The 115,343-nt window shown below is 49.0% G+C and carries 94 protein-coding genes, 1 pseudogene and 1 riboswitch (2 of these 96 only partly in view); of the genes and pseudogenes, 23 read left to right on the top strand and 72 right to left on the bottom strand.

Going from position 1 to position 115,343, the window contains the following annotated elements; translation table 11 throughout:
* The 26 genes from PPA03S_RS08355 to PPA03S_RS08230 form a co-directional block, all read right to left on the bottom strand.
* Window positions 1-335, bottom strand: the 5' portion of a protein-coding gene (locus PPA03S_RS08355) for a F0F1 ATP synthase subunit epsilon (RefSeq protein ID WP_062321712.1). The gene continues 70 nt to the left of window position 1, outside the view; only the first 335 of its 405 coding nucleotides appear in the window; its start codon is at window positions 333-335; its stop codon lies off the left edge, out of view.
* A 59-nt stretch (window positions 336-394) separates the two neighbouring features.
* Window positions 395-1,798: a F0F1 ATP synthase subunit beta gene (gene atpD, locus PPA03S_RS08350; RefSeq protein WP_062321710.1), complete on the bottom strand. Its 1,404-nt coding sequence runs from the start codon at window positions 1,796-1,798 to the stop codon at window positions 395-397.
* A gap of 96 nt (window positions 1,799-1,894) precedes the next feature.
* Window positions 1,895-2,767 (bottom strand): ATP synthase F1 subunit gamma, encoded by an 873-nt coding sequence (gene atpG, locus PPA03S_RS08345; protein ID WP_062321708.1) that lies wholly within the window; start codon window positions 2,765-2,767, stop codon window positions 1,895-1,897.
* 250 nt (window positions 2,768-3,017) lie between these two features.
* A complete protein-coding gene (atpA, locus tag PPA03S_RS08340; RefSeq protein WP_062321706.1) occupies window positions 3,018-4,532 on the bottom strand; it encodes a F0F1 ATP synthase subunit alpha in 1,515 nt (504 codons plus the stop codon).
* 16 nt (window positions 4,533-4,548) lie between these two features.
* A complete protein-coding gene (locus PPA03S_RS08335; protein WP_062321703.1) occupies window positions 4,549-5,097 on the bottom strand; it encodes a F0F1 ATP synthase subunit delta in 549 nt (182 codons plus the stop codon).
* On the bottom strand, window positions 5,094-5,582 hold the full coding sequence (gene atpF / locus PPA03S_RS08330; protein WP_062321701.1) for a F0F1 ATP synthase subunit B: 489 nt from the start codon (window positions 5,580-5,582) through the stop codon (window positions 5,094-5,096). The genes PPA03S_RS08335 and atpF overlap by 4 nt, the downstream gene beginning before the upstream one ends.
* Window positions 5,583-5,697: 115 nt before the next feature.
* On the bottom strand, window positions 5,698-5,922 hold the full coding sequence (gene atpE / locus PPA03S_RS08325) for a F0F1 ATP synthase subunit C (protein ID WP_062321699.1): 225 nt from the start codon (window positions 5,920-5,922) through the stop codon (window positions 5,698-5,700).
* 76 nt (window positions 5,923-5,998) lie between these two features.
* Entirely contained in the window at window positions 5,999-6,817 is an 819-nt protein-coding gene (atpB, locus tag PPA03S_RS08320; RefSeq protein ID WP_062321697.1) for a F0F1 ATP synthase subunit A, read from the bottom strand.
* 41 nt (window positions 6,818-6,858) lie between these two features.
* Window positions 6,859-7,239, bottom strand: coding sequence for an ATP synthase subunit I (locus PPA03S_RS08315; RefSeq protein WP_062321695.1), 381 nt, complete (start codon window positions 7,237-7,239; stop codon window positions 6,859-6,861).
* Window positions 7,232-7,486: an AtpZ/AtpI family protein gene (locus PPA03S_RS08310; protein ID WP_062321694.1), complete on the bottom strand. Its 255-nt coding sequence runs from the start codon at window positions 7,484-7,486 to the stop codon at window positions 7,232-7,234. Before PPA03S_RS08310 ends, PPA03S_RS08315 begins: the two co-directional genes overlap by 8 nt.
* 186 nt (window positions 7,487-7,672) lie before the next feature.
* Window positions 7,673-8,830 carry a non-hydrolyzing UDP-N-acetylglucosamine 2-epimerase gene (gene wecB, locus PPA03S_RS08305; RefSeq protein ID WP_062321692.1) on the bottom strand — a complete coding sequence of 386 codons (1,158 nt, stop codon included), beginning with the start codon at window positions 8,828-8,830 and terminating at the stop codon, window positions 7,673-7,675.
* A gap of 38 nt (window positions 8,831-8,868) precedes the next feature.
* Window positions 8,869-9,498 (bottom strand): uracil phosphoribosyltransferase, encoded by a 630-nt coding sequence (upp, locus tag PPA03S_RS08300; protein WP_062321690.1) that lies wholly within the window; start codon window positions 9,496-9,498, stop codon window positions 8,869-8,871.
* A 462-nt stretch (window positions 9,499-9,960) separates the two neighbouring features.
* On the bottom strand, window positions 9,961-11,208 hold the full coding sequence (gene glyA, locus PPA03S_RS08295) for a serine hydroxymethyltransferase (RefSeq protein ID WP_167666000.1): 1,248 nt from the start codon (window positions 11,206-11,208) through the stop codon (window positions 9,961-9,963).
* A 217-nt stretch (window positions 11,209-11,425) separates the two neighbouring features.
* Window positions 11,426-12,019, bottom strand: a complete 594-nt coding sequence (locus PPA03S_RS08290; protein ID WP_062321686.1) for a TIGR01440 family protein — start codon at window positions 12,017-12,019, stop codon at window positions 11,426-11,428.
* Window positions 12,020-12,158: 139 nt separating this feature from the next.
* Window positions 12,159-12,240, bottom strand: a riboswitch (ZMP/ZTP riboswitch).
* A gap of 95 nt (window positions 12,241-12,335) precedes the next feature.
* Window positions 12,336-12,908, bottom strand: a complete 573-nt coding sequence (locus PPA03S_RS08285) for a low molecular weight protein arginine phosphatase (RefSeq protein WP_062321684.1) — start codon at window positions 12,906-12,908, stop codon at window positions 12,336-12,338.
* A 123-nt stretch (window positions 12,909-13,031) separates the two neighbouring features.
* Entirely contained in the window at window positions 13,032-13,592 is a 561-nt protein-coding gene (locus tag PPA03S_RS08280) for a manganese efflux pump MntP (RefSeq protein WP_062321682.1), read from the bottom strand.
* A 170-nt stretch (window positions 13,593-13,762) separates the two neighbouring features.
* Window positions 13,763-14,956 carry an L-threonylcarbamoyladenylate synthase gene (locus tag PPA03S_RS08275; RefSeq protein WP_062321680.1) on the bottom strand — a complete coding sequence of 398 codons (1,194 nt, stop codon included), beginning with the start codon at window positions 14,954-14,956 and terminating at the stop codon, window positions 13,763-13,765.
* Window positions 14,957-15,203: 247 nt separating this feature from the next.
* Window positions 15,204-15,869 (bottom strand): stage II sporulation protein R, encoded by a 666-nt coding sequence (gene spoIIR, locus PPA03S_RS08270; protein WP_062321678.1) that lies wholly within the window; start codon window positions 15,867-15,869, stop codon window positions 15,204-15,206.
* A gap of 295 nt (window positions 15,870-16,164) precedes the next feature.
* Window positions 16,165-17,724 carry a glycosyl hydrolase family 18 protein gene (locus PPA03S_RS32035; RefSeq protein ID WP_068964014.1) on the bottom strand — a complete coding sequence of 520 codons (1,560 nt, stop codon included), beginning with the start codon at window positions 17,722-17,724 and terminating at the stop codon, window positions 16,165-16,167.
* Window positions 17,725-18,502: 778 nt separating this feature from the next.
* On the bottom strand, window positions 18,503-19,723 hold the full coding sequence (locus PPA03S_RS08260; protein WP_062321676.1) for an FtsW/RodA/SpoVE family cell cycle protein: 1,221 nt from the start codon (window positions 19,721-19,723) through the stop codon (window positions 18,503-18,505).
* A gap of 263 nt (window positions 19,724-19,986) precedes the next feature.
* Entirely contained in the window at window positions 19,987-21,207 is a 1,221-nt protein-coding gene (locus PPA03S_RS08255; RefSeq protein ID WP_062321674.1) for an FtsW/RodA/SpoVE family cell cycle protein, read from the bottom strand.
* An 85-nt stretch (window positions 21,208-21,292) separates the two neighbouring features.
* The gene (gene prmC, locus PPA03S_RS08250; RefSeq protein WP_082704055.1) at window positions 21,293-22,177 is read right to left on the bottom strand and encodes a peptide chain release factor N(5)-glutamine methyltransferase; all 885 of its coding nucleotides are present in this window, start codon (window positions 22,175-22,177) and stop codon (window positions 21,293-21,295) included.
* 25 nt (window positions 22,178-22,202) lie between these two features.
* The gene (gene prfA, locus PPA03S_RS08245; protein ID WP_062321670.1) at window positions 22,203-23,270 is read right to left on the bottom strand and encodes a peptide chain release factor 1; all 1,068 of its coding nucleotides are present in this window, start codon (window positions 23,268-23,270) and stop codon (window positions 22,203-22,205) included.
* Window positions 23,271-23,660: 390 nt separating this feature from the next.
* Window positions 23,661-23,867, bottom strand: a complete 207-nt coding sequence (locus tag PPA03S_RS08240; protein ID WP_157284018.1) for a hypothetical protein — start codon at window positions 23,865-23,867, stop codon at window positions 23,661-23,663.
* 170 nt (window positions 23,868-24,037) lie between these two features.
* Complete coding sequence (gene ychF, locus PPA03S_RS08235) at window positions 24,038-25,138, bottom strand: redox-regulated ATPase YchF (RefSeq protein ID WP_062321666.1); 1,101 nt, start codon at window positions 25,136-25,138, stop codon at window positions 24,038-24,040.
* A gap of 192 nt (window positions 25,139-25,330) precedes the next feature.
* A complete protein-coding gene (locus PPA03S_RS08230; RefSeq protein ID WP_062321664.1) occupies window positions 25,331-25,801 on the bottom strand; it encodes a GNAT family N-acetyltransferase in 471 nt (156 codons plus the stop codon).
* A 252-nt stretch (window positions 25,802-26,053) separates the two neighbouring features.
* Here PPA03S_RS08230 and PPA03S_RS08225 point away from each other — a divergent pair, with 252 nt between their 5' ends.
* Entirely contained in the window at window positions 26,054-26,488 is a 435-nt protein-coding gene (locus PPA03S_RS08225; RefSeq protein ID WP_062321661.1) for a hypothetical protein, read from the top strand.
* An 81-nt stretch (window positions 26,489-26,569) separates the two neighbouring features.
* Here PPA03S_RS08225 and PPA03S_RS32220 read toward each other — a convergent pair whose 3' ends face one another.
* From PPA03S_RS32220 to PPA03S_RS08210, 4 genes are all read right to left on the bottom strand, one after another.
* The gene (locus PPA03S_RS32220; RefSeq protein WP_157284015.1) at window positions 26,570-26,740 is read right to left on the bottom strand and encodes an aspartyl-phosphate phosphatase Spo0E family protein; all 171 of its coding nucleotides are present in this window, start codon (window positions 26,738-26,740) and stop codon (window positions 26,570-26,572) included.
* 156 nt (window positions 26,741-26,896) lie between these two features.
* The gene (locus tag PPA03S_RS32780; protein ID WP_157284012.1) at window positions 26,897-27,034 is read right to left on the bottom strand and encodes a hypothetical protein; all 138 of its coding nucleotides are present in this window, start codon (window positions 27,032-27,034) and stop codon (window positions 26,897-26,899) included.
* A gap of 6 nt (window positions 27,035-27,040) precedes the next feature.
* Window positions 27,041-28,384: a transcriptional regulator gene (locus PPA03S_RS08215; RefSeq protein ID WP_157284009.1), complete on the bottom strand. Its 1,344-nt coding sequence runs from the start codon at window positions 28,382-28,384 to the stop codon at window positions 27,041-27,043.
* A 274-nt stretch (window positions 28,385-28,658) separates the two neighbouring features.
* A complete protein-coding gene (locus PPA03S_RS08210) occupies window positions 28,659-29,285 on the bottom strand; it encodes a spore coat protein (RefSeq protein WP_062321657.1) in 627 nt (208 codons plus the stop codon).
* A gap of 265 nt (window positions 29,286-29,550) precedes the next feature.
* On the opposite strand from PPA03S_RS08210, the gene PPA03S_RS08205 reads away from it, so the two are divergent.
* Entirely contained in the window at window positions 29,551-29,997 is a 447-nt protein-coding gene (locus PPA03S_RS08205) for a spore coat protein (RefSeq protein WP_062321655.1), read from the top strand.
* 159 nt (window positions 29,998-30,156) lie between these two features.
* On the opposite strand, the gene fni is transcribed toward PPA03S_RS08205, so the two are convergent.
* The 3 genes from fni to PPA03S_RS08190 form a co-directional block, all read right to left on the bottom strand.
* Window positions 30,157-31,224, bottom strand: coding sequence for a type 2 isopentenyl-diphosphate Delta-isomerase (gene fni / locus PPA03S_RS08200; RefSeq protein ID WP_062321653.1), 1,068 nt, complete (start codon window positions 31,222-31,224; stop codon window positions 30,157-30,159).
* 493 nt (window positions 31,225-31,717) lie between these two features.
* Window positions 31,718-32,272 carry an NAD(P)-binding protein gene (locus tag PPA03S_RS33850; RefSeq protein ID WP_062321650.1) on the bottom strand — a complete coding sequence of 185 codons (555 nt, stop codon included), beginning with the start codon at window positions 32,270-32,272 and terminating at the stop codon, window positions 31,718-31,720.
* A 276-nt stretch (window positions 32,273-32,548) separates the two neighbouring features.
* A complete protein-coding gene (locus tag PPA03S_RS08190; protein WP_062321648.1) occupies window positions 32,549-33,484 on the bottom strand; it encodes a MerR family transcriptional regulator in 936 nt (311 codons plus the stop codon).
* Between the two features lie 230 nt (window positions 33,485-33,714).
* Here PPA03S_RS08190 and PPA03S_RS08185 point away from each other — a divergent pair, with 230 nt between their 5' ends.
* The 8 genes from PPA03S_RS08185 to PPA03S_RS08155 all read left to right on the top strand — a co-directional run bounded on the left by PPA03S_RS08185 (window position 33,715) and on the right by PPA03S_RS08155 (window position 43,328).
* The gene (locus tag PPA03S_RS08185; RefSeq protein ID WP_411835346.1) at window positions 33,715-35,190 is read left to right on the top strand and encodes a phospholipase D family protein; all 1,476 of its coding nucleotides are present in this window, start codon (window positions 33,715-33,717) and stop codon (window positions 35,188-35,190) included.
* Between the two features lie 126 nt (window positions 35,191-35,316).
* Window positions 35,317-35,940 carry a TetR/AcrR family transcriptional regulator gene (locus tag PPA03S_RS08180; RefSeq protein WP_062321646.1) on the top strand — a complete coding sequence of 208 codons (624 nt, stop codon included), beginning with the start codon at window positions 35,317-35,319 and terminating at the stop codon, window positions 35,938-35,940.
* Window positions 35,937-36,278 carry a DMT family transporter gene (locus PPA03S_RS08175; RefSeq protein WP_062321644.1) on the top strand — a complete coding sequence of 114 codons (342 nt, stop codon included), beginning with the start codon at window positions 35,937-35,939 and terminating at the stop codon, window positions 36,276-36,278. Before PPA03S_RS08180 ends, PPA03S_RS08175 begins: the two co-directional genes overlap by 4 nt.
* The gene (locus tag PPA03S_RS08170) at window positions 36,278-36,592 is read left to right on the top strand and encodes a DMT family transporter (protein ID WP_062321642.1); all 315 of its coding nucleotides are present in this window, start codon (window positions 36,278-36,280) and stop codon (window positions 36,590-36,592) included. Before PPA03S_RS08175 ends, PPA03S_RS08170 begins: the two co-directional genes overlap by 1 nt.
* 111 nt (window positions 36,593-36,703) lie before the next feature.
* A complete protein-coding gene (locus tag PPA03S_RS34210; protein WP_269084568.1) occupies window positions 36,704-36,838 on the top strand; it encodes a hypothetical protein in 135 nt (44 codons plus the stop codon).
* 224 nt (window positions 36,839-37,062) lie between these two features.
* Window positions 37,063-38,010, top strand: a complete 948-nt coding sequence (locus PPA03S_RS08165) for a TetR/AcrR family transcriptional regulator (RefSeq protein WP_062321640.1) — start codon at window positions 37,063-37,065, stop codon at window positions 38,008-38,010.
* A 40-nt stretch (window positions 38,011-38,050) separates the two neighbouring features.
* Window positions 38,051-41,302 carry an efflux RND transporter permease subunit gene (locus PPA03S_RS08160; RefSeq protein ID WP_062321639.1) on the top strand — a complete coding sequence of 1,084 codons (3,252 nt, stop codon included), beginning with the start codon at window positions 38,051-38,053 and terminating at the stop codon, window positions 41,300-41,302.
* A 337-nt stretch (window positions 41,303-41,639) separates the two neighbouring features.
* Window positions 41,640-43,328 carry a PucR family transcriptional regulator gene (locus tag PPA03S_RS08155; protein WP_062321637.1) on the top strand — a complete coding sequence of 563 codons (1,689 nt, stop codon included), beginning with the start codon at window positions 41,640-41,642 and terminating at the stop codon, window positions 43,326-43,328.
* Window positions 43,329-43,332: 4 nt separating this feature from the next.
* Here PPA03S_RS08155 and PPA03S_RS08150 read toward each other — a convergent pair whose 3' ends face one another.
* The 11 genes and pseudogenes from PPA03S_RS08150 to PPA03S_RS08100 all read right to left on the bottom strand — a co-directional run bounded on the left by PPA03S_RS08150 (window position 43,333) and on the right by PPA03S_RS08100 (window position 55,472).
* On the bottom strand, window positions 43,333-43,560 hold the full coding sequence (locus PPA03S_RS08150; protein ID WP_062321635.1) for a hypothetical protein: 228 nt from the start codon (window positions 43,558-43,560) through the stop codon (window positions 43,333-43,335).
* Window positions 43,561-43,565: 5 nt separating this feature from the next.
* Window positions 43,566-45,005: pseudogene (hydA, locus tag PPA03S_RS08145) on the bottom strand (dihydropyrimidinase).
* Complete coding sequence (gene preA / locus PPA03S_RS08140) at window positions 45,002-46,297, bottom strand: NAD-dependent dihydropyrimidine dehydrogenase subunit PreA (protein WP_062321633.1); 1,296 nt, start codon at window positions 46,295-46,297, stop codon at window positions 45,002-45,004. The pseudogene hydA and the gene preA overlap by 4 nt, the downstream one beginning before the upstream one ends.
* 138 nt (window positions 46,298-46,435) lie before the next feature.
* A complete protein-coding gene (locus tag PPA03S_RS08135) occupies window positions 46,436-47,803 on the bottom strand; it encodes an NAD(P)-dependent oxidoreductase (protein ID WP_062321630.1) in 1,368 nt (455 codons plus the stop codon).
* 154 nt (window positions 47,804-47,957) lie between these two features.
* Window positions 47,958-48,839 (bottom strand): nitrilase-related carbon-nitrogen hydrolase, encoded by an 882-nt coding sequence (locus PPA03S_RS08130; RefSeq protein WP_062321627.1) that lies wholly within the window; start codon window positions 48,837-48,839, stop codon window positions 47,958-47,960.
* A 45-nt stretch (window positions 48,840-48,884) separates the two neighbouring features.
* Window positions 48,885-50,165 carry a M20 family metallo-hydrolase gene (locus tag PPA03S_RS08125; protein WP_082704048.1) on the bottom strand — a complete coding sequence of 427 codons (1,281 nt, stop codon included), beginning with the start codon at window positions 50,163-50,165 and terminating at the stop codon, window positions 48,885-48,887.
* Between the two features lie 105 nt (window positions 50,166-50,270).
* A complete protein-coding gene (locus tag PPA03S_RS08120) occupies window positions 50,271-51,644 on the bottom strand; it encodes an aspartate aminotransferase family protein (RefSeq protein WP_062321625.1) in 1,374 nt (457 codons plus the stop codon).
* A gap of 85 nt (window positions 51,645-51,729) precedes the next feature.
* Window positions 51,730-52,806 (bottom strand): ABC transporter substrate-binding protein, encoded by a 1,077-nt coding sequence (locus PPA03S_RS08115; RefSeq protein ID WP_062321623.1) that lies wholly within the window; start codon window positions 52,804-52,806, stop codon window positions 51,730-51,732.
* A gap of 110 nt (window positions 52,807-52,916) precedes the next feature.
* Window positions 52,917-53,867 (bottom strand): ABC transporter permease, encoded by a 951-nt coding sequence (locus PPA03S_RS08110; RefSeq protein ID WP_245683547.1) that lies wholly within the window; start codon window positions 53,865-53,867, stop codon window positions 52,917-52,919.
* A complete protein-coding gene (locus PPA03S_RS08105) occupies window positions 53,864-54,697 on the bottom strand; it encodes an ABC transporter permease (RefSeq protein WP_082704047.1) in 834 nt (277 codons plus the stop codon). Before PPA03S_RS08105 ends, PPA03S_RS08110 begins: the two co-directional genes overlap by 4 nt.
* Complete coding sequence (locus tag PPA03S_RS08100; RefSeq protein WP_082704046.1) at window positions 54,657-55,472, bottom strand: ABC transporter ATP-binding protein; 816 nt, start codon at window positions 55,470-55,472, stop codon at window positions 54,657-54,659. The genes PPA03S_RS08105 and PPA03S_RS08100 overlap by 41 nt, the downstream gene beginning before the upstream one ends.
* Before the next feature lie 543 nt (window positions 55,473-56,015).
* On the opposite strand from PPA03S_RS08100, the gene PPA03S_RS08095 reads away from it, so the two are divergent.
* From PPA03S_RS08095 to PPA03S_RS34205, 3 genes are all read left to right on the top strand, one after another.
* Window positions 56,016-58,238 (top strand): methyl-accepting chemotaxis protein, encoded by a 2,223-nt coding sequence (locus PPA03S_RS08095; RefSeq protein WP_062321618.1) that lies wholly within the window; start codon window positions 56,016-56,018, stop codon window positions 58,236-58,238.
* Between the two features lie 118 nt (window positions 58,239-58,356).
* Entirely contained in the window at window positions 58,357-59,358 is a 1,002-nt protein-coding gene (gene moaA, locus PPA03S_RS08090; protein WP_062321616.1) for a GTP 3',8-cyclase MoaA, read from the top strand.
* Window positions 59,359-59,836: 478 nt separating this feature from the next.
* A complete protein-coding gene (locus PPA03S_RS34205; RefSeq protein WP_062321614.1) occupies window positions 59,837-60,673 on the top strand; it encodes a methyl-accepting chemotaxis protein in 837 nt (278 codons plus the stop codon).
* Between the two features lie 120 nt (window positions 60,674-60,793).
* Here the strand turns inward: PPA03S_RS34205 and PPA03S_RS08080 are convergent, their stop codons facing one another.
* Window positions 60,794-61,399: a LysE/ArgO family amino acid transporter gene (locus PPA03S_RS08080; RefSeq protein WP_062321612.1), complete on the bottom strand. Its 606-nt coding sequence runs from the start codon at window positions 61,397-61,399 to the stop codon at window positions 60,794-60,796.
* 157 nt (window positions 61,400-61,556) lie between these two features.
* Between PPA03S_RS08080 and PPA03S_RS08075 the strand changes: the two genes are divergently transcribed.
* The 3 genes from PPA03S_RS08075 (at window position 61,557) to PPA03S_RS08065 (ending at window position 64,184) form a co-directional block, all read left to right on the top strand.
* Window positions 61,557-63,044 carry an aminotransferase-like domain-containing protein gene (locus PPA03S_RS08075; RefSeq protein WP_062321610.1) on the top strand — a complete coding sequence of 496 codons (1,488 nt, stop codon included), beginning with the start codon at window positions 61,557-61,559 and terminating at the stop codon, window positions 63,042-63,044.
* 63 nt (window positions 63,045-63,107) lie between these two features.
* A complete protein-coding gene (locus PPA03S_RS08070; RefSeq protein ID WP_062321608.1) occupies window positions 63,108-63,665 on the top strand; it encodes a hypothetical protein in 558 nt (185 codons plus the stop codon).
* Window positions 63,666-63,734: 69 nt separating this feature from the next.
* Window positions 63,735-64,184, top strand: coding sequence for a hypothetical protein (locus tag PPA03S_RS08065; protein ID WP_062321606.1), 450 nt, complete (start codon window positions 63,735-63,737; stop codon window positions 64,182-64,184).
* A 772-nt stretch (window positions 64,185-64,956) separates the two neighbouring features.
* Here PPA03S_RS08065 and PPA03S_RS08060 read toward each other — a convergent pair.
* From PPA03S_RS08060 to PPA03S_RS08035, 6 genes are all read right to left on the bottom strand, one after another.
* Window positions 64,957-65,784 (bottom strand): carbohydrate ABC transporter permease, encoded by an 828-nt coding sequence (locus tag PPA03S_RS08060; protein ID WP_062321605.1) that lies wholly within the window; start codon window positions 65,782-65,784, stop codon window positions 64,957-64,959.
* Complete coding sequence (locus PPA03S_RS08055; protein ID WP_062321603.1) at window positions 65,781-66,665, bottom strand: carbohydrate ABC transporter permease; 885 nt, start codon at window positions 66,663-66,665, stop codon at window positions 65,781-65,783. The genes PPA03S_RS08060 and PPA03S_RS08055 overlap by 4 nt, the downstream gene beginning before the upstream one ends.
* A 77-nt stretch (window positions 66,666-66,742) precedes the next feature.
* A complete protein-coding gene (locus PPA03S_RS08050) occupies window positions 66,743-68,023 on the bottom strand; it encodes an ABC transporter substrate-binding protein (protein WP_062321601.1) in 1,281 nt (426 codons plus the stop codon).
* Between the two features lie 144 nt (window positions 68,024-68,167).
* Window positions 68,168-69,268, bottom strand: a complete 1,101-nt coding sequence (locus PPA03S_RS08045) for a response regulator transcription factor (RefSeq protein ID WP_062321600.1) — start codon at window positions 69,266-69,268, stop codon at window positions 68,168-68,170.
* A complete protein-coding gene (locus PPA03S_RS08040) occupies window positions 69,265-71,055 on the bottom strand; it encodes a sensor histidine kinase (RefSeq protein WP_062321598.1) in 1,791 nt (596 codons plus the stop codon). Before PPA03S_RS08040 ends, PPA03S_RS08045 begins: the two co-directional genes overlap by 4 nt.
* A gap of 132 nt (window positions 71,056-71,187) precedes the next feature.
* Entirely contained in the window at window positions 71,188-73,191 is a 2,004-nt protein-coding gene (locus tag PPA03S_RS08035; protein WP_062321596.1) for a beta-galactosidase, read from the bottom strand.
* Between the two features lie 248 nt (window positions 73,192-73,439).
* Between PPA03S_RS08035 and PPA03S_RS08030 the strand changes: the two genes are divergently transcribed.
* Complete coding sequence (locus PPA03S_RS08030) at window positions 73,440-74,363, top strand: helix-turn-helix domain-containing protein (protein ID WP_068964012.1); 924 nt, start codon at window positions 73,440-73,442, stop codon at window positions 74,361-74,363.
* On the opposite strand, the gene mobA is transcribed toward PPA03S_RS08030, so the two are convergent.
* Entirely contained in the window at window positions 74,360-74,983 is a 624-nt protein-coding gene (gene mobA / locus PPA03S_RS08025) for a molybdenum cofactor guanylyltransferase (protein WP_062321595.1), read from the bottom strand. The two genes, PPA03S_RS08030 and mobA, sit on opposite strands and share 4 nt — an antisense overlap.
* A gap of 133 nt (window positions 74,984-75,116) precedes the next feature.
* Between mobA and PPA03S_RS08020 the strand changes: the two genes are divergently transcribed.
* On the top strand, window positions 75,117-76,298 hold the full coding sequence (locus tag PPA03S_RS08020) for an MFS transporter (protein ID WP_062321593.1): 1,182 nt from the start codon (window positions 75,117-75,119) through the stop codon (window positions 76,296-76,298).
* Window positions 76,299-76,676: 378 nt separating this feature from the next.
* On the opposite strand, the gene PPA03S_RS08015 is transcribed toward PPA03S_RS08020, so the two are convergent.
* Window positions 76,677-78,410, bottom strand: a complete 1,734-nt coding sequence (locus PPA03S_RS08015) for a glutamine--tRNA ligase/YqeY domain fusion protein (protein ID WP_167666001.1) — start codon at window positions 78,408-78,410, stop codon at window positions 76,677-76,679.
* Window positions 78,411-78,598: 188 nt separating this feature from the next.
* Between PPA03S_RS08015 and PPA03S_RS08010 the strand changes: the two genes are divergently transcribed.
* A complete protein-coding gene (locus tag PPA03S_RS08010) occupies window positions 78,599-78,856 on the top strand; it encodes a DUF2164 domain-containing protein (protein WP_062321591.1) in 258 nt (85 codons plus the stop codon).
* Window positions 78,857-78,887: 31 nt separating this feature from the next.
* A complete protein-coding gene (locus PPA03S_RS08005) occupies window positions 78,888-79,436 on the top strand; it encodes a GNAT family N-acetyltransferase (protein WP_062321589.1) in 549 nt (182 codons plus the stop codon).
* Between the two features lie 235 nt (window positions 79,437-79,671).
* On the opposite strand, the gene PPA03S_RS08000 is transcribed toward PPA03S_RS08005, so the two are convergent.
* Together PPA03S_RS08000 and PPA03S_RS07995 are read right to left on the bottom strand one after the other, a co-directional pair.
* Window positions 79,672-80,460 carry an SDR family oxidoreductase gene (locus tag PPA03S_RS08000; RefSeq protein WP_062321587.1) on the bottom strand — a complete coding sequence of 263 codons (789 nt, stop codon included), beginning with the start codon at window positions 80,458-80,460 and terminating at the stop codon, window positions 79,672-79,674.
* A gap of 26 nt (window positions 80,461-80,486) precedes the next feature.
* The gene (locus PPA03S_RS07995) at window positions 80,487-80,990 is read right to left on the bottom strand and encodes a GNAT family N-acetyltransferase (RefSeq protein ID WP_062321585.1); all 504 of its coding nucleotides are present in this window, start codon (window positions 80,988-80,990) and stop codon (window positions 80,487-80,489) included.
* A 242-nt stretch (window positions 80,991-81,232) separates the two neighbouring features.
* Between PPA03S_RS07995 and PPA03S_RS07990 the strand changes: the two genes are divergently transcribed.
* Complete coding sequence (locus PPA03S_RS07990) at window positions 81,233-82,504, top strand: methyltransferase domain-containing protein (protein ID WP_062321583.1); 1,272 nt, start codon at window positions 81,233-81,235, stop codon at window positions 82,502-82,504.
* Window positions 82,505-82,635: 131 nt separating this feature from the next.
* Here the strand turns inward: PPA03S_RS07990 and PPA03S_RS07985 are convergent, their stop codons facing one another.
* Both PPA03S_RS07985 and PPA03S_RS07980 read right to left on the bottom strand, forming a co-directional pair.
* On the bottom strand, window positions 82,636-86,037 hold the full coding sequence (locus tag PPA03S_RS07985) for a GH36-type glycosyl hydrolase domain-containing protein (protein ID WP_062321581.1): 3,402 nt from the start codon (window positions 86,035-86,037) through the stop codon (window positions 82,636-82,638).
* Window positions 86,038-86,294: 257 nt separating this feature from the next.
* On the bottom strand, window positions 86,295-87,311 hold the full coding sequence (locus PPA03S_RS07980; RefSeq protein ID WP_062321579.1) for a LacI family DNA-binding transcriptional regulator: 1,017 nt from the start codon (window positions 87,309-87,311) through the stop codon (window positions 86,295-86,297).
* A gap of 456 nt (window positions 87,312-87,767) precedes the next feature.
* Between PPA03S_RS07980 and PPA03S_RS07975 the strand changes: the two genes are divergently transcribed.
* Together PPA03S_RS07975 and PPA03S_RS07970 are read left to right on the top strand one after the other, a co-directional pair.
* On the top strand, window positions 87,768-89,420 hold the full coding sequence (locus tag PPA03S_RS07975; protein WP_062321578.1) for an ABC transporter substrate-binding protein: 1,653 nt from the start codon (window positions 87,768-87,770) through the stop codon (window positions 89,418-89,420).
* Window positions 89,421-89,517: 97 nt separating this feature from the next.
* On the top strand, window positions 89,518-90,525 hold the full coding sequence (locus tag PPA03S_RS07970; protein WP_062321576.1) for an ABC transporter substrate-binding protein: 1,008 nt from the start codon (window positions 89,518-89,520) through the stop codon (window positions 90,523-90,525).
* Between the two features lie 157 nt (window positions 90,526-90,682).
* On the opposite strand, the gene PPA03S_RS07965 is transcribed toward PPA03S_RS07970, so the two are convergent.
* From PPA03S_RS07965 to PPA03S_RS07895, 15 genes are all read right to left on the bottom strand, one after another.
* On the bottom strand, window positions 90,683-91,597 hold the full coding sequence (locus PPA03S_RS07965) for a class I SAM-dependent methyltransferase (RefSeq protein ID WP_062321574.1): 915 nt from the start codon (window positions 91,595-91,597) through the stop codon (window positions 90,683-90,685).
* 200 nt (window positions 91,598-91,797) lie between these two features.
* Window positions 91,798-93,021, bottom strand: a complete 1,224-nt coding sequence (locus PPA03S_RS07960) for an MFS transporter (RefSeq protein ID WP_062321801.1) — start codon at window positions 93,019-93,021, stop codon at window positions 91,798-91,800.
* Window positions 93,022-93,210: 189 nt separating this feature from the next.
* The gene (locus PPA03S_RS07955) at window positions 93,211-95,274 is read right to left on the bottom strand and encodes a molybdopterin-containing oxidoreductase family protein (protein ID WP_157284031.1); all 2,064 of its coding nucleotides are present in this window, start codon (window positions 95,272-95,274) and stop codon (window positions 93,211-93,213) included.
* Between the two features lie 479 nt (window positions 95,275-95,753).
* On the bottom strand, window positions 95,754-96,608 hold the full coding sequence (locus tag PPA03S_RS07950) for a formate/nitrite transporter family protein (RefSeq protein ID WP_062321571.1): 855 nt from the start codon (window positions 96,606-96,608) through the stop codon (window positions 95,754-95,756).
* A gap of 213 nt (window positions 96,609-96,821) precedes the next feature.
* Window positions 96,822-98,183: an FAD-dependent oxidoreductase gene (locus PPA03S_RS07945; protein ID WP_062321569.1), complete on the bottom strand. Its 1,362-nt coding sequence runs from the start codon at window positions 98,181-98,183 to the stop codon at window positions 96,822-96,824.
* A 302-nt stretch (window positions 98,184-98,485) separates the two neighbouring features.
* Window positions 98,486-98,968 carry a glutathione peroxidase gene (locus PPA03S_RS07940; protein WP_062321567.1) on the bottom strand — a complete coding sequence of 161 codons (483 nt, stop codon included), beginning with the start codon at window positions 98,966-98,968 and terminating at the stop codon, window positions 98,486-98,488.
* 182 nt (window positions 98,969-99,150) lie between these two features.
* A complete protein-coding gene (locus PPA03S_RS07935) occupies window positions 99,151-99,963 on the bottom strand; it encodes a ferric iron reductase (protein ID WP_062321564.1) in 813 nt (270 codons plus the stop codon).
* Between the two features lie 95 nt (window positions 99,964-100,058).
* Complete coding sequence (locus PPA03S_RS07930; protein WP_062321563.1) at window positions 100,059-100,940, bottom strand: ABC transporter ATP-binding protein; 882 nt, start codon at window positions 100,938-100,940, stop codon at window positions 100,059-100,061.
* 438 nt (window positions 100,941-101,378) lie between these two features.
* Complete coding sequence (locus PPA03S_RS07925) at window positions 101,379-104,612, bottom strand: GAP1-N2 domain-containing protein (protein ID WP_062321561.1); 3,234 nt, start codon at window positions 104,610-104,612, stop codon at window positions 101,379-101,381.
* Entirely contained in the window at window positions 104,609-105,868 is a 1,260-nt protein-coding gene (locus tag PPA03S_RS07920) for a TRAFAC clade GTPase domain-containing protein (protein WP_024632789.1), read from the bottom strand. The genes PPA03S_RS07925 and PPA03S_RS07920 overlap by 4 nt, the downstream gene beginning before the upstream one ends.
* A gap of 92 nt (window positions 105,869-105,960) precedes the next feature.
* A complete protein-coding gene (locus PPA03S_RS07915) occupies window positions 105,961-106,608 on the bottom strand; it encodes a hypothetical protein (protein ID WP_062321559.1) in 648 nt (215 codons plus the stop codon).
* Window positions 106,609-106,628: 20 nt separating this feature from the next.
* Window positions 106,629-107,912: a vWA domain-containing protein gene (locus PPA03S_RS07910; RefSeq protein WP_062321557.1), complete on the bottom strand. Its 1,284-nt coding sequence runs from the start codon at window positions 107,910-107,912 to the stop codon at window positions 106,629-106,631.
* Window positions 107,913-108,148: 236 nt separating this feature from the next.
* The gene (locus PPA03S_RS07905) at window positions 108,149-110,713 is read right to left on the bottom strand and encodes a hypothetical protein (protein ID WP_062321555.1); all 2,565 of its coding nucleotides are present in this window, start codon (window positions 110,711-110,713) and stop codon (window positions 108,149-108,151) included.
* A 1-nt stretch (window position 110,714) separates the two neighbouring features.
* Complete coding sequence (locus tag PPA03S_RS07900; protein ID WP_062321553.1) at window positions 110,715-114,104, bottom strand: tubulin-like doman-containing protein; 3,390 nt, start codon at window positions 114,102-114,104, stop codon at window positions 110,715-110,717.
* Between the two features lie 42 nt (window positions 114,105-114,146).
* Window positions 114,147-115,343, bottom strand: the 3' portion of a protein-coding gene (locus PPA03S_RS07895; protein ID WP_062321552.1) for a vWA domain-containing protein. Its footprint extends 597 nt past the window's final position; the window shows 1,197 of its 1,794 coding nt (coding positions 598-1,794); its start codon lies off the right edge, out of view — the gene reads right to left on this strand; the stop codon is at window positions 114,147-114,149.

Here is a 115,343-nt window from a genome sequence, read left to right as displayed (position 1 = left end):
TGGTCCTGATTGCTTTGGCTGCTAAGCCGGCGTTCTGCCCGCTCTTTCGCTGCACGTGCACGGTCCACATCAATACTTTCCGGGAATTCGGCACTCTCTGCGAGCACAACAACCTTATCTTTACGGACTTCGATAAACCCGCCGCCAATAGCGACTTGTTTGTTCTGTTTTCCGTTTTTGATAATAATCGGTGCGATCTGCAATGGTGTAACCATAGGGATGTGGCCGGGCATAATACCCAGTTCCCCTTCAACACCTCGAACGATGATACTATCGACTTGTTCAGTAAATACCAAACGCTCGGGCGTTACAATTTCCAACAAAAAGGTGCTCAATTCCATCCCTCCTGAAACTATCCGATAGCTCGCTTCATAAGGACAATCCTGGATTCAGACTATACCAGTGTTTTGGCTTTCTCCACTGCCTCTTCAATTGTACCCACGAAGAGGAAAGCTGCTTCCGGAAGATCGTCGTGCTTGCCTTCGAGAATTTCTTTAAAGCTGCGCACCGTTTCTTTAACCGGAACGTATTTACCCGGAATACCGTTAAATGCTTCAGCAACGTGGAATGGCTGGGACAAGAAACGTTGAATCTTACGAGCACGGTAAACGAGCGCTCTGTCTTCTTCACTCAGCTCGTCCATACCCAGAATCGCAATAATATCTTGCAACTCATTGTAACGAGCCAAAATGCGTTTAACGCCCTGAGCTACGTTGTAATGCTCTTCGCCTACAACTTCAGGGGACAAGATCCGGGAGCTGGATGCCAATGGATCTACCGCTGGGTAGATACCCATCTCGGAAATTTTACGCTCCAGGTTCGTCGTTGCATCCAAGTGAGCAAACGTCGTTGCTGGAGCCGGGTCAGTATAGTCATCCGCAGGCACGTAGATGGCCTGGATGGATGTTACGGAACCTTTTTTGGTCGAAGTGATACGTTCTTGCAGTTGACCCATTTCTGTAGCCAGCGTTGGTTGGTAACCTACCGCGGAAGGCATACGTCCCAGCAAGGCAGATACCTCTGAACCTGCTTGGGTGAAACGGAAGATATTATCGATGAAGAGCAACACGTCACGGCCTTCTTCATCACGGAAGTATTCCGCCATCGTCAGACCTGTGAGGGCTACACGAAGACGTGCGCCTGGAGGCTCGTTCATTTGTCCGAAGACCATTGCTGTTTTGTTGATAACGCCGGAATCACTCATCTCGTGATACAAGTCATTACCTTCACGTGTACGCTCACCAACACCCGCAAATACGGAGATACCGCCGTGCTCTTGCGCGATGTTGTTGATCAATTCCTGAATCGTTACGGTTTTACCGACACCGGCACCGCCGAAGAGACCGATTTTACCACCTTTGGCGTAAGGAGCCAGCAGGTCGATAACTTTGATCCCTGTCTCCAGCATTTCAGCCTGGGTAGTCAGTTCATCAAAAGCAGGAGCCGAGCGGTGGATCGGGTTTTTATGTTCAGCAGCTACAGCACCGCCAGTATCAATGGCTTCGCCGAGTACGTTAAATACACGACCCAGTGTCGCTTCCCCAACAGGTACAGAAATCGGAGCTCCTGTATCTACGGCTTCCATACCACGAACAAGTCCGTCCGTGGAGGACATCGCGATACAACGTACTCGGTTGTCACCCAGATGCTTTGAAGCTTCGAGTGTAAGATTCACACTTACGCCGCTTTCGCTTACTGTAGTGATCGTAATGGCATTGAGGATTTCCGGCAGACCGCCGCGATCAAACTCGACGTCAACAACCGGACCCATGATGCTCACAACGCGTCCTTTGTTCATCTTAACGTTCCCCTCCTACTAGCCTGCTAGTTTTGCAGAAATAATGTTCCGTTCTCTTTTATCTCTGCACTGCAAGCCTTCATTAATAAAAAACGGTTAGCCTTGTGCTGCGTTGGCACCTGCCACAATTTCCGTAATCTCCTGCGTAATCGCCGCTTGACGGGCACGGTTATAGGTCAATGACAAGTCATTAATGAGTTTGGATGCATTTTTGGTTGCATTACCCATTGCCGTCATTTTCGCGCCCAGCTCACTTGCCTTACCATTCAGAAGTGCACCGTAGATCAGCGTTTCCGCATAACGCGGTAGCAGAACTTCCAGTACAGCCTCAGCTGAAGGCTCGTATTCGTAGCTTGCCGTCGGTCCTTCCGCAGCAGTTACCTCAGGTGTATCCATCGGAAGAAGACGTTCAACCGTAGGAATCTGGGTCAACGCATTCACAAAGCGGTTATAACAAATGTACAATTCATCAAATTTAGCCAGCTCAAATCCTTGAACAGCCTCGTGTGCAATGGATTTGATATCTGCAAATGATGGTGAATCCGACAGATCCGTAACAACGGATGTCATAGCCATTTCCCGACGTCTGAAATAATCGCGTCCTTTACGCCCAATGACGAACAATTCGTAGTCATTCTGGGAGTTGTGACGCTCTTTGAGCGTCAGATTGACCTGACGCAAAACGTTCGCATTGTAACCGCCCGCAAGACCACGGTCCGATGTGATGATTAGATACGCTGTCTTTTTAACCGGACGGCTCTCCAGCATCGGATGTTGGATTCCTTGCGTACTGGATGCAATACTAGCCACAACTTCTTTCAGTTTCTCCGAATACGGACGGGCTGCTTCTGCTTTTTCCTGCGCTTTCCGCAGTTTTGCAGCAGCTACCATCTCCATTGCTTTGGTGATCTGCTTGGTGCTTTGTACGCTTTTAATTTGCCGCTTTATTTCGCGCATGCCTTTTGCCATGATTTCACCACCTCAAAACTTTGACAGAGTCAAAGTTACTTCGTAAGCATCAACACAAGTTTTGACGTAGTCAAAACTACTTCGTAAGCCCAAACATAAACTTTGGCAGAGCCAAAGTTTCTTCGTAAGCATTCACTAGTTTTGACAAAGTCAAAACTACTCGTAAGCATATTGAAACTTTGAAAGAACAAAGTTTTACATGCAGACATGCGGAATCGGTTAAACAACCCCGCAGCTGCATATCATCTATTTAGACAGAGACAGCGAAGCTCTTTCTGAATTTCTCAATAGCATCTTTCAGAGCGGATTCATTGTCTGCAGTCAATTCTTTTGTATCACGGATGGATGCCAGAATCTCAGGGTGGCTGCTCTCCATGAACGCAAGGAACTCACCTTCAAAACGAGTTACATCACCTGTAGGAATTTCATCCAGGAATCCTTTAACCGCTGTATACAAGCTGACTACCTGTTGTTCTACAGGCAGAGGCTGGTTAACACCTTGCTTCAGGATTTCCATCATGCGAGCACCACGATTCAGGCGGGCCTGTGTCGCTTTATCCAGATCGGAACCGAACTGGGAGAACGCTTGAAGCTCACGATATTGAGCGAGGTCGAGACGCAGGGAACCTGCAACCTTTTTCATCGCTTTGATCTGAGCAGAACCACCAACCCGGGATACGGAAATACCTACGTTGATCGCTGGACGTTGTCCAGCATTGAACAGGTCAGCTTCCAGGAAGATTTGTCCGTCCGTGATGGAGATTACGTTCGTTGGGATGTAAGCAGATACGTCGGAAGCTTGTGTTTCAATAAACGGAAGTGCGGTTAAAGAACCACCACCAAGTTCATCATTCAGCTTCGCTGCACGCTCCAGCAAACGGGAGTGCAAGTAGAAGACGTCACCCGGATAAGCCTCACGGCCCGGAGGACGACGAAGCAGCAAGGAAAGCTCACGGTAAGCCGAAGCTTGTTTCGTCAAGTCATCATAGATAACGAGAACGTGCTCACCTTTGTACATGAAGTACTCACCCATCGAACATCCGGAATACGGTGCGATGTACAACAGTGGTGATGGGTCGGATGCTGCCGCAGTTACAACAATCGTATACTCCATTGCGCCTTTACGGCGAAGAGTTTCTACAACTTGTGCAACTGTAGATTGTTTTTGACCAATGGCAACATAGATACATTTCATGCCGCTGCCTTTTTGGTTCAGGATGGCATCAATTGCGATCGATGTTTTACCTGTTTGACGGTCACCGATGATCAACTCACGTTGACCACGACCGATTGGAACCATTGCGTCAATCGCTTTGATCCCTGTTTGCATCGGCTCATGAACCGATTTACGATCCATTACGCCTGGTGCTTTACCTTCAACCGGACGGAATTCCGTTGTAGCGATTGGCCCTTTGCCATCCACCGGAATACCGAGTGGGTTCACAACGCGTCCAATCAATGCTTCGCCAACAGGCACTTGCATGATTTGACCTGTACGTTTAACTTGGTCACCTTCACGAATATCATAATAAGGTCCCAGGATAACGACACCGACGTTGCTCTCTTCCACGTTCATGGCGAGTCCCATAACACCGCTTGGGAATTCAACCAACTCATTGGACATGACATTCTCAAGTCCGTATACACGAGCGATACCATCACCGACCTCAATAACCGTCCCGACTTCGACTACATCGATATCGGTCTTGTATTGTTCGATCTGGCTCTTAATTAATGTACTGATTTCTTCTGGCTTGATACTCAAGTGTCCTCACCCCAATCTACTGTACTCGTCTGTTAAAAGACTGCTCAAGACGTTCGAGCTTGCCAGCCAAGCTGCCGTCATAGATCGTATCGCCAATGGCAACTTTCAATCCGCCCAGCAGAGTCGGATCGACAATGTTCTCGATACGGATCTTTTTATTCACACGGCCACCGAATTCACGGGCTACCGTTTCTTGTTCTTCATCATTCAAGGCATAAGTCGAGTACACGCGTGCATCGGCTATGCCGAGCGATTCGCCCTCGATCTTCACATAATCATTCAGCAGAGCTTCCAGCAGTTCAACGCGTCCACGCTCAATCAAAAGCAAAACGGTTTTCAGAACAGGTTCAGACACCTTGCCGTCAAGACTTGTGCGAAGTACGTTCTGTTTCGCCTCTTCAGAGATGTTGGGTGACTCGATAAATTTACCGATTTCCGCATCACCTGTGATGGCACTTACAACAGTACGTAGCTCTTGTTCGACTTCAAGCACCTGCTTCTGTTCGAGAGCAACTTCAAACAATGCTTTCGCATAACGCTTGGCAACAATCGTATCGCGGCTCATTGTCGGCCTCCTACCTCATTGAGGTATTGGCTCACAAGCTCCTCTTGTGCAGGACCGTTCTCAACTTCTTTTTTGATCAGCTTGGAAGCGATTTGAACGGAAGCTGTACCCAGTTCACGGCGAAGCGCTGCAACCGCTTTGTTCTTCTCGCTCTCAATCTCACGCACAGCATCGTCTTTCAGGCGATTCGCTTCTGCTTTTGCATCCGCCAGAATCGTTTCAGCCTGTTTGCCGCCTGTTTGTTTGGATTGTTCAATGATGTCATAAGCATCTTTACGCGCTTTTTCAAGAGCCTGCTTCTGTTCCTCAACATAGGCAATAGCCTGATCCCGCGTTTGGGCAGCCTCATTCATTTGCGCCAATACGAGCTCACGACGTTTTTCCATAATGGAGAAAAGTGGACCAAATGCATAACGGCTAAGAAGCCAATATAAAATACCAAATGCTATAATCGCCAGAACTGTATTTTCCCATACGAAATTCAATCTGTTCACTCCTTCCTGAAGGTATCCTCAGGCCGCAACTCCGCGTTTACGGACGCTACCTAAAAAGAAGGCGCGGATGGCTGTGGCCTTCCCCGCCAAACCTGCACTGATTTTATTAAGCCGCTCCGTAGAACATGAACGCGAGTACTACACCGATGATCGGCAATACCTCGATCAAACCTACACCGATAAACATTGTTGTTTGAAGAGTGGATTTTGCTTCCGGTTGACGTGCAATACCTTCCACCGTTTTGCTGATTACCAAACCGTTACCGATACCTGCGCCAAGCGCGCCCAATCCTGCAACAATCCCTGCTGCCACTAATGCCATTGCTCCCATTTGTATATCCTCCTTAGAATGTTCGTTCAAATTTTATAGTTCAGCCCTACAGGGTTAACCGTATTGGACTTGAATCTTAATGTTCCTCGTGCGATTCGACGGTTTGTGATATGTATACCATCATCAAAACCGTAAATACGAATGCCTGTATGGCTCCGATGAAAATACTGAACCCCTGCCATGCCGTCAACAGCGGGATTGCTGCAATTGCGCCAATCCATTTGAATGCTGTAAGTTTCATAATCGTGGAGATCAGAACCTCACCTGCAAAGATGTTGGCGAACAAACGCATACCGTGTGTCAACAACTTGGATGCCGTCTCCACAATGTTGATTGGGAAGAACAGCCAGTGTGGTTGGAAATAATGCTTGAGATACGCTTTGGTGTTACGGAAAAGTCCCAATCCATGCGCGATAGCAAATGCGATCAACGCAAGACCCATGGTTACCGAAAGATCAGCCGTAGGTGATTTCCACCAGGCAACTTCGATATGTGGATGAGCTTCTGGATCCTTCTCATGAGCTTCATGGAATGCTTCCTGGACCGAAACAATCGGCTTGCCAAAGATTTCAGCTTGGCTTACATCCGTAGCCCCAGTTACTACGCCCAAAGGGAGACCCAACATGTTTCCCACAAAGATAAACATAATCATTGTGGTTGCCAAGGTAAGGAAATGCTGCCCCTTCTTCATGTCCATCGTGCTCGAGATCAGGTTGCGTACAAACTCAATCGCCCACTCCAGGAAGTTTTGCATTTTGCCCGGATTATCCACCGACAAGTTCCGCGTAGCCAATTTAGCAATAATAAATACAATGGCGGATGTTACGATGAGCATGAGCAGAACAGACAAATCCAGATGGAACCCACCCAGGTTAATTATCGGAGATTCATGCATATTTTTCTCACCCCTTTCTCATTCGAAAGCTTGCAGCACCACTATGAGTCTGCTTTGCGGGACAACAATATCCCTATAAATAGTAAGGAAAATTGCGCTATGACCAAGCCAACTACAACCGCATATAAATTGAAGTATTGCGGATACTGCATCGCCATGAAAATAGCGAGTACTGCAAGAGCAGCTCTAGTCAAAAATCCCAGGTTCACTCGCTTAAGGTTTCCTTCCGCTGCATCATCCAACATTCTCCTGACTTTGCGACCCAGATAAGAAGCGTTGATCCAACTGGTCACCGTTCCCAGGGCCAGTCCCAAAGCTATTGTTTCCACACGGGGCAGAAAGGCCGCTGCGAGAAAACAAATCATAAGAAAGTACATGATGAAAACAGTCATCCATCTGCGGTATCTGGTTAGTTCACTCATCACTTTCCCCCATGAATTTTTTTGCGATAAAGTAGGTGCTTACGCCGCCTGCCGCCAAGAAAAAGAGAACGCTTACGGCGATCCATATTCCGTTACCTCCAATGGTCTTGTCCAACCAGGAGCCGACGTAATATCCGGCAACAGCGAGAATGGCAATCTCGATTCCAAAAGCTGTCACGAGCCCCATTGCCTTCCACACATTATCATCATGGTTACGGGATGAATTTGGTTTGTTCGAATCGGCCATTTTCCACGCCACCCTTGCAATCCCAGTTAATTTTACTGAATGATGAGAGCCTTTGTCAATTGAATGATTTTAGCGTTTTAAAGGGTAAAACGACGGGATTATAGACCATCAGAGCCCATAAACCCGCGTAAACCGTACAGTTTAACTGTATGCTGTACCCTTTATAAATCTGTCAGAAAAAATGAATTATTTTTTGAATTTTCTGTGAAATGATTCCGGACGTTCGCTATTCACACCAAAATGGTGCAAAATCGCATTGACAATTCTTTCCGAAGCATGTCCATCACCATACGGATTGGCTGCCTGACTCATGCTTGCATACAGCGTTGCATCTGTTAACAAAGCTCTGGTCCGCTCATATACCCGTTCCTCTTCGGTGCCTACGAGTTCCAGCGTTCCTGCTTCAATACCCTCCGGGCGCTCCGTTGTATCCCGCAGGACGAGAACAGGCACACCAAACGAAGGCGCTTCTTCCTGCAAACCGCCTGAATCGGTCAATATCAAGTGAGTATGCGGGTAAAAGTTATGCAAATCCACGACGTCTAGTGGATCAATCAATTGAATACGGGGATGATTCCCCAAAATCGCGTGAGCCGGCTCCTTCACAGCAGGACTTGGATGCACCGGGTACACGATGGCAATATCCTCAAACTCGTCGGCAATCCGTTTGACGGCCTGGAAAATGTTACGGTGAGGCTCGCCTTGGGATTCACGGCGGTGAGCTGTCATCAGCACAAGACGTTTGCCTTTTGCCCAATCCAGTACCGGGTGTGTGTAATCCTGCCGTACTGTATATTGAAACACATCTGTTACCGTGTTGCCTGTGACATACGTACTAGACTCCGATTTATTTTCTTTGGCAAGATTGGAAGAAGACCAGTCCGTTGGTGCAAAATGCAAATCAGCAAGCACACCAGTTAACTGACGGTTCATTTCTTCCGGATATGGAGAGAGCTTGTTCCACGTTCGAAGGCCCGCTTCCACATGACCCACTTGAATCTGCTGCAGGAACGCAGCATAGCTTGCTACAAACGTAGTCAGCGTATCGCCGTGAACCAGCACAATATCCGGTTTGGCTTCACGCAGGACTGGCTCCAGGCCTCCCAGCACACGAATGGTAATTTCATTCAGCGTCTGGCGATCTTTCATCACATCCAGGTCATAGTCTGGATGAATATCAAATACTTCAAGAACCTGGTCCAGCATTTGGCGGTGCTGTGCAGTAACGCAAACGATAGATTCAATCGATTCGGGATGTTTCTGCAATTCCAAAATAAGCGGAGCCATCTTGATGGCCTCTGGGCGCACCCCAAATATCGTCATAACTTTAATTTTCTTGGACATTGAAGCAAAGCCCCTTTTCTACTCAGCATGCAATATGCTTATTTTGTGCCGTACAGACGGTCTCCTGCATCTCCCAGTCCGGGAACGATATAACCATGATCATCCAAACGATCGTCCAGTGCAGCCACGTAGATATCCACATCCGGATGCGCTTCTTGTACTGCCTTTACGCCTTCCGGTGCTGCAACAAGGTTCATCATTTTGATCTGGGTGCATCCGCGTTTTTTCAATACATCAATGGCTGCAATGGCCGAACCGCCAGTTGCCAGCATCGGATCAATCACAATCAATTGACGCTCTGTCACGTCTGTAGGCAGTTTGGTGTAGTATTCTACCGGTTGCAGTGTTTCCGGATCACGGAACAGACCAACATGTCCAACTTTTGCAGCTGGCAACAATTTCACAACGCCATCGAGCATTCCGAGTCCTGCACGCAGAATCGGCACCAGTCCGAGCATACGTCCGGAAATGACTTTGCCTTGTGTTTCAGCTACAGGGGTTTGTACATCAATCGTCTCCAGTTCAACATCTCTAGTAATCTCATAAGCCATCAACGTTGCTACTTCATCCACCAATTCTCGAAAATCTTTCGTATTCGTACGCATATCGCGTATAAACGTCAGTTTGTGTTGAATCAAAGGGTGATCACATATTACTAATTTTCCCATCTAATTTGTCCCTCCGGTAAGTTCTTCATGTTCAGCATTTCCAAATATGCCTAATCATCATTCATAGGCCCGATAAATCCTGTATATTATATCATCACCTACACCGAATTACACCATCAAAGGGCACCCAATCATTACAGAAAACCGAATCCTATAAAAAAAGGACCGGAAAAATGAGTCATCCGGTCCTTTTTGCTCTCGCTGTTATGTCAGTTAAGTTGATCAAAAGCGTATAAACACAATGATGCTCCGCAAACAGAATGACCCTTCGATCGCTGTTACCCCCGGATTTTTTTGATTCCCCTTAATAAGGAGAAAATCAGGGGATGGCATATGCTTCCGAAGCAGCTTTCTTTCAGAAAGCTTTTAGGCGAACGCTACGCTTCTCCGACTTCATTCTGTTTGCTCCGTCTGCGTGTTTATTTTGAAAAACTCAAATACAAACACCAAGAGCAAGTTTTTTTAGTATTTAAGGTCTGTGTACAGTGGGAATTGATCTGTCAGTGCTGTTACTTCCGCACGGGCTTCATCCAATTTTGCTGCATCTTTAGGGTTTTTCAATGTTTTGGCAATGATCTTACCAATGGCCACCATAGCTTCTTCGTTCATACCGCGGGAAGTAGCCGCAGGTGTACCGATCCGGATACCGCTCGTTACAAACGGGCTGGTAGGATCGAACGGAATTGCATTTTTGTTCACGGTAATGCCGATGGAATCGAGTACATGCTCGGCTTCCTTGCCTGTGATGTTTACGCTGCGAGTGTCGATCAGCATCAAGTGGTTGTCTGTACCGCCGGAAACGATGTTCAATCCTTCAGCAATCAGGGTTTCAGCCAGAACCTGTGCATTTTTCACCACATTTTGTGCATATGTCTTGAACGAAGGTTGCAAAGCCTCACCCAATGCTACCGCTTTGGAAGCAATAACATGCATCAAAGGTCCACCTTGGGAACCCGGGAATACTGCTTTATCAATCGCCGCTGCCCATGCTTTGCGGCACAGAATCATACCACCACGAGGACCACGCAGCGTTTTGTGTGTTGTTGTTGTTACGAAATGCGCATGTTGAACCGGGCTTGGATGCAATCCGGCAGCTACCAGTCCTGCAATGTGAGCCATATCCACCATGAACAAAGCACCTACATCATTGGCGATGGAAGCAAGCTTTTCAAAATCAATGGTACGCGGATATGCACTTGCCCCTGCTACGATCATGCGAGGACGATGTTTAAATGCAGCTTTGCGCACTTCATCGTAATCAATCAGGAATGTATCTTCTTGTACACCGTAAGCCACGAAATTGTACAGCAAGCCGGAAGCATTAACCGGGCTACCATGGGTGAGGTGGCCACCATGCGCAAGGTTCATGCCCAATACGGTATCACCTGGTTTCAAAGCTGCAAGGTATACTGCCATGTTCGCTTGTGCACCGGAGTGAGGTTGAACATTGACATGTTCAGCTCCAAACAATTCTTTGGCACGGTCACGTGCGATATCTTCTACGATATCAACATGTTCACAACCACCATAATAACGTTTGCCTGGATATCCTTCAGCATACTTGTTCGTCAATACAGATCCCATAGCCTCGATAACCGCTTCGCTTACGATATTCTCGGATGCGATCAGCTCGATGTTGTTTTGTTGACGTTTCAGTTCAAGATTCATCGCTTCCAGTACTGCCGGGTCATTCTTGCGCAATTGTTCCATGATTAAATTCCTCCCAGTTATAAGTGAAGTTATAAAGCGAAATCATGTTTACACGAAAACGGAGAGTGCAACACCAATCTGGAGAAGCAGAGCGTTCGCCTTTAATCACCCGATTTCCCCTTATATAAGGGATTCAAAAAAATCTGGGGATAACAGCGATCGAAAGATGGTGATGCAATCGAAGTCAGGAGTGTAACCAATCGTTTCGGTTTATACGTTAGTCACAAAATGTCGAATCTGGTTGCTCTTCCATACGATATACTGCGCGTTCGCCGCCGATCAACTTGGGACGAGTAAGTGCTGTAGTTACCCTCGCATCCCCAATGTAGCGGAGCGTTGTTCGGAAAGGTACAGCCACATGACGTAAGTGCATGCCAATCATCGTCTCTCCGATATCCATTCCTGCATGGGCCTGCACATGTTCAGCGAGACATGGGTCGGTTAGCGAGCGATACGCTGCGGATGCCATGGAACCACCTGCTTTGGGCACAGGTACCGCACCAACTTCAGTCAATCCAAGACGTGTAAGCAAGGAACGTTCCATCACCAGTGCACGGTTCAAATGCTCACAGCATTGAAATACAACATCGAAACCGAACTCCCGCTGCACCTCGGATATACCTGCAAGAAGCTGCTGCGCTACTTCAATCGCACCGCTTGTACCAATCCGTTTGCCTGCGACTTCACTTGTACTGGTGCCGATCACAACGATCTGACCATGCCCAAGCTGTCCGGCAAGCGCCAATTCACGCAGAATGGATGCGGTCTGTTCATGCAATCCGGGTTGTTCCGAATCCAACTCAATAGTCATCCTATCGCCTCCCGATAAAATCATGCCCGGCTTTCTCTTAGCTGTCCTTCGTATTGCTGCACGGCATTTCAGGTACTATTATAGCGAATATTCAGATGAAAGACGAAAAAAAGAGCAGTCTGCGGGTATCGCAGAATTGCTCTTTTGCCCAGGCGACCGGCCGTTTGTTCCGGTGCTCCATCGTGGTTATGCCCACTTCGTCGCCAGTTACACCGGATCCCTGTTTTCCCTTTCATCATAAAACAACCTGCGTTTAAAATCAACGGGTAATTTACATCCCGTGTCCGTTTTTGAGATGGAAATACAATGACTCGAATTAATCCAACTTGTCCAAAAGCCTGTCGAGCGCGGTCCGAATCTCTGCCGCAGCTATGTTGTAATCGTCGCGACTACCGCCAAACGGGTCCGAAATATCAAAGCTCGGAATGCGCTGTCTGATTTCAATCGCCCGCTCCCGTTCTGACGCCGAGATCTCCTGACCGAGCGCACGTTTCATCTCCAATGTGGCAAACAGGCTGTCCAATTCCTGAAGATCATTCAGGACTTGCTCGTCATTCTCCACATATTCCTTCAAGGTGTACGTCTTGTGTACCGCGTCGGGGAAAACCTGCATAACATGCTGTTTATGGCTCCGTGTTAACGTTAGTATAAGGTCCGCCCAGCCAACCAGGTTCGGACTAAGCATCGTCGAATGAGGCGGCCCTTCAACGTTATGATCCCTCAATACCGCCTCCGCGTGGTGGGAAATGGGCATACCTGTTGTTGCGGCTACGCCTGCAGAACGAACATCCACTTGAATGCCCCGCTCCGATGCCAGTTTACGCATAAGCCCCTCTGCCATGGGGCTGCGGCATGTATTCCCTGTACATACAAACAAAATATGTTTCATTGTGGTAGCCTCCCCATTTTGCAAATGTTGTCGAATCATGTTTCTAACTCCATTTCATCCAGTGAACCTTATAATCCTATATTGAAGACTGTACTTGGCTGTAGTCGTCATTAACGTTGTATTCTAAAATATAAACAAAAGTCCAAAAGCGAGCAAGATTGCTCCGCCAACCGCTTCTCCGTAGTCCCCCATATTTTGGCTCACACGCCGTCCCAACAACAGACCCAGGACAGACATCAATCCGCCGCATATCCCGAAAGCCAGCACCGTTATCACCAAATCACTGCTGAACATGCCCAGCGAGACACCAACGGAAAATGAATCGACACTGACACTGAGCGAGAACAGAATTACACCGAGTAGGGATCGGTGATCCACCAGCTTGGTATCTCCTTCACGAAAGGCGTTCAGAATCATATGGGCGCCCAGGAGAACCAGCAGTCCCCCTGCGGCATACGTGGTGATATCACCGAGCAGTGAACTGACGTATTTGCCTGTATACATGCCGATGAGCGGCATGATGATGTGAAACAGGGCCGTTACGATACTGATCCGCAATATGTCTTGCAGACGGATTCCCTTCATGCCAATCCCGATTCCGAGTGAGAAAGCATCGAGTCCGAGTGCGACGGCCATAATCAAAATGGTTACCAACTGCCCAACATGGGCAGACACATCCCACATCCCCATACCCCCAAGTCACGTAAAGGTTCTTGTACACCATATGCGGACAAGGACATAAACATGACCGGAGGAAACCTTTTGCATTGCCGGCATTCAAAGAATGAATGTTTAGTCGTGGCTAGAGGGCAGATGCCAAAGGGAAATACTCATAGATTATTATGGAAAGGGGGCTACGGGTTGCCGACTTGTATGAGTCGGTGACCCGCCGCCTTGAGCAGCCGGTTCATGACGGCTGCTCCCAGCCCTTCGCGCGAGCAGGCTTCAGCCACAATATATGTGGCGCCCTGCTCATCGCAGCTGCGCAGCGCGGCGTACAGCCGGCGCGCTGCTTCCTCCAGCTCGCTGGCTTCGCCCAGCGAGAACACGGCATCGGCGCGGTACTGCTCCGCGTGCTCGGCGAATGCCAGCACCGCGGTGCGCTCTCCGCGCTGCGCCGCCTCTGCGAGGGCGGCGCTGATCCAGGCCACCACCGCTGCGGGCGGCCCCTCCACCACGCACAGCGCACCTGCGGGCGCGTAGTGCGTGTACTTCATGCCCGGCGAGCGCGGCGCCGGGCTGTCATCGCCACCGGACCCCTCGGCGAGCAGCGCCGGGTCCGTGGCGACACGGGCGGCAACGGCGGACAACTGTTCCGCCGTAATGCCGCCAGGGCGCAGGATGGTGACGGTACCGTCGTCACCAGCCTGCACCACCGTGGACTCGACGCCCACCCCGGTGGGGCCGCCGTCCACGATGCCGCCGATGCGGCCTGCCAGATCCTCGCGCACATGTGCGGCGAGGGTCGGGCTTGGCCGCCCGGAGCGGTTGGCGCTCGGCGCGGCGACCGGGCATCCCGCCGCCGCGATCAACTGCAAGGCCACCGGATGATCCGGCATCCGCACGGCCACCGTATCCAGACCGGCGGTAACCCGCGGAGATACCGCCCCTGGCCTAACCGGCAGCACAAGCGTAAGCGGCCCCGGCCAGAAGGCCGTCATCAGGGCCTCCGCTGTGCGATTCACTTCCGTGACCAGTGAATCCAGCTGGTCACGCTGTGCAATATGCACAATCAGCGGGTTGTCTGAAGGCCGCCCCTTGGCTGCAAACACAGCTTCCACCGCAGCTGTGCTGCGAGCGTCTGCGCCAAGACCGTATACCGTCTCGGTCGGGAAAGCCACGATCTGCCCTTGACGAAGACAGGCTGCGGCATCCTGCAAGTCAGCAAGAGCCTGTGTATACGCACTACCTTTTGCCACATCATCCGTGTTCTCATTGGTTACCAGTACATGGACATCCCACATGCTCGTAACCATTTCCTCTGTACTTTCATCATTCTCCATGCCTTTCATGGAAGACTGATGCAATTGCTCGTTCTCTCTCGTCATATATCCATCATTCCTAAACTTCAGTAGGGTAGTTAATGCAGGGCATCCCGCTTACGCGAGGCCTATTCGCTTAGATTTTCTGATTCCTATAATTATAACATATCTGCTCCACCCAAGGATGCGGTCTTGATTCTTCCCTGTAACTTACATCGTGTGATCCTTGATCTAACCTATAATAAGACAAAAGGGCTCTCCCCTGAATCGAAGGCCCCTTGATAAAGTTTATATCCAGCTGCATGGTACACCGTTACGCAAACAAACCCGTCACCCAATCCCACATTTTGACCGCCATATCCCAGAGGAAGAAACGAGCCTCAGGTGCAGCGCCCTGCACGGATGCCTGCGCATCTCCCGGCTCTGCAGCAACTGCAGCTGCGGATGCTGTTGCAGGCTTCGCCAGTGCATCACCTGTCCCCGCATCTATGAAGCACAAAGGCGGAAACAACACGCACCACCAGTTTTGACCTTCACCTTTCCCCAGTGTTATCCGCACTGCTTCGTAATCTCCAGCAGGATATACGGTACCCCCATATAATTTGGTCGGAAACGGAACAACGCCGAGTTCCACCTGATACGAATAGGTTAAACCACGATTGGCAAGCTCTTCTCCCACACGATCCTCGATTTCAGATAAATGCTGACGGATGACCCCACGCGCTTCTTCCAGACTTTGCGGATTCTCCAGTTCGGTTACCCACTCATCCATCTGGGAAACGACAGCGTCACGGATCTCGCGTTTGACCAACTGATCTCCCGCTGCATCCGAGTTAGCGAGAATACGCAAGCGAATGGATTGTTCCGGAATCGCTGTGGCCGCCACAGCTGCATCGGTTTTCTGACCTTCCCACATCATAATCATCATCATAAGACATACCATAATAAGTCCAATTTGTTTCACGATTCTTCTGCTCATTCCGTTTCTCCCCCTCGGCTCCCTGATCATGATCCCTGTAACTCTCTCATGTCTATCAGTATGCCCGGAAGAGAGGGAAGTAAACCTGCTAGATTACAAATCTACTAAAAATTTTAATAGGAGGGTTAGACTTAAAATGAAAAGGACTGTTAACTCGCTCATAACGGACAAAGGTCAAAGAAGCACCTGCCGATGAAACGCTTGTCGGCTGGCACTTCCTTGAAAAATATAAAACTACGCTAAACCACCCTTGATGTTGCCAATCGACTGATACATGAGTATCTTTCTTTCTCGGTTACTTATTCACCCGGAAAGCTTCCCAGGCCCCGCCAACCGAATTGCGACTCGCTACAAGCTTACCGCCATTATTCAGATCACAGGTCACATACAGGTTATTCGCAAGTGCCTGCAATGCAATTGTTCCATCACCCAAATCCACTCGATTGAATTTCTCCCATTGCTGAATGGTTGTGGCTTTTGCGATCAGAGCACCACCCGCATTGACATCTGCTGTGACATATTTATTATTGATTTTGGACTTGAGGGACACCGTTCCGTCAGAATTCGTGATCCACTCAAACAGCTCCCAGTCTCCTGCCGTCGTCCGATTGGCGACAAGCTGGTCATTGCCTTGATTCTCGGCAGAGACGATTTGCTGATTGGCCTGAGCAACCAGATAGTTATACCCACTTGGATTGGGAGGCTGCACCGTACCACCACCCGTAACTTCTGAGTATACAGCCTGAAGCAGCGCACCTGAGCGGTCATTGCTGTATTCCCAGAACATGATGCCACCCAGATTGCTGTTTTTTACATATTGCACCTTCAGGCTGAGTGATTGCGGGTCGTCATACGAGATAAAGGTATTCCCGTTAAACAGATAAGGAGCTTGGGCACTGCTGTCCCAGTACCGTGTATATCCGTTTTTATTCAGATATTGGCTGACAATCGTGTTGTAATCGGGCTCAAAACCACCGGAAGCGGGTCTGTCCAGACCATTGTTCGAATTCTGAACACCCGTCCAGGCCCGGCCGTAAAAGGCTCCACCAATGACCAGTTTGTTCGCGGGAACACCGCTGTTTCTGAACAGATTAACCGCAGACGTTACACTAATATCTCTGCCAGACAGATTCGTATGATGACCTGTGGTTGCGTCCCAGGTTCCATGGAAATCGTAAGTCATGAGATTGATCCAATCAAGCAGAGGCGTGATATTATTGATTTCCACTCCGTTCAGATAACTGCTGCTCGCTCCGGCAGCAATAGTCAGCAAATATTGCTTGCCATTGATTTGCCCTTGCGCATTCAGCTTTTCACGAACCTTCGAGAGCAGTTGTGTAAAATTTTGTTTATCCTGTGGCCGTGCTGTTGTGCCGGCAGCAGGGTTGGTCGGATATTCCCAATCCAGATCGACGCCATCCAGATTATTGGAGGTTACCAGCTGCACGATGCTGTCGGCAAAGGTTGTACGTGAGGCGTCTGTTAGTGCTGCGTCTGAAAAACCGTTGGCTCCCCAGCCCCCAACAGACAATAACACCTTTAAATCCGGATTTCTGGATTTCAGTCCAACCATGAGTTGCAGTTTGGTACGATCTGAATCCGTAATGGTTGCTTTGCCGTTGGAGATGAGAGCGAAGGAGTAATTGATGTGAGAGAGCTGTTCTGCTTTGATATCATTCGCGGTCCAATTGGCCCAACCAGCCACATAAGCAATAATTTTCTTTGGAAGAGGAGCTGCGTCGGCCTTCTTAGCAGGTCCAATGACTAACGTCGAAGCCATTAATACGAAAGACAAAAATAAGAGCATAAACACTTTGACGATCGACGGGTTCTTAACGAATCGATTTTTATTCACCTTAAACTCTCCTTTTGGGTTTAAAATTAATTATTCAGCGACCTGATCCTTCGCCTGCATCCCCTTTGTCAGGAGGCCCCCGCACCGCACTACTTCCCTCTTCCTTGATCACTGTCGCTGTGCAGCCACACTTGATAAGACACATGGCTTCTCATCCTTTCATTTTCATCCAAACAGAACTAAAACAAAGTAAGCGTTTACAAACAATGTTGAAATCGATTTCATTTTTCGAGAAATAAACTAGCCAATGGATTTTTTGTTCAGAACCAATAGGCTTATTTGTAGAAATTACATACAGGATGAAGGAACGGAATATCAAATGCTGATCTGAGAGGCACGAGGAGAATAAGGATTCTCCAGAGCAGCTGACTTATGCTGAGTATCTAGGGAAGAGTGCGCGAACGAATCACGAACAGATTCATTATTGGCATGACTGAGTGCTGAGTGGGAAGTTGTTTAATAACTTATATTTAACGTATTGATTACTGTCTGACGTGGAGAGTGTAAGGAGGCGGGTAAAATACTTTTAAATCTAGTTAAAATGAGGATAATACAGAATTGAAATATTTGTCAATAAAATTTAAATTTGTCATTCATCTAAAATTCAAAGTTCAACATTCACACACTACCTTAAAAACAAAAAGAAGATCTTCACCTGGCTTCGCAGGCAAAGATCGAACTAGCAAACAAATCACTTACTGCTCCATAACATACCCAACAATCCTCTGAATGGGAAGGTAATATCCATGGCAGAGATGAATCATACCAAAGTTCAGGATTACGCTGTTGTCTTTTCCTTTTTGACCATACTCCATAAGCGTTCCAGCAAGGTAGGCCGTTGTTCTCCCATAAGAAGTTCGTCCTCTTCTTCCTGACCATACAATTTAATGCTCATCACCAACCCGATACACGCCATATTAATGAGCAGCGAGGTGCCTCCATAGCTGATAAACGGCAGCGTAATGCCCGTAAGCGGCATCAGCCCGAGGAAAGCACCAATGTTTTCAAATACTTGATATAACAGCATGCCGATAATCCCTACAATCACGACAGGCCCTGCCCTGTCTCTACAGTGTAAAGCGATTAACACCATCCGATGAATGAGGATAAAATACAGCAAGAGCAGAACAGATCCGCCTACAAAACCAAACTCCTCTGCAATGACCACAAAAATGGAATCCGAATACGTATACGGTACACGGCCCGATTGCACGGATGTGCCCTGCATGTAACCTTTGCCTGTTACGCCTCCCGAGCCTATCGCAAGACCCGCATTTTTCGTATGCCAGGAAGCTTTCGACGTTGCCTTATCCGGGACAAGCCAGGGATCAATCCGCTCGGCCCAATGCTGACGGTTCGCCTTTTCCAGAAAGGTATAGATTTCATCATGATATGTCGTATAGGCTTTGACGAATCCAAAAAAAGCCACCCCTACAATGACAAGAGCAATGAGTGCGTGCGACCATTTGATATTTCCGATCCATAACACAGCGACCAGGATCACGAGGTATCCGAGGGCATTTCCCAAGTCATTTTGAGCCATCACGAGCGCAAAAGGAACGAACGTCCATAAACCAATGGGCACAATATCTTTCCAGAAGCGAAGCGTAGACTTTTTCCTTTTGACCAATACATGCGCCAGAAACAGAATTAGGATCATTTTGAACAATTCTGCCGGTTGAAAAGAAAGATATTCATTAATCTTGATCCAGCCATTCGCATTATTAATAGGCCCGCCAACAAAGTTGACAAGAATCAGCAGGATGATCCCAATCCCGTAAATATAAAATGCATATTGGATGTACAGTTTATAATTAACCAATCCAATACCAACGACGGCCACGAATCCAATCCCGTAAAACAATAACGTTTTGATATGATGATTTCCCAAATTCGGATCGGACTGAATGGCACTGTATACTGTAAACACACTCATAACCATAAGCAGCAGCAGCACAAACAGAATAACCCCGTCCATCTTCTTCAGCATTCTCAGCATGTTCCCACGTGTCCCCCTGAGGTTCAATAACCCATTAATTATTTCCAGTGGTCTTTAATATTCCCATTGTATATAATTGGAAGACAAATAGGCAACCCTGTACACTCACCATCAGGATGGAATATCCCTATCACCCAGCAGCACAATTCCAATTAAAAAACGAAAAACCCTGAGACGAACAGATCCTTTTGCTCTGATCTGTTCGTCTCAGGGTTGCTTTCTCATCGTACTATGGCAAATAGCCTATCTTTCTTGAATAAACGTTATTGCTCCTGCCGGGATGGTTTGCGTCTGAACATCTTCATGACCAGTTCCGTAATGCTCGGTTGTTCCCCGGAACCCAGAATATCCTCATTCTCTTCTGTGTGAACCTTGATGCTCATCACAAGCCCCATACTAATCATATTGAGCACCAGTGAGGTTCCTCCGTAGCTGATGAACGGGAGCGTAATCCCTGTCAGTGGCATTAGACCAATGAACGGTCCAATATTGACGAAAATCTGGTACAGCAGCATCGCAATAATACCGACAATCAGATAGGGCCCTGCCCTGTCCTTACATTCCAGCGCAATCAGCACCAGCCTGTGAATGAGAATAAAGTACAACAACAGCAGTACCGACGCTCCTACAAAACCAAATTCCTCTCCAATCTGCACAAAGATGGAATCCGCAAAAGCGAGTGGTACCCGATTGGACTGAATGGTCGTGCCTTCCATGTATCCTTTACCACTAATCCCCCCAGAACCTATCGCAAGTTTCGCGTTGTAGGTCTGCCAGAGCACGTCCCTGGATGTCTGATCCGGCACCAGCCACGGATCGAAACGCTCCGCCCAGTGTGCACGGCCGATATCATTCAGAAATTTAACAATTTCATCGTGGTAGTGAATGTAGGCCTGAGTTCCACCAATGAACGCAGCAACAGCGATCACAAAGCCGATCAGGGCATGCGTAAATTTCACATTGCCGATCCAGAGTAATCCGACAAGAATAACGACATAACTAAGTGCGTTCCCCAAGTCATTTTGCAACAATACCAGAAGCAAAGGGGGGAGAACACATAGCGATATAGGAATGACATCACGTCCAAAGCGTAAAGATTGATTTCTCTTTCTTGTCAGAAGACCTGATAGAAATACAATCAAACATAGCTTGAACAATTCAGCAGGCTGTAAACTGACTCCGAATATGGATAGCCAACCTTTCGCGCCATAATATTCTTTACCAAAGAACATAACGAAAAGGAGCAGCAGCATACCCACGCCATAAATATATAAATAGTTTTTGATAATAAACTTATAGTTGATCATCGACATGCCAAAAAAGACGACAAAACCCAAAATATAAAAAACAACAGCATTGGTAGGGTAATTTTCCCATTTCGCCCGACCAAAGGTCGTACTGTAAATCGACAATATACTAATAGCCATCAGAATGAGCAATATAAAAACAATTGAATAATCTATTTTTTTGAATTTATGCAGCATGTAGTTTTGTTCCTCCAAGCATTCAGCAATCTTCGGTATATCTCATTGTAGAGGATTTCACGGCAAAAAGGAAACCCGCGGAACCTTACATTTTCGTCACCTGTTCCGAAGTGCGAACACCCAGTACATGCCGTTCAATGCCCGCAAGGTCCGGCACAACGATAATTTCCGGCCAATATCCGGCCGATTCAAGCAGAGCTGCGATGTCCCCGGCCTGTCCCTGACCCAACTCAAAACCAATGATCTGAGGCGGTGCAGGCAGCAGCGCCAGCTGCTCCAGCATGATGCGGTACGGCCCGAGTCCATCCGGGCCGCCGTCCAATGCCGTGCGCGGCTCATGATCGCGCACCTCGGGCTGCAACCCGGCGATATCTGCCGCCGGGATGTAAGGCGGGTTGGACACCAGGATGTCCACCCGTGCCCCGGCGAACGGGGCCAGCAGATCGCCTTCACGGAAGTCGATCTGTACCCCGTTCGCGGCCGCGTTCCGCGCGGCCACTTGCAGGGCAGCCGCCGAGATATCTCCGGCGCCTACCTGCCAGCGCGGGCGCTGCGAAGCCATCGTCACCGCGATGGCGCCGCTGCCCGTGCCAATGTCGACGGCGAGCGGAGCGCCGCCGGGAAACACGCGGTCGGCTTCGCGCAGCACAGCCTCGACCAGCAGCTCGGTCTCCGGCCGCGGAATCAGCACGGCCGGCGTGACCTCGAACGGCAGCCCATAGAATTCCTGGCTGCCAATAATGTACTGCGCCGGCTCACCCGCAGCCTTGCGCGTGACGGCGTCTTCCCAGCGGCTGCGAAGCTCGCTGGGAAAGGGTTCCGGCTGCATCATGTAGTACTCGGCCCCTTCACGGCCGAGTACATGTTCGAGCAGCAGCCGGGCATTGTTGTGCGGCTCGTACACGCCGCACTTCTCCAAAAAAGAGGAAGCCTCCACGAAGGCTTCCCGACAGCTCTGTTCCGGCGTCATGACAAACTGCGCTCGGGTCACAGATTTATTCTCCTCTTTCCATCATATCTGTCTGCTCGGCAATCGTCAGCGCAGACAAGATATCTTCAATCTCCCCGTTCATCACCTGATCCAGCTTGTGCATGGTCAGACCAATGCGGTGATCCGTCACACGGCTTTGCGGGAAGTTGTAGGTACGAATCCGCTCACTGCGGTCGCCTGTTCCCACTTTGCTCTTGCGCTCACTCGAAATTTTCGCTTCTTCTTCCTGACGCATCATATCGAAGATCCGGGTACGAAGAACCTGCAACGCTTTTTCCTTATTCGAGTTCTGCGATTTACCATCCTGACACGTGGCCACAATTCCCGTTGGAACGTGGGTTACCCGTACAGCGGATTTTGTTGTATTTACCGATTGTCCACCAGCACCACTGGAACAGAACGTATCCACACGAATGTCTTTATCATGAATTTCAATATCGAAGTCTTCGGCTTCAGGCATAACCGCGACTGTTGAAGTAGACGTATGAATCCGTCCACCCGATTCGGTTGTCGGGATACGCTGTACACGGTGTGCGCCACTTTCGTATTTCATTTTGCTGTAGGCTCCACGTCCGTTGATGAGGAAAATAACCTCTTTGAATCCGCCCACGTCATTCGTGTTCGCATCCATCAATTCCACGCGCCAGCCCTGATTATCGGCATAACGTGTGTACATCCGGTAGAGATCGGCTGCAAACAGCGCTGCTTCATCTCCTCCCGCCGCTCCGCGAATTTCAACAATAACGTTCTTATCATCATTCGGATCTTTCGGCAGCATCAGCACACGGATCAGATCATCCAGTTCTTTCTTGCGTGCACTCAGTTCATCAATTTCCATTTTGACCATTTCACGCATCTCATCGTCCAGTTTCTCTCCCTGCATCTCCTTCGCAGCTTCGAGATCCTGACTCACCTGCTTATACTCATTGTATGCTTCATACGTAGGTTGCAGGTCGGATTGTTCTTTGGAATATTCCCGCAGTTTTTTGTTATCACTTGCTACATCCGGGTCACACAACAACTCACTAAGTTTGTCATATCGATCGGCTAACGCCTGTAATTTATCCAACATATATAGTCACCTCATACTTTATTTTGTCCATACACTCTTCATTTTCGTGTAACCGTTTAGTTCATCTTATCTACAATCTATATCTCACAACAACGCACAGGGTTTCTCACAGAACCCTTGATCGCAGTATTCATTAACATTCATATATGATCGACGTATAACATCGCTACAACGTCATCAAATCCTTTGCATTAAAGTGATATAAAAGAAATCATGCATTCCATGCTGGACCCGCCTCAGCTCTTCAAGTTCCGAGCAAAATCCAACCTGAGTACACGACTCTTAATTATAGCATATTCTAACCATGCTGAATAGCAACGGTCTCCTCAGAAATCAAACCAAATTTCTATCCCGGATGCATAACAGCACTTCTTGAGCAGCTGATATCCGCTACAAAATGTCGTATTCCAACTTCTCACTTACGACACTCCACCCTGTCTCCTCGTTCATGGGGCTTGCTGAATCATTTGAAGTATAGAACAAGCGGAGCTGAGGCAATCCGGACAGCAATAACAGACCACTTGTCTCTTCCGACAATTTTGCCGATTCCACAAGTGTTTGGTCATATCGCATGTACTTCGACTGATTCTCCATCATACCGCCTCCCTCAAGTGTTCTTCTTTTTATTATATCCACTCCGTACAAACAATCCAGTAGAAGTACAGCTTATGCAGAAAGTTTTTAGGACACAAAAAGCCCTGCCATCTTCAAGAGAAGAAAGGCAGGGCTTGTTTACAGCATATCTAATTGTTATCCGTTGAAATGAATTAAACGTTGAAGCGGAAATGCATAACATCGCCGTCATTGACAACATACTCTTTACCTTCAAGACGAAGCTGTCCGCGTTCTTTTGCACCATTCATGGAACCGGCAGCAACCAGATCGTCGTAGGAAACAACCTCTGCCCGGATGAACCCGCGCTCGAAGTCTGTGTGAATTACCCCCGCTGCGCCAGGTGCTTTCGTACCTTTACGGATCGTCCAAGCACGAACTTCCTGTACGCCTGCTGTGAAGTACGTGTACAGACCCAGCAATTTGTAAGCGGCTTTGATCAACAGGTTCAGACCGGAATCTTCGATACCGAGCTCTTCCAGGAACATTTGTTTATCTTCGCCTTCCAGCTCGGAGATCTCTTCTTCCACTTTTGCACTGATCGGCACCACTTCTGCATTTTCAGCAGCTGCGAATTCTCTTACTTTTTGCACATAGGCATTGTTCGCTACATCGCCGATTTCGTCTTCAGCTACATTGGCTGCGTACAGGACAGGCTTCAGGGTAAGCAAGTGCAGATCGCGTACGATCAGACGTTCTTCGTCCGTAAGCTCCATGCTGCGTGCTGGCTTGTCTTCGTACAGAACAGCCTTCACTTTCTCCAGCACTTCCACTTCCTGAGCAGCTGACTTGTTGCCGCCCTTCATGTTTTTCTTGGAACGGTCGATTTTTTTCTCGACACTTTCGATATCGGCCAGGATCAGCTCCAGATTGATCGTCTGGATGTCGCTCACCGGATCAATTTTGCCATCGACGTGAGTGATGTTCTCGTCTACGAAGCAGCGTACCACATGTACAATTGCGTCTACTTCACGGATGTGGGCAAGGAACTTGTTACCCAGACCTTCGCCTTTGCTCGCACCACGAACGAGACCTGCGATGTCTACGAACTCAAACGCCGTTGGTACCGTTTTTTTCGGCACAACGAGTTCTGTCAATTTGTCCAAACGCTCATCCGGCACTTCAACGATCCCCACGTTCGGGTCAATCGTACAGAACGGATAGTTTGCCGACTCGGCACCAGCTTGTGTAATTGCGTTAAATAACGTAGATTTTCCGACGTTCGGAAGCCCTACAATTCCTGCTTTCAAAGCCATGTATATGACAACTCCTCATTGATTACTTGTTCGGTATGGATAATCCTATACATTATATATGACAAACCCCAAGGCATCAAGGAACTTCGCCAATTCGACCTAAGCACAATCCGCTTCCTGAATTCCCCGGTTACTGCGGATGATGCGTTTTGTATAGATCACACCTTTGGCTTAGATTATCCGTTTTTAGACTTACCCTTTAATTTCCTTATACATCGTCAGATCCGTTACCTCATATCCCATCTTGCGATACAGGCTGCTTGCACGCACATTATGTCCGAACACATGCAAACCAATGCGATCCACGCCAAGACTCACCGCTTTCTGCTCAAGCGCCTCCATCGTTTGTGTGCCATATCCCTTGCCTCGATGCACTTCTTCAACCACAATATCTAGCAAAAAAGCTTCCTTACCACGACGATTCTCTGTGATATTGAACCAGATGTACCCCACATTACCATCGGCCTCATGCACCACATTGTAGATGTAGTTTCCCGGTGTGTTCAGTCCTTCTGGCAAGTACTTATCGTAGGATGTCTCTGCACGCTCTTGTGCTTCTTCCGCAGCCCATGTGCCCGCCTCTACCTTCTCTTCTGCAAAATCTTTAATCGAGCGAACTCGAAAACTCGCATATTCCTCTTCATTCATTGCTACCAATTCCATTTGATGTTGCTCCCCCCATTTTGAGTTCTCTATGTATAATGTTATTTAAGCTTTACCGTATTATACTCTGTTTGGATCAGGTATGTATGCCGCACTATAGTAGAGGAAAATAAAATAATACCCAACTTTAGATTCTCTCATTCCGTTTATCTCTACATAGGTTGAACAAATGAGTTTACACTGGACCATTACGCACTGTGCCGCCGAACCGTCTTCTGATGTGGATATAGAAAAGAAAGGAGCAATGATCCTATGCATACACACCGTCCGGTTTCAAAGAGGAAATGGGTCATTCTGACCGTTGTAATTCTCTTCATCTGTACGATCGCTTACATGAGTTTTCAGAACGCTTTTGATCGTTTTGGTCACCTTCGTATCACCATTACCAACCAATCTGATCTGCAACTTGTAGATGTGAAGGCTGGTTTAATCCGGGGAGACAACTCCATGAACAACGTAGATGATGGAACGTTATATGAATGGAAACAGAATGTCCCCAGCGGTAAAAAAGTAAAGTTCGCTCCACAGCTTCAACTATCCGGTGAAGGAGCTGTCTACCTGGAGTTCACGGACAGCCAAGGCAAAATGTATAACCGGACGGTCTGTGGGTACACCGAATCCTTATCCGGCAATTCATATGTCACCGTGACCAACGACAATGTAACCGTGAAAGAAGAATGTATGTAAACTTGCTACTGCACACCACAACTTATGTTAAAATATATAGGCGAGCGACCCGCCAAAGTTTCTCGCCCAAAGTCGATTGGATTATTCCATCGGCTTTTCTATTTTAACAAGATTGTATTGATTAATTAGATCATCCAGGACCATGGATTGATGTATAACCCGGGGATGAAGAAGATCTCCATAGTCCATCTTTAATTGATAGAGCCTTTGTCTCGCCGCTTCGATCTGCAACTTGAGCTCACCACAATCCATATTCACCCCTCCCTGTTGTAACATTCTAGTCCATTCTGCTAATTAGTAGGAAATCAGGTGAACTCCAACACAAAAAAGCTCCCTTTAAAGTAGACAATTCACCATTCTACTTGAGGGAGCAACTCATATTAAAAAGCATATTATCAGAAATGCTGGTCAACTCCCCATGCCATGACCATTAGTTGTCATGATTGCTGGATGGTCTATCTCAACAGGGATGGGTTGAGTAGTTGGAATAATTACTCCTACTGCAATACTACATGCAAATATCAATAGTGCCAATTTTATTTTCATTTTTATTCATACCTCCCGAATCAATTTTTTGTAGTGCAATTTAGCTTCTTCAACTGCACAAAACCGAAATTCTTCAAATATTTTTATACACTCTAGAATACTATCTTTATTCTTAATTTTAACTGCAAAATCCAACCCGTTAAGAATTAACTCAAATCCTCTGTTATAATCTTGATGTTTTAAATAGTATGTACCTAGGCCCACAAGTAAAGTACCATATTGATCATTCGTATATTGCTCACTGATTTTTCCAATATGGCTACGCTGTTCTTGGTACATGAAATAAGAGTCATACGCTTCTAAAACAGGATTAATGTTGATATCAAACCGATTCGCCGCATTCACAATTGCACATAAAGCAGGGAAGATCTCGTTTTCTCTCTCAGAAATATAGTTTATATAACTTTGGATGACCTCTGTTTTACCTGACATTAATTCATATAAATACCTGTTGCCTTCTGCCCATTCCTCGAACTGACGAATAACAACTGTTTCCTCGTCGCTCGGATCATTTACCCAGCTATAATCGGTGTATAAAGAGACATATTGAAGTGCTTTTTCATATTCTTCATAATAGAAACATGCTTCTCCAAGAGCCAAATATGAGTACATAACGTAAAAAACAAACTGCTTTTTAGGTTTATCCTCCGCTGCTCTCCCTGATTTGTACAGCTCATAATGGATCATTGCTTTTAACTTTAACTGATTAGCAAGGTTCTTCACTTTATCCCATCGGCGCAATGAAGCATACACATTAATCAGGTCATTCAGTCCATCAAGCTGATAGGGCTCGTCAAGCCGATCTACAAAAAACTCAAACTGCGTAGCAAGTGCAAGATTGCTTATCTGATCTTTGGAAAGCCCGATCGTGAACAAGCGATACTGACTGAGTGCTAACCGTTCCGAGTGTTGCATTTTCTCGCTTTCAGCTACACAACGATATAGGGGCTTGGACGCTTCCAGCTTCCCTTCATGATATAACTGCTCTGCCAACTCGAATAAAAGGGGTGCGTAGGAAAGATTATCCATAACTAGATTAACAGCTTCTTCCATATAATTGACCTTACCGAGTTCCGCACAACGGTAAAGAAAAGGCCCAAGTCTTCTCCAATCCGGACTTGTATGTACAAAACACTCATTTATGTATAATTCATAGAAGTAACCCTCAGTTAAACCCATACCGGCAGTAAGTCGATCCAACTGCTGCACCCCTATGGGGCGCAGCCCGTTCAGCGTTCCACTTAACGTTCCTGAGTTAATTCCCGATATCTCAGAGAATTGATTGAGTGTCATATGGTTAGTTTTTAAGTAGTCTGCTAAATGATCACGTATTGTGGCTACTGAGTTCAAAGGTACACCACCTTTCCAAGAAAAATTAAGCAACGGTCAATAAAATTATACTATATTTTTGCATTTAATATCAATATTTTACTTGTAAATAATTTACTTTTATTATTAGATAATTATGAGCAATGTTCTATGGTTAGATGCAGCCAACGACACACCTGACCCAAGCTTCCACCAGGTCCTCCCCAATCTCCCAATGATGGCTTCAAACAGGCCCGTTTCGAACGGGTAACCAATAAAACGCCGTATCTCAAAAATGAGACACGGCGCTTTAATTTTAGTGGGGAAGGTTACCAGGAATTTGCGGCTGAAGCGGTGCAGGAGCATAACCATTTTGCATTTGCTGCATGTCTTGCTGGGCCAGCTGTGGTACTTGGTAGAAGCCATTCTTATTTTGATAAATCGAGATCTCATAAGCCATCTCAATACAGTTTGGCAATGAATCGGCAAGTACTCGGCGTACAACCGGATTGGTTGTTTCCATTGCTGCTGTTGTTTTCATTACAGCCCCCGATTTCACTGCATTTAACATACTCAGGGAGATGGTTTGGTCACAAATCTCACTTGCAGATTGCATTGGCTTTTTCGGTTGACTAGGTTTCATGCCATAAGTAAAATCATTACCCTGATTCATTTTATAACTTTGCGTCGGTTTTGAAGGATCCTGTCCGGTTTTAAAGCATTCCAATGTAATGTTATATTCATCAGTCATAAATTGCTTCTGGCGTTGCAAAATATCCCGTAGCTCCGGATCCTTTACGTGTTGACTCAGCAAGGTGTACGTATTCATTGTATTGATGGATCCAGCCAATACTTCATGGACATCAAACATCTCATGCCCGCCATGGTTCAATTGTGGTGGAACAGTACCTGTTTCAATGTTTTGATGGTTTTGCAGCTGCATTTCGTATTTCCTCCTATTGGTTGTTTCCTGCAAATGATGATTCCTTATTTCGCAGTCTGAGGTTATTATTCATTTTCTGAGCCCAAGATATTCAGAATAGATTTTGTATTTACAAGGTGTTAAAACTGATTTCTTGGACTACGTCCTTCTCCAAGTAACCTTTATAGGCGCTCTGCATAGGCTAACGCATAACGTGTAGGAGGGATTTAAACTGTATACTTACGAACCAAATCGCCAAAACCAGCATCTCGCTTGGCATGAAACGATGGAGCTTCACGAATTGACAGCCTTTCAGAGCAATCAGTTAACACATTTTAAAATGGTAGTGAATGATGTAAAGAACCAGGAGCTCCACGCACTTTATATGGAAGCCATTAAGAGCATTGAACAAAATTTAAAGGAGCTGCTTCATTATTATCCATTGGCGCCGGAAGGAACCAGAAACAGTGGGAATGAAATGGATATGACTGCATTTTATGCTGGACAGTTGCTTGGTTTTTTCAAAACATCGGTTCGCAGCTATGCCATTGGGATCACTGAAACCGCCACCCCACAACTACGTGAAACATTACAAAAACAACTGAATGGTGCCATCCAACTGCATGGTAAAGTATTTTACTTTATGCTGGAACGGGGACTTTATCCCTCCTATGATCTTCCCAAGCTCCTCGCTAACGATGTTGCCATGGCGAATAAAGCCATATCTCTATAAGTTGAATGGAAAGAAGGCCTTCGATGAATCCGAAGGCCTGTTATTTTATATTTGAATAGCTGATGCCAAACTCTGTTAGGAGGAGCAAAGGCAATGCCTGTTCAGAAACTCCCTATCGCCCGTGTACTGATAATGCTCATAATAATGCCTGGCCCTCATCTAACGCCGCTCCACCAGACGTGGCGTCTGTTTCAATTCCTTGATCCCTCCCGCACCAATCCCAAACATGACCGTACGCAGCTCGAATTCAACCTGTTCCAGCCGCTCATTCAGCGCGTCATCGGAGGCTACAGCGGATTCAAGTAATGATCGCCCGAATCCTGCTAAATCTGCACCGAGCGCGAGGGCTTTGGCCGCATCCACGCCTGTGTACAGTCCACCGCTTCCAATCAGGGCCCCCGCTGGGTTCAGCGCTCGTACTTCCTGAATACACTCCGCTGTGGGAATGCCCCAGTCGGCAAAAGCTTCAGCTGCCGCCCGGCGTACCGGGTTATTGTTGCGGTACTTCTCCACCTGTACCCAGCTCGTACCACCAGCCCCGGCTACATCGATGAATGCAACACCCGCTTCATATAATCGCTGTGCTGTCACTCCATCGATGCCAAAGCCCACTTCTTTCACGCCCACAGGCACATCCAACTGGCGGCACAACTCCTCGATCCGCTGAAGTAATCCGCTAAAATCGGTATTTCCCTCCGGCTGAAAAATCTCCTGCAAACTGTTCAGATGAAGCACAAGCATGTCCGCTCCCGCAATCTCAACAGCCCGCTGGAAATCAGCAGTATTGAAGCCGTAATTCAGCTGAACCGCCCCGAGGTTCGCAATGACCGGAATGTCAGGCGCCCAGCGCCGCACATCGAACGTAGCCGCCAGTTCGGGCTGCTCCACGGCAGCTCGAATCGAACCTACGCCCAGCGACCAGCCTCTGGCGTTCGCTACACGGGCAAGCCGTTCGTTGATGGAGCCTGTTGTCTTGCTTCCGCCTGTCATCGAACTGATGAGCAGGGGCGTGCGTACGTTTTGGCCTATAAAATGGGTCTCCAAACTTACGTCGTCAAACTTCAATTCAGGTAAAGGGTTATGACGAAATGAATATCGTTCCATCCCGCTGGTTACCCCTTCTCCTGCCACATTCTCCTCAAGACAGAGGCGCACGTGCTCCAGCTTCCGTTCCCCCGTAGCCACCTCGGGAAGCAGCCGTTCGCCGGCCCGTTCTTGTTCATTCATGATGAGACCTCCTTATGTGAGAATAGTGCTGATGGACAGAATAACCTGCCATTTTCAACTTTCTTGCCTCTATGTATCGTACAAAATATATGAATGGGATCTATATATGTTCAACTATATATTCACAGGATAACAGTTGATTGGAAGGTCGTTCTCTCATCCGAGTGTGCATGTAGATATCATAGTTGATTTATATGGCTTAGACGGTTACAGGTCAACTCTATCCAGTATACCGTTCTGCTTCTGCGATGGAAAGGGTGCCCCGAAATGGAACTTTGACTTGAAATTCGGGGCATGCCTCTCTATGTTTAACAGACTTCTTCAATCTCAGAAGCATGGATAGAATTAATCTGTATCCTCACTTTCATCTTATCGTCCGATTTCCAGTGCAAGCTGCGCTCCAACAAGCTGTCCGGATAACGTCACAATCGGGGTCCCGCCACCCGGATGCGTCGTTCCACCCACGTACCACAGTCCTTTGACATCTTTGCTTTTATTGCCGGGACGCATAAAGGTCTGCTTCACCGAGTTGGACGAGATGCCATAGATTGACCCTTGATGGGCAAGTGTATCCCGTTCTATGTGCTGTGGCGTGTACCGAATTAACACATCCGACTGCTTCAATCCCGTAATGCTCGCTCGGCCAGCTTATCCAACACCAACTCACCGTAACGGTCCATCTGTTCATCCCAAAGCAACGAGTCCGACAAATACGGACCTCTTCACGATTACGCGAAGGCGTAAAAACCTTATCACCAAAATTCAGTGCATACAGCGGGGTCAGTTCTTTTAACTCTACATAGTCGGATAATTTGCGTCCAACCACGTCGAACATCTCTTCAATTAATTGTGGCATCATCAAAAACGTGGCACCCCGGTCGAACCGATATTCGCCCAGCTCCAGTCTGGCAGAACGCCCCCCAATGACCGGCTGCTTCTCATATACATCTACTTCGTACCCCTGACCGGACAATAACATCGCTGCTGCAAGTCCGCCCGGACCCGCACCTATGACAGCTGCACGTTTACGTTGCTGATTCGGTATCATGCCACTCACCTTTCCTATGTGAAGAACTACCTCTAGTACTATAGTCTCTAAGCTACTATTAAACCGCCCATGAACAGTTCAAGCGGGTAAACGCAAAAACATTATACAAATATAATACAAATATTATACGACGCTGTAAATCAAAAAATGACCCGCTGGTCAAAATAGTTGAAACGGATAAATGAAATGCAAAAAAACACCCCTCGCACTCTTGCGTCAAAGGATGTCCTGTATACAATAACATTTTATTTAAAACACGATTTTTGAAACATACGATCAATACCTTATTCCTGGCGTTCGCTCTACGAAATACTCACGTTCGATCCATGATTGCCAATCTGCTGAATCCTCGGGCATAACCCATTGCGGATAACGTGTGTTCTCTGCACGCTCGTATCCTTTGCCTCCAAGTACAAATCGCATGTGCGGGTACTCGTCGGCAATACGCCCTACAAGCTGGTCACACTGCTCTAGGAGTTCCGAACTGGTCACTGAAAGGCAGACCAGCCTGATTTTCTGCTCCCGAATGATGGGAAATATCCCCTCTTCCGGCGTGTTGGCTCCGAGATAGAGCACTTCAGCCCCATTTTTGCGCATGAACAGCGAGAACAACAATAATCCAACCTGATGATGCTCCCCTTCCGGGCACATCGCCAGAACTTTGGGCAGATGCGGATAGATCGGGAACAGATGGAAAAACTGATAAAAGCGCTGTGAGATGAGCTGTGTCATGAAATGCTCCTGAGCAACCGAAGCCCTGCCCTGCTCCCAGGCATCTCCCACCCGAACCAGAATGGGTACCAGCACATGATAAAACATGGAATCATACCCGTACATGGTGAAGCCAAAATCAATTAGACCATTGGCCCGTTCACCCTGAAAGTTGTATAGCGCATCGTAGATCTGGTCCGCTATACGTGTATATGCCTCTTCCATCGTGGGTACTGGAGGTGCTAACGGCGTGGGCAAAGCGGCCTCAGGTGGCAGGCTGGCTTTGTTCACCTTGAGCATGCGAACCGCTTCCGAGATATTGGTCTGATGCTGCTCTACCTGCTCTTTCAACCAGCGCAGATCCTCGACATTCTCATCCGTGTACAAACGGTAGCCTGATTCCGTCCGCTCAGGGGTGACCGCGCTATATCGATTCTCCCAAGCCCGGAGGGTTACCGTCGGAATACCCAGCATGGCGGCGACTTGTTTGATGGAATACACCTTATTACCCACTTTCTTTCCTGAAATAGCCAGACTTCACAGGTTAAACGAATCCAAATTCCGTCCTTGTCAGGTATACGAAAATCCCAACATTCCACAAAAATAATACACTCATTATACACAACGGTCATATCTCTGTCGATTGAATCCATTGAATGGAGCGCTTCTTGCGTCAATGTTGTTATCCGGGTGGTAATAGAAGTCAGCAAACACAGAAAGGGGAGCTAACGTTGTTTTCTTTGGGCCGCAAGACATCAGACCGCAAGTCTTCACGTGGCAAATTTCCATACATACGAACAGGTCTCGGATTACTGGTGTTATGGCTCATCGCCGTCATGCTCTATCAGACCTATAAGCCACTACCACCCGGTATTTCGTATGAAAGTCCTGAATACCGTGTGGATCAGGTACAATTTCTGCATGATCTCACCTATCCTTCCGCTGACGGACAGATGGAGCATGAACAGCAGATCTTCCAGCGCATGCTTCAGGTTGTCGAGGACGCGCAGCAGTTCGTCGTAGTGGATATGTTTTTATTCAATAACTACCAGCACAAAGGACAGCATTTCCCGCCCGTCAGCAAAGAATTTACAGATACACTCGTCGCCAAAAAAAATCAGAAACCGGATATGGACATCTGGTTCATTACGGATGAGGTCAACACCAACTACAACTCTGCACCCAATCCACTGCTGGAGCGGATGAAACAGGCTGGAATTCATGTAGTGATCACAGATGTGGACCCTTTGCGGGATTCCACACCCGTGTACTCTGCTGTCTGGCGTACCTTCTTCCAGTGGTTTGGTCAATCCGGGAATGGATGGATTCCGAACCTGATGGCAACCGATGGTCCGGATGTCACCGTACGTTCCTATCTCAAGCTGCTTAACGTGAAGGCAAACCATCGCAAAGTTGTGCTCAATGAGAAGACAGCCATAGTCTATTCGGGCAATATTCATGATGCCAGTGCATACCATTCCAACATCGGTTTTGAAGTAACGGGGCCTGTAATTGGGGATATTCTCGAGTCAGAGCAGGCTGTACTGAACTTTTCGGGCGGAGGCAAACTCCCTTCGTATACCGCCCCTTCCACAGACCCGAATAAGGGAGATTTGCGAATTCGTTATCTGACCGAGGGCAAAGTAAATGACGCGGTGCTCCATGAGATCAATCAATCGGTAAAAGGTGACACCTTATGGATTGGCATGTTCTACATCGCTTCACCTAAAGTATTGGACGCTCTGCTCGAAGCCTCGAAACGCGGTACCGTGATAAGGCTTGTCCTCGACCCGAATGAAAATGCCTTTGGTCAGGAGAAAATCGGCATTCCCAATCGTCCTGTAGCTGCCGAGCTGCATGATAAGTCGGATGGCAAGATTCAGATTCGTTGGTATAACACAACCAAGGAGCAGTACCATACCAAACTAATGTACATCGCCAAGTCGACTGGAGATCATATCGTCCTTGGCGGATCGACCAACTTCACTCCCAGAAATATGAATGATTATAATCTGGAGAATGATCTCTGGGTCGCCGCCCCGGCAAACAATACCTTTACGCAAAATATTGCGAATTATTTTGACCGATTGTGGAACAATGAGGATGCCGAGTTCACCCTGAACCTGGATGAGTTTCAGGAAAAAACGACATTTTTGAAAGAAATCGTATATAAGCTGCAGCTGATCTTGGGTTTAACAACCTTCTAATTAGTTGAACTCCAATTTCTAAGCACACCCGCCTGTACACATCGTGCAGGCGTTTTTTGTGGCTTGACAGAAAATATGAAATGTGAAAATATAGGTTACCTAACGACCGTTAGGAAGGTGATGTTAATGACTGCCCATTCGATTCGGGATGCTGCCCTGATCCATTTTGCAAGAGATGGTTATGAAGGAGCTTCCTTAAGAGCAATCGCAGACGAAGTCGGGATTAAGAAACCGTCTATCTATGCACATTTTAGCGGCAAGGATGACTTGTTTTTGCACACGCTTGGGCATGCGTTCAAGGATGTCCAGCGTCGAACGCTGGAATATTTTCGTGATCACGCCGATCTCCCTCTGGAACAGCGGTTAAAGGGGTTATTACTATGGTTTGAGCAAGAGTACAACTCCAACGCCTCCGCCCGCTTTATGCTGCGTATGTGTTACTTTCCGCCGCTTGTACTATATAGCGAAGTGATGGATTTGGTGTATCCATTTCTGGACGGGATGGAACGCTTACTCACACGGCTGTTGCAGCGCGAGATTCGTAATGGGGGCGTGCCGGCTGTTCCGGTAGAACAAGCTGCAATTGCTTATATGACTTTTCTCGATGGCATTACGGTCGAGATCATTTATGGAAGTTCTCGTCGTTACAATAGACGTATTGAAGCTTCCTGGCCTGTCTACTGGCATGGCATTCAATATCTGAAAGTAGAGGCACAGACGAGTGTGCCGAAAGGAGATTCATCATCATGAACCGCAACTGGTTATATGTATTCATCGGAGGAATCATTGAGATTGTATGGGTAAGCGGGCTGAAACACGCCTCGAACGTGTGGGAATGGACTTTGACGGCCGCAGCCATCATTCTCAGCTTTGGATTAATTATCGCTGCTTCCAAAAGGTTGCCTGTAGGTACGGTGTATGCCGTATTTACCGGGATTGGTACCGCAGGTACGGTACTGACCGAAATGCTGCTGTTTGGTGAAGCATTCTCCCTTCCCAAGGTTTTGTTAATCGGTCTGCTGCTCTGCGGAGTGGTTGGACTGAAACTGGTCACGGACCAACAATCGGCAAAGGGAGGTGAAGCATAATGGCCTGGATGGCAATTGTAGGTGCAGGCATATGCGAAATCTTTGGTGTGATCGGCATCAATGGCGCTTCGTCTCGCAAAGGCTGGCCATATATCGTGCTTATGCTTGTATCGTTCGCATTCAGCTTCTCGCTGTTGTCCTATGCCATGACTTCTATTCCCATGGGCACTGCATACGCAGTGTGGACTGGGATCGGTACAGTAGGCAGTACGCTAACAGGGATGTTCCTGTTCGGTGAGCGGAAGGAAGCCAAACGGCTGCTGTTCATTGCGATGATTTTGGTGGCAGCGATTGGATTGAAACTGATCACATAAATGAATAATGCAAGCTAAATAAAGACGACTTCTAACAGGAAGTCGTCTTTTTGGGATATGATGTAAATAGGAAACCTCCTAACACCCTGTTACGTAAGAAAGGATGTCTTGATGATGAAAAAGCTGTTTGCACGTATGGGTTCTTTTACCGGATACATCTTTCTGGTCGCAGTGGGAGCCTTCTACTTGATTGCTCTTGTAGCCATTATTCTTCTAGCGATTTATGCCTTTAGAGGTGGAGCCTGAAATAAATCATTTTAAACCGCTCATGATATTGCCTTTCAGGCATCTACATCTATACGGCTTCAGCATGTTATTAGGAAAATACTCCAGAACCCTTATCATACCCCCACCTTTTTTCCCATTTCCCTCCCATTTGAAATTCATTGTTCATATCGCTTATACTTGTTTTGACCCTGAAGTCAATTCCAGAACTCATAAGTTCCGCAGGTGAGGTGAATGAATCGTTAATGAACCCTATCCATGAAATGAATGAGAAGAAAAAGCTCATTATTACCACAGCACTCAAGCTGTTCTCAGCCAAAGGAAGTGCTGCAACATCCATGCAGGAAATTGCAGAAATATGCGGGATGTCCAAAGGCAGCCTCTACCTTATGTTTAAATCCAAAGAGGAATTAGAGGCCAGTACGATGGAGTACTGCATATTTACGCTCATGGACGAAATCTCCCAGATTGAACATGAGACCGGACTCACTTCGAGAGAACGTCTGCACAAGCAGATTGAAACACTGCTTATCCATGTATCCGAACTGAAGGAATTTTTACGCGTGCAGATGCGCAGCATGATGTTGGATGAAGAACAGCATCGCAAGGAAAAGTGCAACCCGCAGCAAAAGGATTTGGAAATCCGTACCCTGCACTGGTTTAAGGACAAACTAGAGGATCTGTACGGACCGGAGATTGAACCCTATACCATAGACCTTATTTTGCTCACGCATGGTCTGTTCCTCTCCTACGTCAAGATCTGGTTTACGGAAATGCCTTCCCTGACCGTCTCCAAGATGGCAAGCAACATGCTGCAAACGATCGATTATGCAGCTCGCGGATTGCTCGATCAACGCCCTGCTCCTTTGGTTCCTTTGGAACATTGGCCAGCATGGAGCAGCAATTCAGAGACCGATTCCACTGTGATGCGTCATCCCATTCACATTATCAAACAGATGAAGGATATCATCACTTCGGATATGCCTCCAGGGCAATTGCGCAACGACGCGCTGGAGACCATCTCCATCCTGAGACAGGAAATGATGGAATTCACACCGCGACGTGCCATTATTCTGGGCATGATGCGCAATCTGGAGCACATTCCTGTTATCGAGCCAATGCACTCCGAGCTTCAGCACATTATGGATGCCATGTATAGCCGGTTCATCCAGGCTGACTCGTCACAACAATAAAGAAATAAAGGGAGAAACAGAGAGGAGAAGAAACCATCGTATGAAAGGTATTATTAATTTTTCACTGAACAACAAGTTTGCGATCTGGATTCTGACCATTATCGTTTCCTTCGCCGGTTTATACAGCGGACTGACGATGAAGCAGGAGACCATTCCAAACATCAATGTGCCATTCCTGAGCGTTACAGCCATTGATCCGGGGGCAGCCCCAGAAGGTATTGTCGAGGATGTCACCAAGCCACTCGAACAGACTTTAAGAAATGTAGAGGGAATTAAGACACTCACCTCCACCTCCATGGAGAATGCTTCTTCCATCACCCTCGAATTTGATTATGGTACTGATCTGGACAATGCTACCGCTGCGGTACGCGAAGCACTGAATGAAGTGCAATTGCCAGATGGTGTACAGAAACCGACAATCTCGAAGTTCAGCATCAACTCCTTCCCGGTTGTCTCGCTCAGCTTGTCGGACAAGGACGGCGGCGATCTGGAACAATTAACTCGACTGGTTGAAACGGATATCCAGCCTGCACTCGAAGATATTGACGGTGTAGCTCAAGTCCAGGTTTCCGGCCAATATGTTAAGGAAGTTCAACTGAAGTTTGACCAGAAAAAAATGAATCAACTAGGTTTGACTGAAGACACAGTCAACGGCATCGTTCAAGGTTCTTCTGTCCGTGTACCACTCGGACTGTTCGAACTGGACAAAGCACAGAAAGCCGTTGTTGTTGACGGCAATATCATCGACCTGGATGATTTGAAAAATCTCGCTATTCCGGTTGTACCAAGCGGTGCAGGTGCGGGAAGTGGTTCAGCACCAGCTCCACAAGGCGCGGGCGCGCCAAGTGATGCTGCTTCCCCACAAGCTGGCGGGGCGGCACAAGGTACAGCTCCAGGAGCTGCGCAGGGTTCTGACCAGGCTGCCGGACAAGCCGCTGGCGGAAATGCCAGTGTAGGCAGTCCTTCGGGTGCCGCTAACACACCCGGGATTCCAACGGTCAAATTAAGCGAGATCGCCAAGATTGAAGTTATTGGTCAGGCGGAATCCATTTCCCGGACGGACGGTAAGGAATCCATCGGGATCTCCATCGTCAAGTCCAATGATGCCAATACGGTGGATGTCGTTAAAGCGGTTAAAGACAAAGCGGAAGAGCTGCAGACGCAGTTCAAAAACGCCGAGTTGACTGTTTTGCTCGACCAAGGTAAACCTATCCAGGACTCCGTAAACACGATGTTGTTCAAAGCGATGTTTGGTGCTTTGTTCGCCATTTTGATCATTCTGTTGTTCCTGCGTGATATTCGCTCCACCATTATTTCCATTATCTCCATCCCGCTCTCCTTGCTCATTGCATTGACAGCACTGAATATGATGGACATTACGCTGAACATGATGACTCTGGGCGCCATGACGGTTGCGATTGGACGGGTTGTCGATGACTCCATCGTTGTGATCGAGAATATCTATCGCAGACTGACCCTCAAGGGAGAAAAACTTAAAGGCCGTGAATTGATCCGGGAAGCCACCCGGGAAATGTTCATTCCGATCCTCTCTTCCACCATCGTAACCATTGCGGTATTCCTGCCACTGGCCCTGGTGAGTGGTATGGTCGGTGAGCTGTTCATGCCATTTGCCCTGACCATGGTCTTTGCTCTGCTGGCATCCCTGATTGTGGCTGTTACGATTGTACCGATGCTGGCACACACGCTGTTCCGCAAAGGTCTGAAGAACAAGAAGAATCATGAGGAAAAACCAGGCAAGATGGCGGAAGGTTACAAACGACTCTTGAACTGGACATTGTCACATAAATTCATCACCGTCGGCGTTGCTGTATTACTGCTCGTCGGCAGTTTGTTCCTGTATCCGTTCATCGGTGCAAGTTTCTTGCCGGAACAACAGGATAAATATGTGACCATTACGTACAGCCCGGAAACTGGAGCTTTGCGTGAAGATGTAGAAAAAGAAGCACTTGTAGCCGAGAAGTGGTTGCTGACCCAACCTGGCCTGGAGAAAATGCAATATTCCATCGGCGGCAGCAATCCACTGAGCAGCATGGGTGGAGGAGGCTCCAACTCTGCGCTCTTCTATATCGAATATAACGAAGATACGAAAGACTTTACCAAAGTGAAAGAACAGCTTGTGGAAGGTCTGAAGAAAGAAGTTACGGTAGGAACCTGGAATGAGCTTGATATGTCCGGGGGGCTGGGAGGCAGCAGCTTGAGCCTTTCCATCTATGGTGACAATGTAGATCAGATCAAACCGGTCTCGGATGAAATCCTGAAACTGGTTGAAGCAGATACCGAATCTTTTGAAAAAGCCGACACCACACTCTCTGATACCTACGGGCAATACACGCTCGTCGCGGATCAGGAGAAACTGAGCTCGCTAGGCCTGACTGCAGGCCAACTGGCGATGGCGCTGAGCCCTGCACGGGAACGCCCTGTACTCACAGAAGTGGATATCGACAACAAAACGTATAAAGTCTATGTAGAGACGGACAAAAAGACATTTACCAGCATTGCTGATATTGAAAACGAAAAAGTTACTTCACCGCTCGGCATCGAAGTACCGATCAAAGATGTCGCGAAAGTGGAAGAAGGCACCTCGCCGAACTCCATCATGCGTATTGATGGCAAAGTCGTCGTTCAGGTGACAGCCAACATTCTGGCTTCTGATGTGCAAAAAGCTTCAACAAACCTGCAGACGAACATCGACAAGCTGGATCTGCCTGATGGTGTTGAAGTGAAGTTTGGCGGTACAACGGAACAGATTAATGATACGTTTACCCAACTTGGTCTGGCCATGCTGGCAGCCATTGCAATTGTGTACTTTGTGCTTGTCGTTACGTTCGGCGGCGGACTGGCGCCATTTGCCATCCTGTTCTCCCTGCCGTTTACCGTCATTGGTATTATGGTCGGCCTGTTCGTGGCTGGCGGTACGCTTGACGTATCTGCCATGATGGGTGGACTAATGCTGATCGGGATCGTAGTCACCAATGCCATCGTCCTGATCGACCGTGTTATTCACAAGGAAAAAGAGGGAATGCCTACTCGTGAAGCCTTGCTGGAAGCCGGAGCAACGCGTCTGCGTCCAATTCTGATGACAGCTCTGGCTACCATTGGTGCCTTGCTGCCACTGGTAACAGGACTCGAAGAAAGCGCAGGGATCATCTCGAAAGGTCTTGGCATTACCGTAATCGGCGGTCTGATCAGCTCCACGCTGCTGACTCTGGTTATCGTGCCAATCGTGTATGAGTTCCTGATGAAGTTCAAAAAGAAAAGAATTGAAGATTAAGAACAGATCGATCTGTATACGAAAATAATCTAACCCCTCGCTCCTTGGCTTATATTGGAATGATTGAAAATTCCAATATCATACCAAGGGGCATTTTTTTGTTCTACTCACAGTACCTATCCAGCTCAATGACGTCATCTTAAACTACATAAAAGCAATCCACGTTGGGAAAATCCACAAAATAAAGTCCCTCTGTTGTGAAATAAAACAATTGAACGTGAGATTTCAGCCCATCTGATGTAAACAGACTTATAATCAAAACAAACGCTCTTCAGAAGCCCGACTGACAAAGCGGGTATGGAAAACTGCATGTATTTGTGGGAAGGACGGTGGTTGTGTGGGGGAAACAACGCTTCATATTCAGATGAAAGACATGCTGAAACGTCCGGTGTTCCGTAAAGCTGAGGTGCTCGCCAGTGAAAGGGCTTTGGAACGATATGTACGTTGGGTACATATCATGGAGGTTACTGAAGTAGGCAATTTGCTGAATGGCGGGGAACTGGTGCTGACGACCGGCATTGGCTGGCAGGATGATGAGAAGCGGGGGCTGTCTTTCCTGCGCCAGCTGATTGCTCGCGGAGCTGCGGGACTCTGTATTGAACTGGGGGCTCACACCAAGTCCCAGCTTGGACCCCTGAAGAAACTTGCAGCAGAAGAGGATTTCCCGCTGATCTGGTTCCACGAACAAGTACGTTATATCGATATTACACAGGACCTGCATTTCGCCCTGATTCGCAGCCACCAGCGTATGCTTGCTGAGCTCGACAGCCTCACCACCTCGTTCAACCAACTTCTTTTGAATGGAGATGGTGTACAACCACTGCTCCGACTACTGTCTCGAACAACAGGATACCCTGTAGCGCTATATCCACTGGACGGGGAAGCGAGTGCCGTCCCCTATTGCCCTCCAGACCAATTGGAGACTCGTCGGCAGGAATGGTTAATACATCGTGGTTATTCGGATGATGGAGATCCTGCGGGAGATCGTTTGACGCGGGCGAATCCTTCGATGCATTCACCCGATGCGCTCACCCTGCCTGTTCAGGCCCTTGATTATGCATTTGCCGATCTGGTGCTGATGCTCGACAAGCGGCCTGACCACGAACCGGAAGCCCCTAACAGACCCTCGGATGAGTTCATCATTCAGGCACTGGAACGTTGTGCAGCCGCCATTGCCCAGGACTGGATGCGTACCAAATACATGGAGGAAAAACGACGCTACAAGGAAGATATGTGGGTCATTGACTGGCTTAATGGACATCATTCCGCGAAGGAAATTCATGAATATGTATCTGCTGCCAACGCCCAGCTTGCTGCCGGAAAAGGTACCGTCATTTTGTTTGATAGCAATCCCAGCTATACAGACAGTCTCAAGCTCCAGAAGCTGTTGATTCAACGCAATATCGTTGCCCGTTCCGTGTTCTCCCGCGAGGGCTTCTCCCTATATAGCACGGTTCTAAACCACCAGATCATTCTGATTATTCTCGACCCTCTGCCTGGAACTCAGCGAAAAAGCAGTATATGGCGCTGCATTGAACAGTTACAGCAGCACGAACAGGAACAGACCCATCGCCTCTTCTCGGGTCTGTTCGGCATCGGTCACAGCTGCGCTGATCTATCACGACTGAAAGACAGCCTTGAAGCAGCCAAGGAGACCCTGCGCATTCAGAAGGACATCGGTGTGATGCAGCAGCCCTTCTATAGCAATCTTCACTGCTATCGTATTATTGCCAGCATGAAGCAGAGCGGCAGTCTGGATGATTTTATTGAGGAATATCTCGGACCTGTCATCCGTTATGATGCCGATAAAGGCGGCCAGTTATTGCGGACGCTTAAACAATATTTTATTCTATGCTGCTCCAAACAGGAGACCGCCACAGCTTTGTTTATCGTTCGTCAGACGCTGTATCACAGATTGCACAAAATTGAGATGCTCCTGGGTGAGGATTATACTCTCCCCGAGAAACGCGTGGCGATCGAGCTCGCCATCTATGCGTATGAATATGTTCACGGACCACTCGCTTGATCCTCTACGCCCCTCTTTGCTCCTGAAGCTGCCTGATCAGGATATGACTAAACCACTTCCTCCCGGACGCCGTACCCACGTATTGCTCCTGCTTCTCTTCGGGAAGATCGGGGTGCCCCCATATCACGTGAGCACCCTCCAGATGTTCCCGAACAGCATAGATGCGATATCCCTGGGCCACCATTCGTTCGATCTCCATCTTTTCCGCCTCAAACACCTCATGGTCAGACATCCGCTTCACCCTCCCTTCACTGTCGTCACAGGCTGTCTTGCAGGTAGTGGTGGACCGGCATCATATTTGTTACGCTTCACATATTGACCGACCCCTGCTGCTCCGGCAAACTGTCGGTCCCGAATCACGTATTCCCCGCGGCAAAGCACCGTCACCGGACACCCCTGAACCTGCATGCCTTCAAAAGCGCTATAATCTACATTCATATGGTGGGTTTCCGCCGAGATCACCCTTGAGATGGATGGGTCAAAAACGACGATATCCGCGTCTGTCCCCACAGCAAGGGTGCCTTTCTGCGGAAATAAACCAAATAGCTTGCTTGCTCGTGTAGAGCATAGATCCACCCATTGATTAAGTGAAATCCGTCCCTTCACTACCCCTTCGGAATACAAAATGCTGAGCCGATCCTCAATGACAGGCCCGCCATTTGGAATTTTGCTAAAATCATCCCGTCCCAGGTCCTTCTGTCCCTTGAAGTTAAACGAACAATGGTCGGAGCCAATCGTCTGCAGCTGCCCGTTCTTGAGTGCATTCCACAGCACTTCCTGATGAGAGGTTTAACGCAGCGGCGGGGACCAGACATACTTTGCGCCTTCAAAATCCGGTTGATCCATCTTCGATTGATCCAGGGTTAAGTACTGCGGACAGGTCTCGCCCCAGATTCGATAGCCCATGTCTCGCATACATGCGATCTGCTCCACAGCTTCAGCACAGGTGACGTGCACGACATATAACTGTGAATCGGCAAGTGCCGTCAATCGGGCCGCACGCCCTGTAGCCTCGCCCTCCAGCATGGACGGCCGGGTAAGTGCATGGTGGATCGGCTCTGTTCTTCCATCCGCCAGCGCCTGCTGGACCAGCAGATCGATAACATCGCCATTCTCGGCGTGCACCATGACGAGTGCACCATACTCTTTGGCCTTTTGCAGCGTCTGAAAGAGAATGCCGTCATCGGCCTGGAACTGATTTTTATAAGCCATGAACACCTTAAAGGAAGACACACCCTCTTCTTCAATGATCTGTGGCAGTTCCTCCAGCACCTGATCATTCATCTCGCCTATCATCAAGTGAAACCCGTAATCAATGGCGGCTTTGCCCTCGGCTTTGGCATGCCATTCCTGAAGGGATTCCAGCAAAGGTCGGCCTTTTTGCGTCAAACAGAAATCAATGACCGTCGTTGTGCCGCCGAAGGCAGCAGCTGCGGTTCCCGTTGCAAAATCATCCGCCGTCACCGTTCCGCCAAATGGCATATCCAGATGCGTGTGCGGATCAATTCCGCCAGGGATGACATAACAGCCGGACGCATCTATAATTTCCGTTCGTTCATCCGGCACAATTCCCATGCCAATCTGCACGATCTTGCCGTTTTCAATGAATACATCAGCTTCAAACGTGTCCGACGCCGTGACCAACATTCCATTACGAATCCATTTACGGGTACTCATGATATCGCCTCCTTGGTGGATTGATCTCTGGCCGATTGCAGCAGGGCAATCGCAGACTGACGGTCATTCCAGGTTAACGGTTCCTGTTCATGTGCGATTTCTACCATCTCAATTGCGCCGTCCACCGGACAGACAATCGAGCACAGGTTACATCCGACGCAATCTTCCTCAACGACCTCCAAATAAGAGCCAGAGGGGTCAGACAACATATCGATACATTGATGCGAGGTGTCTTCACAGGCGATATGGCATTTGTTGCAATTGATGCAGACATCGCGGTTGATGCGGGCTACCACTTTGTAATTCAGATCAAGATTGCCCCAATCCGAATAACGCGGAACCGTCTGACCAATCAATTCGTTTACACTGCGCAGACCTTTCTCCTCCAGATAATCGTTCAGGCCATCGATCATGTCCTCCACGATACGAAAGCCATGATGCATCGCTGCGGTACATACCTGAACCCCCGTCGCGCCCATAAGTAAAAATTCTGCGGTATCCCGCCAATCAGATATGCCTCCAATCCCGGAGATCGGCACACCAACTTCCGGATTGCGCGCACACTCCGCAACCATATTCAGCGCAATCGGCTTCACAGCCGGACCGCAATACCCGCCATGCGCGCCCTTGCCGCCCACATGCGGCACAGTATTCCAGGAATCAAGATCCACACCCGCCAGGGAGTTAATCGTATTGATCAGGGAAATCGCATCTGCACCGCCACGCACAGCCGCCCGGGCAGTCGCCGTAATATCCGTGATGTTTGGCGTAAGTTTCACAATGACAGGTGTGGTCGCCACTTCCTTCACCCACATCGTCTGTAATTCAACCAGATCCGGCTGCTGACCAGACGCAGCCCCCATGCCACGCTCGGCCATGCCGTGCGGACAACCAAAGTTCAGCTCCAGCCCGTCTACGCCGACAGCTTCGACTTTCCTCACAATCTCATGCCACTTCTCGCGTTTCGGTTCCACCATGAGCGAAGCAACCACGGCCCGATCCGGGAAACGCCTCTTGGTTTCGGCAATTTCGCGCAGGTTCACCTCCAGCGGACGGTCGGATATTAACTCAATATTGTTAAAACCCACGACGCGCTGCCCGCCAAAATGAACAGCTGCAAAACGCGAGGAGGTATTGATGATCGGTTCACCCAACGTCTTCCAGACGGCACCGCCCCAGCCTGCCTCAAAGGCCCGCTGGACCTGGTATCCGGTATTGGTCGGCGGCGCAGAGGCCAGCCAGAATGGATTGGGTGATCGAATACCTGCCAGATTAATGGATAAGTCAGCCATTACGATCCCTCCTTGGTGGTTTGAACCCACAATGGTGTTTATTTAATCTCACAAGTTACACTTTCGTTATTTCATACTTTTTGCCACTACCCGATCACTGCTCCCTTCTCTGCCGCATTCTTCTCGGCTCTCTTATCCTTATGCCGTCTCTTCCACCTGTCCGGGTAATGCCTTCATCACCGATGCAGCCGCCAGCTTGCCTTGCTGTGCTGCAGAGACCACCATCGCTTCGCCCTGCCCCTGTCCGAAGATAACATCCCCTGCCGCAAAGATCTGTGGATGGGAGGTGCGGTACGTCTGTGGTTCCACCTCAACAACGCCCCAGTGATGACGCAGGCCAAATGCCTCGATTAAAGGCAGCAAACGGCTCTGTCCAATGGCTCGAACAACGCTATCACATTCGAGCATGAACTCCGATCCCTCAATCGGCACAGGCAGAGCCTTGCCACCTCCAGGTGGAGTTACCAGCTTCATCTTCACACACTCTATAGCCTGAACTCGCCCATTCTCCTCTCCAATAATGCGCTTGGGCATGGTAAACCAGCGAAACTCCACGCCTTCCTGCTTCGCAAATGTATATTCAAAAGCATAAGCGGTCATCTGGCTCTCCCCGCGTCGATAAAGCATCTGTACACGCTCGGCCCCCAGGCGCACCGAACAGGTCGCTGCATCCACCGCCGTATTGCCTGCACCAATAATGGCAACTTTCAGACCGTTCAGGGCTGGAGGCACACCCTGCTTCGTGGATTCCACCAGCTCAATGGCATCATAGACACCTTCCAGCGTCTCTCCCTCAATGCCAAGCATCGGAACAGCGCCCATTCCGCAGGCCAGAATGACGGCTTCGTGCTGCTCCAATAGTTCCTCAGCAGATACATCCACACCAATGCGTACACCATAGCGAATCTGCACACCCAATGCCTGCACCTGTTCGACTTCCCACAAAGCTACCGATTCCGGCAGCCGAAACGACACAATACCATACGTATTGAGGCCCCCGCCTTTCGCTTTGGCTTCATAGATCGTTACCTCGTAGCCTGCACGACCCAGCTCTCTTGCCGCGGACAATCCCGCAGGCCCTGCGCCTACAACGGCAACGCTTCTTCCGTTGGCAGGCGCTGCCTGGAATAACGGCTCGTTCTTCGTTCGGGCCCAATCGGTTGCATATCGCTGCAAATCTCCGATCCGAATCGGCTTGGATGACTCATTCAGTACACAAGCGCCTTCACACAGTTCCTCTGTCGGACAGACCCGTGCACAACTGGCCCCTACCGGGTTAGCCTCCATAATGGTCCGAGCCGAGCCTTTGAGGTGACCTGTTGAGATTTTTCGGATAAACGAAGGAATATTGATGTCGGTTGGACACGCCTTGATACAGGGTGCATCATAACAGTACAGACATCGGTTCGATTCCTCCATCGCTTCCTTGCCTGTCATTGCAGGTTTCATTTCGGCAAAACGACTTTCCCATCCGTAATCGGACAACGTTGCTCCTGCGCTGTTCATCAATATCATGCACCTCCATAAGGTTGATCTATCTCTGTTATCCCTTTCGCCGCCGCATAAAGCTGAACGACTGATTTGATACCGGGGCTGCGATGGCAGGACCATCTTCCGTTTAATCGCTGTTATCTCCAGATTTTTCGACTCCCGTCCTCTGCTACAGGTTAACGAGATGTTCGTAGGTCTCGGGCCGTCGATCGCGGTAAAATTGCCATACATTGCGCACTTCCCGAATCAATTCCGTATCCATCTCGCCAATGATAACCTCATCCTGATCCCTGCTGCCCATGGCAACCATGCTGCCTCGCGGGTCCACCAGATACGACTGACCATAAAATTCACCCATATTCCATGGCGATTCCACTCCCACTCGGTTGATAGCAGCAACATAATAGCCATTAGCTACCGCATGGGCAGGCTGCTCCAGCTTCCACAGATATTCCGATGTTCCGGCTACCGTTGCTGAAGGGTTGAATACAATCTCCGCACCCGCCAGCCCAAGAAGTCGTGCTCCTTCCGGGAAATGGCGATCATAACAGATGTACACACCCACTCTGGCGTAGGCTGTATCAAAAACCGGGTACCCCAGGTTGCCGGGTCTGAAATAATATTTTTCCCAGAACCCATTCGTGCCTTCGCCTGCTTCCACATGCGGAATATGATGTTTACGGTATTTCCCCAGGTAGGAGCCGTCCGCATCAATAACAGCAGCCGTATTGTAATACGAAGCGATCCCTTCCAGCTCGTATACAGGCAAAATGATCACCACGCCGAGCTCCTTCGCCAGCTCCTGAAAACGCCTGGTCGTGGGTCCATCCGGCACCTTCTCGGCAGATGCATACCACTTGGGATTCTGCTCCGTGCAAAAGTAAGGTCCGTAGAACACTTCCTGCAATCCAATAATCTGGGCTCCCCTGGCAGCTGCTTCACGCACCAGCGCAATGTGTTTCTGAATAGCGGCCTCCTTATGCACTTCAACTGGGGCAGAGCCTTCAACCTCGTGTGAAGCCTGGATCAATCCGATGCTGATTTTGCCCATAACGTCATAACCCCTCCTATGGAAAATGGTTGATATGAACAGCCTTTACACGTCCGTTCCGTTATTCGCAATTTCCGGGCTGCACATCTGTCTTATGGTGCGGTACAGCAATTCTGTACCCAGAGCAATGTCCTCTGGCGAAGAGTATTCACTTGGATGATGGCTGATCCCATCCTTGCTGCGAACAAAGATCATGCCATACTCACATACGTAAGAAAGGGCCAGCGCATCATGGAACGGACCACTCATCAGCTCCGGCAAAGGCAGGCCGATCTCTTCGGCAGACGAGCGAATGACATTTTTGATCCGATCTGCACAATATCGCGGTTCGCTGTTGGTATCTTCAGTCAGGGAGTAGGTCAGGCCGTATTCCGAGCTAACGTCATCCAAGAGGCTCATTAACCTTCCTTCAAGTCGATTTCTCCGCTCCATCACCATATCTCGCAAATCAATCGTAAAGCTGACTTGCTCGGGAATGATGTTGCGTGAGTCTGGGAACACACTGAGGCTCCCCACGGTCCCTACTGTCGGAGCTTCCCGATCTTCTCTGACCATATCGTCAAAAGCCGCAATCACCTTGGCGCTGCCCACCAGCGCATCATGTCGCATCCCCATTGGAACGGAACCGGCATGCCCTGCCATGCCTTTCATTGTCACCGTGAGCCACAGCGGGCCCGAGATGCCCGTCACCAAACCTACCGGAGCGTCCAGCGATTCGAGTACAGGTCCTTGCTCAATATGCAGCTCCAGATAACTGCCAATGGTGCCCGCGGGATAGACTGCTTCAGCGAATTGTTCCGGTGCACAGCCAAAGGCCTCCAGTGCCTCTCGACGGGTCACCCCATTTTTGTCTGTCCGCTCCAGTTCTCCCTCTTCCAGCTGGCCGGTTATGCCGCGCGAACCGAATAGTCCTTTGTTAAAACGAGATCCCTCTTCATCACAAAAGGCAATGACCTCAATCGGCATCCGAGGGCGAATGCCTTGCTCCATTAGACACTGAACAGCTTCCAGCGCACCAAGGACGCCGATGGCCCCATCATACCGACCGCCATAAGGCTGGGAATCGATATGCGAACCGATCATGAGGATCGGCAGGGATGAATCTGTACCTTCAAGACGACCAATCAGATTGCCAAACGGATCAAGGCGAGTCGCAAGTCCCGCCTCTTCCATCCAGAGACGAACCTGGATAATGCCCTCCATGTCTTCCGGGGTTAAAGCCAGTCGGCAGACACCCGTCTCCACAATTCGGCCAATACGGGACAACTGTTCCAATTGATCATCCAGACGCAGCTGATTAATGATTTTCCCGGTGGTAGTCTGCATCCTCCTCGCCTCCTTGCGCATATTTACCGTGCTTTCCATGGAATTCCCTATCTGCTGATCCTCCTGTCACTCTTCTCATATGCAGTGTTTATCAGGAAGCTGCGGCTACCCTGCATCCAGACTGCGTAAGGCAGCCAGCAAACTGACGGCGATCAGATCCAATTCTTCCTCGGTGGTGACAAACGGCGGAGAGATAGTCAAAATATTCGCAAATCCCGGCACCGTATCGCCGTTCTTGCCAATCAGGATACCGTCCTTTTTGCAGCTTGCCAGCACATTCATGACCTTATCCGCATGAGCAGGCGAACCATCGGCTTCAATCAGCTCCACCCCGCAGGCGAAGCCGAATGTGCGGATATCTCCAACCACCGACAGCTCCAGCAGCGGTTCCAGCTTATCCCGAAGCAGGTATCCAAGTTCATCTGCACGGCTGACCAGATCCTCTCGTTCCAGAATTTCGAGATTCACCAGTGCCACGCGGCAGGATACGGGATTGCCCCCAAACGTATTCACATGACGAAAATGTGAATCGGGTCCAGGTTCTCTGAAGGTGTCATACAAGTCCGCTCGAACAGCTGTCGCCGATAGTGGAGCGTACGCGCTCGTCATGCCTTTTGCCATCGTCACGATATCAGGCAGCACCCCGTAATTTTGATGACCGAATTTTTGCCCGGAGCGGCCAAACCCGCAGATGACCTCATCCACTATCAGCAGAACACCATAGCGTTGACAGATCTCCTGCACAGTCCGCATGTAATCCGGAGGCGGGACAATCATGCCTCCCCCTGTAATGACCGGTTCCATAATGACCGCAGCTACCGTCTCCGGCCCTTCCCAGCGAATAACCTCCTCATAGATAGTGGCACACTCCAGTCCGCATCCATCCTTGTTTCGTCCAAACGGACAACGGTAGCAATAAGGAGGCGGTACATGGGAAAAGCCTACGCCCAGCGGCTCATATTTGATTTTGCGGGCGGCTTGCCCCGTGGCGCCCAATGCACCCATGGAGTTGCCGTGATAGGCACGGTGACGGGAGATGAATTTGTGACGGGTTGGTTCACCATTCTGGTGATGAAACTGACGGGCTATTTTAAACGCCACCTCATTCGCATCTGAACCCGAGTTGGAAAAGAAGATCCGATAATCTCCCCCCAGCCAGTCATTCAGCTTCTCTGCCAGCAAAATCCCCGGCTCATGGCTCTGGGTCATGGGCACGTACGCGAGTGCTTTCATCTGCTCATAGGCACTTCGGGCAATCTCCTCGCGCCCGTGACCCACGTTCACACACCACAGTCCCGACATGGCATCCAGATACCGTGTGCCATCCTGATCCGTAATCCAGCTGCCCTCCCCGCTAACGGCAATCATGGGATGATCGTTATGAGGCGAGATGTGATGCCACACATATTTGCGATCTTTCTCCAGCCACTCTTCCTTCGTACCGCCAAGCGACTGGGGCTGCTGATCCACTGAGCTCATTCGTCACCCTCCTCTCCAAGAACCTATAGACTTTACACTAGACTACTCCGATTGCAGTACCCTCTTCTGAACGCTCCACACGTATTTATTTCGTCACATCCTTCACCGCTTCTTCATAGATGCTCTTCTCCAGTGCTTCGTCCAGATTGGCAGCTTTCTTGATCAGACCATATTTCAAGGCAATATCCGCAGTCCGGGTAAACGATTCATCCACAAAACCGCCTACCTGTTTCTCTGTAAATCCTTCCGGGCGAATCAGCTTCGCAATCTCTTCCAGCATGGTCACCTGATGTTCACGGGTGGTGCTGCCGTCCGTTACGTTTTTCATCACGATATCCACCGTTTCATTCTGATTGTCGATGGCATAGTTCCAGCCTTTCAGAATGGCCCGGGTTACTTTCACCGCAAGTTCTTTATTGCTGTCCACCCAATCCTTCTTTGCGATCAGCGTATCCTCCAGCATGCCTACCCCGGCATCTTCAATGTTGAATACATCCAGATCCGACTCCTTCGTCCCACTTTCCAGTACCACGTGATATTCGTTATAGATCGTCGCCGTGGCGACATCCACCTGATCGTTGAAGAACTGATCCATCGTGAAACCCTGCTTCACCAGTTCAATATCTTTCTTCGGATCAAGGCCATTCTTCTCCATAAAGGCGAGAACCTGAAACTGCTGACTGCCGAACCATGTGCTCACTTTCTTGCCTTTCATCAGGGCCGGGTCGGTTATGCCTGCGGACTTCTTGGCAATTAATCGATAACTGCTCTTCTGCGAAATCTGGGCGAGGGAGACGAGTGGAAGACCGTTATCCCGGCTAACCAGCAAACTGTCTACCCCGGTGATGCCCACATCGGCCGCACCGTTGACCACCTGCTGTTCAATCACGATATCCGGGCCACCCGGAATGATCTCGGCATCAATACCTTCATCTGCAAAAAAACCTTTCTCCTTGGCGGCATATATTCCGGCGAACTGAGCCTGCGGCACCCATTTGAGCTGAATTTTCACTTTGGTTAAGGGTTGAGCTGTGCTTTCCCCTCCCTCCGTGCTTGCAGCAGCAGGGGTGACAGACGGATCCGATTTCGCGGAACACGCTCCCAGTATGGTAACGACCAACAGTACCAACACCAGAAAACCCGGTTTTAACGTTTTGTACATATACAGAACACCCCCTGTTTATATAAGGATTTTCAATCCGTACTGTGAAGCCTGCTGTTTCGCCAGCTCAATCCATCTGTGGATGGTTGGCATTCGCATTTTAATGAGCTTTACGGATCTGTACGTGCACGATTCCACGGGATCAGCCGTTTCTCGGCCAGAACGACGACTTCATACAACACAATGCCGAGAGCCGCTGCGATGACAATACAGGACCAGGCAAGCGGCATGTTCGCCAGTCGAATCTGATCCGAAAGCAAGTAACCCAGCCCCTGGGATGCAATGAAAAATTCACCCACAATGGCGCCAATAATGCTGGTTGACATATTAATTTTCAGACCTGCGAAGAGGGAAGGCAGCGCATGTGGCCAGCGAAGCTTCACGAAAACCTGCATCCTGCTGGCGGCAAGACCACCCATCAGATCAATGTATTGTGGCTGAATCGAAGTCAATCCCTTGAATAAACTCACAGCCATGGCAGCCATCGTAATTACAGCCACGACGGCGATACGGGACCATATACCGTCCCCAAACCAGTTGTTCATAATCGGAGCCAGCGCAACTATCGGAACGGCGTTCAGTGCTGACATCACGGCAACCGCTGCTCTGCCGCTCGTCGCGAAGAAGGATGCCCCCGCGGCGGCCAGGGCCCCCAGCAGGGAGCCTAGCAGAAAGCCACCCAGCATCTCCGTTCCGCTATAGAGCGCATATCGGAAGAGCATCTCTGCGTTTTCCCTGATGGACACTGCAATCGCCGATGGCACAGGCAGTTGGTAACTTTCAAGGGAGAATAGCTGATGAAACACCCGAAATTGCCACAGGGTAAGAAATAAGGTTCCGGCAAGCCACGGCAGCAGACGCAGACCAATTGAACTTCCGTTAGCGCGACTGCCCAACCGTTTCTGTCCGGCTTGTCCCTGTTGGCCATGGATATCGAGGCCTGAGGCAGGGGGTACCCTAATCGAATCCCCGATAGACTCCCCAATGGATGCCGCACCAGATATAGCGACCGTCGCCCCCTCCTCACCTTTGCGGCTTACCACCGTACCTTCATTCATCATGCAGCACGCCCTCCCTTGGCTCTAAATTCAGGCTGCCAGGGGGTCAGCCAGCGCTCAGCGAGGCTGATGGCAAGATACGAGATGAGTCCAATGCCTATGCTGAGCATGATGGTAGCCCAGAACATACCGGTTTGGGCACTGCCGTAATACAAGGAACTGACCATTAACACGCCAAGTCCATCCGGGGCTCCCATCAGTTCCACCACAATGGAGGAGGTGACCGCGAGCGGAGCAGCAATTTTCATACCGGAGAACAGACCCGGCAAGGCAGAAGGCAGCAAACATTTGATATAACGTGCAGGCAGGGAAGCTCCACAGGAACGCATAAGCTCCAGATGTTCCGGCGCTGCACTTTTCAGGCCTTTGAGTGTGTGGATGATGATCGGGAAGAACGTGACGTACGCCGCCATGACAATTCGGGCCCACTCGGCGTTATGGATAATGCCGTAGACAATGGGGGCAAGGCCGATAACGGGCACCATCTGTGACGAGATGACATAGGGAGACAGGGTGCGCTCCACCCAAACCGACACACTCATGAGCAGGCCCAGCAGCAGACCCAGTACTGTTCCTCCCATGAAACCAATCGCAGCATTGCCAAACGTTACAGCTCCCTGTTCAGCCAGTGTGCCTGAGTAACGAAACAAGGCGGTGAGAACCTCATGAAGGTAAGGCAGTCGGGAAGCTGCCTGCTGGGGCGACATGAAGAAGTGGAGAATCCAGGCGATACCTTCCCACAGCAGCAATACGGACAAGATCCAGATGGCTACCCAGGAACGAAAACCCGGCTTACTTATGTGCAGGAACATGGATTGGATCACGCTCCTCATAGAAACAATTGCGGATCGTCGTCATCATGCGGTAAAAGGCTTCGGTTTCCCTCAGCTCACGATCCCGCACGGCAGGCAATGTGACAGAATGAATGGAATGTACCTGGCCGGGGTGTGCGGAGAGGACGATGATGCGGTCAGACAAAAATACGGCTTCAGGGATACTGTGTGTGACGAACAGGAATGTCTTGCCTGTAGAACGCTTAATATCGAGCAGCTCCAGCTGCAGCTTCTCTTTCGTGAATTCATCGAGCGCGGAGAATGGTTCATCCATAAGCAGCAATGGAGGATCAAGCGCAAGTGCCCGCGCTATGGCTACCCGCTGCTGCATACCCCCACTAAGCTGCCATGGGTAATGGTCAGCGAAGCGGGTCAGCCCGACCATTTCAAGCAGTTCACCACTCATGCGGCGGCACTCCTTCCGGCTTGTGCCGAGCAGCTCCAGTGGAAGTTCAACATTATGACGTACCGTGCGCCAATCGAACAGAGCCGGGGTCTGGAAGACGATACCGAATTGACGCTGCAATCGCGCCCGCTCCGGTTCCTCCCCGGCAACACGGATGCTGCCCGTGGTGGGCTGGAGCAGGTCGGCTACGAGTCGCAGCAGCGTAGACTTGCCACAACCTGACGGGCCAAGCAGGGAGACGAATTCATTGGAATGAATTTGAAATGTAACGTCGGACAACGCGGTAACCTGTTGTGTTCCACTGCCAAATACTACAGATACATGATCCAGCTCAATATGGCAGATGTCGGGGGCAGTCGTGGGGGACATGGGCATTCTCCTTTTCGCGGGAAGTTGGCTATCTGTTCACACCAAGGCTGAATGGAAGGTTTATCTACATGAACGTAACAGGTTTTGCTTGTTAGATAATACTATATAACTTTGGGCGGGGATTACATTATACAGACTGTTTTAAGAATGGGCTCGTTCATGTTACACAGTGTAAAATGGGCTCCATTCTCCGTACTAAGCATGTTAACTTTCATGTACGTTGTCTAACATCTCTTTGACTCATATGGAGGATACTTCTCCAAACAAAGGCGCATAATCATTTGTATTTATTGATGGAATATTCGGAAAATATGACATATACCCTCGTATTCTTGTTCATTTTCTTGTATAAACATTGATAACAGCATTTTTTTGCAGAATGCTCATATAGAAGGACGTGAAATCTCGCCTCGATACGGTGTCTGGTTCTGGAAGAATGAAGGCGGTGTCATTGATCCTCGTCCGTCGCCCATACTGGCTAGGTAATTACGTTCTCGCACAGTCTCGCAAGACATTTTAAAATCAGAAATCGGGGTGGTCCGCATGTTTGATTGGCTGGGATGGAGAAAAGGGTGGCCGCTGTGGCGGTCGTATCGGTTGAATGCACATATTCAGCAGGATGTGGAAGAAACCTTTGAGGGGATCGCCGAGACTCGACGGCAGCTTTTGATGGATTGGGCTCATGAGCAGTGGAATCACCTGGATCGTTTGCTTCAGCAAGTACGGGGGGCTCAGCCACAGGGGATGCTGCAAGACATGGCCGATGGACAGACGCTAGAAACATGGTTCGCAGCAAGTTATATACGTGCTTCGGATAGCACTGAGCTTTTTATACTGAATGAGCAAAACCAGGTTGTATATTCTACATACAAGAAACATATTGGACAAATCTATGAAGATGGAAATGCTTTGATTGGGCCGGGACTGAGGTATGCCCAGGCAGATATCAACGGACAAAAGTGCCTGTTCGGACCTTATTCTGATCCAATCACATTAGAAATCGGGCCCCGCTCTTCTACCTTTCATGACGATGTAACCCTGATGTTTATCGTACCTATTATGGAACAGGATCGCTATATCGGTTCCCTGTGCAGCCGTGTGCCAAATGATGTGTTGGGCGATCTGATTCAGCGTGAATCCGGCCATATCTATCCCGATTCCGGTGACAATTATCTCTTCATGGCTGAATCGAAACTGCGCCCCACACTTCAACCGGGCACTGCCCTGTCCCGCAGTCGCTTCGAGGATCATACGTTCACCCATGGAGAGAATCTGAAAGATGGCGTTACCACCGAATGGGGCGTCGTATCTGTTATGGAGCATACCGAACTTGAGTTAATGTTTACCGACCCTTCCACCAATGAGCTTCATCCCGGTGTAGCCAATACGATTCGCAATGGCTCCAATCTGTTTGTGACATTCCCTGGTTATTCGGACTATCGACATATCTCGGTTATAGGCAAAGGCATCACATTCCAGCTTCCCCACTGTCCGGATCTATGGGGCATGATGTGTGAAGGCGACCTGGAGGAAGTATATCGGATACGCAGCATTGGCTGGCGGCAATTCAAGCAGCACAGCTTGTATATCCTGTTGTCAGGCATTGCGGGAGCGACACTTGTATATGTGCTGACTGGAAGTGCATGGAGCGCAGCAGCCATCGCTGCCTTTAATATCATCTATGGCGTCCTGACTGCAATTCAGCTGCAGCGAAAACATGTTCGGCGGGTTCATGATGATTTGCGCCGTATCAGTCGATTTATTCGCATTAACGCCGAAGGCAAGGGAGATCTAACCCAGCGTCTGGATACGTCGTCATTTGCCCAGGATGAATCAGGTGAACTGGCCAAATGGATCAACAACATGATTGACTCGCTGGAAGGAATCATGCTCAAGGTACAGCTTGCCACGGTGGATGTGATGAACAACCAGCATCAGATGCAGTCGTCTACGGAGACCACACAGGGAACAACAGAGCGTGTAAATCTCAAACTCGGCTCCATGATCCAGGGCATCCGCAAGCAGCTTGAGGACCTGGATCAGGCCAAAGCAGCCGCAGACGATATGCGCCTCACCCTGCAGCAGCTTGAAGTGTCTGCTACAGAACAGATTGACGTAGCTCGTCAGGAAGTGGAGCGCATCGGTGACAAAATGACCCAGATTTCGGGAGCCGTATCCGATACCAACCACACGATCCTTTCCTTTATGGCAACCATGCAGGATATCTACCGCGCGCTCGCTGTCATTGATGAAATCTCTGCACAGACGAACCTGCTCGCTTTGAATGCTTCCATTGAAGCTGCCCATGTCGGCGAACACGGACGCGGATTTGCCGTCGTTGCTGGTGAGATTCGCAAGCTTGCAGAATTATCTCGTTCTTCCACGGAAGACATTCATCAGATTCTGGATAATATCTCTGTAGCGGCAAGGGCAGCCTCGCAATCCATCAAGGAAGGTGATCAGGTGTTGGCTGAAGGCACCACGCTTGTTCAGGCTGCTTCACGTTTACTCCAAAGTGCTACATCGGAAGAACCCCAACGGACACAGGTTGTGGATCAGGTTGTTGTGCTGATGGAGAATATCGCCGCGATCAGCCACAATAACCGTTCCACTTCTGCCGAGGTGGAAGCCGAGATGGCCGAACTTATCAATGACATGCTCCATGTTCAGCACTCATCCCATAATGTGGAGGCCATCACCGTCTTTTTGCAACAGCTTGTGGGACAATTCCAACTCACTCATCCTGATCAAAAGACTTTCACCTGACATCATCATTGACGCGGATTGGAGAAATAGCTAAAATTTGATGCAACTGTTCGTTTAGACATTGTCGGTTCATTTATAATAGTAGTTCTCCAATCTAAGGTATGAAAGGGTGGTCTGCATGGAAATGCTCCAGGATTCTTTTGGCAGGATACATGACTACATCCGGATTTCTGTTACGGACCGCTGTAATTTGCGTTGTGTGTACTGTATGCCCGAGGAAGGCATGGAATTTGCCCCGCATGACCAAATTATGAGCTACGAGGAGATTACCCAGGTGCTCAAAGTACTTGCTCCAATGGGCATGCGCAAAGTGCGTCTGACCGGAGGCGAACCGCTGGTACGCAAAGACCTGCACAAACTTGTCGGCATGATCTCGGCCATTGACGGGATTGAAGATATTGCTCTGACTACCAATGCGCTATTGCTGGATAAACAGGCACAGGCCCTCAAAGACGCTGGTCTGAACCGGATTAACATCAGTCTGGATTCCCTGCAAGCCAGCCGCTTCTCCATGATTACTCGCGGTGGGGATGTAAACAAGGTGCTGAAAGGCATTGAAGCTGCTACAGCTGCCGGACTTGCTCCGATCAAGCTGAATGTGGTGCTAATGAAGGGCATCAACGATGATGAGATCAAGGATTTTATTGCCATGACCATCGATCAGCCCCTCCATGTGCGCTTCATCGAATATATGCCGATTGGGCAGGCTTCAGATTCATGGCGCAAATCGTATTTGCCGCTGGAAGCCGTTACGGATGTATGTGCAGAGGCTGGCTGGACGGTGGAAAACACAACAGGTCCGGCAGGTAATGGCCCATCGAGGAATATGAAAATTGCCGGGTCTCAAGGTACATTCGGATTGATTCATCCGGTCAGTGATCACTTCTGTGACAACTGCAACCGTCTCCGCCTGACAGCAGACGGGCATATCAAAGCTTGCCTGTATTGGTCGGATGAATACAATGTTCGCCGCTTCGTGGATGATCCCGCTGCCATGGCAGCGCTCTTCCTTAAGGCTCTTGGTACCAAACCGAAGAACCATGAAATGGCATTGGCACTGGAACAAAAAATGCAAAGTCATACGCCGACAGTACGGCGCATGTCCCAGATTGGTGGATAGGTACGTGTGAATCTGGTGGGTAACACATCCATATTTATATGCATCAGAGCAGGCAGATATAAAGAATATCATAATTTCGATTAACTTCATGATTGTAACAATCATTGTTGTACCAGAAGCTGTTGAGGACGTTCTGTCTTCAGCAGCTTTTTGGATTATAACCTGAAGAAGCGAAGCGTTCGCCTAAAAGCTTTCTGAAAGAAAGCTACGTCGGAAGCATACGCTATCCCCGGATTTTCCCCTTTGGAAAAAGGGAATCCAAAAAATCTGGGGATAACAGCGATCGGAAGGTTGTTCTGTCAATGGAGTACCTGTGTAATATTTATTCGTTGAACTTATATAAGCATTCCTGATTCCATAATTAAAATAAAATTATTCTGCACTATGCCCTCGCCAGATCTTCAAGAATCCCGGAATTCTGACGATGTATATACCATATATCAAGATTATACGCACCCATATATAGGAGTTGATCCAATTGAATATTGTTGAAGCACTCGTTGCGGCAAGCCCGTATTTTAAAATCATGCTCAAGGAAAATGATTTGATGATTGCTGTTACTGATACAGAGCAGTTCCGGTATTACGTACGGAGCGAAGATCTTGATCTGGGCATCAAGGCCGGAGATCCCATCTCGCTTGAAGATCCCACGCTGCGCCGGGCCCTTATCCATGGGGAAACGTCTGCCAATCGCATTGAAGCGCATCACTACGGGACTCCCATTAACTCGGCGGCTACCCCGCTTCGGGATGAGGCAGGAAATATCGTTGGCACACTCGCGATTGGTTTTTCACTCAAAAATGAGGAAAAACTGGGGGACTTCACCGAACTGATCGGCAGCATCAGCGGCAGATTGACAGATATGGTTCAGACCGTCGCTGCTCAATCCCAGCAACTGACTGCTTCATCTTCACAGATTTTGGACAACACACGGATGGCGGTGCAAAATTCCAGTGAAGTCACCAAAGTGGCTTCATTCATTCGTGAAATTTCAGAGCAGACAAACCTGCTAGGCCTGAATGCTGCCATTGAAGCAGCTCGAGCAGGAGAAGCAGGAGCTGGTTTTGGCGTTGTTGCTTCGGAAGTACGCAAATTATCCACCGGAACCAAAGAAGCCACAGTGAACATTGAACGGTCTTTGAAGGAAGTACAGCATTCCATTCGTCAGATGGAACAGGAGATAACATCCATCGCCCAATCCAGCAGCCAGCAAGCCGAGCTCGTCACCGAGTTCAGCGAGGTGATTGATCAACTGAACAACGCATCCAAGGATCTCAAAGGTTTCATTGAATCCATGCTATTGAAGGCAGAATAACGTAAAATGCCTATTCGGCCCATAATGCCAGCATGTAACAATCCCTGCACGTTCAACGTGAGGGGTTGTTTGTGTATGTTATTTTCAAGACAAGATATGGCCTCGCATTCAGCTCGATTGCTAATGGACCAGCTTCCACAGCATCATGCCCGCCATCCCGACCATGACCACAGCGGACAACCGATTGAAGAAAACACTGACCCGGCCTGTACGATCTGTTCTTCCTATTAGCCTGCCTGCACCTGCAAGTCCCAGAAACCATACCCAGGATACCACTGCGGCCGTAATGGCAAAATACATGCGTGACACCCCTTCATATTGAAGCGAACTGGTTCCGATTACAGCTACTGTGTCCAGCAGGGCATGCGGGTTAAGCAAAGACACCGAAGCAGCAAAAGCGATTTGTCGCCCCGCGGACAGCACTGTAGCTGAACCATTTGCAGGCCCGGTTGACCTCCAGATACTCCATGCCATATAGATTAAAAAAACACTCCCTCCCGCATACAATACACTCGCCAGCAGCGGCCATTGCAGCAAAATGAGGGACACACCTCCAACCGCAGCACCAATCAGGAGCGTATCACTGAGTCCTGCGGTTACTATAGCTGGCAGTGCCCGCGCATAACTTCGTTGACTCATGCCCTGATTAAAAATAAACACATTTTGTACACCGAGTGGCAAAATCAGCCCAAACGCCAGTACCACCGCGTGAATAATTACACCCATCGTTCATCCCCCTTAGACATGTCCCCATAATAGTAGAGATAACGTCAGAAGTAACCAACCACTTGGATGGCATTGGACCCAACCAAATGATATAGTGTTCGAAATAAGAGAAAACGTCAGTTACATCTCTCATTCCATAAAGGAGGCGAACCTGCCCATGAATCATTCCGATTCTCGACAGGGGGGCAGCTGGAAGCCGGACCCCTCCCATTCCCTACCTCTGTACCGACAGATTGAAGTCTATATCAGCGAGAAAATTACGGCCGGGGAATGGACAGCAGGCTATCGGCTTCCTTCACAACGGACACTGGCTCAATCCATGGGTGTGAACCGCAGCACGCTGGTCACTGCATTGGAAAATCTGGCCGCCGCAGGCATGATTGAAGGAAGACATGGCGGCGGAACTTATGTCTGCGGCTCCGGCTGGCATGCGCTGGCTCACGGAGCCATGCCCAACTGGGAGGAAGCCATTGAAGAAGGCTGGTATTACCCCAATCTGCCAGAGGTACAGCAGATTAATCGGGCTGAGTTCCAGCCAGACATCATTCGGCTTGGTACTGGCGAGCTTGCACCTGAGCTGATGCCCCAGAAGGCTTTTAACGACATTCTCCAAACGCTATCCAGTCGTTCTCGTACACTAAACTACCTCGAACCTCAGGGTAGTCCGGAGCTCCGACAGGCTTTGTCCGTTTACTTGCAGACAAGTGGCATACACGCCTCTCCTGACTCCATTCTGATCGTATCCGGCTCGCTTCAGGCATTGCATCTTATTTCGGTTGGGCTTCTACCCCGCGGATCGACAGTCCTGCTGGAGAAGCCGTCTTATCTGTACTCCATTCATGCCTTCCAATCCGCCGGATTGAAAATGAGCGGCATTCCGATGGATGCCGAAGGATTGCACACTCCGCGTCTGGAAGATGCTGTACAGAACAATGCAAACAGGGACGGCATATCGCTGCTCTATACGATTCCGAGCTTCCACAATCCTACCGGCTCCGTCATGAGTGACAGCCGCCGGGAAGAACTGCTCGCCACCGCGCGGAACACCGGCATCTCCATCTTGGAGGATGCCGCTTACAGCGACCTGTGGCTGGACGAGCCCCCGCCGCCATCGCTGAAGGCGCGCGACAGGGAAGGACGGGTGCTGCATATGGGCACCCTGTCCAAGGCGGTCAGCCCCGGCCTGCGTCTCGGCTGGCTGGTTGGGCCGGAGCCGGTCATCCGTCGCCTCGCGGACATCAAGATGCAGACGGATTATGGCACCAGCTCTCTCGCTCAGGAAGCAGCTGCCCTCTGGTTTGCCGATGGATACCATGCACAGCATATGGATCGCCTAAGGCCTGAACTACACAGACGCAGAGACTTCATGCTGAGTGTTCTGCAACGCGATTTCGGTGAGCTTGCTGAGTGGAGCGTACCGGCCGGAGGCTTTTATATCTGGCTCCGATTTACCGTCAGTCCACTCTCCATTCGCGAACTGTTCCATGCCTGTCTGGAGCATCATGTGCTGATTCATCCAGGGTATCTCTATGACCGCCTGGATGCAGAACACATTCGTCTGTCCTATGCCTATGCTTCACCGGATGAGATGGAACGTGGTCTTCACTTGCTGGTACAGGCCGTCAAGAAGCTGATGACATCCTGAAATGAAAAACCGCCTTGATCAGAAGGATTGAGATCCCTCAGATTAAGGCGGTTTGTTCGAGTTTTGTTTGATCGGTCTGTCACTCCAATGGCTTCTCCTGGTGAAACAAGACTGCGCACTGAGTACTCTTACGGTGCACAAACACTATACGGAAATGAACAAGGCGACTTAAATAAGATGGGTAATAAACTAATTCAGATCGGAGCTGGTATGACCCATCCTTATGTAGGTGCATTTATGACAGTCTTAGATCTATTTCTTAAAGAAAATGAGTATGATAGTTATAAAAGTACTATCACTAGAACAATGCACGACTATGTAATAATATATAAATATATTGATGTGTATCAGTGGAATGGTTTTCAATATATTTGGGCACCAATGGCAACCTCAACCAAGAAAAACACCTCTGCTCAAATTAACGTTGTGTACTACAAAAATGCTGTTCGATATACACCAAGTAATTTTGATCTAGGGCAAATCTCTGGTCAAGCTGGTGAATATTTTTACGATGAAGCAAGATTAACTCAACTCGCTAAAAATACTTTGTCTCCCTTGTATTATGGTTACCAAAGTGGAGCTGTTATACCGGTAAATGTCTCCGGGAAATTTAAGTATTAATTATCAAAGAGGGGGCAGAATTTTCTTGAATTAATACCCCCTCTTTTTATTTATTGTGGAGGTGGAAGGATGAAAAAAGTACTATTTATTATTTTCATTAGCACGCTTATTCTCTCAGCGTGCAGCAATAATGAGAAAATTGAGATATCATCACCTTCATATATGTATAGCAAAAGTTCTAATATAAGTAAGGAATTAGAGGCAACATTAAAGGGTACTTTCAATAAAGATGACAATAACTATGAAGGATCTTTATCAATCAATGATATTAATTTTGAAAAAGTGCTATTCAAACATAATTCATTATTAATAGCTTACGAAGGTTCAGAAAGAATGGTAATTGGAGATATTTACTTAAATAAAACGGAAAGTCAATTTTCAATAATAATTACGGAACCTACTTTATACAAGAAATTAACTAATGAAGAATTCAAAAAAGAAGCTTTAGTAATAAGCTCCCCCGCTTCAAACCTAGAAGAAGCGATAGAGATTGAGGAGAAATTGAAAACTATGGAGTGAATATGCTACACACTCCATTTACATAAAATGATATTTTATATAAAAAGCATGCAAAATGTTTTTGCAGTTCTTGTATTGGAGATTCTCGAATAGAGTCAGCATGGAGAAATATGTTATATTACTCAACTTTCGGCGCGACCAAGCCTAGGTGTGAAGAGACAGAACAGAGTTACAATAAGTTAAGGAACAAATAAATTAGCTATACATGCTATTTTTCATAGTTGGATTCAGATAAAGGGTGAGTCAAAAGAATTCTTCAGGGATATGAAGATGTCTATAATTGAAGGCAATCTACTAAAGACACCCAAGAAGGTTATACGGTTTTTATAACTTCTGATTTAGATAAATTCATTGAAAGAGTTGGTCTCGTGAGATCTGAGGAAGGTTAAGATTTGATTACCACCGTAAGCAGATACCACACTATGCATCCAGCTCCCGGGATTAAAAACTTAGATATCTTTAAAGACATTTATGAGAAGGTTGGATACTACTATATTGTGCCCAGCCTATCTTAAAGCTAACACCGAACCAGTTGATGGATCGAACATTGCCTTTGACATAGACTACAAATTGAAATTTAACAATATTGATTTTCGCAAATTGTCTGACATCGGGAACAATGATGTTGAAAGGGTGATATTAAAGTCAACTTAATTATCGATAAAACCTAACACTAACAGCAGTCGACCAAATAAGAATCAGTCCTTTGGTCAGCTGCTGCTTCTGTAGTTTAGTATAAATGAGACCAATACGTCTAGGTCACAGGTTCTTCTTACCCTTTTACCGCACCTTCTGCAATGCCCTCCATAATGAACTTTTGGAAAAACGCATAGATGAGAACCACCGGAATCGCGGTAAGTACCAGGGAAGACAAAATCAGCGGCCATTCCTTGTTATATTCGCCGAACAGCATGTTCGTGGACAGAATCAGCGTATACCGATTCACATCTGTCAGCATGAGCAGTGGCAGCAGGAAGTCATTCCAGATCCACAGGAAGTCCAAGATGGCGATGGTGACCGTAATTGGCAGCAACAGTGGGAAGATAATCTGGAAGAACGTCTGGAACTCATTACATCCATCCATCTGTGCCGACTCTTCCAATTCACGCGGGATGGACTTAACAAACCCGTGATACAGGAAGATGGCCATGTTCACACCAAGTCCGATATAGATCAGGGCCAGTCCGTATGTGCTTCCCTGTACGTGAAGTCCTTTGGCAACCCGTGTCAGCGGAATCATGATCGAGTGAAAAGGAACGAGCATGGATGCCACGAACAGGAAGAAGATCAGGTTGCTCAATCGGCCTGAAGTACGCGACAGCTTGTATCCGGCCAATGAAGCGCAGAATACAATACCGCCAATGCCGAGAAAAGATACAATCGCCGAGTTCAACGAGCTGCCCAGCAGATTGATTTTGTTAAACGCATCCGAATAGTTTTCCCAATGCAGTGTCGTTGGGAGAGCTATAAAGGACTGGAACATTTCGCCTTGTGTTTTGAAGGAGTTCACAATCGCCATGTAGATGGGCAGCATAGCGACGAGGGAACCCAGCACCAGCAGCAGTCGAATCAGGTAGCTGTTCATTCGTTGCATCCTCATGCTTCCACCTCTTTCTTCTTCATCACCGTAATCTGAATGAGCGTGAAGATGAGCACGATGGCGAATAACACAACCGACTTGGCACTGGCATATCCGTATCTAAAATTGTTGGAGAATGCCTCTTCATAGATATTCATCGTAATCACCTGAGTCGCTCTGCCTGGACCTCCACCGGTCAGACCGTACACGACTTCAAACACTTTGAAGGCTCCGTTCAGTGTCAGGAAGAAACAGATCGTCACGGCATGCGTAATCATTGGCAATACGACATTACGCAGCACCTGGAACGCATTGGCTCCATCAATGACAGCCGCTTCCTTCAGGCTCTTCGGTACACCCTGGAGTGCAGCCAGATAGATGATCATCATATACCCCACACCATTCCAGAGCGATACGATCAGGATGGAGTAGAAGGAAAACTTTGGATCACCCAGCCACTGCTGGTCCAGAAAAGACACGGCCAACTTCTCGGCCAGCTGCGGCAGCACCTGGGAGAAGATGAACGTCCACATAAAAGCGCTGATGATCGTACTGATCATGTTCGGCATGAAAAACAGGGTCCGGAATAACCCTTTGCTGCGCGTCCGTGTCTCAATGAACACGGCGAGCAGCAAGGCAATTCCATTTTGCAGAATCAGCATAAACACCACATATTTCAACGTGAACCACAGGGAATTCAGAAAATCGGGATCTTCCTTGAACAGTTCCACGAAGTTCCCCAGACCGATAAAACTGTAATCCTGGTTCAGACCATTCCAGTCCGTCAAACTGTAGAACAAACCGCTAAATGTAGGATACAGCAGGAAGATGGCATAGATGACAAAGGCAGGCGCAGTGAACGCGAGCAGCGACAGATACTTTTTGAACACATTCGTAGCCATAGGTTCTCCCCCTTTCACTATAAGCAGACTCGTGTAAACGGGGGAACGATGACCGTTCTGCCAGCCGTTTCATCTGCTTACTTGTTGACTTTGTTGTAGGATTTCCACGCCTTGTCGAGCGCATCAATGACCTGCTGTTGGTTCAGCTGTCCGGAGTAATAACCTTGCAGCGCTTTGCCCGATTCATCTTTAACCGCTTGAGGAATGGATGGGTCCTGATAGGCTTTGCCTTCATTGACATATTTCAGGGCATCGTCTACCCAAGGGAAACTTTTGAAATCATGGATTTTGGCTACCGGATTGAATTTGAGTGCTTGATAGAAGGCACTTGAATCCTTGTCATCGAGAACATAGTTTACGAAGTCGAGTGCCACTTCTTTGTTTTTACTGGAAGAAGATACGGCCAATGACGTCGATGTGCTCAGGTTGATTTTGGTATCATCCGGGTTGTCGTTGATTGGCAGTGGAGCTACGCCGAAATTGATATCCGGATTGGACTTCAGGATGGTTTCCGCGAACCAAGGTCCTTGAATCCACATCGCTGCTTTGCCTGTTGCAAAGGCTGCTGAACCATCATCGCCGCCCACTTCGAGCGCTTTCTCCGTTCCATTGGCATTGACGAGATCGAAGATGTCGAACAAGGCTTTCATATCCGAGAAGGAACCTTGATCCTGATTCATCTTATCCAGGAAGTCTTTATGCTCTGACTGAGTCAGTGCACCCACGGTAAGTGGCAGGAAGAGTTGTGGAATCCAGGCCTCTTTGTACGACAGTTCAAACGGTGTAATGTTCGCTGCTTTCAGCTTCTCCACGACCGCTTTCATTTCCGTCAACGTTGTAGGAACCTCCAGCCCCTGTTCTTTGAAAATATCCTTATTGTACAGGAAGCCCCATGATAACGTTTCCAGAGGAACGGCCACGACTTTGCCCGCTGCATCCGTTACCGAAGGTTTAACAGAATCGAGTAATTTATCGACAAAAGGTTGATCCGACAGATCTTCCAGATAACCCGCTTTGCTGAACGGTGGAATTTCATTCACCGCATGAAGGGAGAATACGTCCGGTGCATCGTTGGAAGCAAGCCGTGTTTTCAGAATCTGCGGCGCATTATCTGCAGGCGGCATCTCCAGCTGCACGTTAACCTCAATATTTTTTTCGGCTTTCTCCTTGGCTTTGAACTGTTCTATATATTTATCGTAATGTTCTTTCAGCCGCGGCTGCGAAATGAATACCTTGAGGGACACCGTACTGCCTGAGGCAGACCCCTCTGTCTTACCATCCGTACCCGCATTGGAACCGCAGCCTGCGAGCAGAACACTCACAAGTACCGCACTTGCTACGCTTTTCCATACTTTCATCTCTTATGACCTCCCGGTGTAACTGGTTTGTCTTTCATAGGGTCATTATATATCACACAATGAAAGCGCTTCATTGGACAAAATTAGACTCGTTTATTGGATTATTTTAAACCTTAATCCAGCAGCAAACGCTCTGGGAATGAATTATTTGGGGCTATTGTCGGACATACGGGGCTGTCCCTTCCGCATCTCTCCAGGCGAAACTCCAAAGTGTTTCTTGAACACCCGATAAAAGTAAGACACATCCTCATACCCTGTCATCTCGGCAATATGTTTGAATGGAATCTGCTCATCCAAGACCCATTCCTTGGCTTTTGCCATACGTAACTGGACGATATAGTCGGTCACATTCACGCCGTATTCCTTTTTGAACACCTTGCTGAGATATTCTTTGCTGACAAAAAAGATCTGGGCGAGCTGCTCCAGTGTAATCAGCTCCATACAGTGCTGCCCGATATATTGCTTCACCTCATCCAGGTTGAGCTTGTTCTTGTATTTACGCTGCGCAATCAGCTGCTCCAACGAAGTATAATAAGGCTCTGATATCCACTCCACCGCCGATGTAATGGACGCCAGAGAAGCTGGTGGCGGGAGCACAGCCGCTACAGGCTGCTCGCATAAGCCGTTGGACACGCACAGCTCGCCCAGCAGCATCTGTAATTCGTATGCGATCCGTCCAAGCTGTTGAGGTCTGCGGATATCACCAATTTCGAGCCGATGCTCGAGCTGTTGGAACAGTTCCCGTAATCCCTGAACGTTTAAGTCGTTAAAACGCAGGCGTGCCTGCTGCTGGAACAGCGAGAACTCGCCGGAAAAAGCGGAAGGATACGGTTCCCAAGACTCCGGCCCGGACTCGGTCTTTTCCAGTTCCCGTTTACATTTCGCCAGAACGGCATTCAACTCCTCGGGATTCACCGGCTTGAGCAGATAATCAGCGGCACGGTGACGAATCGCATGTTTCGCATAATTGAAATCATCATATCCGCTGACCACAATCACTTTAATATGCGGATATTGTGCACTCAACGTCTGGAGCAGTTCCACGCCGTCTGTGCCCGGCATGCGCATGTCTGTAATGATAATATGAGGCTGATGCTGCTCTACCAGCCGGATCGCCTCTCCGCCATCCTCTGCCTCACCTGCTACCGCCATGCCAAGTTCATCCCACATGCCCAAATTACTCAAAATATCTCTGTTCCACGGCTCGTCGTCCACTAATAGCACTCTATACTGATCCTTGTTCACGAGATCTCGCCTCCTGTATGGCAAGGAATTCGAACAGTGACACTCGTTCCCTGTCCTTCCCCACTCTCCATGTTCATGCCGTATGCCGGCCCAAAGTGCATCACAATACGTGATGCGGCATTGACCAGTCCAATGCTTGTCCCCGAGCTCCACACCCTGTCTCCCTGCCGGGACAGTCCGGACAGCCTGGATTGCATCTCGGCCACTCTCTCTTGATTCATGCCAACCCCGTTATCGGAAATGCGGATGATTACCTGATCGTGCCCACGGACAACATTAATGTCCAATTTCCACTCTCCCTGCCTGTTCTCCAAACCATGGACAAATGCATTCTCCACAATCGGTTGCAGAGACAACTTGGGAATGTAGCAGTCACTGAGCCCGCCTTCAATCTCCCGTGTATATTCAAGTCTGCTGCCAAAACGCTGCTTCTGGATGAGCATATAATGCTCCAGTTGGTCTAATTCAGACTGCAATGGCACCAGACCATCCGGCGCTCTGACAATATAACGGAACATCTCACTTAATGCACGAATCACTTTATAGCTGTCCGCCGGTTTCTGTGAATACACCATCCCCCCGATCATCTGCAACGTATTTTGCAGAAAATGCGGGTGAATCTGAGACTGGAGCGCTTTGAGTTCAGCGGTCTGTTTCTCCAGATTCATGAGATAGTTATCCCGAATATGTTCCCGGATGCGGTTTGCCATCCCATGGAGATTTTTCTCCAATAGGCCAATCTCATCCACTCGGCCGCTCCGCACCACTTCCTTGTCCTTGATCAGCTGGATTCCCTTCATGGAATTCGCAAGTCTAACAATCGGTTTGGAGGTTCGCCAAGCCACCAGTGCTGCCAACAGCACCGATACCACAGTAGCCAGCCCACCTACAATAAGCCCATACTTCATCGTTTCCATAGCACTCTCATTGATCACATGGGAAGGGACAATCTTGATCAGACGCATTCCTGATGGATCAATGGCGTGATAGAATACGTATTCCTTAGCTGTTCGAATGAAACCTGAATTTTCCTTCGTATCTGCGAGCTTTTCCAGCGCCTCTGCTGAAGGCTGTATCTCCTTTTTCGGCTGATAGACGGGACTTCCCGCACTATCCGCGATGTAAACCGCATAATCCCCCCGGCTGTCCAGCAATTCCAGCGTCTGATTGAATTCGGCCCATTTGACTTCCAGACTGATCGCGCCGATCTGCGCCTGATCCTCGAAGCGGTTCATGCTGCGGGTCATATGAAACTTCTCCGGATCATTCGGATCATTAATAATGGTAAAGTCCTTATGCTGCTCGAAAAGTTCATCGTATGCCGAAGGAATGTCCGAAACCGATCGGATTCGGCTTTCCATGGAGTTGAAGGTAAACAGCGTGTCCAGTTCCTTCAGGTATAACTCCACCCCGAATACATAGTTGCCAGCCGAATAATATACACTGTTCAGCATGTTGAACATCGCCTTCTGTTCATCGAATCGGCTGGCAGCAGAAGCTTCCTGATTCAGTGCCAGATATTGATGCAATTCATCACTGATCTGAATGGAATAGATGATATTGTTCATCCTGGCGAATTGTTCACCCAGATAGATGGAGGCCCAATTCATATTCGCACGGTTGGTCTCCATGATCTCTTCTTCCATGGAAGAGCGGGTATTCTCGGCCGCTACAGCGGTCATGGCGATGACGGGCAGAATCGTCAGAAACGTCATGGTGATAATTAATTTGTTGCGAATGCTGCGTTTGAACGGATCTGTTAGCTTCCGGTATAATTCGGTAAACACGATGCACCCACTCCTGATCCTATGAGCTAAAATAAGAACAAACGCCCCAGCGTGGAAGCCAAGGGCGTGTTGGACTTGTATTCTTTTTATAGTCATTGAACATGGACTTGTCAATTCATTTATGATTTCCCATTATTGCTCAATAATGCAGAACCCCCATGGTTCCAGCTCGATGTTCTGCCCTCCGGACACGGCTCTTCCTGCCAGAAGTTCCGTTCCGTCTCCGTAGGCATTCACGAACGAAGTCGCCTGATCGGAGTAGTTAAAGAAATACCGAATCGTCTTCCCTTGATCATTCACTCCGCTCTTCACAATGATTGGAAAAGCCAACTTCTGATCGGTTCCCCACAGTCCGGCCTCCTTCATGACACGCTCCAACACGTTGCGGATCACCGCCGAGCTGGTATAACATCCAACGTACGTTGCTTTGCCCTTGCCATAGGCATTCTGGGTAATGGCCGCATATTCTCCCCAGTGAGGATGATCATACCAGGCCAGCACTTCAGCGGTTGTTGGTGTGATGAGTTCCATCCAGGTGTGGATCTGGTTCTGTTCCGCCCCAACCTCGAATGGATCATCCCGGAGCGAGACGTTCTTTGGCTCCACGAACAGGTTGTAACGGATGCCACAAGCCTCACTGATCAGTCCAGGCTGGCGGGTAGAGCGGACCTTAATGTGTTCATTGGCGAATCCGCTCTTGAAGGAATAAACGACATGCCCGCCATCCTGTACAAATTGGTTCAGCCTCTCAAGCAAGGCATCCGAAGCTGCGTACAACGCAGGCACCACGATCACATCATAGCCTTCATAACTCTCCACAGACGGATCAATCAGATCACAGCCCATGTTCATGTTGTATAACTCGTCATACATCCAGCGAACAACGTCGTTGTATTTTTTGTCACTGGTAAAATTAAACCCGAACCACTTGATCGACGTCAATGCCTCATTGCTGAACAGGACCGCTACCCGATTGGTTTTCTTCAAATTCACCAGCTGCGGGCTGAGTCTGGCGAAGTCCCGACCGATCGTTCTCGCCTCGTTGTACACCGGATTCGGTTCAAAATCATGGCTCAGCAATCCTTTCCAATACGTCTCGAACGAATTGTGCAAGGAATGCCAGTGCCAGTAAGCGACCATATTGGCTCCTGAGGCCAAGTGGCTGAATGCCTGAAGGCGAAGCTGTCCCGGATAGGGAACCCAGTGCCAGAAAGCCTGTGCTTCGGTCTCCATTACGAGGTAGTTCGATTGTTTGGTGGAACGCGCCACGTCACCGCCGAATGAAATCTCAATGCCGGTCAGATCATCCTGCGACGGATGGTAGATGTCCACACTGGTGATGTCAAAAGGTTTGGATGCGGCAAAATGATCCACATCCCCTTGAATGCCGTACGAATACCCACGCCAGTCGAAGTCAAAATTCTGGGTGACAAACTGATGATCCTGCTTGTACTCATTTACAATTCCGACCTGCCACGCTAGAAAGTTGGTCACCAGCTGGCGCTGGAATTTGGCAAATTCAGCTCCCAGACTGCCATTGATTGTACCGACAACAGACGGGAAGTCCTCCCAGCTATTGATGCGGTTACTCCAATAATCCAGCCCAAATTCCTTGTTCAGTTCATCCAGTGAACTGAACTTGTTCCGCATATATTTGACGAATTGCAATTGCACATTGTCTCCTGCGGTATTGTAATGCTTGGTTTCATTGTCTGTCTGGTAACCAATTACGGCAGGATGTGTGCTGACACGGGAAATCAGCTTGCGAATGACGCGTTCCGCATAGAACAGATATGTCGGATGCGTGATATCCATAATTTGTCGCGCCCCATATTTCCCTGGTCCCTGCACGGTCGTTGCCAGAACATCCGGGTGCTCCTTGACCATCCAGGTCGGAACTGCGTACGTAGGTGTGCCCACGATGACCTGAATCCCTGCCGCGTGCATGGCATCCAGTACACGATCCACAGAGGAAAAGTCGAAGATGCCATTTTGGGGTTCATGCGTACTCCAGGTGGATTCTGCAATGCGTACCACGTTGATGCCTGCATCTTTCATCATCTGAATATCCTTGTCCAATCGTTCATAAGGCATATATTCATCATAATAGGCTACTCCGTATAATAACTTGTCCATATTAAAATCTCCTTTTCATCGGGAAGGCCGGTAGTCTTAGCATTTATACAAAACGAAAGGTTTTATTTGATAATTGATAGCGTTTACATTAATATCAACTGAAGTGCATGGATTGTTCAGCAACCTCTACAAATCCTTTCCTGTTTGTTGAATTTTCAATGCTGGCGTTAAACTGATTATAATGAAGTATACTATGGGTGCCGATTGTACAAGGCGAGTTGTTTTTACCCTTTTCCGAGGTGAATGTCATGGATATCCGATCACAGCTCCGGGAGATGCCACATCATGCGCTGGCTCACTGGCTGCCTATTATCGACTGTAACATTAAATTCTATGGAGCGCACAGCCAACAAGTTCCATACGGTTGGGCAATGCCGGAGGAATCCCATCCGGGCTTCGAAATTATGCTCATTATTGAAGGTACCCAGGAGAGCACAATTCACGGGTATACCTATACCGTTGAGGAAGGTTCCATTCTACTCATTCCACCAGGATTCAAGCATACAAACCAATGTGTATCACCAGAAGGCATGACGTATTTCAGTGCTCATTTTAATGTGGATGATCCTGTATTTACCCTGAAGCTGATGTCACGGCACAGCCAAATTTATGAGGCGGGTACCGCAGAGAACATGCAAATGCGTCCCGTTCTGGAGAACTGGATGAATATGATCAGAACATCAGAGGCCTACACTTCCACAGACAAATTTGTAATGCAGGCACGCATGTTTGAACTGTTCGCCCTGCTGTCCCAGGCTGCTGACCGAGAAGCTCCGTCCAGCCTTTCCGGCGTAGCACCTAATGCCCCGGCCCCAACGGCCATGCATTATGCAAGCGCCATCGCAGAAGCCATCAAACAGGCGTTCCACACGCAGCTTCGAATCAAGGATAGCGAGGTTTCCCAGGTCAAGGTGGAACAGATCATATCCTCCTTTGGCATTAGTCCGGGATATGGCTTGCAGATTTTCCGCAAAGTGTATGGACAATCTCCACGGGCCTATCTGTCCGGCCTAAAGCTGCAGGAAGCCAAAGTGCTGATGGAACAGCCGGAGCTCTCTTTGGGGGATATTGCATGGAAGTTGGGGTATACCCACCTGTCGCACTTTAGTCGGCAATTCAAACGATGGACTGGTCAAAGCCCGCTTCAATATCGCAATTCTGTTCAGGATTAGAAACCCCGATGGCGGTTACGAATATGCTCATACTCTTCCGGGGTGTTCATGTTACTAAGCTGAATGGCCACATCGTGGACGCCAGTGCCTTCCAGCTCATCTACGTCGACATATCGGCAACCGATCTCTTCAAGCCATTGGGTTACCTTCAGTCGATTATGTATTAAGCGCTGTTCAAGTTCGGGTAGAACATGTCTATGATATGCACCCGCAAGCGGATGAATCTGCCCTGCCAACCGTGGAACGATCGCATGATGCTCTTCATCTGATTCGATGAGCTTCTTGATGCCTTCGAAAAATGATGGCTTTAGCAGTGGCATGTCACAGGCGCAGACGAGGTTCCAGTCCGTCTCCGAGGCTTTGAGTGCGGCATGCAACCCTGCGAGTGGTCCTTTTCCGGGATAATCATCCTCAACATGAACGCAGTCGTTGGCCAGCACTTGGTATGCAGCCGAGCTGGTTCCTGTTGAAACGATAACCTGTTGTACTGCTGGTGACATCGCTTGAATGACCTGTTCAAGCACACTGGAACCATCCCATGCCAACAATGCTTTATTGGAACCCATACGGCGCGATAAGCCTCCTGCCAATATAATGCCTGTCCATTCCATTGTGCTCATGGTTATCCTCCTCGTTCAATAAACTTATTCTATACATTGAATACCCTTTCAACAAATGATACATTGAAGAATATGATTCTGAAAGGAATGGCTCTAATTGGACAGATCTGCACCCGGAAGAGGCAATCCCTCTTTGGTTTCGCTGAAACTATATAACTTCTTTATTTATGGAGCCATTTCAATCTTCGCCGGTTTTCTTCAGTTGTATCTGCAAGAGATCGGTATGACCAAATTGGAGATTGGCAGTCTGATGGCCATTGGTCCGTTTGTATCCTTGTTCGCCAATCCGTTCTGGGGCTTCTGGAGCGATAAATCACGCAATATTCGGATTATCCTGATGATGATGATGGGTGGAACCTTTGTGCTTGCCCAGGCCGTATTCTACGCGCCTACCTACGCCTGGATCTATGCATCCATGATCTTTTTCTACTTTTTTCAAAGTCCGTTATTTGCCCAAACCAACAGCCTGATTCTCGGTTATATTGATGGCACCACTCAAAAATTTGGTACGTTTCGTCTCTGGGGATCGCTGGGCTGGGCCTTGACTGCTGCCGCTGCGGGACCACTGATTGACCGCCTAGGGGCAGGCAGTGTATCCATTGTCTTTGCGTTTATGATTGTCATAGCCTTTATCTTTGCCTTGTTTTTACCCCGGCAGCCGATCGCTTCGGATACCCCTGTAGTGAGCTTTCGACGTTTCGGCAGAGTCATGTTCAATCCGTACTTTATGGTCTTTATAGGGCTTGGGGTGCTGGTATCCGTACCCAACGCCATGAATAGTACGTTCATGTCTTTGTACATCGTCGAGATGGGTGGAGATAAACAGCTGGTCGGCTGGGCCATCTTCACATCATCCATACTCGAAGTCGGGGTGTTCCTGCTGCTGGACCGTTTTCTCAAACGCAGAATGAGCATGCTTCTCTTATCCCTCATACTGATCAGTCTACTGTTCGCCGTCCGCTGGCAGCTCATGGCTCTGGCGAATAATCCGTTAGAGATTGTGTTCATTCAGCTCATGCACTCCGTTACGTTCGGCGGATATTTCTATGTAGGGACCCAGCTGACGATGCTGTTCATTCCACGGCCGTACCGCTCTTCGGGTCAGGCCGTGTATACGATGGCTTGGGGCGGCATATCCGGTGTCATTGCCGGCCTGTTCGGCGGCTGGCTGTTCCAGAACTTCGGTGCGGAAGTCATGTATAACATTGGTGTATTCTTCTCCCTGATCGGTGCCGTTGGTTTCGCCGTCATGTGGTTCTCGAACCGCCGTAACGGCTATCAGCCTGTTGTCCTGACGGAGATGGGTGAAAGGTAATCTTTTGTTGTAGGCTAATTCACACGTTCAAAGTCACACTGGAGCACTCCGATGACAGAACAACCTTCCGATCGCTGTTATCTCCGAATTTTTTTGATTCCCTTTCTATAAGGGTAAAATCCGGAGATAAAGGCGAACGCTCCGCTTCTTCAGGTTATTTCTGTCCTCTCCGTTATCGTGTAACATCATCGTTTAAAAAACCGAAACAAAAGATTAAGAAGAGTAGTAGTAAAAAGAAAGGCGTCTCCTTTGGCTTGTTGCCCTGGAGACGCCTTTAACGTTTATAGATTTAAGTTTACAGCTTAGGTGTATAACCCTAACCTGTAGCCTGACCCTAAACCTTTAACTTTACCTATTGTTCTACCATTGTACTTTACCTTATGCTTTTGGTAGTTGGAACGAGCTTTTCAGGGATACAACCCGGTTAAATACCGGACGGCCTGGCTCGGAATGTTTCGGATCAACGCTGAAGTAACCATGACGGAAGAACTGGAATTTACCCTGTGCTTTCGCTTCCTTCATCTCCTGCTCCACAAACCCTTGAACCACTTCAAGCGAGTTCGGATTCAGTTGATCCAGGAACGTTTTCTCCGGCTGCTCTTCCACAACCTCAGCTTCAGCCCCTGCTATCTCCGCTTCCACATCTGCCTCCGGTGCTTCTGCCAAGATTAATGGCTCATACAGGCGGAATTCAGCCGGAACTGCTTGAGTCGCTTCTACCCAGTGGATCGTCCCTTTGACCTTACGCCCTGTGAACCCACTGCCACTCTTCGTCTCCACATCATAGGTACAATGGATTTCGGTCACATTGCCTTCGGCATCCTTAATCACATCGTTACATTTGATAAAGTAAGCATGTTTCAGACGGACCTCATTGCCAGGGAACAAACGGAAATATTTGTTTGGCGGATTCTCCATGAAGTCGTCCTGTTCAATGTAAATCTCACGGGAGAACGGAATTTGGCGATTGCCCATCTCCGGGTTTTCCACATTATTCTCTGCTTCGAGCCATTCGATTTCCCCTTCAGGGTAATTCGTAATGACCACTTTGAGCGGATGCAGAACAGCCATCGTACGCGGAGCTTTCAGTTTGAGATCTTCACGAACAAAGTGCTCCAGCGTTTGCAGATCAATGACACCCTGACTTTTGGAAATGCCTGTTTCGAATACGAAATCACGAATGGCTTCCGGTGTATATCCCCGGCGGCGCAGACCCGAGATCGTCGGCATGCGCGGATCATCCCATCCGTCCACATGGCCTTCATCCACGAGCAGTTTCAGCTTCCGTTTACTTGTCACCATTTGCGACAGGTTCAGGCGACCAAACTCATATTGATGCGGTTGGTTCTCCATCTCACATTCGGCAATAACCCAATCATAGAATGGACGCTGATCCTCAAACTCCAAGGAGCAGAGGGAATGGGTTACCCCTTCAATGGCATCTTCGAGCGGATGCGCGAATGCGTACATCGGGTAGATGCACCATTTGTCACCCGTGTTATGGTGATGCGCATGAGCAATTCGGTAGATGACCGGATCACGCAGGTTGATGTTCGGAGAAGCCATATCAATCTTGGCGCGCAGCACCTTCTCACCGTTCTGGAATTCGCCTGCACGCATCCGTGTGAACAGGTCGAGATTCTCTTCTACCGTGCGGTCACGATACGGGCTGTTCTTGCCCGGTTCGGTGAGCGTTCCACGCATAGCGCGGATTTCGTCGGCGCTTTGGTCGTCGATGTATGCTTTGCCTTTTTGGATCAGCAGGACAGCACGCTTGTACATTTCATCAAAATAATCAGAGGCAAAACGTTTCTCGCTCCACTCGTATCCGAGCCACTTTACGTCTTCCTGGATCGATTGTACATACTCCACATCTTCCTTGACCGGGTTCGTATCGTCGAAGCGAAGATTCGTTTTGCCACCAAATTCGCCACCCAGTGCAAAGTTAATCCAAATCGCTTTGGCATGGCCGATATGCAGATAACCGTTCGGTTCCGGAGGAAAACGGGTAATGACTTCCTGGACTTTCCCTGACCGGAGGTCTTCGGTAATAATATTTTTGATAAAGTTAGGTGGGGTTGTACGATTGTCCACAGGTATCAAACCTTTCATGAATTGATTGGAACTTTCAGCATTTACAATGCGTTTCATCTAAATATACCTTTAACGGGGGAGGAGTTCAATAAATAACGCCCCAAAGTCAGGATCAGCTGCACACAAGATAGGCCCAAAACCATTTTGACGGGTTCGCGCGAATCATGTAGCATGATAGTAAAACAAATTAAAGGGAGGGTTTCCCATTGAACACGCTAAAACTGTCCAAAGAACAACAGGATGAAGCCATACGTACCATCCAGTCGTATTTCGTAGAGGAACGCGGCGAAGAATTGGGCGATCTGGCAGCTTGGGGTGTGCTGGATCTATTCATGACCCAATTGGCTCCCTACATATATAATCAGGCACTGGGCGACGCACGTACTACAGTGAATCAACGCATGGCCTCGATGGAAGAAGACCTGTTTGCATTGGAGCGCAAGCTACCGAAAAATTCCCGATAACCCATTATTTCAAAGAAAGAAGGTTGCACTCATGTTTACCTATTCATTGGATGAATATACCGAACTCCGCCCACTTGCCATGGAGCACACCAAACCGTTGTTCGAACTCACAGACCGCTCGCGGGATCAGTTGAGACATTGGTTACCGTGGGTGGACCATGTTACCGAGATTGAGCATACTTCAAACTTCATTACAAATGCGTTGAAGCAGGGTGCCGAGAACGGTGGTTTCACCGCAGGTGTATGGCTGAAAGGCGATCTGGCAGGGGTCATCGGCTTCCACGAAATTAACTGGACCAACCGCTCTGTCAGCATTGGATACTGGCTTGGCAAAGGTTTTGAGGGTCAAGGCTTGATGACCAGTGCATGCCGCGTTCTGGTGGATTACGCTCTGGTTACCCTGGATCTTAACCGTGTCGAGATTCGTTCAGCAACCAACAATAAGCGGAGCCGGGCGATCCCTGAACGCCTTGGATTTGTCCTTGAAGGCGTTATTCGACAAGCGGAGAAGCTTCCCAAGGGCTATGTTAACCATGCGGTGTATGGCATGCTGCAGCATGAATGGGAACTTTTGCGCTAATCAGACTTACATAATTTGAATTCCATCTTACTCAGGAATTCAGGAACCGTATGATGTCCCCTATCTGTGAGGTTGAGACATGGGTGAGGGGCACCGCGGCACTCCCTCACAATGCAGGCGTCAACGCTTAAAGCCCCTCCTCCACAACACGTGGATAATAAGGAGGGGCTGCTTTATTTTTTCGTATTTATGCACCCGTATAACTTCGATCTCTCGATCCATTTTCTTCTTATTCTTAGAGTGCACGCACCATGCCACCGTCAACCACAAGAGATGTACCGGTAATGTACGTATTTGCTCCTGATAAAAGGAATACAACGGCCTTGGCAAACTCCTCAGGTTGTCCATAACGCCCCAGGGGAATTTCCTTACGGAATTGTTCGGCAACCTCTTCCTCACTTATTCCGTTCTGCTCTGCACGTGCAGCGTCCAATTCGCGTATCCGATCGGTTCCGATCCGTCCCGGTGCTACCGTGTTAATCAGAATGCCATATGGTGCAAGTTCCTGTGACAAGGTTTTGGCCAATCCGAACACACCTGTACGGAACGTATTGGACAGAACCAGACCGGGGATCGGCTGTTTCACAGAAGTTGAAGCAATGTTTACGATATGCCCGCCATTTTCCTTCATATAAGGAAGTGCACCGCGAATCAGTCTGACGTAGCTAAGTACATTTAATTCAAATGCACGTTCCCAATCTTCATCGGTCAATGACTCAAATGTTCCTGAAGGCGGGCCGCCTGAATTGTTCACCAGAATATCAATCTGCCCAAATCGTTCGCCTGTCTTGCGGATCAGAGCATCAATATCTTCCTTGCTTGTCACATCGGTTGCACAATAGTCGATATATCCGCCACCACCGAGCGCAATGAGCTCCTGTTTCACTTCTGCTAGTTTCTCTTCGCTCCGGCTGGCTAACATGACGTCAGCGCCTTCGGCCGCCAGTTGAGCGGCTACCGCTTTGCCCAGTCCTCGACTGGATGCAAGCACCAGCGCCTTTTTACCCCGAAGTCCCATGTCCATTACGAGTCCTCCTTCAACGGATGATCCTACCCTTTTCGCTGTATAAAATAACTCATCAGAATATCGTCCACATATTGCCCTGCTATATAAAATTCCGACACCAATCTGCCTTCCGTCACGAATCCGCACTGTGTATAAAACGTAATCGCTCCCGGATTGCTGGATAACACCCGCAACCTAAGCTTGCTGATCCCTTGTTCATGAGCATGCTGCTTCATGGCATCCATCAGAGCTGTAGCTATACCACAGCGACGGTCATGGGGATGAACGGCGATATTAATTTCGTATACATGACGGTTCACAGGCATCCCTGTCGCCGGATGAAAGCCCACATAACCACATACCCGCTCTCCCTGAACGGCAATCAACTGACTACCGGGAGGACAGTGCTGCAAATATTGCTGCCTGGATCGCCACTGCAACGGCGCCGGGGAGGTATGTTTATCCCATACCATGGCGTCCAGTTCCATCAGTTGGGCTGCATCCTTGATCTCAGATGGACGAATGGTAAACGTATGGCTGGTAAGCATAAAAATTCAACCTTTCGTGCAATAGTCAACGCTGCGCGAAGCAGCTTTCGGTACTAACGTGGCTATTCTTTTCCTATTGAGCGTTTTCCAGCTGTACATGAAATCCTGATGTACATGCTCCTTTGTTTTATATTGTAGCATAGCCTCAGGCCGGACTAAAATTTCACGCTGTGGATTGAAATTAATGCTTAACCTTTCCGTAACGTCATCGTTTATACTGAATCGACAAGGAGGTGTACGTGATGAACATCAAGGAAGCCGCGGACAGACTCGGCATATCGGCGAGAGCCATTCGCTTCTATGAGGAAAAAGGACTGATCTCCCCCGTCAAACAGACAAGTAACGGATATCGTACATACACCGAAAATGACATCTGGCGGCTGCAAACCATTGCAGCGCTGCGCGAGATCGGGATGTCGCTTCAGGATATCACCCAAGCGCTCGGCGAGATTGATCAAGGCAATCAACAGCGGTTGGAGGAATATCTGGAGTTACAGCAGGCGGTCATGTATGCCCAGTGGGTCGAACTCAAACGCATGCTGGATACAACCCAGCGCATGATTGATCTCAACCGCCAGGACGGGCCGCTGGATGTCAGCCATCTGCATGATCTTGCAGACAGTGCACGCCGTCTCAGGGAAGCCCGGCAGAACTGGCATGACCGCTGGAATTACGATATGCAAGCAGCCATCCACGATCAGCGGGTACAGGCGGCGAATGACCGTATGCCTGGAGAAACTGCTTCGCAGGTCAGAACGGGTTCAGGATCTGGAACCATGCGAATAACAGATGAGTTAGATCAAGAAGGCTCGCCAGGACATAACGGTAATGAAGTTCGCAGCCAGAAGAATAGCTGGCCAGGACAGAAGCCAAACAGCGATACAACGCGCCCGGAAGATGCAGGATCAAGAATGGAAGAGTTGGAGGTAGGTGCAGGATCGTTCAATATGTATGACAACTATGAAGAAGCGCTGGAACAGACAGCAAGCTGGATATCTCCTGTGCCCGGCGAAAAAGGTCTCGATATCGGTACAGGCACGGGGAATTTGGCAGGCAAACTGTTAGAGCGCGGCGCAGCGATGACCGCCATCGATCAATCCCGGGAGATGCTGCGCACATGCCGCACCAAATATCCAGAGATGCATGTGAAGCTTGGCAACTTTCTGGCGCTGCCTTTCACCGACCAGTCCTTCGATTTTGTCGTATCCAGCTTCGCCTTCCATCATCTAAGCTTAGACCAGCAGCAGTTGGCGTTACAGGAGATGCAGCGAGTGTTAACTGCACGTGGACGGATCTGCCTGACAGATCTGATGTTTACTAATGCAGCCCACCGTCAGAAGTATATCCAACAGGCTGAGGCAGCAGGTCATGAGGACCAATTGCAAACGATAAGGGAGCGTCATTTCCCGCTGCTGGACGGCCTGTGCGGCTCGCTGGAGGACGCAGGCTATGTGACGAAGCATATACGCCATAATGCGCTTCTGCATACGTTGCTGGCCGTTCCCTTGCGGTGAATGAATATTTGTATCGTAGCCGCTCCTCTTCCAACTTACCAATTGATCCCTCTACCATAAAAAAAGGTCACCCTGCCTGTTAAGGAGGATGACCTTCCACTCTAGTAAAACATCGAGCTTATATTTAAAATTTACATATAAATTTCAACAATCGTGCGCTCCGAAGCATTACGCGCTTGTTTGAACTCATCCAGCGAGATACGAGCCCCACCTTGACGGTAACGGTTCGCCGTTTGCTCGGTACGGATGTCCTTGCCGTTTACCGTTACACGGTTAACCGAACCTTCGTTCAAATGATAGATAAACGTTACCGGCTCTCCAGCATATTCGAATTCGAATTGCATACCATCCAGCTCAGCTGGCAATACCGGGTCAATCACTAGATCTCCGCCTTCCTGACGAATGCCGAGTGCGTTCGAGATCAGTTGGTTCATGTAGATTCCAGGACCGCTGGAGTAGATTCTCCATCCACCTTTCACCTGTACTGTTCCTTTGCGTAATTGATCAAAATGCTCCTGCGCCTCGTAGCGCGTGTTGAACTTGCCGTCGGAACTGCTGAAGTACGCGTTCGCCTGACGAATCTCCGCATTAGGTACAACTTCGCCGATGCCTACCGGGTTAATCATGGCAAGACCATTCCACACCTGATCCGTCTTACCGAGCTTCGCCATTGCTTCAACGTAACGGATATGAGCGTGTACATACTGCAAACCGATCTCGCGACCGAAGTTGGAAGCTTGCTCTGCCCGTTTGAAGTGACTGCTCACACCGCCTGCATATTGAGCTGGACGATTCATCAGACGTACCCCGTCGGGGCACAGGAACTGCTCACGAATCAGCGCATAATGTGACTCTGCCTGTTCGGCATTCAGCAATTCACCGATCATGCTGCGCGTCATCGGCAGAAGGCGATATTGAATGCCTGTCTCCGTATCTGTTGGGTGAAGCATCAGCTTCGCCTGATCCGCTTCTTCCATGTATACGAAGCCTGGAATTACATCTGTACCCAGCATGTAACGATTAAAGTCTTCACGGATGCCTTGAGCCAGAACGTCCAGTTCTTGTGCAAATGCAGCGTCCTTATGTTGCAGCGCCTGTGCAAGCACATTTACAGACTGATACGTCAATGCAACGGTCCAGCTGCTCACCATGTATTGTTTGAGCTGTGCATTGGCTGGCTGGAGCGTATCATCCCAGTCCCCATCCCCGTAGGAAGACAGGAATGTGTCGTGCAGGAAGTGCGAACGGATATATTCGATCTCTTTTTTCGCGTGATCCAATACAGTCGCCGTTTCTTCCGTGAACCCGAAGCTGTGCTTCACGGTATACGGCACTTTCTCATCCAGAATCGCATAGTCACGAGTCGCTGTCAGGTAATCCGCAAGCACTTTCAGCGGCCATACGATGATGTCACCGTGGCTCTCTTCCTGCTGAATGGCAAAATACTTGTCGAACATGAACCATTGCGGCCAGTTGCCATCATCTTCATATTGGTGGGTATACACCATTTTGATGATATCACGAACCTGCTCATATTTTTGCGTGGCCATGAAGTATTCAACCGGACCTTGGCATACATCCCGAGTACCCCATGCCGCGCCGCCGTACTGCTCCAAACCGTGAGGCACGGAGTAGTGAACCAGCATGTTGTGTGTGTACCACCAAGCCAGTGCGTTCACTTTGAACAGATCCTCTGCACTTTGACCTTCACCACGAGACAAACGGAAACCATTCATTACACCTGCGAAGAATTCGTGGTACGCCTGCACTTCCTCTTCAAAAGTAAGGCTGGAGCCTGCTGCGACAGAACCGTCTGCTTCGTTTGCTTGACCTTCCAATACGCCTTGTACCTTCAGCGTCCATTCGGCACTCTCTTCCAGACTAAGTGTAACCAGCGATGCAGATCCACTGCGGATACCACTCGCCAGCAGCGTTTCGTCTCCAACATTTACAGCTGCGCCATCCACCGACATACGGTATTGCAGGTCAGGATACGTTCCGGCACTCATCGCTTGTGCATCAGCCTTGAAGATCAGCGTGTGGCCATCTTGCGTCATATGCAGCGGATACTCGTATTCATTGACATTCATCGTAATCTGGTTGGTTACCAGGTAACGATATGCTTTGCCACTAGTCGAGCGCACGTTCATGCTCACTTCAGTCGTGTGTGCTCCGGTGTAGTTGGTCACGATAATGGTATCGGACTCGGTTTTGTAGATCCAGCGTACATAGTTGAAGCCAATCTCGAACAGGGAAGGCATGGTCAGCAGACGATATTGTCCATCCATTTCCACATAAATGCGTTGTCCAGCCGTCTTCGGCACGTTCAAAGCGTTGCGGGCATTACTGATCATTTTATTAAAATTGGTGTTACCAATAACAAGTTGTGAGTTGAAAATACCGTACATATACGATGTCGTCGTAATAACCTGCGCACCAAGCTGTACATTGCCACCACTCATCAGGATATGGCCGTGCGGACGCTCTACGAGCAATTCTTTCGCTTTCAGGACGATATGTTCATAGCTGCCCGTAAAGAAGGATAACAAGGTATCACCGCTACGCTCTTCCTGATGACGATCAGGGAACAGATCATTAATCTCATCTTGTGTCAAATCAAGCGCAGCAAGCGGCTCACCCAAGAAAGATGACAGCTTCACCTGTTCCAACGTCTCGCCTTGCTCAATAGTCAATGCTTGTACTTCGTTCCATGCTGCAGTCACTTCATCCCCGAATTCCAGTGCGGAGATTCCGGTTGGATGATCTGCTTTCGCCAGTCCGTAGAAGACCACTTGGGCTTCCCCGTCCAAGTGTACGCGCTCCGATTGCAATGCCGTGTAAGCAAACTCGTACTGGTACGTCTCATTTGCCAGTGTATTATGGCTCAGGCTCTCAGGCTGGTTCGTTTCCTTGTAGGACAGACCGAAGAATTGGAATCCGTCTGTGGAGTAACCGACTGCCTTGGTCAGGGAACCTTGCTGCATGTATGGAAAAGCACCGCCCTGAGGCTGGTTTTGACGGGAACATACCACATATCCCTTCGCTTCATCCTCGAATACCGTATGGTCAATATACTGTGACAGATAGGCCTCATTGCTGCGCACTGCACCTGGATCAGCAAGTCCTACATCCTGCCCATATACCACGTCAACGTTATGCTGTTGACCTGTGAGCTTCACATCCCAGAACCAGACGCCTTGCGTGGTGGCTGTAAACACAATCTGATAGCCAATCCCTTGCTCTTTGCCTTCAAGCTGTACCGTACCTTCCCAGATCAGTTGATTGCCGGATTGCGCTTGGCTTGTGATCACTCTGCTGTTCGAATGCACTCCGAGCAATGGGAACGAGCTGATGTTCTCTCCCTCGTGTACACGCAGATACAGGTTGTTCAAAGATCCATCGATCTGGTTGCTGAGCAGCTGGTTCAACATCGTCGTACCGGACTTGGCCTGGTACAGGTCCCCACTGTTTAAAAAGGTAAAGGATAAATCCCCGGCCGTCAGCCGGATTGGTTCATTAATCATCGTTGTCATACTGTTCACTCCTTCAATTAGTATAAAATCGAAACGTTTCGATAAACCTGAAAAAGAATAGGGGTCCTCTGCGAAGTGGCCTTTAACTGCCACTTCGGACGATGATCCCCATCATTCAACTCTCCATTCAAAGAGGGCTAATCCCTTTTACAACGATGCGAGTTGGAAAAGAACAAACTTCAGAAATTTAGACAGATGGATAGGGTATGACTTCTGCAAGCAGTATCCAAACCGTCTCCCATCCGACAAATCACATCCTAGGTCGGTTGAATTCCTGACTCTACCTGCACCGAGCGCACAGAATTACGCTCCACCAGATCAATGGTTAATGTGTACGCTGGATTCACTGTTTCACCGTTCAGCATCTGGAAGAGCAAATGCCCTGCCAATGAACCCGCTTCATGTTTGGGCTGCCGCACCGTTGTAAGCGGAGGATGAACATATTCGGACAGTTGAATATCATCAAATCCGATGACCGAAATGTCATTCGGTACCGATATTCCGCTCTCTTCAAATGCTTTCAGTCCACCAATCGCCATTTCATCATTCCCGTAAAATACAGCAGATGGAAGCTCGCCCTGCATAACCATCATCTTGGTTGCACTGTATCCGCCCTCACGCACAAAGTTACCGCTAAGACGCCACTTGGACTTCTCTTCTAGGCCCGCCTCCTGCATGGCTCGCAAATATCCTTGATAACGCAGAGCATTATCATAAGAATTGGATGGCCCGCTGATATAGGCGATGTTCTTATGCCCCTTCTGAATAAGGTGCCGTGTGGCCAGGTAACCACCTTGCTCCCCATCCACCAGCACGTTGACCAGATGGCTACTCGACAGCTGCCGATCCATCACAATGATTGGGAAACGTTCACCTGCAGATTCCACCAGAATATCATCATGGATGTTATGAGCGAGGATAATAGCGCCATCCACCCTTTTCTCTCGCAAGAAACGAACCGCTGTGGAGTCGCGTCCTCCCATAGAACTGCAAGCAATCAGATCATATCCGTTAGCCAGCGCTACGTCCTGTACGCTGCGAATCAATTCGGAGTAATACGGACCCGACAGATCTGTAAGAATCAACGCAATCGTGTTCGTCCGGCTCCGCTTCAGGTCCATGGCAAAGCCGTTTTTGCGATAATTCAGTTCCCGTGCTGCCGCCAGCACTTTTGCCTTGGTCTTGGCACTTACCTTGCTATCCCCATTGAGTGCATAGGAAGCGGTCGAGAGCGCCACGCCTGCCAGCTTTGCCACATCCTTAATCGTTGCCATTCCACGTTCGCTCCTTCTAACTTTCTTGTTACCTATCATTTTATACTGTAAATGGTCACAGCAACCACTCATTCCTATTCATTAATCCAATAGGAGTGACGTCAATTCCTCATCTATCGAAACGTTTCGAGGTATTTTCAAAAAAAATCTCTCTCACGTCTTTTATAGCCTTAATGCTGAATCATATACCCTTAATTGTAGATATGACTTGGTCGATAGACAACATTTCAATATTGGACTAGAGGAAGAATTCATTATAAATCACAATGAACACGCCTGTAAACCATAGATTGAAACGTTTCGACATTTTCATTATAGTCGGAATTGAGAGCGATTTCAACCACTTTATCCATTTTCCACGGAAATAGGCGAAGGAATAATCTGGGTACCCGCTGCATTCCTTTGTGGTATTATACTGCATATTAGTCCAATTCCCTATAAGGAGTCCGTTATGTTATGAGTAATCTGGTTCCAAACTTTCATCCATCGTCCCAGCTCAAACCTGGGCGCTTGCAGGAGATCAGCCCCGTTCCTCCGGCCATGTTTAGGCTATATCATCTGAATCGGCTTCATGATCGGGAAGCCTTCTCCCGTATCGATGAACTTTGGAACAACAAGCATGTTCTCTATGTGATTACCTCGGGTCAGGCAAGGCTGATTAGTGCTCATGGACATTTGACGGTAAATACCGGCTCGGCAGTCATACGTCAAGCGGGGACTTTGCTTCAGCATGAGAATAGACGAGGTTCATTATCTCCGGTTCAGGGCATTGCCATTGCCTTTGATTCTGCTGATAACGAACAGACCACCTGGCCATTCGGACCTCCTGCTGCCATTTCGAGTCGTGTCATTACCGAACTGGTCTCCGACTTGATTCTGGCCTGTTCAGAAAGTAGTGACTCCGGTCCATTCAAACCTCATGCGTTGTTCTATCAGTTGCTGGATACTTTACGTGATCATGCTGTTCATTTGGCGCATGAAGACCATTCATGGCTCGATCTTGTGATCGCGCACATTCATGAGATGGTTGCCCATCCCCTTACCCGGGAGCAATTAGCGAGAGAGGTTAATGTGAGTCCAGAGCATTTTTCACGAGAATTCAAAAAGCATACCGGACTTACGTTTGTGGAGTATGTTACCCGGCTAAGAATCCGAATGGCCCAGGAACACCTGCTTGTTGCAAATCCCACATTGCATGAACTTGCACAGTTGACGGGATACAGGGACTCTTTTTATTTAAGTCGAAAATTTAAACAAACGGTAGGTTGCGCACCGACACTCTATCGAAAAATGCCAAAAAAAATCGTAAGTCTCACTTACAACTATACCGCCTCCTTGCTCGCACTGGGTCATATCCCTCATCTCGGTGCCGTTGCAGGATGGATGAAAGGTAGAATTGTTGAAAATGGACAAGACCAATTTGATCAGTGTTTTGAGCATGATCTTATGAATCATCCCGATCTGATATCAGACTCCCGCCCCGATGTCATTCTTGGATATGTACCTCATTCCGGCATGGATGAATTACGGCAGATTGCCCCAACCATTTTGATGCCCTTTGAAGAACTTGACTGGCAGGAGCAATTCATTCATTTGGGACGTATTACAGGCCTGGAGTCGAAAGCTCGTGCGCTGTTAGACCGTTATGATACGCTTCAGCAAGAGGCCAACTATACACTCGATCAGTTGTTGGACGAACGCGGATCAGCTGTTTGCATATTCATGATTGGTGAAAGTGGAGCGTACATCTATGGTCACGGGTGGGGCAGAGCTTCTCATATTTTGTATGAATCGCTGGGCTTCACCCCTCCTCCACGGATGAAAAAGGATGGCCAACTGCTCACAGGTTACATCCATGTTCCGCTAAATGAAATTTATATGTATGCGGCAGATCATATTTTTATGGACTATGCCAGAGAATCATCGGAACAGGATGATGCTGTAGACAAGCTGTTCGCACAGGAATCCTGGAACACCTTGAGCGCTGTCCGGGAAGGACGGCTATATGAGATTGATGCGGATGTGTTTTATGGATTCGATCCTATCTCCGTTATGGAGCAATTGCAGCACATCATGCACAAACTGACATCACATCTGTCCATGCCATAGTCATCATAGATGTCCATGTACAAATGTTACGCCATCCTCTATGTTATTAATGAGAATAATAATCATTATTGATTATATACACAGGGGGAACAATGATATGTTTGCTGCAAAAAAACGCTTTTCCGGCTTGCTGCTCATGCTCGCCGTTATCCTGATCATGACTGCTTGTAACAGTGGCACGGGTTCGGGCGCAACGGAACAGACAGTTGCGGGTTCAGAAGCCACAACAGGTTCGATCGAAACAAACACCGACTCTTCGAAGGCTACGCGGATCTACAAGTCACTAAGTGGAGACGTGGAAATTCCGGCGGAACCGAAACGAATTGTTACGGATATGTACGTAAGTGATCTGCTGACGCTGGGTGTGAAACCCGTTGGTGCTATTCAATATTATCTGGAAAACCCATTCTATTCAGATCAGGTGGAGGGCATAGAGAATATTGGCGACCGTGGTGCCGTATCTTTGGAGAAAGTCGTGGAGTTGAATCCGGATCTGATCATTACCTACTCTGATCAAGCCGAAGAGATTGAGCGTTATCAAAAAATCGCACCTACCGTAGTCATCCCCTATGGCACATTTACGAACGTGCATGATGAGATTCGGGGATTTGGTGAACTGATGAATAAATCTGAGAAAGCGGAAGCATGGCTGAAATCATATGACGATCGGGTTGAAGCTGCCCGTGCCAAAGTCAAAGCAGTCATTAAACCCGAGGAAACCTTCTCGATCCTCGAAGTGTCCGACAAAAGCTACTATGGTTATGGAGACAACTTTGGGCGCGGCGGACAGGCTGTCTATCGTGCCTTGGAACTTGCACCGCTCGAAATTACCAAGAAAGAATTGATGGGCGATACGCAGTGGAAAGAAATTTCGCGTGAAGTCGTTGGTAATTATGCCGGGGATCATATCTTCCTGACCGTAGGGGAGAACAATAAAAATTACCAAGGGGACGCCATATGGCAATCCCTGCCGGCTGTGAAAAATAATCAGGTGTACGAATTACAGGAAGACCGTTACTGGTATTTCGACCCGATTGCCATTCAGGGACAGGCTGAAGAATTTGCGGATATGATCGTAGAACGTGCGCAGCAAAATCGCAAATAAGTGGATAGATTCAATATTTATTTCTTAAGATCGAACGTGATGCCCAGACAGGTTGATCAGCGCTAAAAAGGGGATGTCCCCGTCATGTCCATGACTATGGGATACCCCCTTTCTTATTCAGCTCCTATCCTGCGATAATCATATCAGGAATAGGCTTCTAGTTTTTGACCGCATGGATAAAATGGTTTGTTTCGAAGGCAGACAAGTCATCTGTACGATTGCTGAAATATCGATCCTGTATGTCCTCGGGTGATAGATGCTCATATATGAGAAGTCCCACATCCGCCAACAACCGCTCCATTTCCTCATAAGTGAAACAGGATTGCATTGGCTCGCCCCCCATCGCAGCCAACTTAACCATATTTTCAACCCGGTTAAATCTTCCTTTTTCCTTAAAGAGATGCTCATCTGCATAATCCAGCACAATAGAGCTTCCCGTTGGAAGATCCGAAAATACATGTCGGAGCAAGTTGGACAGATTTTCTTTGGTCAAATAATACGAAACACCTAGCAGACTGACCATCGTCTTTCGCTTCTTCAAGCCTTCATCAGTCAAACGTTCATACGTAGGCTCATGGGTGAAATCCATAGGCACGAAATGAAGATTGCCCGGTATGACCAGCTTGGCCTGGTCCAGACGTTCCCGCTTGAATTGCTGTGTAGCCGGATAGTCCACTTCAAATAGTTCCAGCGTATCCTCCAGTTCTGGATGCCTCAAAGCAAATGTATCCATCCCTGCGCCAAGAATGACAACCTGCTTCAATCCCAACGCGACTTCATGCAGCAGTACACGCTCACAATAGGCTGCCCGAGCGAGTGTTATTGGAGATAATTGTACCTGCGTAATCCATTTTAAAATCTTATCCGGGTCGTCCTTGAGCTGATGAGCCATATCCGGATTGAAAAAATGGATGCCTCGAATCATATTCTCGCGAATATCCGAAAACTCTTGAGGTGTTATAAGCGCTTTGGCGATATAATCATCGAAAATAAGAGGTGTATCGTATTGGCAGTGGTAGGCTCGGCCAAAAGCCGAAATCAGGGATGTAATGCTGGACTCATTTTGCTTCATATTTCATCCTCCCGTACAAACAAAAATAAGATCCCCCCTGGCCAGGAGAACCTTAGTATATACGGAATATTTTCATATGTAAATTATAGCATAAAAAGATTTTTTTGTCAATATAAACTTACGGAGTGGTTAGACAGATTAAAGTGGCTTTCTTTTCACTCCAATCTGTCCTCTCCCTCATACCTCTCAGCCCGCAAAGGCTAAGCGTCCAACCCGTACTCCTTCACTTCACGATTGCGGTTCAGCACTGCATGCAGTACAAAACCAATCACCGCAATGCCTGCCATGCCTGTCGCTAGCCACGCTACAGGGATCAATCCCTGTTTGTCGTACATGACCCCCATCGCATACGGCCCGATAACTCGCCCGACCGCACCGATTCCACCGGATATCCCGATGTAGAAGGGTGCCGATCTTCCCGCATGCTCTGAGATGAACGCCGGGGTAGCTGGTGAGATTAACATTTCCCCAAAGGTCGCCAGCACCATCGCAAGCACCATACCCGGATAGCTGTACATGGTAATCATGACGATGTAGGCCATGCCATAGAACACCGCACTTGCAGTCATCTGAGCAGTCGATGTACGGGCCATCGTACGCTTGACCCAGCTGGTGAACGGTTGCCCCACAAAGATCAGGACCCCGTTCAGGGTCCAGAGCAGACCGTACATTCTTTTCTCCATACCCTCGGAAATAATATACGGAGACACACCAGTATTCCAGATGGAATTACCGAACAGCAGGAACAGCACACCCAGGCTCATGAACAGATATAATCTGGTGTTGCCCAGCAGCGCCCAGACGCCCGGTCCATCGGGAACTGTTTTGCGCTTGGTCAGATGCACTTCGCCTTGATCCGGTTCTGCCCGCGACAGATAATACCAGAAGAAAATCGCAAACCCGGCTGACGTCACCCCGTTCAGCACAAAGCTGAGGTGATAGGAAAAGTCAGCCAGAAAACCACTGAGCGCCGTACCAATCGCCACTCCGATATTGTTGGCTACATAGATCACATTGAACAATTCCCCGCGTCGCTCTGCAAACCGGAAGCCGATAAAGGCTTGAATCGCTGGCAGTGACAAGGAACTGAACAGGCCGATCCAACCCATAGCACATATAAACACAACCCAATACGCGCTGATCCATGGCAGAGCAAACAGCCCTACCGCATTTAAGACCAGCGATCCGATGATCAGCTTCTTGACGCCTACCCGGTGGTACAATGCACCGCCGAGCAATTGCCCGAAGATACCGCCCAGCGACTGGATCAGAATGACAAAACCGGCGTTCGCCATCGTACGCCCAAGCTCGTCAAATACATACATCGTGGTCAGCGGCCACATTAAGGCACTGCCCGTTGCGTTGACCAAACTAGCGAGCAAAAATATTTTCACTTCTTTTGGATACGTATCCAGCCATCTCATCATCTTCGTTTATTCTCCTTAGCACCTTCAACAAGCATATGACCATAAAAAATAGACCCTTGCCCTGACCGCATAATTAGCCAGAGCGAAGGCCACTTGAATTTCAAATTTTAAATCTAACCATCTGCATTCTGCTTAAGATCTATCCATTGTTCATCTTACCTGAAAAGCTCTTGCGCGCAAGCACACTCATTGACGCTTTACTTCGACAGTGGCCGAGAAAAATGTAGCCCCATTCCCCATGTCAGACAGTCGATTGGACGTAAGTGAATTGACCCGCTGTCTCTGGCCGCTGCCATCCCACCACAAGCCTTGACTAATTACGGTTCCTGGCAGCATGGATTCACTCACCTTGGCAGTCAGCTCAATACGCCCACGGTCGTTCCACACGACCACCGCATCACCATCTTCTACCTCTCTGCGAGCAGCATCTTCCGGGTGCATTTGCAATAGAGGCATCTTCTCCAAACGCTGATGTTTGGCCGAATTGGCAAAGGTGGAATTCAGGAAATTATGGTTTGGCGGCGACAGAAACATCAGCGGATACACATCTGCCGGTCCAGCCGGATTTTCCCCGTCATACCCCTCAACCAATGCACTGTACGTAGGCAGCGGCGGCAATCCCTTATGTGCCATCGTTTCCGAATACAGCTCAATTTTCCCCGAAGGCGTAGGCAGCTGATCCAAATAGGACACATGTGAAGACATGTCCAGCTTGACGAAATGGTGCTGCTTCAGCCCCTCCAATGTTACTCCGTTCATGTAGGGATTGCCCGTATCCTGGAGCGCTTCATGTATCATCTGTTCCGGTGTCTCACCAAAAATCTCCGGGTCATACCCCATCGCCTGTCCAAGCAAAGAGAATAATTCAACATTGCTTTTGCTCTCACCCCAAGGCGCAATGACCGGTTCTTGCAAATGAACATACTGATGCCAGTAGGACGTATACAGATCCGTCGTTTCAAACGAAGACGTTGCAGGCAGCACAATATCCGCGTATTTTGCCGTATCCGTCATAAACAGATCATGGACAACCGTGAACAGATCTTCCCGTGCAAAACCTCGCTTCACCCGCTCGGTATCCGGTGCCACCACCAATGGATTGCTGCAATAGACCATTAATGCCCGGATCGGCTGCTCCGCTTCCAGCAGTGCTTCGCCAATCCGGTTCATGTTCACGACACGCGGCTCCGGATTCTGCCGCAGCTCTGGACGCTCCAGCGCATCGCTGTTCGTGCTAGCGTAGCTGTTGGTACGGATAGCACCGCCGCCGCGCTTCAGCCACTGACCTGTGATGGCAGGCAGACAGGCTACGCTGCGCACGTTCATGCCACCATTGTCATGGTGCTGGAGGCCATTGCCGATATGAATATAGGCTGCCTGTGCGCTGCCGTACAGCTCAGCCAGCTTCACGATATCGGCTTCCGGCACGCCCGTAATCCGTGCAACCCGCTCAGGGGTGTAACTGCGGACATGATCACGCAGTGCCTCATGGCCAACGGTGTACTTTTGCATAAAGTCCTCATCCGTCAGTCCCTGCTCGAACAGTACATGCATTAATCCAAGTGCCAGTGCACTGTCTGTACCCGGGTAAAGTGGAATGAACCAGTCGCCCCATTGGGCGGTCCGATTGCGATGAACGTCGATGACGACAATTTGGGCTCCCTTTTTGCGAGCTTTCTCGGCCAGTACAACCTGATGCATATTGGTACTGACGATGTTACCACCCCATACCAGTATGAGATCGGCATGCTCCGTATCTTCGGGCAAGGTTCCCCGGTTCGCACCCATTGTATATTTCCAGCCGGTGTTCCCGGCTGCATTACAGATCGTCTGTTCCAGTTTGCTTGCACCGAGCGCATTGAAGAACCGACGATCCATGCCATCCACGCCAAGGATGCCCATGTTTCCGTAAAAGCTGTATGGCAGGATGCTCTCTGGTCCGTAGGTATCTGAAAGCGAACTGAACTTTGCCGTAATCTCGGCTATAGCTTCTTCCCAGCTGATTCGCTCGAACTGGCCTTCACCTTTTGCGCCGATACGTCTCATTGGATATTGCAGCCGCTCGGGATGATACACCCGCTCCGTCATATTTCGAACCTTGTTACAGATAGCGCCTTTAGTAATCGGATGGTCCGGATTACCCGCTACCTTCACGATTTTGCCGTTCTCCTTATGAAGCAGCAGGCCGCAAGTATCCGGACAATCGAGCGGGCAAACCGCCGGGAATACGCCATTCTCCTGATCGATCATATACATGTTCCTCCCCCTTCAAAGCTATCCTTCTATCATATCTTCTTCATGGTAATCGCGTAAAGAGAACAGTCTATATTCGCCCTATATTCGGTGCCACAGCTGATTTATAAATATTTCAAAAAATGTTTTTCCGACTTGATTCAACATCCAAATTCAGGGGTAAATTAAAAATAAGGCATTAGGCTAGTGTTTCCCCACTTCCTCCTCATGCCATATCATGGACCACTCCCGAAATTCGCCATGAACAGGTTTCGTTCCCCCGAACCTTGTCATGGCGAATTTACTTTGCGTAGACATTTTATCATCAAAAAAAGGCGATGCCTTTCCCGTCCATCAACTCACAGCAGATTGCTATGAATTGAACGAGATCAGAATCACCTTTCCTATTACGTTACCATCTTCTGTGCAGGTATTGTATCTCATCGCACCCGTACTAATGTTATCACTCTAACTCGGGTGCTCGGTAAAATTCAGCACTACGCCTGCTTGCTCCACATGGGTCTGGCTTCCGTCTCCACAGGCTGGGCCGCCGCCATTGCCACTTCAGGTTTCACTTCCGGCTCATGCTTGCGTAGGTAGACCATCCAGTACGCAGCCGCCACAAACAGCGCTCCTCCTGTCAGATTTCCAAGCCATACCGGAATGAAATTCATGACATACTGCCCCCATGAATAATGCCCTTCGAAGATCGCTGCCGGAATCAGGAACATGTTGGCGACAACGTGCTGAAATCCGATAGCCACAAAGGCCATCGTTGGGAACCAAATGCCCAGTACCTTGCCACTCATCGTATCCGATGCATAGGACAGCCATACCGCCAGCGCTACCAGCCAGTTACAGCCAATCCCGGATATAAAAGCCTGAAGGAAGCTGTCGTCCAGCTTGTGTCCAGCCATATCGACCACTTTGGTCAAATACGCACCCTCTGCCGTCAGACCGAGTACATGCCCAAATGCATAGGCTACAAAGATCGCCCCGAGGAAATTGCCTATGGTGACTAAGGTGAGATTCTTCAACATGTTGCCTGCGGACAGTTTGCGTGCAATCGTTGCGAGTGGAACGGCCATCATATTGCCTGTCAGCAGTTCCCCGCCGCCAATCAACACCAATATTAAACCTACCGGGAATACTGCTGCACCAATCAGATTAACCAAGCTGCCCCACTCGGCGGGAGCAGAGGCAATGACCCGAACATCCAACAGAAATCCGAGCGCGATAAAAGCGCCTGCCAGAAAGCTGAGTATCAATACGGAGGACACCGGATTTTGGGCTTTCTTCATCCCCGTATGCGCCGTATATTGTGCAACCTCAAGAGGTGTTTTTGCTGCCATAACGATCCTCTCCTTCACAGTTCATGAACATCATTATTCAACTTGTTTGTTGATATATTCATTGTATCGCGAAGGTTTCAAGAGGTTTGTTACTTTTATCACAAAGTCTGAGAACTACATTTTTTACGCTTTCTTCCGAACTCTTCAATCGACCTCCGTTTAGCATAAAAAAACTACCGCAGAATACATGCGGTAGTTTTCGGATATTTTCGATTACACCATTGCTGGTGTTTTCACTTCTACTGGAGGCAACGCCTGAAGACCAGCCGAGTTCAGGAAGTTCCACGGTTTGTTGTAATGTGGCTGGAAGAAGAAGTCGATGAAGGCCAGCTCATCTACCGTCATGTTGTTCTGGATGCAGACAGAGATCGTATTGATCGACTGTGTAAGGTCAGCTTGCGACATGACCTGCGCACCAACAATGCGGCGTGTAGCCTGTTCATAGATCACTTTGAGCAGCAGTTTCTCTGCTGTTGGCATGAACTCCGGACGGTAAGCATCCTCAAGCGTTACTGCTTCAACCACCAAGCCCTCATCCGCAGCAGATGTTTCTGTCAGGCCTGTACCTGCAATATTTTGCTCATAAATTTTAATCCCTGATGTGCCTTGTGTACCCATGTACGGTGTCGTAGGACGGACCAGATTCCGTGCTACGAGTGTACCCATCCGCACGGCGTTGGTTGCCAGTGGAATGTACGCTGCCTTGCCGGTTGGGTTGTAATGAATTGCACAGCTGTCCCCAGCAGCGAAGACGTCTTTTTGGCTGGTTTGCATATATTTATCCACGATGATTGCGCCGTTCGGCAGCATATCCACTTGGCCTTTGAGCAGTTCGGTATTGGGACGGAAACCAATGCACAGAATAACGAGGTCTGTTTCGAACTCTCCCTTGGATGTAATGACCTTGTTCACTTTGCCATTCTCTCCGGTAAACTTCTGAACGGTTTGGCCCAGTGCCAGCTTGATGCCATGTCCAGTCAACGTTTCTTCAATGGCATTCGTGAACTCGGGATCGAGATATTTGTTTAAAATCCGATCCACACTATCGATCAGTGTAACTTCCTTGCCGTTCATTTGGAAAGCCTCTACCAGTTCGATGCCGATGTATCCTGCTCCAACCACGGTAATGCGTTGGGCATGCTTCGCTTTTTCAATAATCGTGTTGGAATGGTTGTAGTTTTTACAAAGTAAAATGTTATCCAGCTCAATGCCTTCCAGCTTCGGAACGACAGGCCATGACCCCGTTGTTACGATCAGCTTATCGAACGTGTCTTCAAATTCTTCCCCGGTTTTCAGGTTTTTAGCCTGAAGTGTATGGCCCTCGGTATCGACGGCCGTTACTTCATGAAGCATTTTGGTAACAACACCAAGCTCAGCCAGTTGATCTGGGGAAGAGTAAAATAGTCCGTCCGGATCTTTCACCACACCACCCACATAAAGCGCAATGCCGCATGATAAGAAGGAGATATTGTCATTGCGCTCATACACCGTAATGGTGGCATCCGGGTACAATTTGGCGGTGTTAACGATAGCTGCGGTTCCTGCGTGGGTACATCCGATAACTGCAATTTTCATAAAAAGTTCCTCCTCGAAGTATATAAATAAGAATTTGAATATAACGTCATTATAGTTGTGAAAAATTTCACTACTTAGCGGACAGTTATTATGTGATTTATTTCACTTTATACACTTATTATAATGTGATCTTTTTCACATTACAAGGGGTTGATCAAAATAAATTTGTCGAATGTGTTTTTCTTTACAATCAAGCGAGCTATCGATTCATCTTTATTAACTTCAGTTTCCCCTGCTTGTGACTGGTTTATGCTCAAAAAAAGCCTGTCCTCCAATTCTGGAGGCAGGCTTCTTCGTACCATTTATACACCAAGCAGTTTTTCAATCTCTGCGGTCATGACTTCTGGGGATTCTTTCGGTTCAACACGTCCTACAACTTCACCCTCACGATTCACGAGGAACTTGGTGAAATTCCATTGAATGCTGTTGTCTTCACCAACACCTGGTTGCTGCTCACGCAGATACTTGAACAATGGGTGCGCATCTTCACCATTGACGTCGACCTTGGCAAACACGGGGAAATTAACGCCATAGTTGATTTGGCAGAATGATTCGGCTTCCTCACTGGTACCCGGCTCCTGGCCGCCAAACTGGTTACAAGGAAAACCCAGCACAACCAAACCTTGATCCCGATAGCGATCATAGAGCTTCTGCAATTCACCGTATTGTGGAGTCAGTCCACACTTGCTGGCTGTATTGGCGATCACCAACACTTTGCCTTGGTACAGATCCAGTGGGACTTCCTGATTTGCGGTCGTTACCGCCTGATACGAATATACGGACATGACTGATTCCTCCCATGAGTAAGATGTAAGTTGGGCCGCGGTATGTAATGTACTGAATGACCATACGGCACACAGCCTGTCTCTATATTATAGACCTGAGGCGATCAATTACCAAATCTGTGATTAAACCTATCCAAGTTAATTCGTAAAAGCACACTTCGCCATCAACATGGGCCAAGATTTTACCCTGACTTCGCAGCCAAAATAGCATCATAACGCTCTTGGCGCTCTGCCTTGGTCAATTTTGGACAACTGTAGCAATAGTTCTGCCCGCCATACACCTCATGGTGTAAACAGCAGACTGGCTTCATGAGCATTGTTTCTCCAGGTTGATGCGGATTATCAATCTCCACCGGTTTGAAAGTTAACACGTTCTTTTTCAACCCCAGAATCTGTGGAGACATCGCGATCACATGTTCATACCCTTCTATAACCGCTTCACGTTCCGTCTCTTTCAGATTCATCTGTAACGCCGTCGTTTTGAACCATCTCAGCATGGATGCGAGTTGTGCCCACATCTGACCCGGATTCGCTCCTCCTGCCATCGCAACTCCTTCAATCATTGGACGCAGCTGCTCTCCGTAATATGCTGTCAATACATCATTACGCCAGGATGGAACGGCATCCGGGCCGGTCACCCGTTTCGGATGCAATCGCTCGGTTGCATTGTACAGTTGAAAACTAATCACCGGACGGCCATCCTTTACTTCCAACTGCAAGATAACGTTATCTAGCGAAAGATCGAGCCAAGTGTCACATAGAGCCGTCATGTAGTGAACACCAATCATCAGGCCACGAACCGAATGCATAAAATAAACAGCCGCCGAGCGAAGAGAATCAGCCCGAAGATGCTTATTGTATGCCTCCAGCATAAGCTTGGCCTTCTCGGGATGTCTTAAAGCTGTCAAAGGCATGCCAAAGACACGTTCGTCTATCGGTGCAGTTGTTGTTATTCGTCCATACTGCTGTAACCAGGTGTAGTTGATTGCTCCCATTCCTGTAGACCTCCTGTGAATGCGAATGAGCCGCGTGCAAGATGCACAGCGGCTTCATTCTATAGTTTAGGACCACATACGGCCCGTATCTTAGTTCAGGTCGCGTGAAGAACGCGCTGCTCTGTCCGTCCGCCAGCATGAACCATTGCACTGTTCATGACCATTGGTTCTGGAGATGCAGACTGTTGGCGTTGACCCGCGAGGGCGTAAGGCAAGCAGAGCGGTACACCGGAACGCGGATCAATCACGATATCAGCTTCAATGTTAAATACTTCGCGAAGGACATCGGAGTTCATAACCTCTACGGGTGAACCTGTAGCGATGGCTTGACCTTTCTTGATTCCAATCATGTGATGCGCATATCGGGAAGCATGGTTCAAGTCATGCACAACCATAACGATCGTACGGTTTGCTGTGGCATTCAGCTGCTCCAGCAATTGCAGTACTTCCAGCTGGTGAGCCATATCCAGGAACGTTGTCGGCTCATCCAGGAAAAGGATGTCTGTCTCCTGTGCAAGAGCCATGGCAATCCAGGCACGTTGACGCTGTCCACCGGACAGCTGATCGATCGGGCGATCATGGAACTCCGTCATGCCTGTCACATCAATAGCCCATTCAATCATGCGTTTGTCTTCAGCACGCATCGAACCAAAACCCTTTTGATAAGGAAAGCGTCCGTAGGACACGAGTTCGGTTACGGTAAGTCCTTCGGGAGCGGTTGGATTCTGTGGCAAAATCGCAAGCTGTTTGGCAACTTCACGCGTGGACTGCTTATGGATGGATTTCCCGTCGAGCAAAACACTACCTGCTTTTGGATTCATGATCCGAGCCATGGTTTTCAGAATGGTAGACTTTCCTGAACCATTGGCTCCAACAAGTGCCGTGATTTTTCCCTGGGGAATTTGAATATTCAGATTATCAACAATCAGTCTTTCCTCATAAGCGATATCCAGCTTGGACGTCTCCAGACGAAACATGCGATCATCCCTCTCTCATTTATCCCGGTTATGTATTCCGGCTATGATAACGAAAACGAAATTATAGTTCAGCGTATTTCCGGCGCAACAAGTTTCTATACTCTAAAGATACTGATAATCATTATCATTTGTCAACACTAAATACGAAATCCCTTGCTGGTTTAGAGCTTTTTTTGAAGGGTTTTACTTCATTTCGGCTACATTACCCACCTTTTATGTGAGAGCTTTTCTCATCGTTTACGTGCATTTCACCGCTTTGCGCACGGTCATCCTTACCCAGCATTTTAACAATGTGTCCAAAATGTGAAAAATAGACCTGTTGTGATTCATTTTGTATATGACCTTCTCCATCCCTTGAACAAAACAAAAATACAGCCCCTGCGAAATTCTTCGAGGTGGCTGTATTTTGTAATGAATAACATCCTCAAGTCATCTCGCTCAGAGCTTCGGTGCCGGGACCAGGTTAATCACGGTCGTCCCACTCTGAACACTTACGATGTTCTCCAGATCGATATCGGCCGGAAGCTCCACTTGGTGCCCATAGGGGTACAGACGGTCTGCTTCGGCAACAGTCAGATTTTCCGCTGAAGATGGATCTGATCCGGCTGACGGAGACGAATCTGAAGGCATGTCGTCTGCTGCTCCCTGTGCGGAGCCTTCATCCCCAGCGTCAGAGGCTGTGCCAGTCCCTGCATCCGTCGTAGTATTCCCTGCAGTTGAGTCTGAAGCGGTGTCCCCCGTCGTGGCTGAATCTGCCCCCTGCTCGGCTTCTCCGTTCTGCTGAGTATCTTTGGCAGTATCCGTAGAAGAACCTGCGGGGCTTCCTTCAGGCGTGCCCTCTGTGATGTTTCCAGCTGCACCTTCCTCATCCGGCTCCGCATTTCGGTTGAAACTCTCCCATTCACCCTCTGCATGGATCTCCTGTTTGGTACCATCTTTTAAGTTCCATTGGAGCATGTCCTTTTGCAAAGCGTTGCTGTCCGTTTCATTTCTGTAACGGATCACCAACCGGGCAGGCAGCTGTGTACCGTCGTCCGCTTCGGATGACGGAACGAGGTAGGCGATCTGTTCAGCGAGCTGCACTTCCGGTTCAGCAACTGGCTCCTGTGCAAGCGGTGGTGATTTCGCTGGCGCCTCCTCCTTATCTCCCATGAAGGCATACATGCCTCCAGCAACACCTAGGATTATGATGACAATGATTGATCCTAGAAAAAAGTTTTTCCTTTTACCTGTGAGCATGCGAATCAGCGGGGAAGACAGCTCTGTTCTGGCACGGTCATAGGCCGGCTTCATCGTCTTGCTTGCTCTGGCGTAATAGGGTTTGAAAGCTGACTTTGACTTAAAGGCTTCGCGATCATGGGTCTTGAAATAGGCCACGATTGCATCTGCGTACCCCTTATGCGCGTTGGCGCCGCGAATAAACAATCGTTGATTTCCCGACCACTCCATAAATTCATACAACACTTCTGCTCTTCCCGAATGACTGTAGATAAATTCAATAAGACCAGGATAATCGAGCCTGTTACTGCCACTGCCACCTCGATAAAAAGCCAGCGGCAGCGCTTCAAATGCAGCCGTACCCGGAAGCTCACGCAACTCTTCGGCAAGCCAGCGACGTGTCCAGCGCTGGAGCTCATTACGCTCGGACAAGGAGAGTGCCTCCAGTTCCTCTTCGTTCCGCCCCTCGCCACTGAGCCAGGCTCTCGCTGCCAGCATCATGTTTGTACGTGCGGACACATCGGCTCCCTGACGTGCAGCCCAGTCCCTCACCTCGTTACCATGCAGCAAAATATCAATGCTTAACAGCTGTTCACGATTAACCCGCTCCAGATCGAGATCCTGGATCATAAACAAGTTGATGACGTAAGCCAGCTTATCTGCCAGCCGGGTTAACTCCTCCTGATATGCAGGTTGCTGGGCGGCAGACTCAGACCCACCTTTCCGGTTAGCTCGTAATACAGCTCCAGACTGTCCGATCCTGGCGGTAATGCCTGAATCGAAAGAAGCTGTAGCTGATACACGGTCCAGTACACTAACCCGTTTAAGTGCTTCATTGGCACACTGCACAGGGTTAGGTGCAGAACATAATCGTTCCCGCAGCTCGGTGGCCGTTCGTTCCAGCAGGAAGTTGTTATAGATGGCAGACGGATGGGATGTAACCCATGTCTGAATCACTTCCACGACGTCAGCTGCTGATTCTGTACGCTTCAGCTGATTATCCAGATAAGGCTCGAATAGCAGCTTGGTCAGTGATTCGTTCGCCAGCACTTTGTCGAAGAAAGCACGGCTTAACAGGCTGTCCCGCTCCAGCAAGCCATACAGTTCCTGCACAGCACGCATACGTTTCTGCGAACGGGCGTTATTAATGCCATAGATGAAATAATCCACGATCCAGGACTGGACGACTGGTGCAGCGACCCGGAAATACTCCCCAATGCGTGCAGCAACTGATTCTTCAGGTACATTCTCGCGTTTGACGCTGTCCAGCTCACGACTGAGCAATGTCAGAAACAGCTCGTTCAAACGTGAACGCTGCTGTGCTCCGCCTTCCGGTTTCAAGTAGGTGAGCAGGCCACTCAGGACATCGCTTTTGTTATCCAGATACAGATCTTCCCTACCTTGCTCCAGACGATAGAACATGGAAAGTTCTCCGTATGCTTCAATGGAGAGGTCCCGTCCAGGTTCCATGCCGGACAGCATCTCATCCGCAAAGGCATAAAATGGATCGGCAGCCGCTGGCTCATGCAGCAGTGACCAGGCAAATTCCGCGTAAGGAAGCTTCGCCACAGATGCATCTGCATGGGTAACCCTGCCCGATACCAGATCAAAGGTGAAATCCTTCTCCGTATTCCGGTCTTTCGGACGCAGTGTTCCCCTCTCCACAAACTGGAGGTGGATGCCTTTCTTCGCGTGTGGCTCCTTCGCAAACGTCATAAAGCCAAGCTGCCGCCGGAACGCGTAAGGCAGCGTCTTAAATAACAAACGCAGCAGTCCCTTGGCTCCGGCTGTAACTTCCTCAGGGGGCACATCCAGCGCAATGTATACCTTCCGACGTGTCGCTACAGCTTGCATGACGGCGTAGAGCAGGCGCTTGAACACCACCTCGTCCATTTTCAGAGCGCCTAGGATCTGACCTGTAGAAGAACCGGGGCCAAGGTCACCCGCCGGATTTGTCCCGAAGCCTGAACCACTCCCCCTGGCCGAACCTTGTCCAACATCAGCTGCACGTGGCAATTCAGCAAGCGCAGGCAGCACTGTGCCTTGTTCGATGTCATAGGACGTGGCGAACACAGCATCCAGCCAGCCGCTTTGCTTCATCTGCTCTTCCGAGCGTTCGGGAGACAAGATGTAGTTATGAGCGAAAAAAGCACTGCGCAGCCCGGTGAAATCAGCAGACTGGTACACATTTTGCCCAAGGATCGTCTCCCCGCTCTCCAGATGCAGCAGATGAATGGACGGCGGGAACTTCGTCTCGTCCTTCTCACTCCGCCCCGTTAGCTCCGCTGGAGCGTCATAGACGCAGTAGGGATGAAGCACTTTTTTGATAAAAGAAGGATCCAATCCCGGCGATGCGGCAACCGTATCGAACCCCTCCGTTGTACGAAACACCCCGCGCCGCTCTCGAGTGTACATCTGTTGTTCAATTGGCGGGGTTATGGAAGAACGCATCATCCCACTCTCCCCTCAATGTACTTCAGCTTGTACAACAGCCAGAGAAATGGCTCATCAACACGGATTGGACTGACCACGCCTTGCAGCTTCATATCCACCGGATTGCTTCCCAGCGCTGACACCGCAAAGTAAGCCGTATCCTTGAAGTACACATCCATCGTGCCTTTGAATGGACGGTCCACCTTCTCGATAAAACGCCGGATCTCCCCGTCGATATTCTCGAATTCGGTCAGGTCAAACCAGTCGCGGTGCACCATGTTGCGAAACACATTGCTGTTGGATTTGATGTAATCGCCCTCTTCGTCCTTGAGGGAATGCAGCATGTCGCTTTTGGTGAGCACGACGGCTGTTGGAATATTCGTCTTGGCTTTGTCCTGGTACGCAATAAAGTCACCGAACATCGTCAGTACCACATCACGCGGCTCATCGTATCTTGGCGTCCACTCGCCTGGCTCATTGCCGAGGTTGATGCGGATTTTGTCCCGGATGGAACGAATCTGGAGCGGGTCGACCATGAACAGAATGCCTGCCGAGTTCTTGATATGCTGCCCGTGAAGTCCCAGATAGTCCTGCTCCACCATACCTTCACCAGCCACGTCAAAAAATACCAGTGTCAGCGGGGCTTTATCTTCATCCTTGAATACAAATTGAAAAATAAAAGGCTCTTGCAGCTTCTCTTTCTGCGTTGAATCCAGCAGATCGCCCCGCTCGAATAATGGTTCTTCATAATCCGCACGGAACCGGCGGCTAATCTCCGCATTCAGCGGCATGCAGGCCGCATCAAAGTGATCGGCAGTATAATGCTGCAATGTATGAATTAATGAAGTCATGTAAACGGATTTACCCACCTGGGATGCCCCGATAATGGAAATGATATTGCTTGGTGCTTTGCCTGCCGTGACAGGCAGCTCATTATGGCACTGTGGACACAGTCGACGCCGTGTAACGACACCGTAGCGATCGTTCAGTCCCATCACAATATTATCCGAATAGATGCGATGTTCCTCAGGTACATCATGCGGAGCCAGCACGGCCTCCATATCAAACACCGTATCCAGTCCAAACCGTTCACGATACCGATTCAGCTTCGCATCTTCCCCAAGTGCGTAGTCCTCATCGTCGTCGCGATGGTGCGCAGCCCGGAACACAACCTCCTCCGGTGAAAACTTGCTGAAGCAATACGGACATACGATATCGTAAAACAACGGCCGTTCTTCAGGCTGCTGTCTCTTCAAAAACCGACTAAAAAAGCTCATAGCCACTCCCCTCCCCTGATCTGTTAGACAAAGTTGATTTACACTTGCACTACCGATGACAGAATTTCAGTGTAAAAAATTAGCCTAACTATCTAGTCTGATATAAGCCTATAGGCGGCTCCATACTTTGGTCCGTCCGTGAAGAACAGCCTCACGTAATCGTCCTTGGCTACTTCGACGGGTGGCATCTCATTTCTTCCGGGAGCAAAGTCACTCACAAAAGGGTACACCGTGCCATCTTCCTTATTCAGCGGAACCCCGCCTTGCTTGCGGACATAACAGAGCGCTTCCTTCGGAACAGGTGCTTCGGCGGTGATGGTCATCAGTACACTTTTTCGTTTCTGAAAAAAACCGCTCTTGTACCGGATGGAGAAACGAATATCCGCCTTGCCCGCACTGGCAATCACCGTATTGTCCCCATCAAGCTGACGCAACAAAACCGGCCCGTCTTCCTCCATCTGACAAGCATACACCGTGTACCGGATGGCACCAAAACCTGTGATCCGATCCGTGTATCCGTTGCTCGCCTTATATTCTTCTTTCGTGTATAGCTTCAGCTTACCCTGTGCAGTCTGTTCCCCAGTGCGATCATCGCCCCTCAAATCGAGCTCCAGCCGTTCAACATATACAGCTTCCACGCTTTCTGGCCAGAGCCAGCGAAGTGTACACTGGTTCTCATCCACTGCAAGTGTCAGTCTGCGAATCAGGGGCGCTGAAGAGTCTGCATCCGTAAAACGCATCTATCGCCTACCTCCAGACGTTAAAATCCTTTGCTGCGCGTATCTCTTGCCCGCTGACCGAATCCTTCCACCGAATTGGTACTCCCACCGGCATCACGGCGCCCACGGGTCTTCCGCGGTGTATTCTCCTTGATCGGAATAATCCAGGTGAATAGGGTCAATACAGCAGACAAAATCAGCAGCGCCCCGAATCTTACAAATGTATCACCCACCGTTGATCCGTCCAGACCCCATTCGAGCAGAAGTCCTGCCAATAAACCAGACACGGCGCCACCAATTCCGAAACTGAGTGCGAGATGACGGTTATCGAATACCAGTCCGAGCGATACTCCAAGAGCGACACCAATTAATAGTATGGCAGCCACTCGGAAGATAGCCAGATACGTACTATGCTCCATCATGCCTGTCCGTTCGGTCACCAGTGTACGTTCATCAATCGTATCGTAAATTTGCTGGAATGCCAGATTAAGCCCACCGGAATCCGGTACATCATAATACATACCACCCGTCTGCTGTGCGATATGACGCAGCAAGTCGGTTCCGGAAGGATCTACCAGACTCAGACCCACCGTATTGACGGCAATCTGTTCATTCGCATACTCGGACAATATGCCGGATGTGTCTACATCACTGAATCCATCCGATAACAAAATCGCTACCGTTCCGCGTTTTGGGTCCTGTTTGCCCTTAATCTGCTCCATCGCTTCCCGCAGCACGGCATCGAAATTGGTTCCACCCGAGGTCGTCACGATACCGTCAATTTTACTGTATACCTCATTTTTGGCGGCTTCACTGTCCAATCGGATGAAAGGCTGCAACAACTGGGGCTGATCATCAAACGTAATGACTGCGACCTGTTTGTCGCTCTCCATCTGACTGATTAGCGTCTTCGCTGCTTCAAATCGGCCGTTATCCGGGTCCGTATCGGTCATGCTGCCTGAATTATCAATCATCAGTACAATATCTTTGACTTGCTTTGCACCGCCTGGATTAATCTGATACAGCAATTGAAGTGCCATTCCAACAACGAACAACAGCGCAAGCGTTGCCGGAACAAGCAGTTTCCAGGATAAGCCCAGATACCGCAGCTTCCAGGAAGAACCGTTCAGCTTGGGCGAGATCATTTCTGCGAGTAAGCAGAACAACCCTACGCTCAGTGCCAGCACGCCAAAGTATAATCCCATCAGCAATAAACGAGGCATTTCCCCAAGCCACTGACGCAGCATGATTTCTCCTGCCGCAAAACCCACGGCCCCGCCGATCAGGCTAAACAGGACCAGGAGAAGATTAATTTTTCGCTGCATGTGTGTATGCATCCTTTCCAAACCAGCCTTCTATCGACTGAATTATTACAAGATATCGGGTGGTACAACACGTTCTAGTTCCATCATGCCCTGGACGGGGAACAGATGAATGTTAATCCTTTGGAGACATAGAACACAAGCTCATATACAATGATCCCGTTGCACTGCACTTTGCCCGTTCCAAGGATAAAACCCATCTGTACCTCCCTTCCGCCCCTAAGACACAGCCTGATATTCTATCGCATCGGCGAGAGCTTGTCTGCCATACCTGCCGGGTGAAGTTCATACCCATTTTCCGTATACGAGTCGTAATAGACTCTACCGTTACGATAAACCATCAGATCCTCCAGATGAAATCCACCCATCAGATTCAGCTTTTCCACACCACTGCTTCGTTCTTCGTATACCACACCCAACTTATAGATCCGTGACGTTTCTTCGGCATGTGCCGCGTAGTCCATGAAGGCACTGTGATGGTCGCCAAAGAAATACTTTTCTTCATACCGATGTTCCTGCGTATAGTCGAATACTCTTACCCGAACGACCGCCTGATCCTCCAATGTGCGATACAATCGGCGGAACAGATCATCACGGGTCAAGACATTTTTGTCACCATAGGTAATGGTTACATTCGCTCGTAACAGCAATTCTTCTTCAAAAGGTACCCGAAGCGGTTCTGCTGTAAGCAGCATCGCATGACATACCTCCATCAGGCGGTGCAGCAGATGCTCATTACCTTCTGTGGCAAGCCGGTTCATGTCCCCCATATAACGGTCCTCAAACCAGACATCACGTCCGCGCTTCGCCTCCAAATCAGCAACCAGCGCTTCCGTCACTTTGCCGTAGTACTCCATGACATTCTGACCGATATATTCATCTGCAGCAGCAATGCTCTCCACAGCTGTCTCACGCAAGATACGTTCCAGCGCTGCCAGTGTTTCCGTTACCCTCCGGCTGAACGTATGCAATTGTTCCATCTCCGTATCGTAGGCACGCAGCAGCTGCAATTCATTCTCCAGACGAAGCAAATCAACTTTAGGCACATACACACGCTCCAATAAGCAATCGATCAGGTTGCGCACGTTCTGTTTGTCACGGAACAGCGCCCGTTTGAACGACTGATCCTCTACCCGCTCCTGTTGGCGCTGCTCAAGCAAGGCACGTGCCGATTCAAGCTGCACCGATTTATCACGAATCAGTCCAAGCAATGCCTCACGCACACTGCCAAACCCGCTGTCACTCCAGGCTGCCCACTGAAAATAGCCAATCTCGGGATGCTCCGTACGTGATTGCTCCGCTTGGCGACGCAGGGAACCTTCTGTGCTGCGTTGGCGCATTCTTTCCTCGGCAAGACGAACCACGTTATCTCGAAAGTACGCCTCTGCCCCCTGCCCGAACAGCGCTCTCTCTGCTTCACGCAGCGAGAGCGGCTTCAGGTCAGTGAAGCTGATATTATGCGTCATAATGCCGCTCATGCCGCTCACCAGGTCCTCATCGGGAAGTATTCCTTCCACTTTGCTCTCTATCGAAGTACCATCCAGTCCGAAGAAGAGGAGCTTGTCCTTGATGCTCCATTCAGGTTCCTGCCGCATTCGTTCGAGCAGATAACGATACAAGTGATACAACACTGCGAGTGCAATCGGTTTGTTCGGCCGTCTAATCTCGGCAAAACCTGCACTGGCATAACCGTGCTGATCCGAGGTGGTACGGATGTTGTTTTTGAACGATGTGTTGTTATACGTGTTGGCCCCTGTGCTTGATATTGTACCGGAACTGTCTGCATCCTGCTTCCGGTTCTTGAGCAGACAGATTCGGCAGATGATCTCAGCATTTTCAATCCACCCGCCGGGGACGCCGGTTCCCCGCTCGTTTTTGTCGGACAAAATATATACGAGATCGAATAATGGAGAAGCAGGATGCACAACCGGAATGGAGATACCATCCTCCGTAACTAACAGATTGCCACTGAACGTAAAGTCCAGCCCCTGCATGTAGTCCAGTTCCCGCAGAAAAGCGAGTCCTGCCGCACTAGCATAACCAAAGGAATCGACCTGCTCCATCTCGCTAACCAGCACATGCAGATCGGTCTGTACCGACTTGAATGATTGGGCCAGTATGGTTTCGGTTAGCTTGGTAAGCTCCGGCAGCAGCACATTCAATGGATCATCTGCCCTGGTCACGACGGTCACATAGATTCGATCGAACGATGAATACAGACGTCCGTATTCAGCAATACGATTGCTTACCCGCCGCAGCGTGCGATTCAGACCAAAGAGGGCCTGATCTGAATCGTGGAAGCTGCGGTGTATATCCTTGCGCAGCGTTTTGGACGGTCGCCCGGTCTGCGCCCGGGATATAGGGAGCACGTGGCGGGTCACCTGACCCTCATCGAACGAGCTGCCATTCATGGCTTCAGTCGGACGATGCCTACCTGGATATGATGATTGACGGTCATCGCTATGTTCACCACGTTCAAGCTGACTACGATTATCGTTGTCATGCTTCATTCGTCCGCTGCTGTCATGGTCACGATGACGTTCATCATCCTGATCTTCCGTCCCAATCTGTACATAAACTACGCCTTCTCCGTTATCCCACTTCAGCCGATTGATCTCCTGGACAGCAGATACTGCCGGAGCGACCTGATCACCCACGAACAGGAACAACGCCGGGTAATGGATGCTGCTGCGACCATCACCCAGGCTGCCTTGACGCTCCTGCTCTGCTGCATACTGTGCTGCATACTTCTCCAGATTGCGCTTCAGGGCATTGTTCGAGCCGAACTCCATCCCGGCCGCCATCTTACTTCAGCCTTCTGCGAATGTCATTCAGTTTCGATGACATCGTTCTGTAGAACTGGTAGATGTCTTCCCCATTTGCCAGTTCCACTCGCTCGTATTCCAGACGATCACGGGATTCCATGAACAATGCAGCCAGATCATCCAACTTCGTAAGCAGTGGCGTGATATCTTCGGAAGCGGTCAGGTCGTTATCGCGGCGGGAGGCTTTGCGCAGCAATGTGCTGCGATCCTTCTCCGCCAGTCCACGGAAATTGCCAAACACTTCATATTCAGCAAAGTTACGGCTCTTCATCAGATTCGCAAACGGCTCCCATGCGTCTTCTTCCGGGTCACGGTCATAGACGTACAGCGCGCCTTTCTTCACGATGGTATCCGTGTATAGTGCTTCGATGAAGCGGTCATACCACTGCTCCTCGTCCTGATGCTGGGCGAGAATGCCTTCCAGCTCGGCGACTTTGGCCGAGATGGCGTTCATCTTCGCCAGTTCTTCACGTACACGCGCGATCAGCTGCGGGGAACGCACCAGATTTTCTTTGGCCATATCTTCATTAATACTGCCGAAAATGTCCTTCACCGACACCCGTGGCAATCCTTCGGATTGCAGGCGTTTCAATTCCATGACTGCCCGCTTCACTTCACCCAGGTTCGGGGTGGTGGACGTCAGACGCATATCGTAGGCACCAAGCTTCGCTGACAGGTCAAACGGTTCCGTCGTCACAATGGCATAGCGGTTGCTTGTATTCTCATCGATGGATTTGGCTGTCACGATGTTGTATCCGAGCGCCTGCTCGAATTCAGCACGCACGCGGGCATTATATTGCTTCACGCGGGCATTCTCGTACACATCTCCCCATGACTTCTCCGGAATTGGCGACGGCAGATAGGTCCAGTTATTCTTCTCGGTCTGTACCAGATGGCGGCCGATACCTTCTTTGTCCAAAATGGTACGTTCATAACTTTCCTCATATACCTTGAGCGGGGTATACACAAACAGTGGTACCCCGTTGCGTGTGTTCAGCCAGAAGATTCGGTTGCGCACTTCACTTTCCTTGACAGTAAAATGAGATTTGCCCACCGCATTGTTCTGATAGTTGCGAATCCCTCTCAGAATGCCCGGCGCCTGTGCTGGCACTGATACGAATCCCCAGGACGGGAAATGCAGACTGCCTGTGCTGTTGCTCAGATTGAACACCGGAACGGCCTCATCATCCAGTTTGCCTGCAATGAAGCGTTCCACGAATTTCTCGACCGACTCATCCTGTCCATATTTGATAACCAGGAAGTCCTCCATCGAGCGGGTAATCAGATCCCCGAACTTCTCCGTCAGGAAATCAGAGATGGAGCTGACAATATCGATTTCGTTTTCCTTCACCCACTGGCTGGAGTTCTCCAGCAATTCACGCGAGAAGTCGCGGATCAGATCATCCGTATCACGCTTGTCCAGCAGCCCATCCACCACACTGACGATATCCGGCACACTTACAACGTTCCAATAATAAGTCTTGTTGCCTTTGTGATCGGACTGTTCTTCGCCGCGTGTCAGGATATCCCCGTTTTTGGAGAAGATCGAGCTGAGCGCGTTCAGCGTTTCAGTAAATACGTTATAAATGCGGCTGTTCTCCTGGTTCAGCAATTCGTACAGGTCTTCGTAGAACTCGATCATCTGATCGTTGCGTTCCACATCGGCATGCAGCCAGTACTCATGAATTTTGGCTTCAATATAAGCATTCTTCTTCTTCTCTTTGGAGACGAACGCACTCTTCGCATCGCCCAGTTTCTCTTCGGACTGCTCCTGAGCGGCCTCAATGTCACGCGGAATGCGGAAGGCATTCTCACGCAGGGTTTCAATGTACGACTGAATCATCTTCAGTACACAGAAACCTTTTTCCGTGTAGATCAGACGGGAGACATAGAAGGGACCCTGTTCGGGATGCAAAAACATACGCCGGTTCTGTTCGGTGAACTGACCCGCAATCTCGCCCGGCAGCTGCTTCTTCGCCTTGATATATTCCTCACGGGCACGAGCCAGGAAGTTCTGCTCCAGTTCAGTGTCCATGTTCACGACCTGTGATTTCACCACATTGCCATAGGACAGACGCTCGCTGTTCTGATAGCCAGGCAGCGGCTCCGGTACACGTGCTTCAAAGGACTTGACCACACTTTCGAGATCAATGCCCAGCTTGCGGGCAAACTTCTCGGTATCCTCCTGGTTCGGCGCTTTGGAGAACATGGTGCTCATTTTGTCAAACATCCGGTAGGCCAGATAGGTCGTCATTTCTTCAATTGGCAGTACCGCTGAGGATGCGCCGATGATGTTGTAATCATAGTTGGCCGGGTAGGCCTTGTTCATTTGTGCAATGTTCGTGCGAATGTTGCTAATGTAATCGTGAATGGCAAACTCCTCGCCGGACTGCTTTTCCTCACTCGCCATGAAGTTGGTGATGTTCTCTGCGGTAACATTCATGCAGTAATCATAAGCGTTCTCCAGCAGTTTGCCTTCCGTATTGGTTGCGGAAATCAGATGACACAGGTTGAACGGCGGCAGTGGTGAATTTACGGTCAGAATATTGCCGTATTTCTGCGAGAAACGCTCTCCCCGACTATCCACGTTCATCCAGTAATCCAATTCCTTGAGCGCAGCGTATCCATTCTTGCGGATGTATTCACGAGTATGCTCACTCAAGCTTTTGTTTGACAGGTTCACGTCCGGGGTGAACAGATACCCCAGCGTGTTCACGCGGTCAATCCCGGCAGAGCCGTGATCGCGTTCGATAATCCCGCGCACGATGTAGGAGATATCGAGGAAGCATCCACTGCCCGTACCGCCGGAAAGACCCGTCAGCAGGAACACCATCAGTTTTTTGTTGGTGCCTACCGATAAGGTTTTGATCTTTTTGTCGATCGCCTGCACGACCTGGTTAATCTTGGTGAACAACAGCAGGCGTCCAGCCTGACGCACCCCTGCAGCGCCGTTCATGCCATCGGTAATGCTCAGCTCCGGGGACAGCCAGTCCGTAATATACGGCTCCAATACGCTGCGGTTCTGAAGCAGTCCGCCAATTTCGGCATTGGACAGCAATACGAATTCATTAATTGGATCGAGTCCGATGCCTTTATACTTTTTGGCGCGGTCCTGTTCATTTGTTTCAAAAGCAAGAAACTCCACGTTGGACGGTTTGTCCATTTTTTTCTTGGATACCGGGTCCTGTGGCAGCTTGAAACGTCGGTTAATCTGGTATTTAAGACGCAACAGCGCATCAATACCTGTTCCTCCCAGACCGATAATCAGAATCGGGTTATCAATTGTATCGACTCTGATTTTCTCACTGACAATACCTCCGCCAAGTGATACATCCAGCTGCTGAATATGTTCTCTAACAATCGGTTTCATTCCAAGTCCTCCCTTTCGTCATCTGCACGCTGCAAATGCCTGTTATACCAAATACTCAATTAAAATGGTCTTGTCCGCCTGTTGCAGCGGGATGCTCAGTCGGTCACCGTTCTTCAGTTCGACGCCTGAGCTTGCATCAACGGCACGGCCGGATTTCTCCAGCGTTCCGCCTGCAGTGTTACGAATTATAATTCGATCCCCATTGCTGGGTGTAAATACATATTTCTCGGTTTCCTTCAATTCAGGGTCCAGCTGTAACAGCTGGTGCAGATGGAATCTGCCCCGGAAGGATGCCAGTTTTTTATATTGCGGGTACGACTTGTCCCCGGTGTTCTCATCCCGAATTTCGACAATCATCTGTCCGACAAATCCGCGGTTTTTGCGTTTCAGCCAGCCTAGCAGGAACCAGACACCCACAGCTACCACGATCAGGGCGATGACACCCAAAATAACAGGCAGCCACGGAAACGGCTTGTCCTGCTCGCCCGGAGGAGTCGTTGGCTTCGTTCCGCTACCCGCTGCTCCGCCTGCATTGATCGTAATTGGAGCACTCTCCCGGTAGAAGCTGTCCTCTTCGGCACGAATAACAAGCTCGTAGTTATGGTTGTCCGGTACTTCAAACGTTCCGGCGAACCCGGTCCCTGTGTTTTCGAGCGGCTGTTCCGTGCTTTTGCCTGTATCCAGATCGTTTACGACCAATGTCGCCTTCATATCGGCATACAGATCATTATCCTGCAGCGGCTGTCCTCCATTCTCCAGCTTGGCGGTCAGATCAACTTTGTCGCCCTTCGTATAGGACTTGGTCTTAATTGGGTCCACGACGAGCTGGAGATCATAGTTGAACAACAGGTTGATATCGATGCTGTCTTTCGGAGCCCCTTTTACCCGAAGTTTCCAGTCGCCTTCCTGAGGCTTGAGCAGCTTCACCAAGGAATAACTCTTTGAAGTCGAGAGCTTGGCGGCATCCGAGTTCAGATCTACGGCCTTGCCGGAAGGATCGGTTAATTCAATCTGGACTTGTTTGGAAGACATGATCGAGATATTCGCTTCGAGTACACTGTCGTTCGGTACGTTCACGGTAACTTCCTGATAACTGCCGTTTCCTGTAATGGAGGGCAGCTTCACGACATTCAGTTTGGCATGATCGGCGAAAATCTCGCTCAAAATCTGCGGCAGATCATCGGGTGTATCCGTAATGAAGGACTTGCCTCCGGTCTGCTGAGCCAGATCAGCAAGTGC

Origin of the sequence: Paenibacillus pabuli NBRC 13638, from assembly GCF_001514495.1 — a bacterium.
GTDB lineage: Bacteria > Bacillota > Bacilli > Paenibacillales > Paenibacillaceae > Paenibacillus > Paenibacillus pabuli.
The sequence above is the reverse complement of the archived record's forward strand: the minus strand, read 5'-3'. Positions and strand labels throughout refer to the sequence as shown.

Bases quoted from the DNA above. Each gene is read 5' to 3' on its own strand.
- PPA03S_RS07985 (WP_062321581.1), bottom strand. From the start codon at position 86,037: ATGACAACGATGATTAATGAACCAATCCGGCTGACGGCCGGGGATTTA.
- PPA03S_RS08180 (WP_062321646.1), top strand. From the start codon at position 35,317: ATGACTGCCCATTCGATTCGGGATGCTGCCCTGATCCATTTTGCAAGA.
- PPA03S_RS07935 (WP_062321564.1), bottom strand. From the start codon at position 99,963: ATGGGAGCAATCAACTACACCTGGTTACAGCAGTATGGACGAATAACA.
- ychF (WP_062321666.1), bottom strand. From the start codon at position 25,138: ATGGCTTTGAAAGCAGGAATTGTAGGGCTTCCGAACGTCGGAAAATCT.
- PPA03S_RS07920 (WP_024632789.1), bottom strand. From the start codon at position 105,868: ATGAGCTTTTTTAGTCGGTTTTTGAAGAGACAGCAGCCTGAAGAACGG.
- PPA03S_RS08035 (WP_062321596.1), bottom strand. From the start codon at position 73,191: ATGGACAAGTTATTATACGGAGTAGCCTATTATGATGAATATATGCCT.
- PPA03S_RS08230 (WP_062321664.1), bottom strand. From the start codon at position 25,801: ATGGAATTGGTAGCAATGAATGAAGAGGAATATGCGAGTTTTCGAGTT.
- PPA03S_RS07950 (WP_062321571.1), bottom strand. From the start codon at position 96,608: ATGGCAGCAAAAACACCTCTTGAGGTTGCACAATATACGGCGCATACG.
- PPA03S_RS07975 (WP_062321578.1), top strand. From the start codon at position 87,768: ATGAGTAATCTGGTTCCAAACTTTCATCCATCGTCCCAGCTCAAACCT.
- PPA03S_RS08225 (WP_062321661.1), top strand. From the start codon at position 26,054: ATGCATACACACCGTCCGGTTTCAAAGAGGAAATGGGTCATTCTGACC.
- PPA03S_RS08280 (WP_062321682.1), bottom strand. From the start codon at position 13,592: ATGTGGGATGTGTCTGCCCATGTTGGGCAGTTGGTAACCATTTTGATT.
- atpB (WP_062321697.1), bottom strand. From the start codon at position 6,817: ATGCATGAATCTCCGATAATTAACCTGGGTGGGTTCCATCTGGATTTG.
- PPA03S_RS07915 (WP_062321559.1), bottom strand. From the start codon at position 106,608: ATGCGTTTTACGGATGCAGACTCTTCAGCGCCCCTGATTCGCAGACTG.
- PPA03S_RS07910 (WP_062321557.1), bottom strand. From the start codon at position 107,912: ATGCAGCGAAAAATTAATCTTCTCCTGGTCCTGTTTAGCCTGATCGGC.
- PPA03S_RS08175 (WP_062321644.1), top strand. From the start codon at position 35,937: ATGAACCGCAACTGGTTATATGTATTCATCGGAGGAATCATTGAGATT.
- PPA03S_RS34210 (WP_269084568.1), top strand. From the start codon at position 36,704: ATGATGAAAAAGCTGTTTGCACGTATGGGTTCTTTTACCGGATACATC.
- PPA03S_RS07945 (WP_062321569.1), bottom strand. From the start codon at position 98,183: ATGAAAATTGCAGTTATCGGATGTACCCACGCAGGAACCGCAGCTATC.
- atpE (WP_062321699.1), bottom strand. From the start codon at position 5,922: ATGGGAGCAATGGCATTAGTGGCAGCAGGGATTGTTGCAGGATTGGGC.
- PPA03S_RS08160 (WP_062321639.1), top strand. From the start codon at position 38,051: ATGAAAGGTATTATTAATTTTTCACTGAACAACAAGTTTGCGATCTGG.
- PPA03S_RS08275 (WP_062321680.1), bottom strand. From the start codon at position 14,956: ATGACGAGAGAGAACGAGCAATTGCATCAGTCTTCCATGAAAGGCATG.
- PPA03S_RS08055 (WP_062321603.1), bottom strand. From the start codon at position 66,665: ATGGCTACGAATGTGTTCAAAAAGTATCTGTCGCTGCTCGCGTTCACT.
- PPA03S_RS08165 (WP_062321640.1), top strand. From the start codon at position 37,063: ATGAACCCTATCCATGAAATGAATGAGAAGAAAAAGCTCATTATTACC.
- prmC (WP_082704055.1), bottom strand. From the start codon at position 22,177: ATGACGCCGGAACAGAGCTGTCGGGAAGCCTTCGTGGAGGCTTCCTCT.
- PPA03S_RS08260 (WP_062321676.1), bottom strand. From the start codon at position 19,723: ATGCTGAGAATGCTGAAGAAGATGGACGGGGTTATTCTGTTTGTGCTG.
- PPA03S_RS08130 (WP_062321627.1), bottom strand. From the start codon at position 48,839: ATGGGCAAAATCAGCATCGGATTGATCCAGGCTTCACACGAGGTTGAA.
- PPA03S_RS07995 (WP_062321585.1), bottom strand. From the start codon at position 80,990: ATGCTTACCAGCCATACGTTTACCATTCGTCCATCTGAGATCAAGGAT.
- PPA03S_RS07900 (WP_062321553.1), bottom strand. From the start codon at position 114,104: ATGAAACCGATTGTTAGAGAACATATTCAGCAGCTGGATGTATCACTT.
- PPA03S_RS07980 (WP_062321579.1), bottom strand. From the start codon at position 87,311: ATGGCAACGATTAAGGATGTGGCAAAGCTGGCAGGCGTGGCGCTCTCG.
- PPA03S_RS32220 (WP_157284015.1), bottom strand. From the start codon at position 26,740: ATGGATTGTGGTGAGCTCAAGTTGCAGATCGAAGCGGCGAGACAAAGG.
- PPA03S_RS08060 (WP_062321605.1), bottom strand. From the start codon at position 65,784: ATGAGGATGCAACGAATGAACAGCTACCTGATTCGACTGCTGCTGGTG.
- PPA03S_RS32780 (WP_157284012.1), bottom strand. From the start codon at position 27,034: ATGAAAATAAAATTGGCACTATTGATATTTGCATGTAGTATTGCAGTA.
- PPA03S_RS33850 (WP_062321650.1), bottom strand. From the start codon at position 32,272: ATGATACCGAATCAGCAACGTAAACGTGCAGCTGTCATAGGTGCGGGT.
- PPA03S_RS08315 (WP_062321695.1), bottom strand. From the start codon at position 7,239: ATGAGTGAACTAACCAGATACCGCAGATGGATGACTGTTTTCATCATG.
- PPA03S_RS07965 (WP_062321574.1), bottom strand. From the start codon at position 91,597: ATGAAGCAAAATGAGTCCAGCATTACATCCCTGATTTCGGCTTTTGGC.
- PPA03S_RS08285 (WP_062321684.1), bottom strand. From the start codon at position 12,908: ATGAAACATATTTTGTTTGTATGTACAGGGAATACATGCCGCAGCCCC.
- PPA03S_RS08030 (WP_068964012.1), top strand. From the start codon at position 73,440: ATGGATATCCGATCACAGCTCCGGGAGATGCCACATCATGCGCTGGCT.
- PPA03S_RS08255 (WP_062321674.1), bottom strand. From the start codon at position 21,207: ATGCTGCATAAATTCAAAAAAATAGATTATTCAATTGTTTTTATATTG.
- PPA03S_RS08125 (WP_082704048.1), bottom strand. From the start codon at position 50,165: ATGCAGACTACCACCGGGAAAATCATTAATCAGCTGCGTCTGGATGAT.
- atpG (WP_062321708.1), bottom strand. From the start codon at position 2,767: ATGGCAAAAGGCATGCGCGAAATAAAGCGGCAAATTAAAAGCGTACAA.
- PPA03S_RS08105 (WP_082704047.1), bottom strand. From the start codon at position 54,697: ATGAGGAGCGTGATCCAATCCATGTTCCTGCACATAAGTAAGCCGGGT.
- PPA03S_RS08120 (WP_062321625.1), bottom strand. From the start codon at position 51,644: ATGAGCTCAGTGGATCAGCAGCCCCAGTCGCTTGGCGGTACGAAGGAA.
- PPA03S_RS08075 (WP_062321610.1), top strand. From the start codon at position 61,557: ATGAATCATTCCGATTCTCGACAGGGGGGCAGCTGGAAGCCGGACCCC.
- prfA (WP_062321670.1), bottom strand. From the start codon at position 23,270: ATGTTGGATAAATTACAGGCGTTAGCCGATCGATATGACAAACTTAGT.
- PPA03S_RS07955 (WP_157284031.1), bottom strand. From the start codon at position 95,274: ATGATCGATCAGGAGAATGGCGTATTCCCGGCGGTTTGCCCGCTCGAT.
- PPA03S_RS08310 (WP_062321694.1), bottom strand. From the start codon at position 7,486: ATGGCCGATTCGAACAAACCAAATTCATCCCGTAACCATGATGATAAT.
- PPA03S_RS08335 (WP_062321703.1), bottom strand. From the start codon at position 5,097: ATGAGCCGCGATACGATTGTTGCCAAGCGTTATGCGAAAGCATTGTTT.
- PPA03S_RS08240 (WP_157284018.1), bottom strand. From the start codon at position 23,867: ATGATGGAGAATCAGTCGAAGTACATGCGATATGACCAAACACTTGTG.
- PPA03S_RS07930 (WP_062321563.1), bottom strand. From the start codon at position 100,940: ATGTTTCGTCTGGAGACGTCCAAGCTGGATATCGCTTATGAGGAAAGA.
- mobA (WP_062321595.1), bottom strand. From the start codon at position 74,983: ATGAGCACAATGGAATGGACAGGCATTATATTGGCAGGAGGCTTATCG.
- fni (WP_062321653.1), bottom strand. From the start codon at position 31,224: ATGAATGAACAAGAACGGGCCGGCGAACGGCTGCTTCCCGAGGTGGCT.
- PPA03S_RS07905 (WP_062321555.1), bottom strand. From the start codon at position 110,713: ATGGCGGCCGGGATGGAGTTCGGCTCGAACAATGCCCTGAAGCGCAAT.
- glyA (WP_167666000.1), bottom strand. From the start codon at position 11,208: ATGGAACAATTGCGCAAGAATGACCCGGCAGTACTGGAAGCGATGAAT.
- PPA03S_RS08095 (WP_062321618.1), top strand. From the start codon at position 56,016: ATGTTTGATTGGCTGGGATGGAGAAAAGGGTGGCCGCTGTGGCGGTCG.
- PPA03S_RS08065 (WP_062321606.1), top strand. From the start codon at position 63,735: ATGAAAAAAGTACTATTTATTATTTTCATTAGCACGCTTATTCTCTCA.
- PPA03S_RS08110 (WP_245683547.1), bottom strand. From the start codon at position 53,867: ATGATGAATGAAGGTACGGTGGTAAGCCGCAAAGGTGAGGAGGGGGCG.
- PPA03S_RS07990 (WP_062321583.1), top strand. From the start codon at position 81,233: ATGAACATCAAGGAAGCCGCGGACAGACTCGGCATATCGGCGAGAGCC.
- spoIIR (WP_062321678.1), bottom strand. From the start codon at position 15,869: ATGAGCAGAAGAATCGTGAAACAAATTGGACTTATTATGGTATGTCTT.
- PPA03S_RS08115 (WP_062321623.1), bottom strand. From the start codon at position 52,806: ATGTACAAAACGTTAAAACCGGGTTTTCTGGTGTTGGTACTGTTGGTC.
- PPA03S_RS08050 (WP_062321601.1), bottom strand. From the start codon at position 68,023: ATGAAAGTATGGAAAAGCGTAGCAAGTGCGGTACTTGTGAGTGTTCTG.
- PPA03S_RS08000 (WP_062321587.1), bottom strand. From the start codon at position 80,460: ATGGACATGGGACTTCGGGGTAAAAAGGCGCTGGTGCTTGCATCCAGT.
- PPA03S_RS08135 (WP_062321630.1), bottom strand. From the start codon at position 47,803: ATGAACAGCGCAGGAGCAACGTTGTCCGATTACGGATGGGAAAGTCGT.
- PPA03S_RS08005 (WP_062321589.1), top strand. From the start codon at position 78,888: ATGTTTACCTATTCATTGGATGAATATACCGAACTCCGCCCACTTGCC.
- PPA03S_RS07940 (WP_062321567.1), bottom strand. From the start codon at position 98,968: ATGTCCGTATATTCGTATCAGGCGGTAACGACCGCAAATCAGGAAGTC.
- atpD (WP_062321710.1), bottom strand. From the start codon at position 1,798: ATGAACAAAGGACGCGTTGTGAGCATCATGGGTCCGGTTGTTGACGTC.
- PPA03S_RS08290 (WP_062321686.1), bottom strand. From the start codon at position 12,019: ATGACTATTGAGTTGGATTCGGAACAACCCGGATTGCATGAACAGACC.
- PPA03S_RS08015 (WP_167666001.1), bottom strand. From the start codon at position 78,410: ATGAAAGGTTTGATACCTGTGGACAATCGTACAACCCCACCTAACTTT.
- PPA03S_RS08210 (WP_062321657.1), bottom strand. From the start codon at position 29,285: ATGCAGCTGCAAAACCATCAAAACATTGAAACAGGTACTGTTCCACCA.
- moaA (WP_062321616.1), top strand. From the start codon at position 58,357: ATGGAAATGCTCCAGGATTCTTTTGGCAGGATACATGACTACATCCGG.
- upp (WP_062321690.1), bottom strand. From the start codon at position 9,498: ATGGGAAAATTAGTAATATGTGATCACCCTTTGATTCAACACAAACTG.
- PPA03S_RS07960 (WP_062321801.1), bottom strand. From the start codon at position 93,021: ATGAGATGGCTGGATACGTATCCAAAAGAAGTGAAAATATTTTTGCTC.
- PPA03S_RS07970 (WP_062321576.1), top strand. From the start codon at position 89,518: ATGTTTGCTGCAAAAAAACGCTTTTCCGGCTTGCTGCTCATGCTCGCC.
- PPA03S_RS08100 (WP_082704046.1), bottom strand. From the start codon at position 55,472: ATGTCCCCCACGACTGCCCCCGACATCTGCCATATTGAGCTGGATCAT.
- PPA03S_RS08150 (WP_062321635.1), bottom strand. From the start codon at position 43,560: ATGTCTGACCATGAGGTGTTTGAGGCGGAAAAGATGGAGATCGAACGA.
- preA (WP_062321633.1), bottom strand. From the start codon at position 46,297: ATGGCTGACTTATCCATTAATCTGGCAGGTATTCGATCACCCAATCCA.
- PPA03S_RS07925 (WP_062321561.1), bottom strand. From the start codon at position 104,612: ATGATGCGTTCTTCCATAACCCCGCCAATTGAACAACAGATGTACACT.
- wecB (WP_062321692.1), bottom strand. From the start codon at position 8,830: ATGTCCAAGAAAATTAAAGTTATGACGATATTTGGGGTGCGCCCAGAG.
- PPA03S_RS08080 (WP_062321612.1), bottom strand. From the start codon at position 61,399: ATGGGTGTAATTATTCACGCGGTGGTACTGGCGTTTGGGCTGATTTTG.
- PPA03S_RS08205 (WP_062321655.1), top strand. From the start codon at position 29,551: ATGGAGCTTCACGAATTGACAGCCTTTCAGAGCAATCAGTTAACACAT.
- PPA03S_RS08170 (WP_062321642.1), top strand. From the start codon at position 36,278: ATGGCCTGGATGGCAATTGTAGGTGCAGGCATATGCGAAATCTTTGGT.